The sequence below is a fragment of the Cognatundibacterium luofuense genome (genome assembly GCF_018139685.1).
In the GTDB taxonomy this organism is placed as follows: domain Bacteria; phylum Pseudomonadota; class Gammaproteobacteria; order Burkholderiales; family Burkholderiaceae_D; genus Undibacterium; species Undibacterium luofuense.
Genome location: NZ_JAGSPN010000011.1, coordinates 1 through 115,343 on the forward strand (window position 1 = coordinate 1; position 115,343 = coordinate 115,343).

Below are 115,343 nucleotides of genomic sequence, written 5' to 3' on the forward strand. Positions count from 1 at the left end.
GCGGCATTGCGAACGTCAACATCGGCCCGTCCGGTGCAGAAATCGGCGGCGCCTTTGGTGGTGAGAAAGAAACCGGCGGTGGTCGCGAATCCGGTTCTGACAGCTGGAAAGCGTATATGCGCCGCACGACCAACACCTTCAACTACAGCCATTCCCTGCCGCTGGCGCAGGGGATTAAGTTTGAAGTCTGAGTGATTTAAGCATCCGGCTGCCTGGGTGCAGCTTTATGAAGGCAGCAAGTAGTTAACTCCTCACTCCTCCCCGCTCCGCAAGGATCGGGGAGTTTTTTTATCTGCTAACTACCCACTCAACCAAGAATACCCCCGTACACTAAAGCTGCAGAGAGGTATCAATTAGTAAATTTGCGTACCAACTAACCAACTCCAACACACGCCTGTTTTTTTCGGCAATTTTCATTGCAGGCGCAAATAAACCCGATACCAGACAAAAACACTCAGGTTTGCTATACTTGAGAAAATCGCTCAACAAATCAGGAAATTAGACGATGCATTTGAAATGCATCCGGAGTCTCACTTATGCGCCTTACGACAAAAGGACGTTTTGCCGTCACCGCTATGATCGATCTGGCATTGCGCCAGGATCAGGGGCCAGTGACACTGGCTGCTATCAGTCAGCGTCAGTCCATTTCCCTTTCATATCTTGAACAGCTTTTCGGCAAGTTGCGGCGCCATGAAATTGTTGAATCAGTGCGCGGTCCTGGCGGCGGATATAATCTCGCCCGCAAAGCTCAGAACGTCACAGTTGCCGACATCATTATTGCTGTAGATGAGCCGCTGGATGCAACTCAGTGCGGCGGAAAAGGCAATTGTCACGGCAGCGACCATGCGAACGGACTCCACTGCATGACACATGATTTGTGGGCAACATTAAACGCCAAGATGGTTGACTACCTAGACTCTGTGTCGCTTCAGGATTTAGTCAACCAGCAAAAACAGAAACAGGCAGACAGTCAGGTTGTGATGATGCGCAACCCATCTGCCAATACGATAACACCTTAATTTGGAGTCGCGAATGAACGCAGCACTGGAACAATCGATGATTGATTCTCTGAAGACACCGCATTTTCCGATTTACATGGATTACTCCGCAACAACGCCTGTTGATCCGCGTGTTGCAGACAAAATGATCCCATATCTGCGTGCGCAGTTTGGCAACCCGGCTTCCCGCAGCCACATGTACGGATGGGATGCTGAAGCTGCCGTTGAAGAAGCGCGCGGTCATATTGCTGCACTTGTCAACGCCGATCCCCGTGAAATTGTCTGGACATCCGGAGCGACAGAAAGTAACAACCTTGCGCTCAAAGGTGCAGCACACTTTTACAAATCCAAAGGCAAACACATTATCACGGTCAAAACTGAGCATAAAGCAGTTCTAGATACCGTACGCGAACTCGAACGCCAGGGATTTGAAGCGACCTATCTGCAGCCGGGTACTGACGGTCTCATCACGCTTGATCAGATCCGCGAAGCGATCCGTCCAGACACAATTATCGTGTCAGTAATGTGGGTCAATAACGAGATTGGTGTTATCCAGCCTATCGCTGAAATTGGCGAACTGTGCCGTGAGAAAGGCATTATTTTTCATTCCGATGCAGCACAGGCAACTGGCAAAGTAGAAATTGATCTGGAAAAAGTCAAAGTAGACTTAGTATCTTTTTCGGCACACAAATCCTACGGCCCGAAAGGTATCGGCGCCCTGTATATCCGTCGGAAACCACGCGTGCGACTGGAAGCACAAATGCATGGTGGCGGACATGAGCGCGGCTTCCGATCCGGCACATTAGCAACGCATCAATGTGTTGGCATGGGAGAAGCATTCCGCATTGCTAAAGAAGAAATGCAGTCGGAACTGGCGCATATCCGCGCAATGCGCGATCGTCTGGCAAAAGGATTGCAGGAAATCGAAGAAACATACGTCAATGGCGATATGGATCACCGTATTCCGCACAATCTGAATGTCAGCTTCAATTATGTTGAAGGTGAATCCCTGATCATGGCGGTCAAAGACATTGCAGTCTCCTCCGGATCAGCCTGTACATCAGCCAGCCTTGAGCCTTCTTACGTGCTTAGAGCACTGGGCCGCAGTGATGAACTTGCTCACAGCTCAATCCGGTTTACTATTGGCCGCTTCACAACAGAAGAGGACATTGACTTTGCTGTGAACTTATTAAAGAGCAAAGTTGCGAAATTGCGCGAATTGTCGCCGCTCTGGGACATGTACAAAGAGGGCATCGATTTATCAACAATCCAGTGGGCAGCACACTAACCACTGTTTTGTAAAATCGTCCCTTCACAGAATTCAGGAGAAATATCATGGCATATTCAGAAAAAGTACTCGATCACTACGAAAACCCGCGTAACGTTGGCGCATTTGAAAAGGGCGACGACAGCGTTGGTACCGGCATGGTTGGCGCACCTGCTTGCGGTGACGTCATGAAGCTGCAAATTAAAGTAGGCGCGAATGGTGTTATTGAAGACGCAAAATTCAAAACCTACGGTTGTGGTTCCGCGATTGCTTCATCATCTCTGGTGACTGAGTGGGTGAAAGGTAAAACTCTCGACCAGGCCCTGGAAATTAAAAACACTGAAATTGCAGAAGAACTGGCACTTCCTCCAGTAAAAATTCATTGTTCGATTCTGGCAGAAGATGCCATCAAAGCTGCTGTTCTGGATTACAAAAACAAGCACAACGGCTGATCGTTCTTCGCTGAAATAAAGAGATTCAAAAATGGCAATTACACTGACTGAAAAAGCCGCAAAACATGTTTCACGCTACATTGAACGACGCGGCAAGGGACTTGGACTCCGGTTCGGCGTTCGAACAACTGGCTGTTCCGGCATGGCGTATAAACTGGAATACGTGGACGAAATAGGCTCAGAAGACCAGGTTTTTGAATCTCACGGCGTTAAGATTTTCGTAGATCCGAAAAGTCTGCCTTATATCGACGGAACTGAACTTGATTTCGCGCGTGAAGGATTAAACGAGGGATTCAAGTTTTACAACCCTAATGTCAAAGATGAATGCGGCTGTGGTGAAAGCTTCCGCATCTGATGCGTAGTCCTATGCAGAATCATTTTGAACTTTTTGGTTTGCCAGTCAGCTTTGAAATAGAAATGAGCGCGCTGGATACTGCCTACCGAAAGATCCAGAGTCAGGTGCACCCGGATAAATATGCTTCGGGAACAGATACTGAAAAACGTATTGCAATGCAGTGGACTACACGTGCCAACGAAGCATATCTGACTCTGAAAAAACCCTTGAAACGCGCTGTATATCTGTGCGAACTCAATGGCGTCGATATCGCTGCAGAATCCAACACCAGTATGCCGCCGGCATTTCTGATGCAACAAATGGAATGGCGCGAATCACTGGATGATCTTAAATCCGGGGTAAATCCATCCGGATTGCAACTACTGGAACAGGAAGTTCTGTCTTCGCTGAAACAGACAATTCGCGACATTCAAAATGCCTGTGACAGCAATGACTTCCATACCGTAGCTGGCTTGATACGCATGAGTATGTTTATGGAAAAATTCCTCAACGATATCGCATCGCTTGATGACTGAACACCAACTCTATTCAAGCCTCCTCAAATTTTAAAAGCCTTCAAACGGCGACTCAATATGGCTTTACTGCAGATATCTGAACCAGGTATGTCCACTGCCCCGCACCAGCACAGACTGGCAGTTGGCATTGATCTCGGTACAACTAATTCACTCGTTGCAACTGTCCGCAACAGCATTCCGGAAGTGATCAACGATGAGGAAGGCAGATCACTGCTGCCCTCTGTTGTGCGCTATCTGAACAACGGACATGCACATATTGGTTTCAAAGCGCAGTCAGAGCAAATCAATGATCCTAAAAACACTATCGTTTCCGTAAAGCGATTCATGGGGCGCGGGCTGAAAGATATTCCTTACACGGAAAATCTCCCTTACGATTTTCACGATGAACCGGGAATGGTTCAGCTTAAAACTGTCGCCGGCATCAAAAGTCCGGTTGAAGTTTCTGCTCAGATTCTGGCAACGTTACGGCAGCGTGCGGAGGACAGTCTCGGTGATGATCTGGTCGGTGCTGTTATTACCGTACCCGCCTATTTTGATGATGCCCAGCGTCAGGCAACCAAAGACGCCGCAAAACTGGCAGGGCTAAATGTCCTCCGTCTTTTGAACGAACCAACAGCAGCAGCAATTGCCTACGGACTCGACCATGGTTCCGAAGGGATTTATGCCGTATACGATTTAGGTGGCGGCACTTTCGACATCTCCATACTACGTATGTCCAAAGGTGTATTCGAAGTACTCGCAACCGGTGGTGATTCTGCACTTGGCGGAGATGATTTTGACCATCGTTTGTTCTGTTGGATATTACAAGAAGCAAAGCTGAGTCTGCTTTCTGACGAAGATACTAGTCTGTTAATGATGAAAGCGCGGGAGGCGAAAGAAATTTTGTCTGCGAAACCAAGCACGTTTATCGATGCAAAGCTGAAGAGCGGCGAGTCTGTCCATTTACAGATTACGGCAACTCAGTTTGCGGAAATGACGCAAAATCTGGTGCTTAAAACCATGACGCCATGCCGCAAAGCACTACGTGATGCCGGACTCGGTGCTGATGAGGTGGATGGTGTTGTTCTCGTTGGTGGCGCCACACGCATGCCACACGTCCGCAAAGCAGTTGGCGACTTTTTCCAGACAACTCCTTTATCCAATATTGACCCCGACAAAGTCGTTGCACTTGGTGCAGCAGTACAGGCAAATTTACTGGCCGGCAATCGTGCGTCCGGAGACGATTGGCTGTTGCTGGACGTCATTCCTTTATCACTGGGCGTTGAAACAATGGGGGGGCTCGCTGAAAAGGTCATTCCACGTAACTCAACAATTCCGTGTGCACGCGCTCAGGAGTTTACAACGTTCAAAGACGGGCAGACTGCCATGGCAATCCACGTGGTACAGGGTGAACGCGAACTGGTCAGCGACTGCCGGTCACTTGCCAGATTTGAACTGCGCGGGATTCCGCCTATGGCTGCAGGTGCGGCAAGAATCCGTATCACATATCAGGTTGATGCTGACGGCTTGTTATCAGTCTCAGCAAGAGAGTTGAGATCCGGCGTTGAAGCTTCCGTTTCAGTAAAACCGTCTTACGGACTCAAAGATGATGATATTGCACGTATGCTGCAAGAATCCCATCATACTGCCAGTGACGATATGAAACTGCGTGCATTACGCGAAGAAGTGGTTGAAGCAGAGCGAATTCTGATTGCGATTGATTCGGCAATGGCTGTGGATTCCCATCTTCTGTCAGAGTCCGAAAGGAGCGCGATACTACAGCTGATGACAGCCGTACGCGATTTGATGCAAAGTAACGACCATGAGGCACTTCATAAAGCCGTTGAGAATCTTGCAAAAGGTACTGAAGAATTTGCCGCACGCAGAATGGATCAGAGTGTGCGCAGCGCCTTAGCAGGAAAAAAACTGGATGAGCTCGGTTGAGCGATTGCACCTGATACTGAAAGTTAAATATGCCAAAAATCATCATTCTGCCACACGCCGTTTTATGCCCTGAAGGTGCCGTTATTGATGCACAGGAAGGGAAATCAGTCTGTGAAGCATTAGTTGAAAATGACGTGGAAATTGAACATGCATGTGAAATGTCTTGTGCATGCACAACCTGCCATGTGATTATCCGCGAAGGATATAACAGCCTGAATGAATCTACAGAAGATGAAGAGGATTTGCTCGATGCGGCATGGGGACTGGAGGCAACCTCCCGCCTGTCCTGCCAGGCAAAGCTGGGACAAAAAGACATTACGATTGAAATCCCTAAATACACTATCAACCATGCACGTGAAAATCACTGAGTAATCTGTATTACATGTAAATGCAAGGCCGCCAGGTATTTCACCGGCGGCCTTGTCGTTTATTTGCGCAGCTAAAACGACTTTTCCCGCATAATCTTAAAAAATACTGCCCTTCGGGCAATATCTTGATATCCTAAAAAGTATTGAAAAAAAACAGCCGTTTTGCGCTGAATCAGCACATCAACGGCCAGCTAACTGAAAAAAATGGCCGCAGCCATACCCTGTAAAGATTACCTATGAGGTTAGATCAACTTCTTCCGTGGATACGACGAAGTATTTCACTCCGCCTTGCGATTATCCTCGCAGTGGTAGTCGGCCTGACTGTACCGTCTGCGGTACTGGTTCCGTATTACCTGAACACGCTGGAATCTGCTGCGAGACAAAAAAATATCGAAGATCACAATCGTTTAGTTGATATTTTGTCAGTTATTCTAAGTGAACCACTTTGGCAAATCACACCTGAGATCGCGAATATTTCCAGCGAAGTGGTTTACTCCGACCCGCGTGTTGCCAGCATAGAAGTCATTACTCTACCGGACCACAAAGATTTCATTAAAAACAATATTCGCAAACAAACACAAAAAGGACCATTTACCAGTATGGTTCGGGAAATTCGCCATGGTGGACAAGTCATTGGCGAAGTCAAGCTGGAGCTTGCAGAAGATTTAATGCAGGAAAGCCTGCGCAGCGATTTCCGCCGGTTCGTCACAACGTCCGTATTATCTTTACTGTTGGCAGTCTTATTTATTCTTCTCGTATTGCAATGGCGACTGGTGCGCCCGGTCAAAATTCTCATGGAAAAATCAGATCGCCTGGCGAATGGCGAACTGGATGAACCGATCGCACTGAACCGTGAAGATGAGCTTGGACGTCTTGCTCATAGTCTGGAAATGACCCGACGTGCGCTGAAGCACTCATTCGGTGAACTCGAAATCAAAAACCAGCAGTTACTTGAATACTCCAGCACACTGGAATCGAAAGTAAAGCAACGTACGCATGAACTGGAAAACGCGAATACAAACCTGGAAGCTGCACTAAAAGATATCAATTCCGCGCAGGCCGAACTCGCCCGCGTTGAACGTATGGCTGCGCTTGGTTCTATGGTTGCAGGCGTTGCCCATGAACTGAATACGCCTCTGGGAAATTGTCTGCTGGTTGCCAGCACGCTGGAAGATGAGACACGACGCTTGTTGCAAATGGTTGAAGAGGGGCAGATACGCCGCTCTGACCTGACGCGATATGCAAGCACAGCACTGGATTCCACCAAACTGCTGTTGCGTGGTCTGCAACAATCCGCTCATCTGGTGGGTGACTTCAAACAAGTCGCGGTTGATCAGTCAAGTGCGCAGCGACGTAAATTCGGATTACTGGTCACACTGCAGGAGTTAAGTGCACTGCTGCACTCCAGTCTTAAGAAAACACCTTACACCCTTGAACTGGATATTCCCGCAGATATTGAACTTGACAGCTATCCTGGTCCGCTTGGACAGGTATTTACAAATCTTGTCAACAATGCAGTTATTCACGGACTGGAAGGGAAGCCATCCGGCAGTATGCGCTGCACTGCGGAACGTCAGGGTGACCATGTTCAGATTGTCTTCACTGATGATGGCAAAGGAATTCCGCAAGACATTATCAATAGAATTTTCGAACCGTTTTTCACTACGAAATTCGGACAAGGTGGTTCCGGCCTTGGCCTTAGCATCACGTTTAATATGGTGACTAATGTGCTGGGTGGAACAATTCACGTTACCAGCAATGCGGGTACAGGTACACGATTTGAATTGCGCCTACCACTTGTTGCTCCCGGAGATGCGAAAGATGACACCCTGTATTTCGGAAGCTGACTTAACTCTGTAGTTCCATTGCCTTCTAAGCCGGGAATGTAATATTCCCGGCTTTTTTACAGGTCTTGCGTATGGTCTTCGTACAATACAGCAACAGACTACGCCTGCCGTATCAGTTAAAATAGGCGACTTTTTCTCAAATTTTTATCATGCAGCAATACCTCGACTTTATGCGCCTTGTGCGGGACACCGGCACACGCAAAACCGACCGCACCGGAACCGGGACTTTATCCGTATTCGGCCATCAGATGCGTTTCGATCTGAGCAAAGGCTTTCCGCTGGTCACAACAAAAAAACTGCACCTGAAGTCCATCGTGCATGAGCTTCTCTGGTTCTTACAAGGCTCCACCAACATTCAGTATCTAAAAGAAAACGGTGTTTCGATCTGGGATGAATGGGCTGATGAAAACGGCAATCTGGGTCCGGTTTATGGCTCACAGTGGCGCAGCTGGCAGACTCCCGACGGACAACACATCGACCAGATCAGCCAGTTAATGGATCAGATCCGGAACAATCCTGACTCCCGTCGTCTGATCGTTTCCGCATGGAATGTTGCAGAAATTCCGCAAATGAAACTACCGCCGTGCCACGCGATGTTCCAGTTTTATGTCGCTGACGGGAAACTGTCCTGTCAGTTGTACCAGCGCAGCGCAGATATTTTCCTGGGTGTTCCATTCAATATTGCATCCTATGCATTGCTGACACATATGATTGCGCAGCAAACTGGTCTCATCCCGGGGGATTTCATCTGGACCGGTGGTGACTGCCATTTGTACAGCAATCATCTTGAGCAGGTTGAAACGCAGTTAAGCCGCGAGCCACTGCCACTGCCAAAACTGATCATCCACCGGCAGCCAGAGGATATCTTCTCATATCGTTACGACGATTTTGAATTTTCCGATTACGCATTTCACCCGGCAATCAAAGCCCCTGTCGCGGTTTAAATAATTCATCAACATGTCATCGTTCATCATTATTGTTGCGCGTGATAAGCACTCTGGTATCGGCATTCAAAACGCCCTGCCCTGGCACTTGCCTGAGGATTTATCACATTTTAAAAAGACGACGTCCGGTCATGCGATCCTGATGGGAAGAAAGACTTTCGAATCGATAGGCAGACCACTCCCGAATCGCAGAAATATCGTCATTACCCGCAATCCGGATTGGAAAGCGGATGGGATTGAAATTTGCCATTCACTGGAAGAAGCAAAAGCGCTTGTAAAAGAACAAACTGCCTATATTATCGGCGGAGCGGAAATTTATCGTCAGGCGTTTGATCTGGCGGACAAAATGATCATTACGGAAATTGATCAGACTTTTGAATGCGATGCTTTTTTCCCGTCATTCAGTAACGATGCATGGCAGGAAACAGAACGCGAAGCTCACGTGTCAGCGTCGGGAATTCCGTACGCATTCGTCACTTATACAAAGAAGAATAAGGAGTAAAAATTATGTCCGGACACGGTTTTCATGTTCACGGCCCGCATGACCACGAAGTTGAACATGCAGCGCATGGTAACGACAGCTTTGCCAGCAAAATTGCAGTAATGACAGCTATTCTCGCCACCGTTGGCGCATTGTTTGGCTATGAGGGCGGCGCGACACAGAATGATGCAGCGATGTACAAAAATGAGGCTGCAATTAAAAAGACAGAAGCTGCGAACAAATGGAGCTATTACCAGTCCAAATCCAGTAAGCAAAATCTTGCTGAGCTGGCGGCAATACTTCCGGGTGCCGATACTGAAAAGTACAAAGCCGAAGTAGCGCGCTACAAAACTGAAAAAGAAGAAATTAAACAACAGGCGGAAGCACTGGAAGCTGAAGTTGAAAAATGGGAGCATGCTTCCGAACAGGCTCTGCATCAACACCATCGCTGGGCACAGGCAATGACCGCAATTCAGATTGCGATTTCTTTGGCAGCGATTACACTGTTAACCAAGAAGAAGTGGCTGCAAGTGACTTCTTACGGTGTCGCCGGGGTTGGTTTGGTGCTGGCTGCTTTAGCCTGGATGCATATTTGATAAATATATATGAAAAAAATCCTCGCGATGATCGCCCTCGCCCTCACTTCGGCGGCCTGGGCGCAAACGTCTGAATTTGTAAATACAATTCCTGAAGCGTATTTACAAAAAGATACCAACGTCACGCTGGGCGCTGCAGCATTGTCCGTTCCGAAATACACAGGTTCGGATGAAAGACGCCTCGCGGCTTACCCGATGTTTGACGTGCAATGGAAAAGCGGTGCATTTTTCAGTGCAACCAACGGACTGGGCTATAACTTTTCCAAAAAACCAGCCTTGCAATATGGTTTGCGCTTATCGCTGGAAGGCGCCCGTGATGAGTCACGCTCCTCAAAGCTGAATGGCCTCGGTGATGTCAATACCGCTGTTGAACCAGGTGCATTTGCAAATTTATCGCTGAGCGAAAATTATGCACTGGTTTCCTCTGTTCGCTATGGCTCCGGTACGGATCACAATGGCTTGCAGTTCAGCGTCGGTGGCCGCTTCTCGACAGCACTGAGTGAAAATCACCGCATTTCAGCAACAGTACGTGCAAACTGGGCGAACTCTGCTTATCTGCAATCGTACTTTGGTGTAAATGCGCAACAATCAGCAGCCAGTGGTTACAACCAGTTCACGCCTTCTTCCGGCGTCACTGATATCAAACTATCCGCCAGCTGGCGCTGGGCACTGGACAGTAACTGGTCTATTGTCACTGGCGCATCTGCAAGCCGTTTGCAGGGTGATGCCTCCCGTAGTCCGTTTGTATTTCAGAAGAACCCGGTCACTGTTTTTTCTGTGACGACCTACCGCTTCTGATCCATCTGGTGTGACATAAAAAGAGCACCCGTCGCGGTGCTCTTTTTTATTGTGCTTACGGGTCCAACTGGCAGCAATTTCTGACGCTGTAATGACATTTTTACGCTCTGCAAAAAGAATGAATTTTCTTACCTGATTTTGCAGATATCTGCGAGAATTCGCACTTCGATTTTTTCGGCGCGCAAGCGGTTGATTCAACTTGCCCAGGCGTCTCCCTTGTAACAAGTTTTTTTGGAGACCTCCATGAAATTCCGCTTCCCCATCGTCATCATTGACGAAGACTTCCGCTCTGAAAATACTTCCGGTCTGGGCATCCGCGCGCTGGCAGATGCCATTGAATCCGAAGGTATGGAAGTACTCGGTGTTACCAGCTACGGTGACTTATCGCAGTTTGCGCAACAGCAATCCCGCGCATCCGCATTCATTTTGTCGATTGACGATGAAGAATTCGGTGACGGCACAGAAGAAGAAACGGAAACCGCACTGAAATCCCTGCGCGCCTTCGTTGAAGAAATCCGCTATAAAAATTCTGATATCCCGATTTACATGTACGGTGAAACCCGTACATCGCGCCATATTCCTAACGATATCCTGCGTGAACTGCATGGCTTCATTCACATGTTTGAAGACACACCGGAATTCGTGGCCCGCCATATTATCCGTGAAGCCCGTTCGTATCTGGACAGCCTGGCACCACCGTTTTTCCGTGCGCTGGTTCACTACGCAAACGATGGCTCTTACTCCTGGCACTGCCCTGGTCACTCCGGTGGCGTAGCGTTCCTGAAATCGCCGATCGGCCAGATGTTCCACCAGTTCTTTGGTGAAAACATGCTGCGCGCTGACGTCTGTAACGCGGTGGAAGAACTGGGTCAGTTGCTGGATCATACCGGTCCGGTTGCGGCTTCTGAGCGTAATGCTGCACGTATTTTTAATGCAGACCACTGCTACTTTGTGACTAACGGTACGTCCACTTCCAACAAAATGGTCTGGCACTCTACTGTTGCGCCGGGTGATATTGTTGTTGTCGACCGTAACTGCCACAAATCGATTCTGCACTCCATCATCATGTGCGGTGCGATTCCGGTTTTCCTGATGCCAACCCGTAACCATTTGGGCATTATCGGCCCGATTCCGCTGGAAGAGTTTTCGATGGAAAGCATCCGTCGCAAAATCGAAGCGAACCCGTTTGCACGCGAAGCCAAAAACAAAAAACCACGTATTCTGACTATCACGCAATCGACTTATGACGGCGTGCTGTACAACGTCGAAGCCATCAAAGAAAAACTGGATGGCGAAATCGACACCCTGCACTTTGACGAAGCATGGCTGCCACACGCAACTTTCCATGACTTCTACAAAGACATGCACGCAATCGGCAAAGACCGTCCGCGCGCAAAAGAGTCGATGATTTTCTCGACCCAGTCCACACACAAACTGCTGGCCGGTATTTCTCAGGCATCGCAGATTCTGGTGCGTGAATCAGAATCCCGCAAACTGGATAAAGGCAGCTTTAACGAAGCCTACCTGATGCACACATCCACATCGCCGCAATACTCGATTATTGCCTCCTGCGATATCGCAGCAGCGATGATGGAAGCACCGGGCGGTACAGCACTGGTGGAAGAATCGATTCTGGAAGCGCTAGATTTCCGCCGCGCGATGAAGAAAGTCGATCAGGAATGGGGCAAAGACTGGTGGTTCCAGGTCTGGGGTCCTGACCATTTTGCAGAAGACGGCATCGGCAGCCGTGAAGACTGGGTACTGCGCAGCGAAGATAACTGGCATGGCTTCGGCAATCTGGCTTCCGGCTTCAACATGCTGGATCCGATCAAAGCAACTATCGTGACGCCGGGCCTGTCGCTGGAAGGTAAATTCGGCGAAACCGGTATTCCTGCCGCGATCGTGACCAAATATCTGGCAGAACACGGTGTGATCGTTGAAAAATGCGGCCTGTACTCGTTCTTCATCATGTTCACCATCGGCATTACCAAAGGCCGCTGGAACACACTGGTGACTGCGCTGCAGCAATTCAAAGATGATTACGATAAAAACCTGCCAATGTGGCGTATTCTGCCGGAATTTGCTGCGGCAAATCCGCGCTACGAAAGCGTCGGTCTGCGCGATCTGTGTCAGGAAATCCATCAGGAATACAAAGCGCATGACGTTGCACGTCTGACCACAGAAATGTATCTGTCTGACATGATTCCGGCGATGAAACCATCGGACGCGTTTGCAATGATGGCGCACCGCGAAATCGAACGTGTATCGATTGATGAACTGGAAGGCCGTATCACAGCGATTCTGCTGACGCCTTACCCACCGGGCATTCCGCTGCTGATCCCGGGCGAACAGTTCAACAAAACCATCGTCGATTACTTGCGTTTTGTCCGCACATTTAACGAGAAATTCCCTGGCTTCGAAACTGACTGCCACGGTCTCGTCAAAGCAGAAATTGATGGCAAACGCGGTTACTTTGTCGATTGCGTCAAAGCATCCTAATCTGAGCCGCATACACTGAAAGGCATCTGTGTGAATTGACACAGATGCCTTTTTTTTAGCTGCATTCTGCTGGCAATTAAATTATGATGCGTGTGCACACATTTCAAAATTGATCATGAAATTGTGCAGTTTCCGGTGGTATCACCATCAAATCACATTGAACATGTTACAGGCCGGTTTTTCCGGCTGGTTTTGTGTGCCTGAAGCTGATATCGGAACCTGAAGCACTGTTTTCCCTCCAATGCTTTCACTAGTCGATGTGACGCAGATAAGCATCACACACGTCTGAAGCCGCTGGATTTTGCCGCTCTTTTTGCTGTCCTCTTTTCCAATTCACATTTAATCAGACATGAATGATGTTCAAGGCCTGATGTCTCTGAAGCACGCAGAAGTCTGCGTTGGTCAAACACTGAACTGGCCGGTTTATAACCATGCCGGTGAATTATTGCATCCGGCCGGATTAAAGATTGAAGATCAGCAGCAGTTAAATCACTTGCTGGACACCGGCTATTGCAGCTCTGACTACCTGTGGGACAGCATTCCCACACCGGCAACACCAGTCATGCCCGCTCAAACCAGTACCGCAACCACCGGAGAAACACAAAAAACCGGCGCTGAAATGAATTTACCGGTTGCCCTGCCCGGCAGGCGCGCTGAAGATCATCAGGCCAAGGATTCCGTCATTGAGCTCGACAGCGTACGCTGGACAGTTGGCGAAGTGTTTTATCTGCAAGCTGCGGATAATGCTGCCGCCCGCTACACAGTGCGCCTGATTGGCTTTGTCAAAAATAAATCAATTCTGGTAACGGCACCGCTGGTGGAAGGCAAAGCTGCCTTAATCCGTGAAGGACAAAACTTTATCGTGCGCGCCTTCCCCGGTAAAAAAGCCTATGCTTTTTCAACGGCGCTGCAAAAGAACATCTACTCGCCCTTCCCTTACCTGCATCTGAACTATCCGAAAGAAGTCCGCTCTACTACGATTCGTCAGGCGGCGCGGGCTTCAGTCAAAATCATTGCCGCGGTCAGCGTTGGCGTACCGGAGCAAAGTGCGGCTGCGACGCTGGGCGACCTGAGTATCGGTGGCGCGTCCGGTACGATCAAACGGCAACTGGGCCATAAAGGCGATGCGGCGATCATTAAATTCCGCGTCAATGCTGCCGGTGCGGATGAGTACCTGAGTCTGAAAGCGATACTGCGCTCGGTGGCACCGGCTGAAAACAGCAGCGACTTCCGCCACGGTTTTGAATTCATCGACCTGACTCAGCGTGACAAACTGGTGTTATCCGCATTCGTACATCAGACACTGGCAGAAACCGACTAAGCCAGCCTTCATCACCGCATCAACCGGATAAAAAAAAGCACTGTCTTCCGCGAGCGGAAACAGTGCTTTTCCTTTTTTCCGCTCAGTAAAAATCCGGAGAAACTATGCAAATATCGTCATCCGTAATTTTTTGAGGCCCAGACTTTCTGCCGACGACCGCCAGACTGGTATGCAGAACTCCGCATTTGAAGCATTTTGAGGCATTTGAAGGCACTTTCGGCTACTACTCAAACATCTGCGGACAAATCACAATCAGCACCGCTGCGGGCTTATCAGTCACTCTGATGCACACAAAGCAAACGACGCAAAAAACCGCCGGTGTGCACTGGCGGTTTTTTAGGGAGCAGCCGCATAACAGCGACTGCATACATGCGGGCTCAGGTTTTCGGCAGTGTCACGCCATGCTGACCCTGATATTTACCACCACGGTCTTTGTACGAGGTTTCGCAGACTTCATCACTTTCGAAGAACAGCACCTGTGCGCAACCTTCGCCAGCATAGATCTTGGCCGGCAGCGGTGTGGTATTAGAAAATTCCAGTGTGACGTAACCTTCCCATTCCGGTTCAAACGGCGTCACATTGACGATAATGCCACAACGCGCATACGTGGATTTACCGAGGCAAATTGTCAGCACATTGCGCGGAATGCGGAAGTATTCGACGGTGCGGGCCAGCGCAAACGAATTTGGCGGGATGATGCAAACATCGCCTTTGAAGTCGACGAAGGATTTTTCATCAAAATTTTTCGGATCAACAATGGTGCTGTTGATATTAGTAAAAATTTTGAATTCATCAGCACAGCGAATATCGTAGCCGTAAGAAGAAGTACCGAAGCTGACGATACGCTGACCATCGCGCTGACGCACTTGTCCCGGTTCAAACGGCTCGATCATGCCGTGCTGCTCCGCCATGCGGCGTATCCATTTGTCTGACTTGATGCTCATGCGCTTCTCCTGCTGTATAAGTTGACGGCGATTTTACGCGAAAACCCCTGCAAAAATAAGCCGAACACCCGGAATATCCTGCTTTCGCAACGGATTCTGCTCAAAGCTTGCTCTGCGTCTGCGCTTTACGGGCACCGGTGTTCCACTGCACCGATTCAACAACGCCGTTTTTCACGGCGGTCATTTCCGCCAGAATAGAAATCGCGATTTCCGGTGGCGTTTTGCTGCCGATATACATGCCGACCGGCCCGAACAAGCGTGCCAGTTGCTCCGCTGTCACGCCAAATTCGACCAGCCGTTCACGCCGCTTCTGATTATTTTTGCGCGAGCCTATCGCTCCCACATAAAATGCCGGTGACTGCAAGGCTTCCATCAGTGCCAGGTCATCGAGTTTGGGATCATGCGTCAGTGCCACAATTGCGGTACGCTGATCCGGTTGCAGCGCCAGCACTTCATCATCCGGCATGCCCGACAGCAATTGCACCTGCGGCAAATCCCACTGATGCCGGTATTCTTCGCGCGGATCACAGACGAAAACCTGATAGCCCATGCCGTTGGCAACCGTCGCCAGAAAGCGCGACATGGTTCCGGCACCGATAATCAGCAAGCGCCAGCCCGGCCCCCAGATCGTTGTCAGCTGCTGGTGATCCATGACCAGTTTTTCACCGGCCACAGCGTCACGCAGTGTTACCTGCCCGCTCTGCAAATCCACTGTCCGCGCCACCAGTTTTTGCTGATTCGTCAGCGCCAGCAAAGTATGAATTTCGGAAGCTGCATGCAATGGTTCCAGCAATAACTGCAAAGTACCGCCGCAAGGCAAACCGAAGCGATGCGCTTCATCGGCGCTGATGCCATAAGTCACCAGTTCCGGCCGCTGCCAGCGTATGCCATGTTCCAGCACCTGATGCACCAGATCATCTTCGATACAGCCACCGGAAACAGAACCAGTCACTGCACCGTCTGCCCGGATCGCCATTACCGAACCTTCCGGACGCGGACTGGAGCCCCAGGTGCTGACCACGGTGACCAGCATCACGGCTTGTCCGGCATCCAGCGCCGCCGCGCAAAAACGTAAAGCGTCGAGATCAGGATGTTCCATACGCCCGCCCTTATTGCTGATCTGTGGCCATCTGCCACAGCGCAGGATGTTTACGCAACGCTGCCGGTGTCTGCTGATTCAGGTACATCAGCCAGCGCGGGTCAATCTTTTCCAGCTGCCATTGCTGCTGCAAATGGATACCGGCTTTCAGCATCAGTTCAGCCGTCACTTGCGCATCCGCCTCCGCTCTGTGCGCCGCTCCCTGAAAGCGCACACCCAGACTGGCAGCGAGCTTGCCCAGCGAATACGAAGCGAGACCGGGAAACACGCGGCGCATCAGTTTCACGGTACAAATCACGCCATCGTATTCAGGCCAGATGCCGGTACGGTCTGCTTCGGATTTCAGAAATCCTTCATCAAACGCGGCGTTATGTGCCACCAGCGTGTCGCTGCCGATAAAGCGCAGCAAATCAGGTACGACTTGCGCAGCAGGAGGCGCACTATCCACCATCTTTTGTGTAATGCCGGTCAGCTCGGTAATAAAGTACGGAATCCTGACACCGCAATTCACCAGTGAGCAATAACGGTCGGTGATCGTATCGCCTTCGATTCGGATGGCAGCAACCTCGGTAATACGGGCACCCTGATGCGGTGCCTGACCGGAAGTCTCGAAATCAAGTACCACCAGTGGAGTTTTAAAAAGTGACATGAAAATCGTGTGCGGAAAATCGCAGGAACTTAGTTTGCTAAATATAATCCATTTATAACAGGTTTCGCGCAGCTCCACGTCACAACGCGCAAACAACACATCAAACCCGCGGTGCAGGCAGCATCTGCTGCTGCCGGAAACACAGCTGCCCTTTCAGCTAATACACATGCTCAGACAATTTCTGCACTTACCACGCAATGATTTATTGCGTGACCGGATTTACCGCCGCTTATGGACCTCGATACTGATCAGTTCATTCGGTGCACAAATCACCTTGCTGGCACTGCCATTAACAGCGGCGGTGCTGTTGCACGCCACGCCAAGCCAGATGGGTATTCTGACCATGATGGAAACCCTGCCCTTCGTGCTGCTGTCTTTGCCATCCGGCGTCTGGCTGGACCGTGTGAAAAAACTGCCAATTTACATCTGGGGTGAAGTCGCGATTTCGCTGGCAGTATTCAGTGTGCCGGTCGCATGGTATTTCAATATGGTGAACATGCCCTTGTTATATGTGGTCGGCTTCGTGATCGGGGCAGTCAATACGACAGCGGGTTCCGCAGCACAGATCGTTCTGACCCAGATTGTCCCGCGCGAACGCCTGGTGGAAGCCCACGCCAAAAACGCGCTGGCGACGTCCGGTGCAGAAATCGGCGGACCGGCTGCAGCGGGTATGCTGGTGAAACTGCTCAGTGCACCACTGGCATTATGTGCCGATGCGCTGTTGCTATTGTCCTCGGCAGCCATCCTGCGCGGCATCCGGGTGGATGAAATACGCAAACCCGCACAAGACGCCCATTTCTGGCGTGACCTGAAAGAAGGTGTGCAATTCGTTTTCCGCGAGCCTTTGCTGCTGTCACTGGCTGCTGCTGTTGGCTTATGGGAGCTTTGCTATAACGCCGCGCTGGTGGTACAGATTCTGTTTGCAACGCGGGTACTGGGATTTTCCGAACAGGCAGTCGGCTTCAGTTACATGGGGATAGGTCTGGGCAGTATTTTCGCCAGCTTTGTCGGCCACCGTGTCAGTCAGCGTATCGGCCCCGGCCCGTGCATGATTCTCGGGATGATCATTTGCGGCATCGGCTGGAGTGCACTGGCGGTCGCACCTGTTGGCCCGCTCGGTGATTTTGCATTCATTCTGATGCTGATCTGCTATTCGATTGGCGGCGTATTTATTTTTATCAATTTCCTCGCGCTACGCCAGTCTGTCACACCGGAACCGATGCTGGGCCGCATGACCAGCACAATGCGCTGGCTGATCGTTCTGCCAGCGGGCCCGGGGGCATTGCTGGGCGGATGGATGGGTGAACACATCAGCCTGCGCAGCGCACTGGCGTTTGCCGGCATCACCGTACTGGCAGGCGCTTTCTTTGCCTGGCGTCACAAGCGTATTCGTGAGTTGCGTAAATTACCCGAAATACGTCAGCAGCACACAGACTGAACACAACGCTGATTGCGGAATGAAACTTATTGGCGTGATAATGCTCAACTGACAGTCCGGTCTGCTGTGGCAGGTCTGCCGGTCGGGGGAGGTTCAGCGACAGACTGAACTATCGAGTAAAAACAATAAAGGTAAAACATGTCAAAAGAAACGCCAGTGTCCGCGTTCAAGCCGTATATACCGGCCAACGCGCAACTGCCGGAAATGACCGCCCGCGCCCTGATTATGGGTGTGGTGCTGGGGATGATTTTCGGTGCTTCGTCGCTGTATCTGGTGCTGAAAGTCGGTCTGACCGTCAGCGCTTCGATTCCGGTCGCAGTGATTGCGATCACGCTGTTCCGCCTCAGTAATAAATTCGGTGCAAAAGATTCCACCATTCTGGAAAACAGTATTACCCAGACTGCCGGTTCTGCCGGTGAATCGCTGGCCTTCGGCCTTGGTGTGACGATGCCGGCCATTCTGATTCTGGGTTTCGATCTGGAAATTTCCCGCGTGATGCTGGTTGGCTGTCTTGGTGGTTTGCTCGGTATTCTGCTGATGATCCCGATGCGCCGCACCATGATCGTGGAAAAACACGGCGAACTGAAATATCCGGAAGGCACTGCCTGTGCGGAAGTACTGAAAGCCGCTGCCACCGAAACATCGCGTGAAGCAGCCGGTGAAGCCAGCAACCCGAATGCGGCAGAAGACGCTAACCGCCGTGCGAAAATTATTTTCGGCGGCTTCGGTATCGGTCTGCTGTATAAAATCGCTAACGTTGCTCTGCGCGGCTGGAAAGATACGCCGGAAGTGACTTTTGGCGCGCCGCTGAAAGCCGGTTCGCTGGGTGCGGAAGTATCGCCGGAATTGCTGGGCGTTGGTTATATCATCGGCCCGCGTATTGCTGCCGTTATGGCGGCCGGTGGCGTGATGTCTTACCTGCTGCTGATTCCGATGATCAAATTCTTTGGCGATGCGCTGACCGTACCGCTGACACCGGGCACCAAGCTGATCAGCGAGATGTCGCCGCACGATATCCGCAGCGCCTACGTGCTGTATATCGGTGCCGGTGCGGTCGCTGCCGGCGGTCTGGTCAGTCTCGGCCGTGCAATGCCAACCATCTGGCGCAGCCTGAGTGCTGGTCTGTCCGGTATGCGCGGCGGTAAAGCGCAAATCGAATCCGTATTGCGTACCGATCAGGATATTCCGCTGAAATGGGTAGTGATCGGTGCACTGGCAATTATCGCCGTGATTACCTTCGCCACACCACTGCACATGAATTTCCTCGGTGCGCTGCTGATTCTGGTGTTCGGCTTCCTGTTTGCGACAGTATCTTCGCGCCTGACCGGTGAAATCGGTTCATCTTCGAACCCGATTTCCGGTATGACAGTCGCCACCCTGCTGTTCACCTGTCTGATCTTCCTGATCATGGGCTGGACCGGTGGTCAGTATTACGTGACTGCGTTGTCGGTCGGTGCGATTGTCTGTATCGCTTCCAGCAATGCCGGTACGACATCGCAGGACCTGAAAACCGGTTATCTGGTCGGCTCCACACCGCGCTTGCAACAGTATGCCATTCTGGCTGGTGCATTTTCGTCCGCGCTGATTCTGGGCCCGATTCTGCTGAAACTGAACGATGCCGGCACGATTTATGTTCCGGCAGCACAGGTGGCACCGGCACTGAAAACCGACGCAACCCGTCTGACAGAAACTGCCGTGCTGCAAGGACCGCAGGCTGAACAGGATAAAAATACTTACAAAGTCTGGCATAAAGCGGACAGCAACGGCGCACCTGCCGGTAAGTATCTGGTTAACAATGAAGGTCAGGCAGTGTATCTGGTGGATCCGGGTATCAACGGTGCATACAACAAACGCCCTGACGGTACTGAAGTGAAGAAATTCGATGCGCCAAAAGCCGTACTGATGTCTTACATCATCAAAGGTATTCTGGATCAGCAACTGCCGTGGACGCTGGTACTGTTCGGCGTGATGATTGCACTGGTACTGGAAATGTCCGGCATTCCTTCGCTGGCGTTTGCCGTGGGCGTGTATCTGCCATTGTCATCCTCTGCTCCGTTGTTTATCGGCGGCATGATCCGCTGGCTGGTGGATCGCCGCAATAACAAGCTGGATCAGTACAAAAACCTGAATGAAGAAGAAATGCAGGCTGCAGGTGACCGCAGCAATGGCGTTCTGCTGTCTTCCGGCTACATCGCCGGTGGTGCGCTGGCCGGTATCATCATCGCGTTCACTGCGGGTGTCCTGGTGGATCTGGATAAATCGCTCAATGACTGGGCGACTGCCAATAATCCATTCTTCAACGGCCCGAATGCGAATCTGCTGACCATGATTCCTTACGTGCTGATCGCAGCGGTACTGTACTTCGTTGCACGTGAGAAAAACAAAGCGAACTGAACGGGCTGCACGGACTGAACACACTGAGCACACTCGGTGCAACCCGTTCAATCCGTGCAATCAATCAGTAAGCAGACAGCAGCCTGACCAGCAGCTGCAGGAGTAAAAAAGGCCGGGCGTCTGAATGCGCTCCGGCCTTTTTCTTTACCTGCAGATGCCCAGCGATTACAATGCGCCCTCTAAGCTGCCGTTCTGCCGGACCGCAGCATCTCTCATCCACAACTGCCCTGCCCATCCTATGCAATCCAACGTTAAAGACCGGAATCAGAAAATCATTGCCCTCGACGATATCGTCCGCGTTGTGCATTTCAGTGAAGATTTCATTGATGCCTTTCCGGAAGACGAACAAATCCTGATTTCTTCGATGGTGGGTCAGTTCTTCCGCGTTGTTGCGATTGATGAAGACGGCGCACCCTGCATCATGCGCGAATGGCATGACGAGAAAGGTCATCCGCAATCACACGTGATTGCACTGGATGGTGACGAAGTCGAGAAAATCTGAGCCTGCAAACGCGCGCATTGTGCAGAAGTCCGCATCGGGCAAAAATACAGGGTGTCCCGAAGCCCGGACTTTCTGCCGACGTCAGGGAAAATGGCGTTTTTTTCTGTGCAGGACTCCGCATTTGACCTGTTTTTGAGCTCTCAGAACCTGTTCACCCGTTTTTTACGGTTTTTGCGCGTTCTGTGCTCTCTGGCTGCAATCTCTGTGCTGACAGACTTCGCCGATCCGGTTCAAATCCGGATAAAAAAACGGCCGGAGCCTGCAATAAACGCAGCACTCAGGCCGTATCGCCCCGCTATGACAGCGAAACTCAGTTGATATAGCTGAACAGCGATAAATTCGCCGTTTTCACAAACGATTGCTGAGCAGCCTGTAACACAAACTGTTGCTGCGTCAGATCACTGATCGCTTTCACATAATCCACATCCTGAATTTCAGACAGCGATTGTTTGAAGGCAATACCTTTTGCATCGCCCTGCGCATTCAGTGAATCAATCTCTTGCAAGCTGACACCCAACTGACCTCGCGCCACCAGCGTATTGTTCAGCGACATATCGACGTTATTGTTGGCCTGCGTTAATGCTGCAGTCAGATCCTTTTTCGCAGTCACTGAAGTTGCTGGAGAGTTCAGAATATTGATTGCGTCCGTCAGTGTTTCAAAAATGTTCTGATTACCGGGCTGGACCGAAAACTTATCGCCCGGTGCCGGCGGGTTCGGCGTATTCGTGACGGTCAGGCTGATGCCATCAAAAACGACCGGTGTACCGCTAGTGTATGGAGTCAGTGGCAGTACGGTGCCACCTGTCGTCTTATTCATCACCGAAACTTGTGTACCGGTATTATCAAAGGTCAGCTCATAGTTCTGACCAGTCAGCGCCGCAGCGTTTGAAATACTGGCGGTTGCCACTCCCTGACCGACATTTGATGAATTCGGAACGACATTGAACGTATTCGATGAAGTCCGGATATTGCCGAAAATCTGGTCGCCGGACATTGTCAGTGGTAACTGACGCGCACTGTCCACCTGAAGGTAACGTTGCCCCTGATCACCGTTGTAGTTCGCACCATTGATAGTTTTACTGAATGGCGCTGTCGTCGTCGAAAATCCCGCAAACAAGTAGCCACCGGTTCCGTCCGTAGAATTGGCAAGCCCCAGTAAGTGATCAAGATTCCCCTGCAACTCATTCGCAATCGAGGCACGGTCTGAATCAGATAAAACTCCGTTGCCCGCTTTCACAATCAACGACTTGATGCTGTGCATCGTATCGGTGACATTTCCCAACACACCGTCTGCAATACTCAGCGTGTTAGTGATGCTCTTGCGATTCGTTGCAAACTGCTCATTCATCGAATCCGCCTGCTGTATCACCAGTGCACGCGCGGAACCGATCGGATCATCTTCCGGAGAAAGAACACGGCGGCCGGATGAAATCTGCTGCTGAGTTTTATTGATACCCACCTGTAAATCACTGATTTTATTGGTGGACGACGAGAAAATCGTATTTGTACTGATACGCATGATTAAACCTATCTGCCGATATTCAGCAATGCATCAAACAAGGTGCTGGCAATCTGCATCAGTTTGCCGGCGGCCTGATAAGCCTGCTGGTAGCGCAGCAAATTCGCCGCTTCTTCATCCAGATTCACCCCGGATTCGCTTTGCTGAGCAGTCACTGCCTGCTGCAGCATTTTGTTTTCAGAATCTTTGGTCACAGCCAGTTCACTGGTTTTGTTACCAATCTGACTCACAAACTGCGCGTATGAACCCTGAATCGTGGTGCTGTTCCCGTTCATGAAATTGGCAGTCTGAATTTTTGCCAGTTCCAGTGCATTCCGGTTGTCGCCACCGCCACTGGCATTCGGACCGATATTAAACACATCACCGTTCGCAGGTGCGCCCGTCAGTGTGACACTGCTGCCGTTAAAACTGTATGTAGCACCCGGCGTGTATGGCACGGGCGTACCGGCAGTGTAGATTGTGCTGCTGTTGCCATTTTTAACTGTTACGTTAGCACCGGCCGGGAAGCCAGACAATGTATTCGTCGCCGATGCAAATGTCAGCTTAGAAGCTGTCGCCGGTATCGCACTTCCCAGTGTGAATGTATCGCCATTTGCCGGAGCACCCGTTCCGTTACTGATCGAAAAACTCATCCCGGCGACGCTGATGGTGGCACCGCTGGTATAGGGTACGGTCGCTGGCGGGTTATAGTTTGTCTGAGTACCACCACTCGTAACTGTCACTACCTGCCCTGCCGGAAATCCCGTCAGATTACCGCCGGAGTATGTCAGCGTTACCGGAGAAGCGACAGCCGATCCTTTAAATGCATCGTCTGTTTTTACAGTACCGATGGTCGCAGTTGCAGATGTGGTATTCGTCGCTACCGGAGAGTCCTGCACACCGTTTGAAATTTTTCCGGTACCGGTGTTGGTACTGGGAATGGACGTCGTCATTGGTGCTGCAGCAGCAACTTTGTTCGGGTCAATAATTTGCACCGCAATGCCGGCTGCGGCGTAGGCAGTCGGTTTAATCTGAAACTCATCGCCGGCGGCAGGCTGAGGCTGTGGTGGCTGGGGAAATTCAAACCGCACACCGTCCACGGTCACTGGTTGCGAAGTCGCATTCGTGATCACGCCATCTGACATGCGGGTAACACGGTATTGTCCGGCAGCGGTTACCTGCAAACGATAATCGCTGGTCGTTAACTGGGATGCATCCGTCACGCTGGCTGTCAGCAAAGCCTGACTGGTATTCGACGAAGATGGCTTAACCACTGGCGGGTCAATTTTAAAGAATTGCGTGCCGGCCTGACCGTTCAGATCCTGCCCCAGTGTATGCTGATCATTAAACGCTGTTGCCACACCAATCGCAATACGGCCAATCGAACTTTGCGCCGGATCCAGGGTATTCGCACGGAAATCAAACAATCCGCCCAGCTTGCCACCCGGCAAACCATTTTCCGGAATCTGCGTCAGTTTTCCGTTTGAAGTGTAAGCAATCTCGGTACGGGTAGGATCAGTCGGCGACACACTGACCTGTAACTGATTCACCGCCCCGCCCAGTACGATAGGCTGCCCGTTACCGATAAACACATTGTATTTATTGTCTTGCGGAATGACAGTCACTTTAGTCAGTTTGGACAGCTCGGTCACAATCTGATCGCGCTGATCCAGCAAGTCATTCGGCGGAGAGCCGGTCGTGCTTTGCGATTTTGCAATCGTATCGTTCAGCGCCGCCAGTTCCGTGGCATAAGCATTGATGCTGGTAACTGCTGTATTGATTTCGCCATTGATGTCGTTACGGATCATATCCATACGACCCTGCAAGTCATTCAGACGGCTCGACAAAGCCTGCCCGGTTGACAGAACTGATTGCCGCGCAGCAGCACCGGCAGTACCGTTCGGACTGGACGACAGATTCTGTACAGCCTTGAAGAAATCCTGCAGCGCAGGTGTGACACCTGCTGACGAATCTGCGACCAGATTATTGATTTGTTTAATCTGCGTGTAATACGCGTCAATCTGATTCGTGCTGGTTTGTGCAGCGTTAACTTGCTGACCAATAAACTGATTGTACTGACGCTGAATCAGGCTGATCGACACCCCTTGCCCGACAAACGCACCGCCGAGATTCTGTGGCGGATTCGCAGTTTGTACCAGCACCTGTCTGCTGTAACCCGGCGTTGCCGAGTTAGCAATATTATGACCGGTGGTAGTAATGCCCATCTGCGCAGCCTGCAAGGCGGTCTGGCCGATGTTCAGAATATTGGTACCCATAGATTAACCTGTGTAGAGAGTCGCCGGTTTCAACCGGTTCGCATCAGGGTTTTCGGCGCAAAAGCATCAAACTTTAGCTGTTACCCTCAGGAAATCCGAAAAGACCTGTCGCACCGGCCTGGTTTACGCAGACAGCGTCTGCTTAATGATTTTTGTTAATTTTGCAGCATAGTTCGGATCTGTTGCATATCCTGCACGTTGCAAGCCTTGCGCGAACTGCACAGCGTCTTTCGCATTTGCAATGACGGATTCATAACGCGGATTACGTGTCAGCAGGCGGGCATAATCTTTGAATGCGTCAGCATAACTGTCGTAGGCTTTGAATTTTTCTACGCGGCGCTGCGCCACGCCATTGATGTATTCCGTTGTTACAGCATCAACGGTTTTACCTTTCCAGTCTTTGGTTGCTTTGACACCGAAGATATTATGGCTGTTTGTACCATCGACCGTTTTGATTTCTTTTTTACCCCAGCCAGTTTCTAAAGCAGCCTGACCGAGCATAAATTTCGCAGGAATACCGGTTTCACGACTGGCCTCTTCTGCATGCGCACCAAGACGATTCTGGAATTCACGTACGTGGGCCGGGCCGGATGTGACTACCTGCGCCGTGCTGTCACTGCCTGAGGTTTCCATACGACGGTTCGCCAGATAGGCATCAATACCGCGCGCCAGCGTATTGCCCACCGGCTGTGTTGTCTGCGTTCCGTTCTCAGGCTGCACAGCCTGCTGCAGGGATTGATGCGTCAGCTGTCGCACCAGTGCATCAGCCAGCCCCATCCCCTTATTCGCCATATGCTGAGACAATTGCTGATCCAGCATGGCAGTAAAAGTTTTGGTTTGCTCGGTATCGAACATGCCATCCTGCCCGGAAGCCTGACGCATGGATTTCAGCATGTTATTCAGCAGCAATGCTTCGAACTGTTTGGCAGCAGCACGAACGGACTCTTGCGAATTATCTTTCGCCTGAGAGCGCAGACCATCCAGGCTGCGCGTATCGAACGCAGCGGTACTGGTCGTGTATTCGTTGCCCCTGATCATGTTTTTCTCACTCAGATAATTTCAAGATCCGCACGCAAAGCGCCTGCTGCCTTCATCGCCTGTAAAATCGCCAGCAAATCCTGTGGTGTTGCACCAATTGCATTGAGTGCTTTCACCACATCAGCCAGCGAAGTGCCTGCTTTCAGCATCAGTAACTGTCCCGGATCTTTGGTAATGCTGATATTAGAATTCGCCGTCGCCGTCGTCTGTCCCGCTGCCAGCGGATTCGGCTGACTGACACCGTTATCGGTACTGATCACCACCGATAAATTACCGTGCGCAACTGCACAGGTTTCCAGCGTCACTGCCTGATTCATCACGATAGAACCGGTACGTGCATTCAGAATGACTTTTGCTGCCTGCTGCGCAGGCGTCACGTCTAGACTTTCCAGTTGCCCGAGAAACGCAATACGCTGATCCGGTGAAGCTGGCGCGCGAACCTGAATCGAGCGCCCGTCCAGTGCCGCTGCCGTACCCTGACCAAAACGGCGGTTGATCGCATCGACCACTTTGCTGGCTGTCGAAAAATCTGCCTGATTTAAATCCAGCTGTACCAGATCACCTTGAGTCAGGGGTGACTGCACCGCGCGTTCTACTGTCGCGCCGCCGGAAATCCGGCCAACGCTTAAATGATTAACCTGCGCTTTTGCACCATTCGCCGCTGCGCCGACACCACCAACCAGCACATTACCCTGCGCCATACCGTAAATCTGACCATCTGCGCCTTTCAGCGGCGTCATCAATAATGTGCCCCCGCGCAGGCTTTTAGCATTCCCCATCGACGACACTGTCACATCCATCGCCTGCCCCGGTTGCGCAAACGGTGGCAGACTTGCCGTTACCATGACGGCTGCCACGTTCTTTAACTGAAGACTGGTACCGGTCGGCAAACTGATACCCATCTGCTGCAACATACTGACGATGCTCTGCACGGTAAACGGCGTCTGTGTCGTCTGATCACCGGTACCATCCAGACCGACTACCAGTCCGTATCCAAGTAACTGATTCTGGCGAACACCCTGAATGCCCGCCAGATCTTTCAGGCGTTCTGCCTGAACGGTGGCCGGCATCAGTGCGACACTGACACAAGCGGCAAGCAGGCATTTTGCGAGCGTTTTCATAGCAATCCTCACTTACTTACATTGGCAACAGACTTTGGAAAAAGCGACTCAGCATAGAGCTGAACTCCGCCTTATCGAGCCTGGAAGTTGACCTGTATTCAAAACGTGCATCTGCAACTTGCGTTGAATTCACCATATTGCCGGCAGCAATGGAAGTCGGGTTCACGATACCGGAAAAGCGCACAAACTCTGCACCTTTATCAAAAGCCAGTTGTTTTTCACCGCTGACCAGCAAGTTCCCGTTCGGCAGCACATCGATCACGGTCGCTGTAATCGTTCCGGTAAAGGTATTGCTGGCAGTTTCCGCACCTTTTTCATCGACTTTTGAACCGGCGCTGGTGCTCAGCGAGCCGCGTGACGTCACAGCCGTACCAAGGCCAAACAGACTCGGCGTTGCCATCGACGTACTGGCTGTTTTACTACCGGAATTTGCGCTGGATTTTGCAGCGGAAGTTTTTTCGCTGATGTTGATGGTCAGCACATCACCGATCATGCGTGCACGGTTATCTTCATACATCGGACGATAGGAGGCACTCTGAAAAATTGCACCATTCACTTCCCGCATTGGCTTCGCCGACTGCGGAGTCATGGACATTGGCTGATGCACAATCGGCGCTGGTGTCGTTGCGCAAGCCGATAACAACAGCATTGTCAGCAAGCTGATCACGATGTGATTTTTCATTTCAAACCCCGCGAATATTAAAGCTGCGATAATTTCTGCAACATCTGATCCGATGTGGAAATGGCCTTACTGTTTATTTCATATGCACGCTGTGTCTGAATCATATTCACCAGCTCTTCCGCAACATTCACATTCGATGTTTCTACAAAATTCTGAATCAGCAGACCAGCGCCATTAGTACCCGGTGTATTCGCATTCGGGTTGCCTGAGGCAGCAGTTTCTACAAACAGGTTCTCACCCAGCGACTGTAGTCCGGCAGGATTAATAAACGTTGCCAGCTGCAATGAGCCAACCTGCACCGGCGCTGCAGATCCCGGCTGCATCACAGACACCGTACCATCGCGTCCAACCGTAATGCTTTGGGCATTGCCCGGAATCGTAATTGCAGGCTGAATCACATAACCGCTTGAGGTCACCAACTGACCCTGGCTGTCAGACTGAAAGGAACCGTCACGGGTATAGGCTGTTGTGCCATCTGGCAGCAGTACCTGAAAGAACCCTTGTCCCTGAATAGCGACATCCTTACTGTTACCGGTTTGCTGCAAATTACCCTGTGTAAAAATTTTTTCAGTTGCCACCGGACGTACACCGGTACCGAGCTGCAAACCGGAAGGCAATTGTGTTTGCTGTGAACTCTGACCACCGGGCTGACGCACAGTCTGATACAGAAGATCTTCGAATACTGCACGGGAGCGCTTAAAGCCAGTGGTACTGACGTTTGCCAGGTTATTTGAAATCACATCCATCTGCGTTTGCTGCGCATCCAGACCGGTTTTTGCAATCCACAATGAACGTATCATGATTTTCTCCCGCCGTTTCCGGCTTGCTTTACTGACTAACTGTTACCGCTATTCTGCACCAGCATGCATTAACTCAAACTGAGGATCTGAGCGGCTTTTGTCTCGTTATTCTCAGCGTTCTGAATTAACTTCATTTGCATTTCAAATGAACGTGCCAGATTGATCATGGTTACCATGGACTCGACGACATTCACATTACTGTTTTCGAGCGTACCGCCAGCCACCGACACAGTAGGATCAGCATCCGCAGGCACGCCGCCTTTCGTCCGGAATAACCCATCATCACCACGGGTCAGGGAGTTTTCTTCCGGATTCACCAGCTTCAGACGCCCGATGACTTGCACGTTATTCACCTGATTGCCGTTAGGCACAGCAGAAATAGTTCCGTCTTTTGCGATCGTGACCGACGTATCCGGTGGCAAAGTGATCGTTCCACCCTCACCCAATACGTTCAGTCCGCGCTGGGTCTGCAAAACACCGGTTTCGCTGACCTTAAAATTTCCTGCACGGGTATATGCTTCGCTGCCATCGCCCAGCTCAATTGCAAACCAACCCTTGCCTTGTATTGCCACATCCAGCTCACGTCCAGTCATCTGGACACTACCGGTTGAAAAATCTGTCCCCACAGTCGCATCGACAACAAATGCGCGCGTAGGTAATTCAGCACCGATGACAGGGACTGCACGGAAGGAATCCAACTGCGCCCTGAACCCTGTTGTCGTGGCGTTAGCAAGATTATTAGTATTTGTCGCTTGTTGTTCCAGAACGTGTTTCGCTCCGGTCATAGCGGTGTAGATCATCCTGTCCATACTTTACCCCGTCATTCGGTCTTTATGATCAGCGCAGATTCACGATGGTCTGTAAAACCTGATCCTGCGTCTTAATAGTTTGGGCATTCGCCTGATAAACCCGTTGCGCCGTAATCATGTTGACCAGTTCACCGGTCAGATCCGTATTAGAATCTTCCGTCGCCGACGCTGTCAGCACGCCAAGCGCACCGTTACCTGGCGGGCCAACCAGCGCCTGGCCGGAACCGGAGGTTTCAGCCCACTGGTTATCACCCAGAGATTGCAGACCGTTCGGATTAGTAAAGCCAGCCAGCACCACTTGCCCCAGTACTTTGGTCTGACCATTGGTGTAATTACCAACAATGGTTCCGTCTTTTGAAGTAATAAATTTAGAAAGTTTACCGGATGTGTAGCCATCCTGCTTCATCGTACTGACGCTGAAATCAGAACCAAACTGCGTGGAACTTGTGTAATCAAAAGCAATGTTTGCTGTTGTATTGATCGGTGTTACCGCCCCGGAATTCACCGGCACAATCATTTGCAGCGCGCGCGGTGATGTCGTACTGTAGGCTGGAACTGCACCAAGCAATTTACCCATGTTATCGAATGCCAGCTTGCCGATTGGCGTCGGCGTTGTACCGGTAGGCACCAGTGCACCGGTTGCGTCAAACGGGTTTCCGTCAACTGTCGAGAACACGTTCCATTCAATCGAACCTGCTGTTGCCGGTGGCGTTGTTGCCGGATCAACGCGCACATAATATGTTTGTAAAACGTGCGAGTTACCAAGCGAGTCAAATACCGTTACCGAAGTCGACTTGTTATAAGAAGTAGGATCGGTAGGCGAGAATGCAATCGGCGTAATGACTGGCGGAATGGCAACTGGCTTCTGCGTGCCCGGCACCAGCTCACGGGAATCCAGATTCATGATTGCATTGATCTTGGTCGTCTGATTCGGCGCGATATCCGCAGTATTGATACTCAACGCTGCCGGTGAACCGGTTGACAGTACACCGCTTGCATTTGCCAGATAACCTGTCAGCTGAGCACCTTGTGCATTCACGATGAAACCGTTCTTATCGAGCTGAAATTGTCCGTTACGTGTGTAAGTCACAGAACCGTTGGTCGATACGCGGAAAAAGCCGCTACCGTTAATCGCAATATCCAGCGGGTTATTAGTCGAGCTGATATTACCCTGCGTAAATTGCTGAGCAATTGTCGACACCTTGACACCAATACCAACGGCATTCGCAGAAGCACCGTTCAGCGAGTTTGCATAGACATCCGCAAACTGCACCTGCGCCTGCTTAAAGCCAACCGTATTCGCGTTCGAAATATTATTACCAATAACATCAAGCGATTTGGATGCAGCATTCAAACCACTTAAACCTTGTTGAAATCCCATGTTAGTTCTCCTTTAGCTTTCGCAATTTGTCGCACACTGCATCAGAAAATCTGACGTACATCACCCATTCCGATTTCGCCCACACCGGAAACACTCAGCTTGATACCGCCTGTTCCGGAAGTAACACTGTTCACCATGCCGAAACACAACGAAGTGATATCAATTTTTTTACCGGCTGCAGTACCGGCAACTTCGTAGGTATAGTTATCATCCGGCAGAGTTGCACCGGTATCTGACTTACCATCCCAGGTCAGGTTTTTCACACCCGATTGCTGCGCCCCCAAATCCAGATTACGCACCACTTTGCCGGTGGAATCTTTGATTGTGACTTTCAGCGAATCCACATTGGATGGCAGATCCAGTGAGTACACTGCCTTACCGCTGCTGAGCGGAAGAGAATTACCCGGCGTAATAACGCCGTGACCAATCATGCTTGCAGCCTGCAAAGTCTGACTAGCTGTCATATTGGCGCTCATGGTATTCATGGACGTATTCAGTTTTTCGATACCGGTAACGGTCGATAACTGCGCCATCTGACTGGTCACCGCCGCGTTATCCATAGGATTCAGCGGATCCTGATTTTTCATCTGCGCAACCAGCAAAGACATAAACCGGTCCTGCACATCCTGAATCGAACTGCTACCGGTTTTTTTGGTGCCGTTCATCGCATTCAGCAAACTTTGATCAACGGTGTTATCTGACTGTATCGTGGTCATGATCTGAACTCCTTACACATTAAGACTGACCAATCGTCAGCGTTTTCATCAGCATGGCTTTCGCTGCATTCATTGTTTCAACATTGGTCTGATATGAACGTGAAGCAGAAATCATATTGACCATTTCCTCCACTACATTCACATTCGGCATGGCGACATAACCTTTTTCGTCGGCAAGCGGATGCTTCGGGTCGTATTGCAGTTTGGGTGGTGTTGCGTCCTGCACGACTTCTTTTACCCTGACCGCGGTTGATGCAGTTCCTGCTACAGGCACAGCAGAAAAAACCACCTGCTTGGCTTTGTATGGCTGCCCGTTCGAACTGGTTACGCTGTCCGCATTTGCCAGATTGCTGGACACCACATTCAGACGCTGCGACTGCGCGCTCATCGCCGAACCGGCAACATTAAAAACATTAAAAAGTGACATGATTATTGCCCCTGAATAGCGGCCAGCATGCCCTTGATCTGCATATTGATCATGGTCAGACTCGCCTCGTAGCGCAGTGCGTTTTCAGTGAACTGGTTGCGCTCCACATCCAGGTCCACCGTATTGCCATCAATATTTCCCTGCAGTTCTTTGCGGTACAGAACACCATCGTTATCACCGCTCTGCTTTGCATCCAGATGCTTTGCCGCTGTCTTATTTAATTCCGTTGCAGGCTTTCCGGTTTGGGTACCAAGTGCCGTTTGCAAGGTGCTGGCAAAATCGATATCCCGTGCTTTGTAATTCGGCGTGTCCGCATTCGCGATATTGGAGGCAAGCAACTGCTGGCGCTGGCCGCGAATCGACAAAGCGGTCTCGTGGAATTTCAAATAATCATCAAGTCGGTTCACGGTAATCTCCGGCGGGTTCACTGTTCAGACAATGGTTTCCTATGTCTGACATAGTAGTGCCGCACAGGGATCAGCAATTGACCGAGCAGAAGGGGAAAAACCCCTTTATTCCCTCCTTCATTCTTCTCACCGAAAACTACAATGTGTTCATCAGCGGGATCATCACAGTTCAGCATTTCAGCCCGCAGCTTTTGAAACGGAATATGCAATGCGATCTTTTTGCCTTTTGCTACTGACTTTGCTGACCTGTGCTCCGGCAAGCGCGCAGAATGCAGTAACGCAAACTGCACCTGCCCGTCAGGATCCTGCGCTGGCAAAACACGTCGCCAGCGAGTTTCTAAAAGAAGTCACTTCTTCATTACCGGGCGAAGTCAGAATTCAGATCGCCGATCTCGATACACGCCAGAATCTCGCTGCCTGCGATGAACTACGTGCGTTTATGCCGCCCGGTGCAAAAACCATCGGAAAAACCAATGTCGGCTTGCGCTGCAGTGCACCGAAAAACTGGCAGATTTATCTTGGCGCACAGATTCAGGTTTTCACGGAATATCTGGTTGCCGCGCATCCGCTGACGGCAGGACAAACGGTGACACTGGCGGATATCAGCAAAGTGCGGGGCGACATTTCAGTATTGCCATCCGGATATATGCTCAGCGAAGAACAGGCAAGCGGCAAAACGATGGGGACATCCATTCAGGCCGGGACACCGCTACGTGCAGATCAGTTGCGCAATGCCATCGTGATTCAGCAAGGTCAGGCGGTCCGCATACAAGCAGGTGGCAACGGTTTCCGTATTACCACCGATGGCCAGGCACTGAATAATGCTGCTGACGGACAGACTGCCCGTGCAAAGTTAAATAATGGACAAACTGTTTCCGGCATCGCCAGGGCGGGCGGAATCATAGAAATTGCCTATTAAAAGAAAGGATCTGATATCAAACTTTTTAAGGATTTTTCCCTGATTCATTAAAGTTTAAAAATTGCCAGCCGATAACCTGAACGTAGATGTGAAAAAGTCCCACTATTGAGGGTATCGCTGTGAAAATTAATGACTCTATAAATAAGACTGGCGGCTTACCGATAAGTCCCCAGCAAGGTCGTACAGAGAAAGCGCCGGAAAAAGTCAGTTCGACTCCGACGCCTCCCTCTACGAATGTACAAATCTCTTCTTTGTCTTCGCAACTGCAAGCGATGCAGAGTACTCAGGCCAGCAGCGCTGTGTTTGAGGCCAAGAAAGTGGAAGAAATCAAATTAGCGATTTCTGAAGGCCGCTTTCAGGTGAACTCTGAGAAAGTCGCTGACGGTTTGCTGGAGACAGTGAAGGACTTACTGAGCTCCAGAAAACGCGGATAGCATCATGACGACAAGTGCCGGACAACAGACTCTTAAACAATCGCTGCAGCAGGAGCTGTCAGCCATGCATGAGTTACATCAGAAACTGCATGATGAACAAAACGCACTTGTCGACGATGATTCGGCCTCACTGACGCAATTACTTGACCAGAAAAACGAAGTTCTGCGCTTATTAACCGAGCTGGAAAAAAACCGTTTCCAGCTGATTAATGAAGCGGGTTACCGCAAAGATGCATCCGGCATGCGTGAATTTCTCGACCAGAATGCCGGCACTGCTGAACATGCGCTGTGGCAGGATCTGCTGAGCGCCACGGAACTGGCAAAAGAAAAAAACCGCGTGAACGGCACCCTGATTGCCCGTAAGCTGGCACAAAATCAGGCGGCACTGAATGTATTCCAGCAAGGTTCTGATACCGGCTCTTTATACGGCCCGTCGGGTCAGACCAGCATACGCTCCTCACCCGTCAAAGGTGTGATTGTGCGCTGAGCATGCGCGACACTCACTGAATACCGGACACCGGCTTTCCGAACAGGCAGCCGGTGTTTTATTTTGATGCGTACACTGTGCACATCATTCAGAGTAGCCTCCCTTTTTCACACTCACTTCGCTCAATCTTCACTCAGGCAAATACTGTCGGGCAACTGCTAAACCGAACAAGCACTGAATTCATGCCGCAGAACTGCGAAAAACAGGCAAAAAGCGGATTTCAGCATAGGCATCTGACGCTCGTCGGCAGAAAGTCCGGGCCTCGGAAAATGAACAATGACGATATTTGCACAATTAATGAGAGTGCAAACAGCCTGAATCCTGAATTTCGTGATTTGTAAAAGAAGAATTAACTGCCTTTGCCCGGCTGAAAAAAGCCAGAACAGAAGGTTTAAAGCGCGACGATAAAGATGACATCAGCCCCGACTGCGTCGTGACGATTTCGTTGTCTTAGTGAGATCCGCCGGCGATGTCAGGTGGCGGTGGCGCCAGCGTCGCGAGGACATTCACGGTCACACGACGATTTTTCGCACGTCCGTCCGGTGTGGCATTATCGCCGACCGGCATTTTGGCGCCCTGACCAATTGCCGTGATGCGCCGCTCATCAACCCCGTTCTCCATGAGCAACCGGGCGACCGTACTCGCACGCATTGCCGACAATTCCCAGTTAGACGGGAAAGCCGGATTGTGAATTGGCAGATTATCCGTGTGCCCTTCAATCTGCACCTGATGATTATCCACCCGTAAAACAGCTGAAATAGCGCGCAAAACCTGCACTGACTGCGGCGCCAGCGTTGCATCACCGACGGCAAACAAGACACCTGCATTCATATCAATCGTGACGCCTTTTGCGGTCTGCATCACCGTGACCTTGCCATCCTGCACCAGCGGGTCCAGCGCTGCCAGCATATCTCTGGTCACATTGGCCAGTTGCTCACGGTCACGCCGGTAAGCTTCTGCGGGTTTGCGTATCAGTGGCAATGGCTGTAACTGCACCACTGGCTGAGAATCTGAGCCGGAACGCGGAGGCGCATTCACCGTATTGCCGAATGCACCAGTCAGAGAATTGGATAAGACACGATATTTACCTTCATTGACCGATGAAATCGCATACATCACGACAAAGAAAGCAAACAGCAAGGTAATAAAGTCGGCGTAAGACACCAGCCAGCGCTCATGATTTTCATGCTCTTCCTGAAAGCGCTTGCGTGCCATGATCAGCCCCGGTTAGAAGCAACCCGCTCTTCCACCACGTGCGGGCCATCACCGACGGCGATGCTGTAAAAAATATCCACCAGCATTTCGCGACGCGTGACTTCGCGCACGATGATATCTTTCAGCTTATTCCCTACTGGCAGAAAAAACAGGTTAGCCAGACCAACACCGTAGACTGTCGCCACAAATGCTGTGGCGATACCTGCGCCCAGTTTGGATGGTTCTGCGAGGTTGTCCATCACATGAATGAGACCCAGCACTGCACCGAGAATACCCACCGTCGGTGAGTAACCACCTGCCGCATCCCAGATACGCGCGGCCTGCCGCTGCTCCAGTTCGTACAGTGAAATATCTGCGTCAAGAATTTCGCGCAGCCGCCCCGGCTCCACGCCATCGATGATCAGGCGCAGCCCTTTGCTGATAAACGGGTCTTTGGCTTCGGTCAGCGTACGCTCAAGACTCAGAAAACCTTCGCGACGGGCGATCAGACTCCAGTTCAGTGCTTCCTGAATATTTTTACGGGTATTGTCCGGCGGTTCCGATACCACCCAGCGCAACATATTGATGCCGCGACGGAAAGTATGGAGTTTGTTTTGCAGCAGTACAGCACCGATTGTGCCGACAAAAACAATCAGGAATGCCGCTGGCTGTACCAGCGACGATAGCTTTCCGCCTTCAATTGTATGTCCGGCGATGATACCGGTCAGCACCAGCAGAATGCCGGTTATGCTAGCCCAGTCCACGCTCTCTCCCTGAGGAAGGCACGCATACGCGCAACTGCCTGGCTGTGTAATTGTGACACCCTGGATTCAGAAACGCCCATCACCGCACCGATCTCCTTCAGATTTAACTGCTGCTCGTAATACAAACCCATTAACAGCTTTTCGCGCTCGGGTAAGGCATCAATCGCCCCGATGACCGCATCGCGAAAATCTTCGTGCAGCAAATCCTGCAAAGGATCCCCGGTATCATCAATACAGAAATGATCGAGGAAATGTTCTTTGGTATCCGGATCGTGGAAATCTTCGTAATACACTAACTGGTGACCACCGCTGTCGTTCAGAACATCCTGATACTCGCTGAGCGTGAGTTTCAGCGATTTGGCGACCTCGGTTTCGGTAGGCGGGCGTCCGAGTTTTTGCTGCAACTCGCTCAGTGCCGTTTCGATTTTGCGCATATTCTGGCGCACACCGCGCGGCAGCCAGTCGGTATTACGCAATTCATCCAGCATCGCGCCACGGATACGCTGCACCGCATAGGTTTCGAACTGCGCGCCGTGTGTATCTTCATAACGGTTCACCGCATCGAGCAAGCCTATCATGCCAGCCTGCACAAGATCATCCACCTCCACACTGGGGGGCAGACGCGCCTTGAGCTGGTAGGCAAGCCGCTTCACCAGAGGCACATGCTCTCTGAGAAGGTAGCTTTTATCGGATTTTCCACTGGCGGTGTACATATTCGTATTTACATTCCGAGACTCACACCAAGATCGGCTTGACCGGACATTCCACGGACAGCTTCCATACCGGCCTGCTGCGCCAGCGCGGCGCCCAGTGCCATATACGACTGAGCTGCACGGGAATTCGGGAATGCATCGGTCACTGATTGTCCCTGGTGTGCGGCTCTGACTACATATTCATCTTCCGGCACAAAACCGGCATACTGCAACGGTACTGCAAGATAACGGCTGGCGGCCTGAGCCATATTCGAATAGATCAAACGTGCGTCTCTTTCTGATGCAGCACTGACCAGAATATGGAAAGTACGGCGTCCCAGACGCTGGCTAAGGCGTTTAATCAGCGCATAAGCCGCTTTGATTTCTTCCGGCGTGGCGGACACTTGTATCATCAGCTCGCTGTCATCCAGCGCAGACAGCGGAAACTGATCCTGCTCATCCGGCGCTACATCCACCAGCATCAGGTCGGCATGATTAGCAGCCATATCCAGCACACGGTTCAGTTGCCGCACGGATTCCTGCGGCAGCCATTCCAGCGACTCAGACTGGCGACACAATTGAGTCACATCCAGCCCCTTGGTTACCGTCTTTACTGCTTCTTGCATTGTACGCTGTTGTCTTGCCACATCCAATAAGCAACGGTCAAATCTTGCATTCATCCATACGCCGACGCTGTCGCGCGTGCAGCGGGCATCCACCACCATCACTTGCTGCCCCTGAGTGGCCAGCGCCATGCTCAGATTAATCAGCATGCGGCTTTTACGATGATCATCCAGGACTGAGATAAAACTGAGTACACGTGGTCTTGGCACCGCCAGCATGCGGCGCAGGCCTTCGGCCTGATCGGTCTTAACCAAGGGATACCTCTCTTTCCATCGCACGCGGCTGCACTGCAACAGTTGCACCCGCCATGATCAGCGGCAATTCTTCATCCAGATAACGGAAGGCTGCAGTTTCGCGTTTCAGTTTAAAGGCGCGGTCAATCAGATATTGTTTATTTGCAACATGCAGATCTTCCGGTACACGCTGACCGCTGGCGACGTAGTACAGCGCCAGACGCTGACGGATAGCGATATCCAGCGCGCCACCGATGGTTGCGGCCTCATCCAGTTTGGTCAGAATACAGCCAGCCAGACCACCGCCCTGATAAGCGCGCACCACTTCACTCAGCGTTTCGCCGGTGCAGGTTGCGTTCAGGCACAGTAAGCGTTTGACGTCAGTACCGGCGGCAGACAGCATCGCCACCTGATCGGTCACCATCTTGTCGCGCTGACTGACACCCACAGTATCAATCAGCACGGTGTGTTTGCCTTTCAGCTCTTCCAGTGCAATACGCAGGTCGGTTTCATCTTTAACCGCATGCACCATCACACCCAGAATTTTTCCGTAGATGCGTAATTGCTCGAAACCGCCGATACGGTAACCGTCGGTCGTGATCAGCGCCAGCTTGGACGGGCCGTGGCGCATGACACAACGTGCAGCCAGTTTTGCTGTCGTGGTGGTTTTACCGACGCCGGTCGGGCCGACAATCGCGTACACACCGCCTTTTTCCAGAATTTCATTTTCATTGCTGATCGTGGTCAGATTGCGTGCCAGAATGGATTTCACCCATTCAATGCCTTGCTGCACATTCTGACCTTCCGGCATTTTGTTAACCAGAAAACGGGCCAGCGTGGCACTGATACCGGTTGCCAGCATTTCGCGCAGCACTTCCGCTTTCTGCGGTTGCTTTTGCTGCGTAGTACTCCAGGAAATTTCAGCCAGCTGCGATTCCAGCATCGAACGCATGGAACGGATTTCGCTCATCATGCTTTGCATGTCCGGCATACCAGCCATCATTTGCGGTGCGGCCTGTACTGCCGGTGCAACGGGCACTGCCTGCGTCTGAACTTGCGGCATCGCACGCATGACCGGCGCTGCAGCCACCGGTGCGGGTGCAGGTTCTGCGGCAGGCGTTGCGAATACCGGTTGCGCACGGAACAAGCCCGGACGAAATGCCGGTGCCGGCGCTTCTCCCTCTTCCTCATCCAGACGATACGCAGCAGCCTGACGGCTGGCTGCCGCTGGCGGTGTGAAACGCGCTGCGTCCGGCGCCGTACGGCGCGCTGCTTCTGCCGGCGCATATTCAGGAATCGCTTCGTCTGCCATAGCGAGAATTTCCACGCGGCCGTTGACGGTTTTATTCGACAGAATCACGGCATCGGCACCCAGTGCCTCACGCAACAGACGCAAAGCTTCCCGTGAAGTATTGGCGGTGAATTTTCTTACGTTCATGATTGTCCTCCGACGAGGCTAGTAACTCGTATTGTTTTTGTATCCGGAACTTCAGCATGCGACAGCACTTTGAGCTGAGGAATCGAGCGGCGCAGGAAACGTGACAGCAGCGGACGCAGCGGTGCAGGTACCAGCAGTACCGGCGTCACGCCCATTTGTTCCTGTTGTGCTGTTGCCATTTGTGCCTGCGATGTCAGTGTGTCAGCCAGACCCGGTTCCAGCGCGGCAGCATCGCCACCGCTGTGGATTGCCTGCATCAGCAGACGTTCGAGACGGCCATCCAGTGTCATCACTGTCAGTTCATTCGTACCAGGGAACAGTTGCTGCACGATTGCGCGGCCCAGACCGATACGCACAAAGGCGGTCAGTTCGTTCGCATCCTGTGTACGCATTGCATATTCCGACAGTGTTTCGATGATGGTGCGCATGTCGCGGATATGTACGCCTTCCTGCAACAGGTTTTGCAGCACTTTCTGCAGCACATTCAGCGGCACCAGTTTCGGTACCAGATCTTCCACCATCTTCGGCATTTCTTTGGCCAGATGATCCAGCAGCAGTTGCACTTCCTGACGACCAAGCAGATCAGATGCATGCGTCGTAATAATATGATTCAGATGCGTTGCAATCACGGTACCGGCGTCCACCACGGTGTAACCCATGACTTGTGCCTGCTCACGCAGACCGGCATCAATCCAGATCGCTGGTAAGCCGAAGGCAGGATCTTTGGTTTCCACGCCTGGCAGCGGGCCACTGACCATGCCCGGATTAATCGCCAGATACTGACCATTCATTGCTTCACCAGTACCGACTTCCACACCTTTCAGCGCAATTTTGTAGGCAGATGGTTTCAGTTCCAGATTGTCACGAATATGCACCGGTGGCGACAGGAAGCCGACTTCCTGCGCAAATTTCTTACGTATACCCTTAATACGGCGCAGCAATTCGCCACCCTGATTTTTATCCACCAGCGGAATCAGGCGATAGCCGACTTCCAGACCCAGCGTATCCACCGGCAGAATATCCTGCCATGTTGCTTCTTCGATTTCCGGGGCTGCCGTCGCGGAAGCCGGTGCTTCTGCTGCCGCTGCAGCCGCCGCATCCTGCGCTGGTTTCAGCGCACGTTTCTGAATCATGTAACCGATACCACCAAACATACCGCCCAGCATCATGAAGGCCAGATGCGGCATACCCGGAATAATGCCGAGGCCACCGATAATACCGCCAGTGATATACATGACTTCCGGACGGGCGAATAACTGTGCCACCAGCTGAGCACTGATATCCTGATCGCTGGCAACGCGGGAAACCACGACACCGGCAGCAATCGAAATAATCAGCGAAGGAATCTGCGCAACCAGACCGTCACCGATGGCCAGCAGCGTATAGTTTTTGATCGCCGTACCGAAGTCCAGATCATGCTGCACCATACCGACGATCAGACCGCCGACGATATTAATCACGGTTACCAGAATGCCGGCAACCGCGTCACCGCGTACGTATTTACTCGCACCGTCCATCGCGCCGTAGAATTCTGCTTCCTGCGATACTTCGGTACGGCGGCGGCGTGCTTCATTCTGATCAATCAGACCGGCATTCAGATCCGCATCAATCGCCATTTGCTTACCAGGCATCGCATCCAGTGCGAAACGGGCGCCGACTTCTGCGATACGGCCTGCACCTTTGGTAACAACGGTAAAGTTAATAATCGTTAAGATGATAAATACGACGATACCAACGGTGTAGTTACCGCCGATCAGGAAGTGACCGAAAGCTTCAATCACTTTACCGGCTGCATCCGGGCCGGTATGCCCCTCTGTCAGCACGATACGGGTAGAGGCCACGTTCAGCGACAAACGCAGCATGGTGGTGACCAACAAAACGGTCGGAAACACCATGAAGTCCAGCGGACGCACGGTGTACAAGCTGGTCAGCAGCACAATCACCGCCATCGCGATGTTAAAGCTGAAGAACACGTCGAGAATGAATGCCGGCAGCGGCAGAATCATCATGGCCAGCATCAGCACGATCAGCATTGGCGCTGCCAGTGCTTTGGTGTTCATGCTGCTCAGCCACAGCGGTAATCTGAGGCTATTCATTGCGATCTCCGTTGTTGTTCAAAGGGTCCATCTCTTTCGGTACAGGTAATTCACGTGGTTGTTCAGGACGGTCACCACCCTGATTGCGATACGTCCGCAGCTGGTACACATACGCCAGCACTTCGGCCACTGCGGCATACAGGGCTTCAGGAATTTCATCGCCCAGCTCGGTATGCTTGTACAGCGCACGCGCCAGCGGTGGCGCTTCCAGCATCGGCACGTTGTTTTCCTGTGCCAGTTCGCGGATCTTTGCCGCGACTTCATCCACCCCTTTTGCCACCACCTGCGGTGCACGCATACCGCCTTCTGCGTACTTCAGTGCCACCGCATAGTGCGTCGGGTTCGTCACGATCACGTCGGCATTCGGTACTTCAGACATCATGCGGCGACGGGCCATTTCACGTTGTTGCTGACGGATCTTCGCTTTGATCTGCGGATTACCGTTCATCTCTTTCGCTTCCTGCACGACTTCCTGATGTGTCATCTTCAGTTTGTTTGCGTAAGACCACATCTGGTAAGGCGCATCGATCATCGCAATCACCACCAGCGAAGCCACAATCGTCATAAAGCAAACGCCGAACATATGTCCGGAATGGGCCAGTGCCTGTTGCAGCGGTTCATTCGCCAGACTGAAAATCGCTTCCTTCTGCGCCATCACGACTACCCAGGCCACACTGCCAACCAGCACAGTTTTCAGGATGGATTTCACTAACTCCACACCGGCGCGCGAAGAAATCATGTTGCCCAGACCGGAAGCAGGATTTAAGCGGCCAAAATTCGGTGTCAGCGCTTTGGAAGAAAATACCCAGCCACCAATCAGTACCGGTGAAGCCAGCGCCACGATCAGCAATAATCCCGCTACCGGCGCAAATGCAATCAGTACGTCCAGCAAATCTGCGGCAATTTTTTCTGCCAGCACATTAAAGTCGTAAATCGTTTCGCGGTTCAGTGTCAGTCCGTGGGTCAGCATCTGATTCAACTGCTTCACCAGAGAACCACCCATCGCCCACAAAGCACCACCGGCTGCCAGCAACACGGTACAGGTCGACAACTCACGTGACCGGGGAACATCGCCCTCTTTACGCGCCTCTTCCAGACGCTTGGGCGAGGCCTCTTCCGTTCGTTCGAGATCGCTGTCTTCGGCCATTGCCGACTCCTGTTATGCCAATGCGGGACCAAAATCCCATTTACCATCACTCAGGTGTCATTATTGGATGCCGGACGGCAATCAGAAGCGCGGAATAAAGGGGGAAAAACCCCTTTTATCCGGTTTGAGCCTCAAGTTTGCGAAAACGCAGCCGTTACCTGCGGCCGGTGATGGGTAAAAACGGTTTTTGCAGTGGCGCTCAGTACCCCGCTGACAACAAGCGAATTGTGCAGAACACCGCATACGGCGAAAAAGCCACACCTCGCTAAGCCAGTGTTTTCACGGTCGTCCGGCATAGCGGGCACTTTTTCTGTACCGTACGCCGCATTTCAAGCATTTCAGGGCTTATTTGAGAGAGCTGATAGAGGCTGCGACACAATTGGCATCGACGCTGGCGTTGGATTTGCCACTGAAAATTTGCACTGCATGCTGATCGCAGACGACATCAGGAAATTTCAGAAAATTTGTGGTGAATCCGCCTCAGGTGCTGCGCAACACAGCTCTGCAAAAAACAGGGGGGCGTAAAAAAACCGGCAGGTTTGCACATGCCGGCTCAAATCTGGAGAGTAAAACAACAATCAGAGTGCTTCGACGCGACCTGCAAGACTTGCTGTCGGAACAACTCGCTGCAGGAAAATTTCTTTGCCGCCACCGATCAGTGCACCAGTAATGCCGCCAATCACACCGCCAGCCATTACACCAAGCAAGCCGCCAGCCAGCGCACTGGTACCAACTGCACCCCATTCAACACCACCGCCTACCGCCTCCACTTCACTCAGATTCAGCTCTTGCATATTCGCTCCTCAGGTTAAGACAATGTCACGCTGCAAGCACCGGCTTCGGTACTCAGCAGCCTGCTCAGTATTTCGATTGCATAACTTTCAGGCAAGACGGATCAGGGGGATAACGTGGCAGGCGTAACAACTTTTACATCTCCGTGCAGCAGGCAGAATTTGCGCATCGTTTTCTGCACAGATCTGTTGCGCGCATGCAGCAGACAACACTCACAAGCGACGCGCCAGCAACACCACATCTTCCGTCTGCTGGCTGGCACTGGCCGGACTGGCGATCAGCGCTTGCTCCAGAATCTGAAAACCAGCGGCGCGCACCATCGCTGCAATCTGACCGGCACTGCGGTAAAAGCTGTGTACACGGTCCCCACCGGCGCTGACCTGCACCCCGCTGAGCGCGGCATCGCCCGCGACACTGCTCAGCAACAAAGGCGCGCTGGAATGCAATAACCGGAATAATTCCGCCAGACTGCGTGCCGCATCATCCTCATTCAGATAACTGAGCCCGAAACAAAATGCCGCCGCACCGAACTGCAGATCTTCCGGCAGGCACTGCAAATCGCGGCAATCCGCCTGCACACAGCGCGCCTGCGGCAAACGCTGCAGTACCTGCTCCAGCATGGCGGCGGAGCGATCCACGCACCAGTAATCGAGTTCCGGCCGCCGTGCTGCCAGATACGCTGCCACCTGCCCCGGCCCGCAAGCCAGATCCAGCACGGCGCAGGATTGCGCTGGCAAGGCGGCCAGTAAAGCGTCGTAATACTGGTCATAATCCGGCAAGTCCGCATATTTTTCCGCGTAACGCCGGGCATGCAAGCCAAAGGTTTGCACCGATTCCAGATTGTAATCTTGCATGATCGCTCCTGATGATTGTGCAGACATCCGCATTGACCTCAAAATTGCCCTGCCCGCTCAGCCAGTGTTTCTGCCGACAAACGCAAAAAACCGGCTTTTTTCTGTGCTAAACACCGCATTTCAGGCATTTCAGCCCATTTCCGGCATGGCACCCAGCGCTGCCGGCTGCCGGGGTCAGTCAGTGTAACAGCCAGCCACCTGAGCTTTGCTTGCCGGTCTTATTTTTTTTGAAATACAATCGCCGCCAGATGGCGCAAGGCGGTCTGTTTCAGCATACGCCACAACGCAAGCGGTACAGCCAGCGGAAGGCACAGCCATCACAATCCCGGCAACGTAAATCAACACTGACAGGAGACAAACTATGGCCCGCAGCATCATCGACTTATCCATTCCGATAGAAAACGATATCCCATCCGATCCGCCCGGCTATCAACCCAAAGTCACTTACTACCGCCATCAGGATACCTTCGGCCAGATCGCCCCTTTCTTTCCCGGCCTGCAAGCCAGCGACTTACCGGACGGCGAAACCTGGGCCGTGGAAAAAGTCGAACTGATCACCCACAACGGCACGCATCTCGATGCGCCCTACCATTTTCACTCCACCATGAACCGTGGCGAACGCGCGATCACGATTGATGAAGTGCCGCTGGAATGGTGCTTTCAGCGCGGTGTGAAACTAGATTTCCGGCGTTTTGAAGATGGTTACGTGGTCAGCGCCGATGATGTGGCGCGCGAACTGGATCGCAACCAGGTCAGCCTGCAACCGCTGGATATCGTGGTCGTCAACACCCGCGCCGGCAGTCGCTATGGTCAGCCGGATTACCTGAGCGCCGGTTGCGGCATGGGCTACGATGCCACCATGTTTTTGCTGGAACGCGGCGTGCGCCTGACCGGCACCGATGGCTGGAGCTGGGATGCACCGTTCATTCACACTGCGAAAAAGTACGCCGAAGAAGGCAATCCGGCCATTATCTGGGAAGGCCATAAAGCCGGACGCGACATCGGCTACTGCCATCTGGAAAAACTCCACAACCTCGAAGCCCTGCCCGCCACCGGCTTCACCATCGCCTGCTTCCCGGTCAAAATCCGCGGCGCATCCGCAGGCTGGACGCGTGCGGTAGCCATTTTTGATGATGAAAAGCGCTGAAACAGCGCCAGAATCAGTGTAAATGCGGAGTCCGGCACAGCAAACCGGCTGTCGTCGGCAGAAAGTCCGGACTTCCGTAAATAAGAAATGACGAGAGCTGCACAACTTGCTGTGCATTCAAGAGGTGCTGTCGTCAGCGCGCGTCTGGATGACGGGCATGCCACACAAAAGCAGAATCAAATCTGCCTGAATAAAAAACTGCAGGAAGACAAAAACAAAAAACCCGCCATCTTGCGAAAGCGGGTTTGATGATTTGACAGATATGGTGCGAGGCCGGAATCAAATTATCAGTAAAAACACATATAAAACAACGGTTTAGTTTTTTTCGAAAATCAAAATACCGTAAAAAATACCGTAAAAACTTTTGGATACCCCCCTTGCTTTCGCAAAAAGCTACCTTAACAACAACCAAATGGGGAATATTTACCTGTTTTCTTTTGCAAGAATACCCGTTGCTACAGCACGACAATGCAGCCTGCCTATCGTTATACCCAGAACTTACGATACAACCCCCTTAAGTAAAATCTGACAGTAGCGGAAGCTCGGGACTCGAATTACCCGTGCATATACCCTGCTCTGAAAGAACCTATAGGGGGCTACCCCCTTCCATCATGCTACAAAGCAACATTTCCTAACCAAAACCACGGAGCCCCCCACCCCGTCCACAATCCACAAGTGGTATTGTCAAATACCACAAAAGGCAGATGCATTGATAAGCGGCTGCACCTGCATCATCGTTGTTTGCAAGCTCGGGTGTGTTCTCAAAAAGGTGTAACGGTGTAACAGAGGGGGTTAATCACCCGGAAAGCCTTATCTGGCGCGGGTTTCCGTGTTACACCTTCAAGGTGTAACACTCACCGGTAAAGGTGTAACGGTGTAACAAAAACCCCTCAATTCAGGCCGTTTTGAGGGGTTTTTACTGGAATAACTGTATGCATGAACAGTTATAATGACTGGATAGTGTATTTGTGGCGCAAAGGATATTCCCCCGCGCCACCACCACAGGCCGCGCCGCCAACGCTGACGCACAGACAAAGTGGTATTATCAAACCCTTACCTGATACTCAGACAGAGCCAATAACTTATCGCTTCTGATTTTGTAATACCGGCCTAAGCCACCGGCGAAGCGTTCCACAATACTGGTTTTGCCTTTATTGTCTTTCTCAAATACACCCAGCTCTGCCAGCTTTGCTGATAGCTGGCGCTGGTCGTATCCCTTGCATACCTCGTCCTTAAACACCTTCGGTATCATAAAATACTCGATTGCTGCCCCGTCTGCTTCGTCCGGGTGCATTTTGTCGCCGTATTCTTTCTGCCAGTCGGTGTTACTTTTTATCGGGTTGCCTGCTTTGCTGACAATGCGTTTATATCCGGCCACGTTCATGGTTTTGGGTGCGTGATCGTCTAAGGCTCTGTGTGCCCACACAAAGCGGGAATCACCGTTCGCCTGTATGAAGTCAGGCAGCAGCGCCAGCATCCTGTCATGCTCAATATCGCCCGCAGTACCGCGACTACTGAGCCAGTCATGAAAGCAGGTCTCTGCGGCGGCTGTGGCTTCACCATCCGCCCAGCCAGTGATACCCGCACCGGTTGCCAGCTCACCACCGGCGGCCACCAGCGAAAAGAACTCAGACACGCGCTTTACTTGGCCGTGTGCATTGGCCGGACACAGGCGGGCAGACGTGGTGCCGACCGCATCCCGCAGCAGTTCTGGCAGCATCTGTACGTTATCTACCAGCCATTCGATAAATGCCAGACCAGCGGTGCCGTAATACTGCTGCGCCATACCGACCAAATGCCGCGACAAGGCCGCACCGTCTGACTGGTCGTGCAGAGTTTCAAAGACACCTAAGCCTTTTCCGGCATCTGCCCGGATATGCGCCATCCGCACATCTTGGCCGCCTTTGGTCGCTTTTCCGGCTTCGGCCATCTTTGCCTCTAACGACAATTCACCATCACTGATAAAAATCAGCCGCCATGTGGCTATTTTCTTGGCCGTGGCGTGCTGGGTTGCCCGGCCTTTGCCCTTTTCATTACTGAGCATGTACGCGATATTACCCACCATCTTGGGGTCTGCCTGCCCGAGTTCATCCAATACCAGCAATGCATCAGAATGGCGCTGTGCGGTCGCTTCTAATGAGTTATCGGTGACGTGCCAGCTCTGCGCATAATCAGCACCACCAAATACCGAGGCAGCCACCTTCATGGCGGTACTTTTGCCGGTAGAGCTGCTACCCATTAAATGCAGGCCGAAACTTTGCACCTTCGCATGATGCAACAGCACAGAGGCAAAGGCCGCAGAAGTAAAGAACAACAAACGCGAATTACCACGGCAGTACGCGCCGACATGCTCCCGCCACGCCACCAGGTCGCCACGTTGTTTGAAATGGGTACTGACTGTGCCATTTGTCTGAAACAGCACCTCCTCAGCACCGTTGCCTATGCTGCGGTCTGGCAGGACATATACATCCTCATGCCATCCTGTGCGCTCTACGCATCGCACCCGGCTGTCTGCCTCCGCTGTCTGAATATACGTCGTTAACAAATTCCGTGGCTTCTGGCCGGGTTCAATCATCAGACCAAGTGACAATAAATCTGCCCGGTATTGCGTTCCGTCGCCGGATAACATGCGGGAAGGCATCGCCCAGCGTTTGATATGTCCGTCCGGGTCTGGCAATTCCAGCAAATATCCCCATTCGCTGCTTGATGCATCCCGGGTGCGTGCAACCACCCGCAGCGGCGAACAGATTTTAAGGGCTGGCAAGGCTTCGCCTTCATGAAAGGCGTGATAGAAAACACCTTCATCACTGGCCGTAAAAAATGGTTTGGCAGAACCTGCGCCAGCGTCTGTAGGCTTTGCCTTTCGGGTAGTGACACCGGCATTACGGGCGCTTTTGGGCTTGGCGGTTGCCTCAGTATTACCCACGCTGCTTAAATCGCTTGGCGGGCTGGTTTTATGGGTTGCTTGCGGTTTTGCGGCTGGCTTGTCTTTGCTGGCGCTGACAATTTCCTGTATCTGCCGGGTAACTGCATCCATTCCGGCAGAGCGCATCTGGTCATTGAAATCATTACCATCTGCGGCCAAGCCTTCCGGCTTACACCACCACGCCTGAATACTCGCGGCTGCTTCCTTTGCCGCCGCCACGCCGGGGTTTTTGCCTGTCTTTGCTTGGGTCTGCTGGTCATCATCTGCACACACCAATATCTGCTTATCCGGGAACCGTTGCCGCATCCGGGCACAAATATGTTTCAGGTTACTGGCGCTGAATGCCACGGTAACAGCGTAGCCAGTGCATTTGTGCAGTGCTGCTGCGGTGGCATAACCCTCTGCAATCAGCAACCAGTCAGATGCAGCCGGGTTGCCTATCTGGTGGCAGCAACCCGACATTCTGGCATCTGCGATAAATCGTTTATCACCATTGCTGAAAATACGTTGCACATTGCAGAGCTGGTCTTTGTCATCCACCAGCGGCACCAGCAAGGTATCGCCGGTGTTATGCGGCATGTAGCGGACACCATATGCACCCACCTGTTTATGTTGCAGGTATGCACAATAGCCGGTCTCGTTTGCTGACTGCCACATCTTGCGGGCTTTGGTGGCAGCGTCTGTCTGCTTACGGGCAATCTCTTCCTGTTCTGCGGCCAGCCGGTCTGCGCGTTCCTTTGCCTGCTGTGCGGCCTGTTCCGGGCTGATATGAGCTGCCGTCTGTGCTTTGATGTCAAAGCCCCGGGCTTTCGCCTCATACAGCACTGTACCGATACCAATCTTGCCGCCCACTTTAAAGCTGCGCCAGCTCGATTTAACAGCGGCAGCATCATAGTTTTCTGCGGTCTGGCTCCATGTATCAAACAGGTCAAACCCGGCATCAGCAAATTCCTGCTTAATACCCATACCCATTTTTAACCACAGCTCCCGGTCATCTGCCGGGATATAGGTCAGCGCCACCCGGACGGCATCCAGACTGGGGCGCTCAATCACTTTGTTTTTCATTGTTTTCCTTTGCGCTTAGAGAGCTTCGCACTCAGGCGAAAACACGCACACTGGTACAAAACGTACAGACGTATGCACCCCCAGCGCATTGGCGAACCAATGCGGCTTATCAATTGTTTTGGGGTCATGTCTGTCTCTTAGTGGACGGGGCAGCCCGGCTTTGGCCTGTGTGGAGACGAGCTAATTAGCTTTAACTTACCGCTGCGTGGCGCAATGCATAACGGCTGCACTGAAATATCAACCAGCAAATCTAAAATAAATTTCAGCGCTTCAGCGTTAAGCTTACGCATTTGCAAAATTGCGTTCTTTTCGTCACGACTGAGCGATTCAATCAAACTGTCATAATCATTGATTGCCGCCAGTATCGGAGTGGCTTTTACGGGGGTCTTCTTAGTCATGACTAACTCCCTCTTCAGCCACAACCAAGCTATGTAAAAGCTTTTGATTGATCTCTAAAATCTCTTTGACTTTCTTGCAGGCATAACCCGCAAAAAAACCAATTGAGTCAGCCAACTGGCTTGTTTGTTCGTCTGCAAGGTCTATATCTTCGACCTTATCCATAATCACATCAACAAACTGACCAACCTCAGTGGCGGCTTTCTCAATCTCGAAGCCAAGCGCGTGAACAAAACCAATTCGGCGTTCTGGATTTTCAATTACATCAAAGATATGCGCCCGTTCTGTGTCACTGGTCAGTGCACGAAACGAGAGAACTAACGCCAGCTCTTTAGCGGACAACGTTACAGTTTTTTGATTGCGGCTTTGCGCAGATGTGCTTGTATCAGTCATAGCAGACTCCTTTTACGATGATGGAGCCGCCTCCCGCTGTCAAACGGGGTGGGCAGCAAATAGCAGGGTTGACAGACCGGCGTAAAAGGAAACCGGCAGGCCGAAGCCTCCCTGCTACTGCCGCCCGTAGAAAGGGTGCAAGAAGCCACGCATGAAAAAGCCGCATTGCGCGGCCTATGCGCCTTTTACCTGTCGAGCTGTCAAACTCGTTCCCTTTTTTCTCAGGGACTCGCACAGAATAATCCCTGTGCTTGGCATTGGCAATATTTTTTCTCATACAACGCGCTCACCGCCCAACTGACGCAAGAGAATCGATGTATTGTGCGATTGTTTCAGAAGGCCATGCAATCGCCCGAACACCAATTTTTATCGGTGCTGGGAAAGTACCGTTTTTAATTCGACGATAAATCTCGGTGCGCGATAACGCGGTCAATTCCTGCACTGAATTAAAGCGTAAAAGCTGTGAGGGTTTAGTGACATTATGCATAATGTCCTCGCTTAAACTGCCGACGCTTTAATGCCAGAAGACAGGCTACCCACCATCTTTTTCAACGTACTACCGATATCAGAATTAACATCGCTAATAGCATTCAGCTCCGCTTCAATATTTGTTGCACCAAACTCAGCAACTGGGCGGACTTCGCGGAAGTAATAACCACCAGCACGATTTTCACCCGGCAATGCATTCATCATGCACTCGCTACCAATTGCAGGAATCATAATTTCAGCTGAATACACGACTGACGCGCTTGCAACCGCATCTCGCTGCGCCATTGCTTTTGCACATGCCATAATGCGGCGATAACTATTCCGCAATTTTTCTGCCGCTGCAAAATACACATCTTCCGCGTCGGAAATCTGCAAGGCCAGCCACTCGATTTCAAGTTGCTTTACCTTTTCTCGCTCATCTAACGCTTCCTGCTCAATAGCATCCAGTCTGCGACGGAATCCCGCCTGCTTCATCTCGGACTCCTTTTGCGCCCGTTTCGCCGATTGATAAGCGTTTTCTTCCGCGATAAGTGCCTGTTTGCATTGCTCCAATTCATCAGCAGTTGCTTCATTCAATGCGTGCCGGACAGTGCAATCCTCAAGCGCAACTGTCGCAGCCGATAACGCTACATCACTAATTTCAATCTTAGACTCTGCAATCAAGCGATTGAGTGTTTGGATATCAGCCAGCTTTTTTTTGTGATTCAAAACAGCATCTTTCAAATTAACTTCCAATTTTGATTTAGTCATTATTTTCTCCAAATACGTTAAAGGACGTTTTTGCACGTCATGGTATTTCATGCCGTGTCATGGCGCATCATGGTTCAAAATTGCATTCCCAAATAGGGCAAAATGGGAATATTTTTAGATGGCAGCATTTCTCGGTGTTCCTCGATATTCAAGGGAACAACTGGGAACAATATAAAATTAAGCAATTCTCAAAAATAGGCCAAAATGAGACTACTTTCGATGCCATCACCACTTGGTATTCCATGAGGTAGCCGGGGGCAGTATAGGCATTACGCTATTTTCAAAAATAGGGCAAAACCGGAAAATCTGAATTGCGGTAGATATGAATCGCGCTCGCCGCGACGGCGCTGGCGGGTAAACCCTTTGCGCGAAATTCCAAAAACTGGGGTTACGACACCCCAAAACGTCGAAATTCGCAACTAACAGGAAATTCCTTGAAGTTGAAATACAGTGAAAAGTTGAATGCTGTTACACCATTGCTACACCTTTGTTACACCTTTTTATGTATCGGTGTAACAAGCAAAAATCAATTAAAACAAGGCTTTGCACTGACTGTTACACCGTTACACCGTATTTTTTAAAAATAAGGCCGGGCATATTGTCGATACACATAAAAAAACCGCCCGGAGGCGGTTTATCTGTGCGGCTGTCGCTGGTCAGGACGCAGAACGAAACGGGATGATTTCAGCCCCTTGCTTGAGCTGGTCTAAGCGGTCAGCCCATGCCTGCATCATTTTGCGCCGGTCTTCAATGTACTTCGCTTTCTGGTACACGCCTTTAACGCCTTGCGCCAAGTGTGACAATTGCCGGTCTATGGTGTTTTCATCCCAGCCCATTTCCGCCAGCATGGTAGCGGCGGTATGTCTGAAACCATGCGGCTGGATAACGTCGCCGCCATAGCCGAGGGTTTTAAGTGCCTGGTTAATTGTTGCCTCGGACATAGGACGGTGCCCGGAACGTACACCGAACACATATTCCCCCGCGCCGGTCAGTGGTTCTAGCTGGCGCAGAATGGCAATGACTTGCTCTGCCAGCGGGACAATATGGTCTATATCCGTTTTGCTGGAATGGTAACGCCATTCCTTTGACTCAAAATGTATGTCTGCCCAGCGTGCCTGCCGCAATTCACCGGGTCTGACAAACACCATAGGCAGCACCTTTAACGCGGCCAGCGTCACTGGTGCGCCCCGGTATCCGTCAATATCCCGCATCAATTGCCCCAACAGCTTGGGGTCATCAATATGCGCGTAATTCTTTTGGGTATGTGGCTGCAATGCACCCCGCAAATCTGCGGCAATATCGCGTTCAGCTTGCCCGGTTGCAATCGCATAGCGCCAGAGCTGTCCCATTTGTTCACGTACACGATTGGCGGTCTCTGTTACCGGTGCGCCCTTATTGTTTTTGCGTTCCGCAATACGCCGGAGGCATTCCAGCAAAGCGGGTGCTTTAATCTCAGCGATTGGCACCTTGCCCAGATAGGGTATCAAGTCATTTTTCAGGTAAGCAGCAGCCCGGCTGCGGTGGCTTTCTGACTTAGTGGAAATTTTGGCCTCGAACCACTCCCACGCCACGGCCTCAAACGTACCAGCCACCGGCAAACCGGCTGCACTGTTTTCTGCTGCGGCCTTTGCCTTGCTGATTTCCTGTTTTTCCTCCTTACGCTTTTCGGCTGGGTCAATACCAGAGGCAATCATTTCCCGCGCTTCCTCTCGCTTTGCCCGGGCAGCAGCAAGGCCAAATTCCGGGTAACGACCAAAGGACAGTGTTTTGCGCTTTTCATTGATGGCGTAATCCAGCCGCCAGAGCTTAGAACCATCTTTGCTCACCCAGAGGTACAGGCCGCCCCCGTCTGTCAGTTTGTAAGGGGCATCTTTTGGTGCGGCATTTCTGATTTTTGCATCAGTTAGCGGTGTACTTTTGCGTGGCATTGTCAGGCTCCGGTATCGGTCTGTTTACGGTATATGGAAAATCACGCTAACAAGGCGGAAAGCCAGTACTGGCGCGGCTCTTCGGAGGGGCAAACAAACAACGGGAGGGTGTTAGCGGTATTTTTTACGGTATACGTAACGGTATTTTTTCAGGTTTTTACGGTATACCGTAAAAAATACCGTAAAAACTTTGGGATGCCTAGGTGCAGTATGGTACGTGCTGAAACAAAAAACCCGCGTATTCACTGAGGAAATCGCGGGTTTTGAGTCTTCTTGGTACTTCTTGAAATACAGATATGGTGCCCGAGGCCGGAATCGAACCGGCACGCCCCTTTTACGGAAAGCGGCGGATTTTAAGTCCGATGTGTCTACCAGTTTCACCACTCGGGCCCATCCCTGCAAGCAGGGAAATCTGATCTTTACAAAAAAAGCGCCCTAAAGCGCTTTCTTGATTCTGGAGGCGGGGGCCGGAATCGAACCGGCGTCCACGGCTTTGCAGGCCGCTGCATAACCACTTTGCTACCCCGCCATGACAGCACCGTTACCGGCACAATCAATCTGGAGCGGGATAAGAGGCTCGAACTCTCGACCTCAACCTTGGCAAGGTTGCGCTCTACCAACTGAGCTAATCCCGCATTTAACATGCTGTATTACTGAAGAAATCTGGAGCGGGATAAGAGGCTCGAACTCTCGACCTCAACCTTGGCAAGGTTGCGCTCTACCAACTGAGCTAATCCCGCTTTGATCTTTTCAGCACTACTAAAATTTTGGAGCGGGATAAGAGGCTCGAACTCTCGACCTCAACCTTGGCAAGGTTGCGCTCTACCAACTGAGCTAATCCCGCATCACTAATTTTTTCCGAAGCTTTTGGAGCGGGATAAGAGGCTCGAACTCTCGACCTCAACCTTGGCAAGGTTGCGCTCTACCAACTGAGCTAATCCCGCAGCAACGAAGACCAGAATTATAAATTACCGGAGAAATTTGTCAAGCACATCACTTCGATTGATCCATTTTTTCCGTGCTTTCCTTAATCAAAGGCCAGGCTTTTTTCAGGTAATAGAACATCGACCACACGGTCAGCACTGCGGCGATCAGCAACAACCATGAGCCCAGCAAAGCGCCGTCCAGACCGAATATCAGCTGATCGTAATACAGCAGCATAGGAATCGCCGCCATTTGTGCCGTGGTCTTAATTTTACCGAGCGAATTCACGGCAACTGACTTGGATGCACCGATCAGCGCCATCCATTCACGCAGCGCGGAAATCGTGATTTCACGGCCAATGATAATAAAGGCGATCACGGCATTAACGCGATCCAGTTGTACCAGCACCAGCAGCGCACCGGCCACCATCAGCTTATCTGCAACAGGATCAAGAAAAGCACCAAACGAGGATGTCTGATTCCAGCGCCGCGCCAGAAATCCGTCAAACCAGTCAGTGACGGCGGCAACAATGAAAACGATCGTTGCAGCAAGTCCTTTGTGATACGACGCCAGCCAGCTTTCCGGCAAGTAAAACACACCAACCACCAGTGGAATCAATGCGACCCGCAACCAGGTCAGCAATATCGGAACATTAAAAGGCATGAGGATTCAACCGAGATATTTTTCCGACATTATATGGGGCTAGCGCAATCGCTTGTAGATTTCTTCCGCAAGTTTTCGGGATATCCCCTCAACACCGGACAATTCTTCCACACTGGCTGCAGCAACACCTTTCAGTCCAGCGAAGCGCGCCAGCAAGCGCTGACGGCGCTTAGGGCCAACGCCTTCAATCTCTTCCAGCTGCGACGACTGCCGCGCCTTATCACGTTTGGCACGCATGCCGGTAATAGCGAAGCGGTGCGCCTCATCGCGGATTTGTGCAATCAGCATCAGCGCTGCTGATTCTTTCCCAAGCTCAAGCTCCGTTCTGCCATCTGCAAACACCAGCGTTTCCAGGCCGACTTTACGGCCCTCACCTTTGGCAACACCCACAATCAGGCTAATGTTCAGACCCAGCTCTTCAAACACTTCACGCGCCACTGTGATCTGACCTTTACCACCATCAACCAGTACCAGATCAGGCATCACCTGATCGCCCTGCTGCTCGCCGGCTGCCAGCTTTTCATAGCGGCGCGTCAGCACCTGACGCATCGCAGCGTAATCATCGCCTGGCGTAATATCGTGAATATTAAAACGACGGTACTCACTGTTTTGCATGGCGTGATGATGGAACACAACGCACGACGCCTGCGTTGCTTCGCCCTGTGTGTGGCTGATGTCAAAGCATTCAATACGCAGCGTTTCCAGATCATCGGAATCCAGCTGCAGCACTTGGGCCAGCGCCCGTGTTCTGGCTTGCTGAGAGCCCTGTTCAGACAGCAATCGTGCGAGTGCAAGCTGCGCGCCCTTCACTGCCATTTCCAGCCATAAACGACGCTGCTCCTGCGGCTGCATCACCAATTGAATCTTATGACCGCACTGTTGCATTAATGCCGTCATCAGCTCCGGCGCATCGAGTTCAATATTGGTAATCAGTACCGAAGGAATCGCCTGATCTGCGTAGTGCTGCGCCAGAAATGCGGCAAGGACTTCCGCTTCAATACTCTGATCTGTTGTCCCCTGCACATCATCGACATGCGTCGGAAAATAGGCGCGGTCACCCAGATGCCGCCCGCCACGAACCATCGCCAGATTAACGCAGGCACGTCCGCCTTCCACCAGAACAGCAATGATGTCGATGTCCGTTGTGCCTGTCGTTTCCATGCTCTGTTGCTGGAGAATTTTCGACAAGGCGGCCATTTGGTTACGTACCACTGCAGCTTGTTCAAATTCCAGTTTTTCTGCATGCTGCATCATGCGGGCTTCTAAGGCATGCAACACTTCATGCTGGCGTCCGCGCAAAAACCCGCTGGCATGCCGAACATCTTCCTGATACTGCTCCGGCGTAATCAGTCCGACACAAGGGCCGCTGCAACGCTGGATCTGATGCAACAGACAAGGACGGGTGCGGTTATGAAACACACTGTCTTCACAAGTGCGTAATAAGAAAACTTTTTGCAGAATCTGCATAGACTCACGTACAGCCCACGCCGACGGAAACGGCCCGAAATACTGATGCTTGCGATCTACACCACCGCGGTAATAACTGATACGCGGCGTCGCATCGCCGGAAATACGCAGATACGGATAGGACTTATCGTCGCGGAATAAAATGTTATAGCGCGGCTTCAGCGCTTTAATGAGATTGTTTTCAAGAATCAGCGCTTCCGCTTCGGTACGGGTAACCGTCGTTTCGAGACGCGCAATGCGTGCCACCATCATTGCGATACGCGGACTGGAAAGGGTCTTCTGAAAATAAGAGCTGACTCGCTTCTTCAGGTCTTTGGCTTTACCAACATAAAGCACTTGATCCTGTGCATCAAAATACCGGTAAACGCCGGGCAAATGCGGCAACTGACTCACCGCATCACTGACTTGCTGCCGGATATCCGGCCCTACACTGTCATTCATGTCCATGACTGACAGTCTCAATAATCACAAATGCCACTGCGTATTCACGCTCATCGCTGAGCGAAACATGCGCACGCCAGCCACGTTCAGCCATCGCGGATTTCAACGGTTCACCGTAATGCAATTCCGGCTTACCTGATGCACCCGAAACGGTCTGCACATTACGTAAGGTCACAGGGTCACTGACGCCAGTGCCAAAGGCTTTGCCAAATGCTTCTTTCACTGCAAACCGTGTTGCTAAAAACCGTATTGCGCGGGCAGCAGATTGCGCCCGCCTTACTTCAAAGACAGGCCACTCCAGATCGCCCAGCACCTTGCGGGCAAAAGCGTCGCCATGACGCTGCAAAGCCTGTTCAATACGTACAATACGGACGATGTCGTTACCGATACCCGCAATCACAGGCCTCTCCTCTGCAGAGATTCAGCCCTTATCTTAGCGACGCTTGCGCACATATCGCGAACAGCTTTGACAACACCTTCTTTCAGGCAAGCCTGTGCTAGCCCGGCAGAAAACAAAATCTGCTGTACCTGCATTGATGCTGCCAGCACCGGCAAATCCTCAGTACGCGCAACTTCAAACCAGACCGGCACATTTGCTGAGGCAAACCCCTGCAGGTGGTCATGCAATGCACGCGCGTCTGTCAGCATCCCCGCAGACAAAATCAACTGACGACCGACCTGCATTTCACCGGAAACCGGCAGCACAGTCGCGAGCACATCATCACCAGAAATCACTTCGCAATAAGGCGCATGAATGACGCAACCCGTATCATTCAACACCGTATCGATACCGGCTTCAGCGAGCATGCAGGTCAGTTGCGTCATAAAGGCAGCATCTGCTACAGCGCATTCAGGGACAAAAGCGGACAAACGTACTGCCAGTCGCGGCAAAAAAGTAAAATTCTGAATCATGATAAATTCTGTAAATCAATTAACAGCTGGCGCGTATTCAGCACGGCACCATGCAAGTGGTGTTGCAGCAGCGAACGTATTAAAAGTTTACTTTGAATCTGAATCTGTTGCTCGCGGAAGTCTCCTTCGTGCATCGCAAGCAGGCACGCGCCGGAAACCACTGGCAAATGCTCCTGATGCTGCGCCGGGCGCACGCCCGCATCAGGATCAAGCACATAAGCGAGCTCAGGAACCACACTCATACGGCTGCCACTGCAAAAGCGTAAATCGCCCAGCAAGCCAGCTTCTTTCAGCAGCACAAGCTCAAACTGACGCAATACCAGCGCCACAGGCTCACCGTGTGCCAGTTGATTTAAGGTAGAAACATATTGCTGGAATAAAGCCGGATGCGGATCATCGCGCACCAGCAATTTGAGCATCAGCTCATTCAGATAAAAGCCGCACACCAGTGCAGACTTTTCAAGGGGGAACATACCGCCTACCCAGTCAGCCTGCGTCAGATTTTTCAGATCCTGTTTACCGGTCCAACTCAATTGCAGCGGCTGAAAAGTTTGCAATACACTGCGCAGTTGTGAATACGGACGCTTGGCACCTTTTGCGATCAGCGCGATGCGTCCGCAATCCCGTGTCAGCACATCAATGACGAGACTGGTCTCTTTATAGGGGCGACTGTGAAGCACAAAACCCGGCTGCGTCAGCACTTTTCTCTGAACAGCCGATCGCGGAATAGCAGTTGCAGGCACGGACGGCGATTCTGCCAGCCATTCCGCAAGCTCGTCGTCATCCAGCGGAACACTGCCGGTCATGGTTTTTATTCGTAGCCGTAAGCGCGCAGGCCAGCTTCATTGTCCGCCCAGCCTGATTTCACTTTCACCCAGACTTCCAGATACACTTTGCCACCAAACAGTTTTTCCATATCGATACGGGACTGAGTGGAAATCTCTTTCAGGCGCGCACCTTTGTGACCAATCAGCATGGCTTTGTGACTGTCACGATCCACCAGAATCGCAACGAATACACGACGCAAATCACCTTCCTGCTCGAATTTCTCAATGATGACAGTGCTCGTATACGGCAGCTCATCACCGACAAAGCGGAATACTTTTTCCCGCACGATTTCGGCTGCCAAGAATTTCTCGCTGCGATCGGTAATATCATCTTCACCGAACATCGGCGGATTTTCCGGAAGGAAATCGCGCACGACACTCTCCAGACGATCCAGCTGGAAACGCTGCTTCGCTGAAACAGGGACAACTGCCTTGAATTCAAATGCATCGGCAACCTGACGTGCAAACGGCATCAGTACAGCCTTATCTTTCATGCGGTCTGCTTTGTTGATAACGAGAATGCATGGCACATTTTTTGGCAGCAGCTCAATGACCTGCCGGTCGGCATCACCAAATGTACCCGCTTCAACAATATAAAGAACCACATCCACCGCAGTCAGCGTCGTCGTTACGGTACGGTTCAGCGTGCGGTTCAGTGCGTTCGAATGGCGGGTCTGAAATCCGGGTGTATCAATGTAGACAAACTGCGTTTGTTCTTTGGTCTGAACACCGGTGATACGGTGACGGGTAGTTTGCGCCTTACGCGATGTAATGCTGACTTTTGCACCAATCAACTGATTCATCAGCGTGGATTTGCCAACATTCGGACGACCGACAATAGCAATATACCCGCATCGGAATCCGGGATTTTCTGTTATTTCCTGCATGGGTATACCTATTCAGATTGAGTTGTATGGTCTGCACCGGCCTGTGGCTCCGGTTGAACAGTTCCAATGCCCGCCAGTTTCATTTGCGGGCTGCGTGCACGGGATTTCCTGGCAGCGGGTGTTTTTGCCAGCGTCGCAATCGCTGTTTCCAGCGCCAGTTTCGCTGCTGCCTGCTCACCGGCGCGACGACTGCCACCTGTACCGAATACCTGAATATCCAGTTTAGGCACCAGACACTCAATTTCAAATTCCTGATTATGGGCAGCACCGTGTGTTGCTACGACATTGTATTGAGGCAAGGCGATTTTTTTACTTTGCAGAAATTCCTGCAGCAAAGTTTTAGCATCTTTACCCAGTGTAGACGGATCGACCGAAGTCAGCACTGGCTGATATAAAGCCACAATCACTACTTTTGCCGCATCAAAACCTGCATCAAGGTAGATCGCACCGAACAATGCCTCAAGCGTATCAGCCAGAATCGAAGGACGACGAAAACCACCAGACTTCAGCTCACCTTCACCAAGACGGAGAAACTGCGATAACTCGAGCCGCTGGGCAATTTCGAACAACGATTGTTGTTTGACCAGATTTGCCCGGACGCGCGATAAATCGCCTTCGTCGATATCAGCAAAACTTTCAAATAACAATGCTGCAACCACACAATTGAGCACCGAATCCCCAAGGAATTCAAGGCGCTCATTATGGGTACCGCTGTGACTGCGGTGTGTTAATGCCTGCTGCAATAAAGCGGGGTTACTGAACTGGTGCCCCAGTCTCTTTTGCAATACTTGTAAATTCATATTTTATTTCGCTTACTCCGGCTTTTTAGCAACAACACCGGAACGGGCTGTAGTTCCCTCATACTCGAGCAATAAACTGGCAGGTCCCACCAAAGGAATCTTTTTCTGATAGGAAAAGCTCACTTCCATGCCATCATCACCCTTCGTGAATTGCAGGTCTTTACCTGCAATCGATGTGATATAGCCAACTTCTGCCTGCTTATCAAATGCCACCTGCACTTCACGTGGCGTACTTGCACCATTTTTTGCGGCAACGATCGCTTTTTTAATCGAGCTGTACTCAATAGCTGTAGGAACAACTTTCATCGCTACCATGGCAAGCACAACCAGAACACCAAGCGACAAAACTAATCCAACCAGCGAAAGACCTTGCTGACGGGACTTCAGTTTCAATGCATTTTTGCTCATCATCATTGTCCTTTGCTTAAATTACTGGAAACTGCCAATACGACGGATATTACCGAGATTCATCCAGATAAAAAACGCTTTACCAACAATATTTTCATCCGGTACAAATCCCCAGTAGCGGCTATCTGCACTACGGTCACGATTATCACCCATCATAAAATACTGCCCCTGCGGCACAGTACAGGTGAAACCTTCGTTATCGTATACACAGTTTTCACGTCCCGGAAACTTCATCGGTTTTTCAACCCAAACCGGAGAATCATCATTATTCAGAATATGGTGCTGAACACCGAGCAAATTTTCTCTGAACTGTCTGGAATACTCCAGATTATTGTCACCCAGAAAATCCTGGAGTGGCTCATAAGAGGCGAGCTTCCCGTTGATGGTCAGTCGCTTATTTTTGTATTCAACTTTATCGCCTGGAACACCGACAACGCGCTTGATGTAGTCAACCTGAGGGTCCATCGGATATTTGAATACCATGACATCGCCGCGCTGCGGTTGCCCAATCTCAATAACTTTTTTATTGATCACCGGCAGGCGAATGCCGTATGTAAATTTATTCACCAGAATAAGGTCGCCAACAAACAAGGTTGGCAGCATTGAGCCTGACGGGATCTTAAATGGTTCAAACAAGAATGAACGCAATACGAAAACCAGCAAAATTACAGGAAAAAAGCTACCTGAGTATTCAATCCAGACTGGCTGACGCAGAAGACTTGACGCAATTTCTTCGCGTTTATTGGTATCCATTCGAACACCATCCGCCGCCAGCTTTGCTTCGCGCTGATCATATTCAGCAAGCGCTTTTTCCGCAGCTTCACGCCTCTTTTTTGAAAGAACGAATAAATCGAGCGTCCAGATAACGCCTGTCACTACCGTCAGTATCAGTAAAATCAGTGCAAAATTTGTCAGTAAAGACTGAAACATTATTTTTCTTCCACCTGTAAGATTGCAAGGAATGCTTCCTGCGGTACTTCAACGGAACCCACTTGTTTCATCCGTTTTTTACCAGCCTTTTGCTTCTCAAGCAATTTACGCTTACGGCTGATATCGCCGCCATAACATTTGGCCAGAACATTTTTACGCATCGCTTTGACGTTTTCACGAGCAATGATATTGGATCCGATTGCGGCCTGAATGGCGACATCAAACATCTGACGCGGAATCAGTTCACGCATTTTCGCTGCTACCGCACGTCCGCGATACTGACTGTTGGCGCGGTGAACGATAATCGCCAATGCATCAACTTTTTCGCTGTTGATCAGCATGTCGACTTTCACAACATCAGCATGGCGATATTCTTTGAATTCGTAATCCATGGATGCATATCCGCGCGAAATCGATTTCAAACGATCAAAGAAATCCAGCACGATTTCAGCCATTGGCAAATCATAAGTGAGCTTCACTTGCCGGCCGTGGTACGCCATATCCATCTGAACACCACGCTTCTGAGTACACAGGGTAATCACTGCCCCTACGTACTCTTGTGGCATATACAAATTGACTGAAACAATCGGTTCACGGATTTCTTCAACTTTAGATGGATCAGGCATCTTTGCCGGATTATCGACCTGAATAATCGATCCGTCAGCCATCACAACCTCATAAACCACTGTCGGAGCAGTTGTAATGAGATCCATGTCGAATTCGCGCTCAAGTCGTTCCTGCACAATTTCCATATGCAGTAAGCCCAAGAAGCCACAGCGGAAACCGAAGCCCAGCGCCTGAGAAACTTCCGGCTCAAACATCAGCGCCGCATCATTCAGCTTCAGTTTTTCCAGAGATTCACGCAGCGCGTCGTACTGGTTTGCCTCAACCGGGAATAAACCTGCAAACACCTGTGGCTGAATTTCTTTAAAACCAGGCAATGGTTCTTTTGCTTTATTTGCTACCGTCGTAATCGTATCACCGACTTTGGCTGCTTTCAGCTCCTTGATGCCAGCAATAATGAAACCCACCTGACCTGCCACCAGAGAGTCGCGGGACAACGACTTCGGCGTAAATACACCAACACTCTCAACCAGATGCTGAGCCTCAGTCGCCATCAGCAGAATTTTGTCTTTCGGACGCAGCGTGCCGTTAACAATACGTACCAGCATCACGACACCAACGTAATTATCAAACCACGAATCGATAATTAAGGCCTGCAGCGGTGCAGACGGATCACCCTCCGGGGCTGGCACTTTTGCAATCAGCGACTCAAGAACATCTGCCACGCCCAGACCGGTTTTTGCGGAGCAATGCACTGCATCCGTCGCATCAATACCGATAACATCCTCAATTTCTTTTGTCGCGTTATCCGGGTCAGCTGAAGGCAAGTCGATTTTATTCAGAACCGGTACGACTTCCACACCCAGATCAATTGCCGTGTAGCAGTTTGCAACTGTCTGCGCCTCAACACCCTGCGATGCATCGACGACCAACAGCGCTCCTTCACAAGCAGACAAAGAGCGGCTCACCTCATAACTGAAGTCAACGTGCCCTGGGGTATCAATCAGATTCAGATTGTAAACTTTACCGTCTTTGGCCTTGTAATTCAGCGCAGCTGTTTGCGCTTTAATCGTAATACCGCGCTCACGCTCGATATCCATCGAATCCAGCACCTGTGCTTCCATTTCACGGTCAGAAAGTCCGCCGCACAACTGAATAATACGATCAGCCAGGGTAGATTTACCGTGGTCGATATGAGCAATAATAGAAAAATTCCGGATGTTATTCATTGGGTAACAATTCAATTCGAAAGCACAGCAAAAACCGGCTAAAAAAAAGCGCTCCGGTCTGGGCTCAATCCCAGGCGGGCGCCTGCCAGTCTTTTTTGCAAAGCGTCATTTTACCGGATTTCGAGTCAGAAATCCGTGATTAGTCCGAGAATCCACTCAGTCGGCGGGCAAAAACGACAAGAATCCCGGTAGCAATATTTGTTTCTGCTGAGGCAACTGCCAGACCGGATCGTATTCAATGTGCGCAAGATACAAGCCATCCGGCATAAAGGTAGGTGCAGCCAAGCTTCGGTCCTTTGCCTCCAGCAACTCATGCATCCATTCCGGCTCACGCTTACCTGTACCGACAAACACCAGTGAGCCCACAATATTCCTGACCATATGATGAAGGAATGCACTCGCCTTCAGCGTAAAAATAAACATATCGCCATGCTGCCGGATATCAATACTGTACATATGCTTAACCGGCGATTTCGCCTGACATTCCGCAGCACGGAATGCTGAAAAGTCATGTTCGCCAAGCAAATATGCTGCGCCCGCCTGCATTTTTTCCAAATTCAGTTCACGAAACACCCAGCCTGCCCTGCCCCCCCATAAAGGGGACCGAATCTTATTATTATGCAGAACATAATGATAGGTGCGCGCTCTGGCACTGAAACGGGAATGAAACGCCTCCGGAGACACAGGATCACAGTCGAGCTCCTTAGCCCATTGAACTGCAACCGAGGAAGGCAGAAATGCATTTACGCCGTTCACCCATGAATAAGGGGTGCGTATCAGTTCGGTATCAAAGTGCACAACCTGCTCAAGTCCATGCACACCTGCATCTGTCCTGCCGGCGCAAGTCGTATGAACAGCCTGATTGGTAAATTGTTTTAATGCTCGCTCAAGCACATCCTGAACCGTATCGCCGGAAGGCTGCTTTTGCCAACCACGCCACGAATTCCCGTCGTACTGCACTCCCAAAACGATACGTTTCACATCTAATCCCACAAAAAGAAAACGGGCGCCGACCTGCGTCAGCGCCCGCGCATCATGGACGAAAATCAGGCAAGTTGCAACAACATCGCATTTGCGCGTTCGCGTTGCTCTGCATTACCACCGCGAACAACCTCTTCAAGCAACTCTCGTGCGCCTTCACGATCACCAATTTCCTGATAAGCCACTGCCAGATCCAGCTTCGTAGACATTTCAGCGTTCTCTGGCTCGGATTCCGGACCAGCATCAGCGGTCGGAATATCTGCAATCTCATTCGCAACTGGCGAAGGATCAAGATTCAGGTCGATACCAGATAAATCAAATTCGAATGCCGAAGCCTGCGCATCAACCGCAGGAACATCAGAAGTCAGATCGGACGGCACAGATTCTTCGATTGCAAAATCAAGTACCGGAACCTCATCGCCTGCATGCTCGTCTGCCAGCGAAACCTCTGCATCCAGTTTTGGCACACCATCGTCAAAAGACATTGCGCTCAGATCCGGAATACTTTCATTTGGAACCACATTCAGTTCCAATTCCGGCAACGTAAAATCGAGACTATTGTCGTCGGCTACAGATAACTCAGGCTCGCTTTGTACGACTGATTCAGGTTGAACAGCCGGCGTTTCAGGTTCACCGAAATCAAAGTCAATCACACCCAAATCCGGCTCATCGTTTTTCACAACTGGCTCAGCTGCAGGTGAATTCGCAGGTAATTCAGGCACAGCAGGTACGTCATCGCCAAAACCGAGATCAAAGTCCAGTGCGGAAGTATCAATCACGGCAGGACCAGATTCTGTCGCCATAACAGGAGCAGCTTCTTCAACTTGCGGACCAGGTTTAGTCGCGGTATCAATAATACTGATCGCCTCCAGCATATCCTTAGACATCGAATTTGAAAGCAAGGCCTCCGGATCTAAATCCTCCAGCGGATGCGTAGGCATACCGATGCCAGCATCAGAAACAGGCGCTTCTTTAGACTGACCGCCGGCATACAGCGGATTCGTTGGCTCCAGCGAGACACCCATCGATGCTGCCTGCGCCCACTCTTCGCCGGTACCGCTGGTCATTCCATACAGCTCACTGGCCACACGTTCAAACTGACGGGAGTCCTTACGCGCAAAGTAAATTTCCAGCAATTTCAAGCGCACGGCATGGCGATCAGGCTGTGTTCGCAACGCTTCCTTCAGAATTTCTTCCGCCTGCGTGTCACGACCGTAAGCAATGTAAACATCAGCCTCCGCAACAGGATCCACCTCATTGGCATCCAGTTGACTGGCAGACGGAGCAAAGTTGGAATTGAACACGCTGTTATTTGTATCCACACTCTGACCGCCAGTTGAACCGAACATCGAGTTCGCTTTCATACTGGAACCAGTAAGAATACTGTCTTCAAATTGCTGTTGCTTTTTGCGACGCTGATTAGCCCACAAACCAACGCCAGCCAGTATTGCGATTAATCCGGCGCCCGCAGGCATTGCCCAGTCAGACAAGCTTTCGAAGAAACTCGGCTCAGGCGGTGGTGGTGGTGGCGGAGCAACCGGGCGACGACGTGGCTTTTCAGCACTAGCCGACGCAGAAGCACTGGCAACGGCTGGAGCCGACGCCACTGCTGATGCCTGCACTGCTGCGGGGGCAGATGCTGTTGCTGCAGTAGAAGCGACTACCGGTACGGGCTGAGCAACAGGTTTCTCTGCTTCTTTTACTTCCTTGCCATCTTTTTTCACTGATTTCGCTGTCAGCTCGGCTTCTTTTGCAGCAAGATCTTTATTTTTAACGTCCAGCAGCTTTTGCAACTCACCGACATTTTTTTCCAGCTCTTTAACGCGGCTGTTTGCCTCGGCTACTGCTTTTTCTTTCGCAATTTTCTCTGCCTCAGCAGCAGCCTTATTACCTGCTTCTGCCTTGGAAAGTTTCAGCTTATCTGGGGATTCCGCACTCGGGGTCGGAGTTTCCTTTACTTTAGCGGTAATTTTTCCGCTTGCAGCCTGTTTCGCAGGTGCGGTACGTGCTGCTGGTGCACGCTCAACCTGTTCAGCCAGTTTGCCACGGTATGCACTGAAATCATTCGAATGTGCAATCACAACCGAGTGTGCCTCGGTCGCATTTGGTGCAGTTGCTTTTACCGATTCGGTATCAGGAATTTGCAGAATCTGGCCAGCACGCAAACGGTTCATATTGCTGCCAACAAATGCATCTTTATTCGCTTTATATAAAGCAACCAGCATTTGATCAAGCGAAACACCTTCTGAGCGATATGCTCCTGCGATTTTACTGAGAGTCTCACCAGGCTTTACAGCATGTTCAGCAGCTGTTTTTGCTGGCGGCTGAGATGGATTTGCAGCCGCCACTTGCTTTTTTGCTGCCTGCTGAGCAGGAACTGATTGCACAGGCTGAGGGGCTGTACGAATCTGTGATGCGCCATTTTTTGCTGCTACCTGTGCAGACTGTCCTGTGCGGAGATCAACCGGATCAAGCAGGAAAGTGTATTCACGCAGCAACTTTCCGTTCGACGAATTGAGTTCCAGCAGCATATCGACGAATGGTTCATTCATCGGCTGACTGGATGTCACTTTAATGATGTAGTTATTGCCGCGCTGCTCGATACCAAACTGCAACGACAATAATGCTGCATTGAATTCAATATTGGCACGTTTAAATGCCTCCGGCGATGCCAGTTTCGGCGTCAGAGAACCAAGTTCCTCTTTATTCGGGGAAGTCAGTTCAATTTCAGCTTTTAACGGTTGTCCGAGTGCTGACAATACCGTCAGTCGCCCCATGCCGGTTGCGCTCGCATCCGCCGCAAACAGCATAGCAGAAGCAACGGCGACGCTCAGTGCATTACGCCCCAGAGAAATAACGGATTTTCTTTTTTGTTTTTGCATATTGTCAGACAATTCGGGAGGAAACAAACAACAAAGTTTGCTAAAACTACACAAATTCAGATTTTTTCAAGGATGTAAATGCCATCTTTGCGCTGCAAGCTTACCGCTATTTATGCACATGGTAAATACATCAATTACAGAAGGCAGGCGGCCCGCACCAGAAACGTTGCAGCGCTTTAACACTCCTGTTTTTAAGTCAGCGCGTGTTTATACAAGAAAAAAAGAGGGCTGACGCCCTCTTTTTCACTTTCTTACACGAATTTCATAAAAATCAATCTATCAGTATGCGCAACATACGACGCAGAGGTTCTGCAGCACCCCACAGCAACTGATCGCCGATCGTAAATGCACCAACGTATTCTGGTCCCATCGCCAGCTTACGCACACGCCCCACAGGAATGGTAAGTGTGCCGGTGACTGCAACCGGTGTCAGATCACGAATGGTCGCTTCACGATTATTCGGCACAACTTTCGCCCACGGATTATCCGCCGCGATCATACCCTCGATTTCGTCAACAGGCACATCTTTCTTCAGCTTGAAAGTCAGTGCCTGGCTATGGCAGCGCATTGCGCCGACACGAACACAGAAACCATCCACCGGAATCGGCGCAGAGCCAAAGCCCTCGCCCAGACCCAGAATCTTGTTGGTTTCCGCCATGCCTTTCCACTCTTCGCGGGAAGTGCCGTTACCAAGATCTTTATCAATCCACGGGATCAGGGAACCACCGAGTGGCACACCGAAATTCGCGACTTCATCCGCACCGAAGCCCCGTTGCTTTGCGATGATCTTACGGTCAATTTCCAGAATCGCACTCTTAGGATCATCCAGCAGATCGCGCACTTCAGCATGCAATTTGCCATACTGCGTCAGCAATTCACGCATATGCTGCGCACCGCCGCCGGAAGCAGCCTGATACGTCTGTGTGCTCATCCACTCCACAAGACCGGCTTTATACAGCGCGCCGACACCCATCAGCATACAGCTGACGGTGCAGTTACCACCGATCCAGTTATTCTGACCTTTACTCAGCGCATTTTTGATGACTGGCAGATTGACCGGATCCAGAATAATCACTGCATCATCTTTCATGCGCAAGCTGGAAGCCGCGTCAATCCAGTGACCATTCCAGCCGGCTGCACGCAGTTGCGGGAATACTTCATTCGTATAATCACCGCCCTGGCAGGTAATAATGATGTCGCACTTCTTCAGCTCATCAATATTGTTCGCGTCCTTCAGCGTCTTTTCGTTCTTTGCCATTGCAGGTGCTGTGCCGCCTGCATTGGATGTAGAAAAGAATACGGGTTCAATATGGTCAAAGTCCCTCTCTTCCTGCATGCGCTGCATCAGAACGGAACCGACCATACCACGCCAACCTACCAAGCCTACCAGTTTCATCATTTTTCCCTAAAAAGCGCAGAAAACTGCGTCGTTCACTCACTCAGACAAGGCTGCCACGACTGCCTGTCCCATTTCAGCAGTACCAACTTTTGTCGTACCCGGCTCGTAAATATCCGGAGTACGCAAGCCAGCTGCCAATACTTTTTTCACTGCTGCCTCAATACGATCTGCCTGCTCCGCTTTATTCAGCGAATAGCGCAGCATCATTGCTGCCGACAAAATTGTTGCCAGCGGATTCGCGATCCCTTTGCCTGCGATATCCGGCGCAGAACCATGTGATGGTTCATACAAACCTTTGTTATTGGCATCCAGCGACGCACTTGGCAGCATACCAATAGAGCCGGTCAGCATTGCGGCGGCGTCCGACAAAATATCGCCGAACATATTGCCGGTAACGATCACGTCGAATTTCTTTGGCGCACGCACCAGTTGCATCGCAGCATTATCGACATACATATGCTCCAGTGCGACATCCGGATATTCGCGATGCACATCGATCACGATGTCTTTCCAGAACTGGAAAGTTTCCAGCACATTTGCCTTATCAACACTGGTCAGTCTGCCGCCACGTTTTTGCGCAGTCTGAAACGCCACGTGCGCGATACGGCGGATTTCCGTTTCTGCATAGCGCATGGTGTCAAAACCTTCGCGCTCACCCTGAAACGGACCATCCGGACAAGTACGCACACCGCGTGGCTGGCCAAAATAAATGTCACCGGTCAGTTCGCGAATAATCAGAATATCCAGACCGGACACCACTTCCGGCTTCAGTGTTGATGCACCCGCCAGTTCAGGATACAGGATTGCCGGACGCAGATTCGCAAACAATTTTAAATTTTTGCGCAATCCCAGAATTGCCTGCTCAGGGCGCAGTGCGCGTTCCAGCGTATCGTATTTCCAGTCGCCAACCGCGCCGAACAGAACAGCATCCGCTTCCTGCGCCAGCTTCAGCGTTGCTTCCGGCAACGGATGTCCGGCCGCCTCATAACCTGCACCACCGACCGGTGCGGTTTCCATTTCAAATTTTTCGTCCAGCGCATTCAGTACACTGACTGCTTGCGCAACAATCTCAGGACCAATGCCGTCACCCGGCAATACTGCAATTTTCATATTGTTTTCCTTCAGGACTGAATAGTATTCGACAGCCACGGGAAACGTGTCAGATGCTGCTCTTCATAACTGCGGATCTTTTGCTCATGGCGCAGTGTCAGGCCAATATCATCCAGACCATTCAGCAGGCAGTATTTCCGGAAAGGGTCAACGTTAAACGCATAAGACTGCGATCCGTTGACAGTGGAAACGGTCTGCGCTTCCAGATCAATCACCAGACGAAAACCCGGGAAGGCACGTACTTCGTTAAACAGCTGATCTACCTGCACTTCCGTCAGCACAATCGGCAAAACACCATTCTTAAAACAATTATTAAAAAAGATGTCAGCAAAACTTGGCGCAATAATCGCGCGGAAACCGTATTGTTCCAGCGCCCACGGCGCATGTTCACGCGACGAACCGCAACCGAAATTTTTACGGGTCAGTAAAACTGATGCACCCTGATAGCGCGGCTCATTCAGCACAAACTCCGGATTCAGCGGACGCTTGCTGTTATCCATTCCCGGTTCGCCATGATCCAGATAACGCCACTCATCAAACAGGTTAGGACCAAAACCGGTGCGCTGAATGGATTTCAGAAACTGCTTAGGAATAATGGCGTCAGTATCGACATTCGCCCGGTCCAGCGGTGCAACAAGACCATCAACAATAGTAAACTTTTGCATGCTTATTTCTTCCCGAGACCTTCTACCGCTTCACCGGCTTTTTTCACATCTTTCCCGATTCCCTGCACGGTATTGCAACCGGCAAGAACACAAACACACAGCAACATGAATGCAAATTTTTTCATGATTTTTCCTTCTGTCATTTCGTCAGGCGACGGACATCGACAAAATGCCCTGCCACACCTGCAGCAGCTGCCATTGCGGGCGATACCAGATGCGTACGACCGCCCTGCCCCTGACGGCCTTCAAAGTTTCTGTTCGACGTGGAAGCACAACGCTCACCCGGCTCAAGACGGTCGGCATTCATCGCCAGACACATAGAGCAACCCGGTTCACGCCATTCAAAACCAGCGTCCTTAAAGATTTTATCGAGCCCCTCACGTTCCGCCTGCTCTTTCACCAGGCCGGAACCCGGCACCACCATGGCCAGCTTCACATTGCTGGCGCGGAATTTGCCACGCACAACAGCGGCGGCTTCGCGTAAATCTTCGATACGGGAATTGGTGCAGGAACCGATAAACACTTTATCGATACGGATATCCGACATCGCTGTATTCGGTTTCAGATCCATATACACCAGCGCTTTTTCAATCGCATCACGCTTCACCGGATCTTTTTCGTGGTCAGGATCAGGAACACGTCCTTCGACCGGCAACACCATTTCCGGCGATGTACCCCAGGTAATTTGCGGCTGAATTTCTTCAGCGCGCAGTGTCACCACCATATCAAAGCGTGCGCCCTGATCGGAGTGCAGTGTCTTCCAGTAAGCAACAGCCTGATCCCATTGCGGGCCGACCGGAGAGAACGGACGGCCTTTGACATAATCGATCGTGGTCTGATCCACCGCCACCATACCGGCACGGGCACCGGCTTCAATCGCCATATTACAAATCGTCATACGGCCTTCCATGCTGAGGCCGCGAATCGCGGAGCCGGCAAATTCAATCGCATAGCCAGTGCCGCCTGCTGTACCGATCTGCCCGATGACAGCCAGTACAATGTCTTTCGCGGTCACACCGGCCTGCAATACGCCATCAATCTGTACCAGCATGGAACGGGATTTTTTTGCGATCAGGGTCTGGGTTGCCAGCACATGCTCGACTTCAGAGGTGCCGATGCCATGCGCCAGACAGCCAAACGCGCCGTGGGTGGAAGTGTGGGAGTCGCCGCACACAACAGTCATACCCGGCAGCGTTGCCCCCTGCTCAGGGCCGATCACGTGAACGATGCCCTGACGCTTATCATTCATACCAAAATACGTCAGACCAAACTGACGCGCATTGCCATCCAGCGTTTCCACCTGCAGGCGCGATACCGGATCATCGATACCATTCGCGCGGTTTGTGGTCGGCACATTGTGATCAGCGACTACCAGATTGGCGGCGTTACGCCACGGTGTGCGACCCGCGATTTTCAAGCCTTCAAACGCTTGCGGACTGGTCACTTCATGTAGCAGATGACGGTCGATATATAGAATCGTTGTTCCGTCATCCTCAGTATGCACTACATGAGATTCCCATAACTTGTCGTAAAGCGTTTTAAGCATCATTCCTTACCTGCCTGTTGAGAGTGGTAAACCGTCTGTGTCTGTCACAGAATTCGCATTTGATTATGCCACATTTGTGCAACGCAAAACCAAGAACAGACCACTTTGGTGCATATTCACACCAAACAAAAATAACTTTATCCGCATGAAATCGGTATTTTCAGCGGAAAATTTCGACTAATTCAAAAAAACACTGAAATTTATTCAGGAAGCATCTTAAAACATCCGCATTCACACGAGATTCGTCCACCCGTAAACCTCCGCCGTGACCATACCAGTGAAGGTGACTCTCCATGGGCACGGTGACAAATTTACGGCTGCTTCAATCTGAGCCCGCATCACAACGACAGCCCCGCTGCACTGTGCAAATATCGTCAAAACCCATTTCCGAAGGCCCGGACTTTCTGCCGACGACCGCCGAATCGCTATGCAGAACTGCGCATTCAGGCAGTTTTACGTGTTTTCAGAAGCTACTACCAAACACAAAAGAAAAAGCACTGCGCCGTTGACCGGTTGCAGTGCTTTTTTTCGGACCGCGGTATCTGATCCGTGAGACCAACGGATTGCGTGTGCTTATACTTTTTCGCCGCACTGCGCACGATGGCGCAAAGCGTGATCCATCAGCACCAGCGCCAGCATCGCTTCTGCAATTGGTGTTGCGCGGATACCAACGCAAGGATCATGGCGACCGAAGGTTTCCACCATCACAGGATCACCGTTGACATCCAGCGAGCGGCGCGGAATGCGGATCGACGACGTCGGCTTAATCGCCATCGACACAACAATATCCTGACCGGTGGAAATACCACCAAGCACACCGCCAGCATGATTACTCAGAAAACCGGCCTCGGTCAGTTCATCACCGTGCTGCGAACCTTTTTGACCGATACAGCCAAAACCGTCGCCAATCTCCACCCCCTTCACTGCGTTGACACCCATCATCGCATACGCGATTTCAGCGTCCAGCTTGTCATAAATCGGCTCGCCCAGACCGGCAGGAACATGTTGCGCAACCACATCCACGCGCGCGCCAATGGAATCGCCTTCTTTACGAATGCTGTCCATATAATCTTCCAGCTGCTGCAGCACAGCAGCATCTGCAGTTGGCGCGAAAAACGGATTCTGATTCACATGTTCCCAGGATTGAAACGGAATCACGACTTCACCAATCTGACGCATGCCACCGGTAAAGGTGGTGCCGAATTTCGCCAGCAACCATTTTTTGGCGATAGCACCTGCAGCCACGACCGGCGCAGTCAGCCGTGCAGACGAACGTCCGCCACCGCGCGGATCGCGGATGCCGTACTTTTTCCAGTAAGTGAAATCGGCATGGCCGGGACGGAAAGAATCCGTGATATTGCCGTAGTCTTTACTGCGCTGGTCCTGATTGCGGATCAGCAAAGAAATCGGTGTTCCTGTTGTCACACCCTGATATACGCCGGACAGGATTTCCACCGTATCCGGTTCCTGACGTTGCGTGACGTGACGTGAAGTGCCGGGGCGGCGGCGGTCGAGCTCAAGCTGTATATCTGCCTCGCTTAAAGGCAAGCCCGGCGGGCAGCCATCAACGATACAGCCAATTGCCGGGCCGTGAGATTCACCAAAAGTTGTTACCGTAAACAGAGTACCGAATGTATTGCCAGACATGATGAGTTTGCTGTCAGTGATAAAGGATTCCCTGATTCTAACAGCTTCCTGAAGCGCCTTTTCCTGACAATGGCAAGCGGATTTCGTTAATTTCACTTTTACGCAGAAACCACAATATCCGCCGTCGCTAATCTGCACAGCGCAAAAGCTGTTTTATTATTGCCAAATCCCAAGGAATGAGGCTTGGCTACAGCCTGAATTGATGTCATAGTTCTGTTCAATACAAATTTTGCAGTAATGCACAATCAATAAAAATGCCAAGCATGGAGCGGTGTTGCAGATGAATTCCCCGATTCAGTCCAATGAAGACGATCTGGTGTTTCTGGATGAACCGGACGCAAGTGAAGCATCGGCTGACTCTGCTGCACAGGGAAGCTGGCGCATTATGATCATTGATGATGATCCTGATGTGCATTCTGCAACCACTTTTGCGCTTGGCAGCCTTGAAATTCAGCACCGCCCGCTCAGTTTTCTGCACGCATATTCTGCAGCAGAAGCGCGTGAAATCCTGCAAAAAGAAAAAGACATTGCGATCATTCTGCTTGATGTGGTGATGGAGCACGAAGACGCTGGTCTGCAACTGGTGAATTACATCCGTAAAACACTGGGGTTAGCAGATGTGCGCATCATTCTGCGCACCGGTCAGCCGGGTTACGCACCGGAAATCGATGCGATCCGCGATTACGACATCAACGATTACAAAACCAAATCTGAGCTGACCCGTACCAAACTGTACACAGCGGTGACATCTGCCATCCGCTCCTATGAACAGATTTGCTCCATCAGTTCCAGCCGTCGCGGTCTGGAAATGATTATTAATGCCAGCACGGAGCTGATGGCAACCCACGGCCTGCACAATTTTGCCAGTGGCGTGCTGACGCAAATTACCAGCCTGCTTGGCCTCGGATGCGAAGGCTTTGTCTGCATTCGTCCTGCAAACCTGCAAAATAATCATCACACCGATGACCTGCAAATTATTGCCTGCACCGAACACTATCAGTCTTACCAGAATCAGTTACTGAAAACGCTGCAACTGCCATCCGCGCCGGAAGCTATTCATCATGCCTTGCATCAGCAGCAAAGCGTGTATGAAAAAAATGCGACGGTACTGTATTTCAATAACACTGAGAAAAAAGACTTCGCGCTGTATCTGGATTCCGGCGTACACCTGAATGAAATGGATCGCCGCCTGCTGGATGTATTCTGCGGCAATGTTTCAGTCGGTCTGGATAACGTTATCCTGAATTCCCGCTTACACAATTACGCGTTTTACGATTTGCTGACAGGCCTCGGCAATCGCCTGAAACTGCTGCAAACACTGGGAGAAACACTCAGCTCGGCATCCAAGCAGCATAGTGCGCTGTCACTGATCGATATCGACCATTTTGCCGAAACCAATGATGCGCTCGGCCATCAGTTCGGCGACTTACTGTTGTACGCGGTTGCACAACGCCTGTTCCGTCATTTCGGCGACAACTGCCAGCTGGCACGTGTGGGCAGCGATACATTTGCGCTGCTCGGTCATCAGGACAAGGTCAATCCTGACAAAATTCTGGAATTATTCACCACACCGTTTGAAGTCGATCATCAGGATGTGCAACTGACTGCAACCATCGGCCTGATCAAACTGGATGAATACGACGGTGATGCCTCAGAAGCATTAAAAGATACCAATATCGCACTGAAACGTGCAAAAACCAGTCGGCGCGGCGGTTATGAGTATTTCACACGCAGTATGGGCGTGGAAATCCGCGAACGTGTGATGCTGATGCATGCCTTGCGTGCAGCGTTCGAACATGAGCGCTTGTTTCTGGTCTACCAGCCACAGGTGGATATGCGCACCGGTAAAGCACTGGGAGCCGAAGCCTTACTGCGCTGGCGTACCGATGAAGGTAAATTCGTACCACCGGATCAGTTTATTCCGATTGCTGAATATTCCGGCCTGATTGTCGATATCGGTGAATGGGTGTTACGCAGCGCACTGCATGAACTGGTTGCTCTGCGCAACATGGGTTACACCACATTCCAGATGGCGATTAATGTGTCGCAGGCACAATTTTCCCATCCGCTGTTCATGCAGACATTGCACAAAGCGCTGCAAGACACCAGTGCGCCGCCACAATTTGTCGAACTGGAAATTACCGAATCGATGGCGATGAAAGACCCTGACCTGCTGATCAAAACCCTGCATCAGATCAAGCAACTGGGCGTCAGTGTATCGATTGATGATTTCGGTACCGGTTTCTCTTCACTCAGTCATCTGCAAAAACTGGATGTCGACAAACTGAAGATTGACCGTGCATTCGTCAACGATATTCAGCAAAACGGTTCCGAAGGCAGCATTGCAAAAATGATTGTGCAGCTTGGTCAGAATCTGGGCTTATCCGTTATTGCGGAAGGCGTGGAAAATGATATGCAGGCAAAAACGCTGATGGATTACGGTTGCCATATGGCGCAGGGTTATTTCTATGCGCGACCACTGACGCAACAGGATTTACACGACTGGCTGAAAGCCGGTCCCGCCCGGCCTGCAAGCTGATACCTGCGATCAGACACACGATGGCGACTGCAATTCAGTCGCCATTTTTCATTCTGTCCCCTCGTTTTTGCAGCGTATCGCAATCCGGTGGAGGCAACACGCTGATCCCGGTACATTGACACTTATCCAAACTGATTTCATTTCTCAAGGTATTTCGTCATGAATAACCCGACATTACAAACCATACACACTGTGCTGACGAAACTGAGCGGCTGGCTGAGCCGGACCTTCGACAAAACAGCGGCCTGGGTGACGCAGTTATCCTGGTGGAAATTTGCCATCTTTGCGATTCTGACGATGGCTGGCGGCGGCATTCTGAACGACACTCTGTTCAGTTCTGAAGAAGTCGTTGTCACCAAAAATAACAGCGGCAGCAAACAGCATAAAGTGCGATCCACAACGGATGGCGACACCACCGTGCAAATCGACGATACCGGTATCCGTATCCGCAAAAACAAACCCGGCTCGGGCGGCAAGGAAATTGAAATTGATGAGCATGGCATTCGCGAAAAAAACAGCACCGGCACACCGCCAGCGCCGCCAGCCGTGACAGGTTCAGCCAGCGAAGGTACGGTAACCGCACCACCTGCACCGCCGGCAGTGATTCAGTCCGGTGATGATATTCATATCAAACTGCCACCTGATATGGCACGTGAAATCGGGGAAGACATTAACAATGCTGTCGCCGATGCAGCGGATGAAGAGATCAGCAGTTACCGCAAAACTTCATCTAAATGGTTTGCTAATTTTGTCATGCTGTTTGTGCTGAGTCTGTTTGGCATGAAAGTGGTCATGGGTGGCAAAGTACGCGCAGAAGAAAAAGCCCGTGAAGCCGGCGTTGCCGCAGAACGCGAGTCGCTGTTGCGTCAGGTCAGCGAAGCCAAAGTGCAGATGATGCAAGCACAGGTTGAGCCGCATTTTCTGTTCAATACGCTCGCTTCCGTAGAGCATCTGATTGAAACCGATCCGCCCCGCGCAGCTGCCATGCAGCGTTGCCTGATCAGCTACCTGCGCGCCGTTTTGCCGCAAATCCGCGATCAGGTTGCATCAACCAATCTGGGACGTGAAGCGGACATGATCCGTGCTTATCTGGAATTGCTGAAAATGCGTATGGAAGAACGTCTGACGATTGATTATCAGATGCCGGAAGGCTTGCGCACCGCCGCATTCCCGCCAATGATGCTGCAGTCACTGGTTGAAAATGCGATCAAACACGGTCTGGAATGTAAAGCGGAAGGCGGCACGATCCGCTTCCGTGCCGAAGTCGCCCACAAAAACCTGCGTGTCAGTGTCAGCGACGACGGCCTTGGTTTCGGTGCATCGACCAGCAAGGGTACGGGTGTGGGATTGCAGAATATCCGTGAGCGACTGAAGCTTTTATACAAAGATCAGGGCCAGCTGATCATTACGCCGAATCAACCAAGTGGTGTTTGTGTCACAATTGAAATTCCTTATGAATTAGCGGATTAACATGAAAACACCTACCGCCATACTGGCTGATGATGAACGTTTAATGCGCGATCAGTTGCGCAGCCGGCTTGCACAAGTCTGGCCTGAATTACAGATTCTGGATGAAGCAAAAAATGGCGAAGAAGCCGTCAGTCTGACGCAACAGCATCAGCCGGATCTGGTTTTTCTGGATATCCGTATGCCGGTCAAAACCGGCATCGAAGCAGCCAAGGATATTGGTACGCAGTCGCACATTGTGTTTATCACGGCTTACGACCAGTACGCGGTTGAGGCGTTTGAGCACGGTGCGGTGGATTATGTGCTGAAGCCGGCGGATACCGAACGTCTGAGCAAAACCGTAGAACGCCTGAAAGCACGCCTGCAGACGAATGCTGCGCCACCGGATATGAGTCAGATGATCAGTCAGCTGGCAAAGCAAATGGGGATCGGCAAGCCGAACTATCTGCAATGGATACAGGCATCGATTGGTCAGGAACTGCGCCTGATTCCGGTCGAGGAAATTCTGTTTTTCCAGTCCGATGAAAAATACACGCGGGTACAAACGGCATCGTATGAAGCGCTGATCCGCAAACCGGTACGTGATCTGGCAGAAGAACTCGACCCTGCCCTGTTCTGGCAGATTCACCGTTCAACGCTGGTCAATGCCAAAGCCATCTCCGGCGTCATCCGTGATCTTCGCGGTCGCCATCTGGTGCAGGTCAAAGGCAGCAACGAAAAACTGGAAGTGAGTCGCAGTTTCGTACACCTGTTTAAGCAAATGTAAGTCCCCTGCCTTTATTTCCGGTGGCGACACTTCGTCACCGGAAATCCCTCCCGTAGCATCCCACTCCCGTCTGCTGGACACCATACCTGCCCGCTGGCAGGGAACACTCCGTCAGAGAATACAGGCCCCGATCACATCGGGACATATCTGTGACTACGCAGAAATCGTCATTTGCAAAAAAACCACCCTGCCGGAGCGCGAGCATTCTCGCGGACGACCAGCGCAGACACCGTTTTTCCTGTGCAGAACACCGCATTTCGCACCATTTTAGTGCAATTTTAACGCTTATTTTGCGAATGCCGGCAAGTCATCGGCAGACTGCCTTGCCAGCACAGATCACGGATAGCGTACGACTCGAGACAAAAGCAAAACGCCCGGCGTTTGCCAGGCGTTTTTGACTGAATCAGGCTGTTGCTTTCACATCAGCCTGTAAATACTTCAACAGGTATTACAGGATCTTCGTACCAATCCACCATGCAATCGCAGCAACAAATGCCGATGCAGGAATTGTCAGCACCCATGCCCAAACGATGTTACCTGCAACACCCCAGCGTACTGCTGACATTTTCTGGGACGAACCAACACCAACAATCGCACCGGTAATGGTGTGCGTCGTCGAAACAGGAACACCCATTGCTGTTGCAATAAACAAGGTAATCGCACCACCGGTTTCAGCACAGAAGCCACCGACCGGTTTCAGCTTCGTGATTTTCTGACCCATGGTCTTCACGATACGCCAGCCACCGAACAATGTACCCATACCAATCGCACCGTAGCAGGACAGAATCACCCACATTGGCGGAGCAGTATCCGTGGCGCTGGAATAACCGCCAGCAATCAACAGCATCCAGATGATACCCATGGTTTTTTGCGCATCATTACCACCGTGACCCAGACTGTACAGCGAAGCAGAAACCAGTTGCAGGCGACGGAACCAGCGGTCCACTTTCATAGGTGTTGATTTGACGAACAGCCACGACACAAGGAGCATCATCAGCGAACCCAGTATGAAGCCCAGCGTAGGAGACAATACAATGAAAGCGATCGTTTTCCACAAACCACCGGAAATCAGCGCACTGGTACCCGCTTTAGCGACTGCTGAACCGACCAGACCACCGATCAGCGCATGGGAAGAGGAAGAAGGAATACCGAAATACCATGTCACCAGATTCCAGAACACCGCACCGACGAGTGCACCGAAAATCACATAGTGATCAATCGCCCAAGGCTCAATAGTTCCTTTACCAATGGTGGATGCCACCTTCAGCTTGAAGAAGAAAATCGCAATTACGTTAAAGAAAGCTGCCATTGCCACTGCGGTCTGTGGCTTCAACACGCCGGTCGATACCACGGTCGCAATTGCATTTGCTGCGTCATGAAACCCGTTCATGAAGTCGAACACCAGTGCCAGCAACACCAGCGCAGCAATGACATAAATGCTGATTTGTAAAGTCTGCATGAAATTTACTCAATATTTCAAAAAAGTCCTGATCTGACTCAGGGCATGAACGGCCACCAGTACCGGCAAGCCGCTTTCTCACGCCGTATCAGGCATTTTCGACGACGATACCTTCGATGATATTCGCCACGTCTTCACAACGGTCAGTTACTGTTTCCAGCAGTTCGTAGATTGCTTTCAGCTTGATCAGTGTGCGAACGTCCGGTTCATCACGGAACAGTTTGGACATCGCAGCGCGCATTACGTGATCCGCATCCGATTCCAGACGGTCAATTTCTTCACAAACAGTCAGGATGTCGCGGGAATTATTCATGTTGTGCAACATGCCAACTGCCACTTTGACTTTTTCTGTACATGCCACGCACAGCTCAGCCAGACGTTTCGCTTCCGGCGTAACTTCGCGGATATCGTACAGAGAAATAGTCTGACCAGCGTCTTCCAGCAGATCCAGAATGTCATCCATACGGGTGATCAGCTTGTGGATATCATCACGATCCAGTGGTGTGATGAAAGTTTTGTGCAACAGCTCGATCGTGTTATAGGTCACCGCATCCGCCTGCTTTTCCACGCCTTCAATCGCGTGTACACGATTTTCGAGATCATCGAAATTCGTCATCAAAGCCAGCATCTCTTTCGAGCCTTTCACACACAACTCAGCGTGTTGATTGAACAGGTCAAAGAATTTGCCTTCGGTTGGCATCAAACGTCCAAACATTGTTTTCTCACTGAAAAATTAAAAAGGTTTTGCCTTTTGGGCCTTACAAATCAGAACTAACGTTCCACATCAGGATTCACTGTCACCGTAAATGGAGAGTGAACCCACATAATTATCGAATTTCGTATATTCACCGAGGAATGTCAGACGCACACTGCCAATCGGACCATTACGCTGCTTACCGATAATAATCTCAGCAGTGCCTTTGTCGGGCGAATCCGGGTTGTACACCTGATCGCGGTAAATAAACATAATCACGTCGGCATCCTGTTCAATAGCGCCAGATTCACGCAAATCGGACATCACAGGACGTTTGTTCGGACGTTGCTCCAGCGAGCGGTTCAGCTGCGACAGCGCAATGACCGGACAATGCAACTCTTTCGCCAGCCCTTTCAGGCTTCGCGAAATTTCAGAAATTTCCGTCGCACGGTTTTCACCGGAAACGTTGGCAGACATCAGCTGCAGGTAGTCGACGATAATCAGCCCAAGCTTGCCACACTGACGAGCCAGACGACGTGAGCGTGCGCGCAATTCAATCGGACTCAGCGCGGGCGTCTCATCAATATACAGCTGCGCTTCATTCATCTTCTGAATCGCATACGTCAGTTTAGGCCAGTCTTCGTCACTCAGCTTACCAATCCGCAGACGGCTCTGATCAAGACGACCAACCGAACCCAGCATACGCATCGCAAGCTGCGCACCGCCCATCTCCATCGAGAATACAGCGACAGGCAAACCGCTGTCGATTGCAACGTTTTCACCGATATTCAGCGAAAAAGCCGTTTTACCCATCGACGGACGTCCGGCCACAATCACCAGATCTCCCGGCTGCAAACCGGAAGTCATACGATCCAGATCGACAAAACCAGTAGGCACACCGGTGATGTCGCCCTGATTGTCGCGGTTATACAATTCGTCAATCCGCTCAACCACTTGTGTCAGCAGAGGCTGAATCGCCTGAAAACCTGCGGCACCGCGTGAACCTTCTTCGGCGATGGCAAAAATCTTGGATTCCGCCTCATCCAGAATCTTTTTGACTTCTTTACCCTGCGGTGCCAGCGCCGTCGAAGCAATTTCATCGGCAGCGGTAATCAGCTTACGCAAGACACCGCGATCACGGACAATCTCAGCATAGCGCCGGATATTGGCAGCGGAAGGTGTATTTTGCGCCAGCGCGTTCAGATAGGTCAGACCTCCAACCTCTTCCGCCTTGCCCAGTACCGTCAGTGCTTCATAAACCGTAATCACGTCAGCAGGCTTGGCACTGTTAATCAGCCTGACCATGCACTGAAAAATGATACGGTGGTCGTACCTGTAAAAATCTTCTTCGGTGATGTAATCGGCAATGCGATCCCATGCGGCATTATCAAGCAACAAACCTCCAAGCACGGATTGCTCCGCCTCAATCGAATGAGGAGGAACGCGGAGGGCATCAATTTGCGGATCAGAAGCAGCTTTCATGGCGCGCATTATACCTGCATATTCACAGCGGAACGAAGCAAAGCAAGCCGCCACTGTTCCTGTTCATATGCAACAACACTAAATAAATGATTTAAACAATTTCCCAACAAAAAACAAAAAAGCCGGGAGCAAGCTCCCGGCTTTTCGTTCAGCGTGTTGAATTACGCTTCAGCAACAACAGCAACTGTTACGTCTACAACAACGTCAGTATGCAGTGCAACTGCAACAGCGAACTCACCAGTTGTTTTCAGTGGGCCTTGTGGCAGGCGCACTTGTGATTTTTCTACGGTGAAACCTTGTTTCGCCAGCGCGTCAGCGATGTCGAAGTTGGTTACGGAACCGAACAGACGACCGTCAACGCCGGCTTTCTGCGCAACTTCAACTTTCAGGCCAGACAGTTTTTCACCGCTTGCTTGTGCAGCAGCCAGTTTTTCAGCAGCTGCTTTTTCCAGATCAGCGCGTTTTGCTTCGAATTCAGCAATCGCTGCTTCAGTCGCACGGCGAGCCTTGCGCTGAGGAATCAGGAAGTTACGTGCGTAACCATCTTTAACGCGAACTACGTCACCCAGGTTGCCCAGATTAACGACTTTTTCCAGCAGAATAACTTGCATATTTTTCTCCTAATTTCCTGTCGTTAATTACGCTGTGTGCAGATCAGTGTATGGCAACAGAGCGAGATAACGAGCACGTTTGATCGCTGTATCCACTTGACGCTGATACAGAGCTTTAGTGCCTGTCAGACGTGCTGGCATAATTTTGCCGTTTTCTTGGACGAAATCTTTCAGAGTGTCAACGTCTTTGTAGTCAACACGCTCAACCTGCGCTGCTGTGAAGCGGCAGAATTTTTTGCGTTTGAACAGTGGATTTTGTTGCTGACGCTTTTGCTTCAGTTTGCTTTTGTCAAATTTTTTACCGAATGCCATGTTAGGCTCCTAATCAAGTCTGAGAATCTCAAATTCTGAAATATGCAGAACGAGACTTTTACTGTTTCGATTCTTGCGACACAGAAAACCCTGAACCATCAACTCAGTTCCCGCCGGAATTTGCGCAAAACGCGCTGCTTGCGGCCCCGCTACCAGTGCAGTGATTTCCATCTCTGCGATTCGCTGATAACCGGCTTCGCTCTGTTCCGAACGGTGACTTAATATTGCCGTCGCCACCGAAATTCCCGCCGGGGTATGCCTGAGTGCTTCTTTTTCCAGCACAGAGGCACGAAGTTGTAACTGATTCAAATTTTCTGCATTACCGTAAGGAATTAAGCTGCAGAAGCTTCAGCGCGTTGTGCTTTCGCTGCGTCTTCTTTTTGAACTGCTTTCATCATTGGAGATGGTGCAGTTTCAGCTTTTTTCATTTTTACGGTCAGGTGACGCAGAACTGCATCGTTGAAGCGGAAGGAAGTTTCCAGCTCAGCCAGAGTTTCAGCGTCGCACTCGATGTTCATGCAAACATAGTGTGCTTTAGCCAGTTTCTGGATCATGTAAGCCAGTTGACGACGACCCCAGTCTTCAACGCGATGGATCTGACCACCACGTGTAGTAACAGTAGACTTGTAACGTTCGATCATTGCAGGCACTTGCTCGCTTTGATCCGGATGAACGATAAATACGATTTCGTAATGACGCATATATTCTCCTTGTGGACAATAAAAACAGCCTGCCTCAGCGTCAACTCGAGTGCAGGAAGAGGAAAGCGCAAGAGTTTAACCCAGTTTCAGGATCGTGACAAACATTTCCTGCATGTGAGCGTAATCTGCGCGCGCCAGCAATAAGCTGTCGTCGAGCCGCCATCGTCAGAAAAAAGAAATAACCGGCGATTCTAGGCGATTCCAAAGGAAAGACTTGCTTTCCGAAGCGCACTGTATAAAAATACAGACTGCTTATACATACAGCTGTTTTAATTCACACTGCGCTTATCAAATCATGCTTAAACTCACCGGCAGACAGGAACAAATCCTGAAACTGATCAAAGATGCTATTGATCAGACTGGCTTTCCACCGACCCGTGCCGAAATTGCCCGCCAGCTCGGCTATCGCTCCACTAACGCTGCTGAGGAGCACTTACAAGCACTGGCGCGCAAGGGTGTCATTGAAATTGCAGCAGGCACATCGCGCGGAATTCGCTTACTCGAATCAAGCTTATCCAGCCACATTACTGAAACGCCGTCGAAATTAGCAGATGCGGTAAGGCAGTTATCCATTCCACTGATTGGTCGCGTCGCAGCTGGCTCCCCTATTCTGGCTTCAGAACATATCGAGCAACATTATCAGGTTGATCCTGGTTTATTCTCTGCAACACCAGACTTTCTACTGAAAGTACGCGGCATGTCCATGCGTGACGCTGGCATATTAGATGGCGACTTGCTAGCTGTAAAACGCACAGATCAAGCTCGCAATGGTCAGATTGTGGTCGCAAGACTGGGCGAAGATGTGACCGTCAAGCGATATCGCAAAACAGATCGTCTGATTGAATTACTTCCAGAGAACCCTGACTACGATATTATCCAGATTAATTCTGAGGAATCAGAATTTCATCTGGAGGGACTAGCAGTTGGACTGATGCGCAACTGGGTCTGAAACACCCGATGCGTCATAAATAAAAAACGCACCTGACAGGTGCGTTTTTTATTTGGATGTGCCGGAACTTCATTTCCGGCACACAATTTTTCATACAAAAACATTAATAGTTAATGCTTAATCACTGAAGACTCATTTGTTGACTCAGGTTTTGCCTGAACAGCTTCCACCGGCGCATCTTCCTTTACCGGCTCCGGCTGGCGTTCGAGGGCCACTTCGAGCACTTTATCGATCCAGCGTACCGGAATAATTTCCAGCTTGTTTTTCACGCTCTCAGGAATATCAGCCAGATCTTTAGCATTGTCCTCCGGAATCAAAACCGTCTTGATTCCGCCACGCTGGGCTGCAAGCAGCTTCTCTTTCAACCCACCGATAGGAAGCACTTCGCCACGCAGAGTAATTTCACCGGTCATTGCAACATCAGCACGAACAGGAATCCCTGTAAATACAGATACCAATGCTGTCGTCATTGCGATACCTGCGGAAGGGCCATCTTTTGGCGTTGCGCCTTCCGGTACATGTATATGAATATCGGATTTTTCAAACACATCTGCCGATACACCAAGTCGTTTCGCCCGGCTACGAACAACTGTGCGGGCAGCCTCAATAGACTCCTTCATCACGTCGCCAAGTGTGCCAGTACGAATAACACCACCTTTACCCGGCACCTGTACCGCTTCGATAGTCAGCAAATCGCCACCGACCTCCGTCCATGCCAAGCCAACAACCTGCCCGATCTGATTCTCTTTCGCAGCAAGTCCGAAATCATAGCGACGTACACCAAGATATTTATCAAGGTTTTTCGACGTTACAGCCAGCTTCTTCTCACTCTTCTTAAGTAAAAGCATTTTCACGACCTTGCGGCAGATCTTCGAAAGCTCGCGCTCAAGAGAACGTACGCCCGCCTCACGTGTGTAGTAACGGATGATGTCACGAATAGCAGATTCAGCAACGCTGATCTCGCCATCCTTCAAACCGTTATTTTTAATTTGCTTCGGCAACAAATAGCGCTGCGCAATACTTGTCTTTTCGTCTTCCGTATAGCCGGATAAACGAATGACTTCCATCCGGTCCAGCAACGCCGGCGGGATGTTGTAAGAATTCGAAGTCGCAACAAACATCACGTCAGACAGGTCGAAATCCACTTCGACATAATGATCTGCGAATGTGTGATTTTGTTCCGGATCTAATACCTCAAGCAAAGCTGAAGATGGGTCACCTCTGAAGTCAGCGCCCATTTTATCGACTTCATCCAACAAAAACAGAGGGTTGCGCACGCCGACCTTAGACAAACTCTGCAAAATTTTCCCTGGCATAGAACCGATGTAAGTACGGCGATGACCGCGGATTTCCGCCTCATCACGAACACCACCAAGTGCCATTCGAACAAATTTACGATTCGTCGCACGAGCAATTGACTGCCCCAGAGAAGTTTTACCTACTCCAGGCGGACCTACCAGACACAAAATTGGTGCCTTAACCTTATCCACACGCTGCTGGACCGCGAGGTATTCAAGAATACGTTCTTTCACTTTCTCCAGACCGTAATGCTCATCCTCAAGCACTTTCTCAGCGTGAACCAGATCACTATTCACCTTAGATTTTTTCTTCCAAGGCAAATTTACCAGCGTATCAATATAGTTGCGCACGACTGTCGCTTCTGCGGACATTGGCGACATCATTTTGAGCTTTTTCAACTCAGCCTGAGCCTTGTCTTTCGCTTCCTTTGGCATTTTGGCTGCGATGATTTTTTTCTCAAGTTCTTCGAGATCAGCGCCTTCGTCTCCCTCGCCCAGCTCTTTCTGAATTGCTTTCACCTGCTCATTCAGATAATACTCACGCTGCGACTTTTCCATCTGACGCTTAACGCGTCCGCGAATGCGCTTCTCAACCTGGAGAATATCCAACTCACCTTCAAGCTGTCCGAGCAAATGCTCCAGCCGGCCTGAAACACTGAAAATTTCAAGTATTGCCTGCTTCTGCTCAAGCTTTAAAGGCAAGTGTGCAGCGATCGTATCTGCGAGCCTGCCCGCATCGTCAATTCCAGATAGGGAAGCCAGAATTTCCGGAGGAATTTTCTTATTCAGCTTCACGTACTGATCGAACTGCTGAACAATTGCACGACGCATCGCTTCAATTTCAGCATTATCATCGTCATCCGTGGCGAGTGGCTCCAGATCTGCGTAAAAATGCGACTCGGAATCATAAATCTTTTGCACTCTGGCACGCTGAGAACCTTCGACCAGCACTTTTACAGTGCCGTCTGGCAATTTCAGCATTTGCAGAATATTGGCCACACAACCAATACTGTAAATATCTTCTGCAGCCGGTTCATCTTTTGCTGCTGCTTTCTGAGCAGCCAGCATAATACTTTTACCCTGGTCCATTGCTGCTTCCAGGGCTTTAATAGATTTCGGACGCCCCACGAATAATGGGATGACCATATGAGGAAAGACCACCACATCGCGGAGAGGCAGAAGTGGAAGTTGCATTTGCTCATCATGTTTTGTCGTTGTCATGGCGCACCTTTCATAAATACTTGTGAACAATGTTGGCGCTTTAGGCTAAAACACAAGCCCACCAATCAAAAATAAATAAAAAAAGCCACCCGCAACTTTACCCGGGTGGCTTTTCTAATCGATAAAGCAGAAATACCGTCAATAACACGCCATAGCATGCACAATCAGCGGCGAACTCCCTGCTTCACTTAACCTCCGGAAACCTTCGGCTGCTCACGATATATGATCAGAGGTTTAGCTCCCTGAGTGATCGTGTTCTCATCAATTACGACCTTTTCAACATTCTGATGGCTTGGCAAGTCAAACATAATGTCCAGCAAAGCATGCTCAAGAATAGAACGCAAACCACGCGCTCCGGTTTTGCGGGCAATTGCTTTTTTTGCGATCGCAGTCAACGCCGATGGACGAATATCCAGCTCAGCACCTTCCATCTCAAGCAATTTTGAATACTGTTTAATCAATGCATTTTTCGGCTCAACCAGAATTTCGATTAGGGCAGCCTCATCAAGCTCGCTCAGAGTAGCGACAACTGGCAGACGACCAATCAGCTCAGGAATCAGACCAAACTTAATCAGATCCTGCGATTCAACATCATGCAACAGCTCTGTAGTGCTTTTGTCATTAGGGCTCTTTACGCTCGCAGCAAATCCAATACTACTTTTCTCTGAGCGGTCGGAAATAATTTTTGCGAGACCATCAAACGCCCCACCACAAATAAACAGGATATTTGTGGTATCGATTTGTATGAAATCCTGATTCGGATGCTTACGCCCACCCTGCGGCGGCACAGAGGCCATTGTTCCTTCTACCAGCTTCAAAAGGGCTTGCTGAACACCCTCGCCGGACACATCACGTGTAATCGATGGATTGTCAGATTTGCGGGAGATTTTATCGATTTCGTCGATGTAAACGATCCCTTTTTGCGCCTTTTCAACTTCGTAATTGCAATTTTGCAGCAATTTTTGAATAATGTTTTCTACATCCTCACCAACATAACCAGCTTCGGTAAGGGTAGTCGCATCTGCAATAACGAAAGGCACATTCAACATACGTGCAAGTGTCTGCGCCAGCAGTGTCTTACCAGACCCTGTCGGACCAACCAAAAGAATATTACTTTTTGCCAGCTCAACCTCATCTTTTTTTCCGAGGTGCTTCAGACGTTTGTAATGGTTATATACCGCGACGGCGAGTATTCGTTTAGCTGTGAACTGACCAATAACATACTGATCCAGCAGATCTGTAATTTCCTTCGGTGTAGGTAAATCATTTTTAGCGTTCGACACTGCATCAACATCCGCAACTTCATCACGGATAATGTCGTTACATAAATCGATACACTCATCGCAGATAAATACAGATGGCCCGGCGATCAGCTTTTTCACTTCGTGCTGACTTTTGCCGCAGAATGAGCAATACAGTAATTTCTCGCCACTGGAAGACTTTTTATCGGGCATGGTGTAAATATTTAATTAGCAAGATAAAGAAAAGCATTTATCGCATATTACCTGCAAAAATTCTTTTCGTCATGGATGGCCTGAAAAAATTGCAAAACACCAACTTCAACAAGCCAAAATAAAAAACGCCCGGCAAAACACCGGGCGTTCATTAAGGAGTTTATATCAGGCACGATGCTTCAGAACCTGATCAATCAAACCATACTGCGCAGCCTCCTCCGCAGACATGAAGTTATCACGATCCGTATCCCTGGTAATCTGATCAACAGTTTTACCTGTCTGTTCAGCAAGAATACCGTTCAAACGTTCACGCAGGTAAAGAATTTCCTTGGCCTGAATCTCGATATCTGATGCCTGACCCTGCGCACCACCGAGAGGCTGATGAATCATAATCCGGGAATTAGGTAAGGAGAAACGCTTACCTTTTGCACCTGCAGCCAACAAAAATGCTCCCATTGAAGCGGCCATACCCGTACAAAGGGTAGCCACATCAGGCTTAATGAATTGCATCGTGTCAAAAATCGCCATCCCCGCAGAAACGGAGCCACCCGGAGAATTAATATAAAGCGAAATATCCTTATCAGGATTTTCACTTTCCAGGAACAAGAGCTGCGCAACTACCAGATTTGCAGTCTGATCGTTAACCGGACCGACCAGGAAAATTACGCGCTCTTTGAGAAGTCGGGAGTAGATATCGTATGAACGCTCACCACGCCCGCTCTGCTCAATCACCATAGGCACCATGCCCAGCATATTTGTATCTAACGCCGAATTGTGGATGATGCCTGTCATATGTGATTTCCTTTGCTATTAAGCAGCAACGTTGTTGCCCATCAATTCATCAAAAGCCAGCTCTTTCACCGCAACTTTAGCCTTGGCCAAAACGTAGTTAACCACGTTATCTTCCAAAACAAGTGCTTCGACTTCAGCCAGACGATTACGATCGCTGTAGTAGTATTTAACGACTTGCTGCGGATCTTCGTAGCTTTGCGCGAAATCTTCAACCTGCGCTTTGATCTGCTCAGCAGTTGCTTGCAAGTTATTAGATTTTACCAGTTCTGCCAGGATCAAACCAAGACGCACGCGGCGTTCAGCCTGAGGAACAAACAGTTCTTTCGGGAACGGAACATCATTTACTTTCATACCACGCTGCGCCATATCCTGACGAGTCATCTCAGCCAGACGCTCAGTGTCCTGCTCAACCAGTGCTGTTGGCAGGTCGAAAGTAACTGCACCAACCAATGCGTTCATAACGCTGTCTTTGGTTTTTGCTTTTACACGACCACGTACTTCGCGTTCAAGATTTTCCTTGATATCAGCGCGCATTTTTTCGATATCGCCGTTTTCAACGCCAAGCATCTTTGCGAAGTCAGCATCAACTGCAGGCAAATGTGCCCATTCAACTTTTTTCACAGTGATTGTGAATTCAGCTGTTTTACCGGCAACATCCTTACCGTGATAGTCTTCAGGGAAGCTCAGCGGGAAAGACTTGGACTCGCCGGTTTTCAAGCCAATTGTCGCTGCTTCGAACTCAGGCAACATACGGCCTTCACCCAGAACGTAAACAAAATCTTCAGCTTTACCGCCCGCAAATTCAACGTCGTCGATCTTACCAACGAAGTCAACAGTTACACGATCGCCGCTTTGCGCGGAAGTATCGGCACCACCGTCGCCGTGATCACCCTGCTCACCTTTAACGTGGAAATGAACACGTTGCTTACGCAGGATATCAATCGTTTTATCAATTTCCGCATCAGTTACATTGCATGCAACCTGATCAACTTCCGCACCGGATAAGTCGCCAATCACAACTTCCGGATAAACTTCAAAAGTCGCATCGAACGCAACAAAACCATCTGCAACGCCTTCGCTGCCTTTTGCTTCAATACGAGGAAAACCTGCTACACGCAGATTATTCTCAGCTGCCGCCTGAGCAAACAACTGACCAACTTTATCGTTCAGAACTTCGGTTTCAACCTGATAACCGTATTGCGCCGCAACCATTTTCATCGGCACTTTACCTGGACGGAAGCCAGGCGCTCTTGCTGTGCGGGCGCGTACTTTCAAACGCTTTTCGACTTCTGATTTCAAATCAGCGATTGGGAAAGAAATTGTGAGGCGACGCTCCAATTTTTCTAAAGTTTCGACTGCAGTTGCCATGAAAATCGTCCAAATAAAAGAGTCTGTGGTGCGAGGAGGGGGACTCGAACCCCCACACCATTGCTGGCGTCAGGACCTAAACCTGGTGCGTCTACCAATTTCGCCATCCTCGCAGAATATTGAATTACCAAGCGAAGTAAAACTGACCGGCACAAAAGCAAAGGGCGACAACAGACCTACGCGTCGCCCAAAACGAATGCATACGGCATTACAACTTTAGCCCGCTATTCTAGCGGATTTTCTTTCGCTGTGTTTTGTTTTTTTGTTTTTTTCTGATTTTATTGTCAGCAAAAAGTGATGCGCCAGCCAAGCACTATTCGCATTACTCATCAGTGAAAAGATTTACGCACAATGATTCACCCAATAAAAAGGGCTTGCCGCAGCAAGCCCTTAGCACAAATCAGCGTTTATCGAATCCAGACTTCACTGACGACGAACTCTGAACCAGGCTGCGTAAAGTGCGGGCAGGAAGAGCAGCGTCAACGCAGTTGCGATAATCAACCCACCCATAATTGCCACTGCCATTGGCCCCCAGAATACTGACCTGGACAATGGAATCATCGCAAGTACAGCCGCAGCCGCTGTCAGGATAATCGGGCGAAGACGACGTACCGCAGCTTCCACAATTGCATCCCACGGAGCCGCTCCCTCACGGATATCCTGCTCAATCTGATCAATCAGAATCACAGAATTCCGGATGATCATTCCGAACAGCGCGATAACACCGAGCTGCGCGACAAATCCAAACGGGCGCTGCAATAGCAACAATGCCAGCGCCGCACCCGCAACTCCGAGCGGCCCGGTGAGGAACACCAGCAATGAACGTGAGAAGCTGTGCAATTGCAACATCAACAAAGTGAAGATAATGAAAATCACCAATGGCACATTTGCAGCAATAGATTCCTGTGCCTTACCGCTATCCGCAGCTGCACCGGCGAGTTCAACTTTATAACCGGCAGGCAATTTGTCGATAATTGACTTCAATACCGGTGCGATCTGAGACGATACGGTCGGCCCCTGAATCCCGTCCTTGACATCAGACTGCACCGTCACCGCCCACTCACGGCCTTCCCGCCAGACAACGCCAGGCTCCATCACAAGCTTAATCGTCGCAAGTTGTGATAAAGGTACTGTCTTACCCGACGCAGTTGCGATATTCAGATTTTTTAAAGCTTCCACCGTTGTGCGCTCATCAACCGGCTGACGCGCAACGATATCGATCAAGCGATTACCTTCGCGGAACTGACCGATCACAGAACCGGTTAAGACGGTGTTTGCTGTACGCATGACCTGCTGGGAGGTCACACCCATCGCACGCAATTTGTCCTGATCCAGTTCAATACGAACAACTTTTACTGATTCATTCCAGTTATCGTTCACGCCCACTGTATTCGGATTCGCACGCATCACCTCTTTCACCTGATCAGCAATCTCGCGCACTTTCTGAACTTCGAGCCCGGTTACGCGGAACTGCACCGGATATGGGACCGGTGGTCCGTTTGGTAACAATTTCACCCGTCCACGTACTTCAGGAAATTCTTCCTTAAATACTTGTGCAATCTTCAGGCGCAATGCATCCCGTGTTTTCAAATCTTTAGGCAAAATAACTAACTGCGTTACATTCGATTGCGGAAAAATCTGATCGAGCGGGAGATAAAAACGCGGGCTTCCTGTTCCGACGTAAGCCGTAATACTTTCCACACCCTCCTGTTTGCGAACAAAACTCTCAAACTTTTTCGCCTGTGCTTCGGTTGCTGCAAATGAAGAGCCTTCCGGCAACCACATCTCGACCATCAACTCAAGACGACTGGAATCGGGAAAGAATTGCTGTTCAATAAATTTAAATCCGAAAACCCCGAGTGCGAACACTGCCATAGTGACCGCCATTGTGGTTTTCCTCCATTCGACGCACCAGCTGACAACTGCACGGAAGCGCTGATAGAAAGGCGTATCAAACAGATCATGCGAATGATCACCAGTTGCATGCGGTTTCACTTTCAGCAACAGGTAGCCTATGTAAGGCGTGAAAACTACAGCCACCAGCCACGAAATGATCAGCGCCAGTGCATTCACTGAAAACATAGAAAAGGTATATTCGCCCGCAGCCGATTTAGCGAGACCAATCGGAAGGAAGCCGGCCGCAGTAATCAGGGTTCCTGTCAGCATTGGCATCGCTGTCGATGTATAGGCAAAAGTCGCTGCATCGAAGCGAGAGAAACCCTCTTCCATTTTGCGAACCATCATTTCAACCGCAATGATGGCATCATCCACCAGCAATCCCAGGGCAATAATCAACGCGCCCAGCGAGATCTTATGCAGGTCGATATCCAGAATTCGCATGAACAGGAAGGTAATCGCCAGTACCAGCGGGATCGTTAAACCAACAACAAGACCCGGCCAGACATCCAGTCGCAGCGGCTTGGTATGCAAGCCCAGCGACAGAAAACTGACCGCAAGTACAATCACGACAGCTTCAATCAGTGTATGAATAAATTCTCCCACCGAGGCTTTCACTGCGTCTGGCTGATTCGATACCTGCTCCAGCACAACTCCAACCGGAAGCTTTGATTTGATTTCGGTGACCGTGGCCTGGACATGTTTGCCAAGCTCAATGATGTTGCCGCCTTTTTCCATGGAAATGCCAAGGCCAATGACTTCTTTGCCATTGAAACGCATTTTATCCTGTGGCGGATTCGCATATTCGCGCTTAATGACAGCAAAATCTCCGAGACGGAAAGTCGTGCCGTTCGCCCTCAACTGCAAATTTTCCAGATCACGCACCGTCATCAGTGCGCCGGTTACACGAACTTGAAGGTTATCCGTCGACGTCACCATCACACCACTGGACTCCACACCGTTTTGCGAACCGATCTGAGACACAATGGCGTCAAACGGAATACCCAGCTGCGAAAATTTCTTGTGCGAAAACTCGATATTGATTTTCTCGTCCTGCACGCCGAACATTTCGACCTTCGCAACCGAGTTCACCCGCAAAAACTGCTGACGTACATAATCCGCGTAATCTTTCAGTTCAGCGTAGCTGAAACCATCGCCGGATAATGCAAAAATCGAACCATAGGTGTCGCCAAATTCATCGTTAAAAAATGGCCCGATGACACCCGGCGGCAAAGTCTGCTTAATATCACCAATCTTTTTACGCACCTGATACCAGGCCTGCGGTGTTTCCTTTGGCGGTGTAGACTCACGCAATTGCAGAATGATTAAAGTCTCACCTGGCTTGGAATAACTACGAATCTTATCGATGTACGGTGTTTCCTGAAGTTTTTTCTCCAGTTTATCCGTTACCTGCTCTGCCATTTGCAGCGACGTTGCACCCGGCCAGATTGCACGCACCACCATCGCACGGAAGGTAAAAGGAGGATCCTCATCCTGCCCGAGACGGCTGTAGCTAAGTATTCCGCCCAGCAACAGCACAACGATCAGATAGCGGATTAAGGGCGTGTGCTCCAGCGACCAGCGTGAGAGGTTAAACTCCTTGCTCATTTCTGGCCTCCGGTGGCCGCTGGCTTGGCAGACTCACTACCAAGAATACTGACCTGCTGTCCCGCTTTTAACAAATGCACACCGGCTGTTACCACTGTTTGCCCGGATTTAACTCCGCTGGCTAACAGTACGTTTTCACCCTGAGTTCCACTGATAACAACAGGGACCAGATTTACCTTGCCATCCTGCACAATCCAGACTGCGGTACTACCTTTTTCCTGGTACAGCGCTGTTACCGGCACAACAATCGCCGGACTGGCTTCAGTCGCCTGCAAGCTCACATTCGCTGTCATTCCGAGACGGATATCGGGATTATCTTTTGGCAACGCTAGTTTCGCGAGGAATGTCCGTGTCACCGGATCTGCGACCGGTGATAATTCACGTAATTTTGCAGTCACCACCTTATCTTTATCAGACCAGATTCTGACTTTCACATCCTGCAGCTTGCGAATAGCATTGACTTTGTTTTCCGGAACACCAACAACAACATCCATATCACCCGTTTGTGCAACGCGTACAACCGGCGTGCCAGCGGCGACCACCTGACCAACTTCTGCATCAATACCTGTCACCACGCCATCCGCGTCGGCGACCAGTTGCGCGTAGGAGGCCTGATTACTCTGAGACTTAAAGCCAGCCTGCGCCTGTTCATACGTCGACTGAGCAGACTTGAAGGTCGTTTCTTTTGCTTCCAGCACCGATGCCGCAACAAAATTTTTCGCGCGTAATTCCTGGTAGCGCTTCAGCTCAGCCTGCGCAAGATCACGATTACTCTCCGCTGCCGATAACGCTGCTTTTGCCTGCGCTTGTGCCAGCGCGAGATCCTGCGGATCAAGCTGCATCAGCACCTGCCCTTTTTTGACAACACTGCCAAGCTCCACCTGACGACTGAGTATCTTTCCGGGAACGCGGAAACCAAGTCTGGACTCAATACGCGGACGGACTTCACCTGCCAGTTCCAGGCCATCCGCTGTATTCACGTTGTTTGCAACAATTGCCCGCACCGGACGAATATCCGATTGCTCCTCTGTTTTCTTTGAACATGCGGACAAACCCGCAATCAGACTGAGCGCTGTCACTGACAGCATCATTTTCCGGCGCATACCCACTGAAGGCCCAGACATACTGTATTTCGTCGTCAACACTGGAATTCCCTTTTCTCGACAGAATTTTCATTAAAAGGCGCTGAAAACGCCCTCACCCCGGAAAAATAAATGACTCTTGGGTTAGTAATTATAATGAGAGCTCTTCTTATTTGCCAATGACTTTTGAGTCATTAAGCACATGCCTGTAGATCATTACGAAAATTTTCCGGTTGCATCGGTACTCTTACCACGTCAACTCCGCCCGGCTGTAGAAACGATTTATCAATTCGCCCGCAGCGCGGATGATATCGCTGATGAAGGAATGCTCAGCGATGCAGAAAGATTACATCAGCTCCAACAGTATGACGATGAACTGCTACGAATAATGCATGGAAAAACCACGCAAACAGAACTCTTCGGGAAACTGACCGCCGTCATTCAGCACCATCAACTCAGTGTGGAACCTTTCCGGCAACTGATCAGCGCGTTTCGCCAGGATGTAGAAAAGAAACGCTATGCCAGCTATGCTGAACTTCTGGATTACTGCCAGCGCTCAGCAGATCCCGTTGGGCATATTATGTTGGAGTTATATGACAAGGCCGATCCACAACGTCTGCAAGCCTCATCCTGCATCTGTACCGCATTGCAGCTCATTAATTTTTTACAAGACGTTGCCATCGACTGGAAAAAAGAACGCATTTACCTGCCACTGGAAGACCTGACGCACTTTTCTGTGCATGAACACGACATTGCCGGTGCAACCTTGTCACGTGAATGGCAGCATTTGATGCAATTTCAGATTGAACGCACAAGGGCGCTGATGCAACAAGGAGCATGGCTGGCAACAAGTCTACCCGGACGTATTGGCTGGGAATTGCGTCTTGTCGTTCAGGGTGGATTGCGCATTCTGGATAAAATCGAAGCGACCAATGGCGACATCTTTCACCAAAGACCGACATTAAATGCGAAAGATTGGGCAATAATGCTGATCCGCGCATTTGGAATGAAACGAAGATATCCTTTTCCTGACGATACTTTGCCGGAACGAAATAGAAAACCTGGCAAGGTCTGAAAAGACGACATCATCCAATTTAACAATCTGCACAAAAGAAGCATGCGATGAAACCTTGTATTCATATACTCACTCTCCTACTATCCAGCGTGATACTCAGTGGTTGCACCGCAATTGCCATTGTGGATACCGTCGCAACAACCACGGTAAAAGCCGGTGGTGCCGTTATCGGAACCGCAATTGATGTAACACGGGCAGGCGTACGAGCTGTCACTTCGTCTGATACTGCAGACAGCGATGCACCTGCAGATGAACCGACTAAAGCAGATCAGGAAAAACAGGATTAACCTCCTTTTCACTTGCCATGCCAACTCAACAAGATCTTGATCAGTACAGAGCGGTTCAGCACGCTGCAAAGCGGGTACTGTCATTGCTGGCTGAACAAATCGGTGCATCGGATACTGAACACTCGATTGCAGAAAAAGCGCACGCACTTCTTGCGAAAGAGGGTTATCCGGAAACCTGGTATTACGACTGCCCTGCCTTAGTTTTGCTGGGCAACCGGAGTTGTGTCTCTGTTTCGGGACGCCAGTATGTTCCTCAGCATGAGGCAGTCGGGCAATTGAATCTGATCACCATTGATCTGAGTCCTGCTAACGGCGAATACTGGGGAGATTGCGCAAGATCGTTTGCTATCGAAGCAGGACAAGTCACCGAATGCCCTAAGTTGCTGGAATTTCAGAATGGTCTGCTTTTCTTACAGGATATGCACCGGCAAATTCTGCGTCTGGCAAAACCTGAAACTACTTTCAGCCAGTTGTTTGAATGGGCAAACCTGAAAATTCGTCAGAGCGGATTCGTTAACCTCGATTACCGGAATAACGTTGGACACAGTCTGGCGAGTAATCGGGATGAGCGTCAGTTTATTGATGCCAATAATCACACCCTGATTGGGCAGTGCGGACTGTTCAGTTTTGAGCCATTTATTCGTGCAAAAGGCGGGAAATGGGGTTTCAAACACGAATCTGTTTTTTATTTTGACACTGACGGTTTGCTACAGGAGTTATGAGACGCTACGGTGACCTCAATAGGCTAAACAGATTAAAAACACTAAAAGATAAATACTAAAGATACAAAAAAGGCAGCGTAAGCTGCCTTTTTCTTTTCCACGCCATCCGGCCCGGATAAATTACTTACAATTGACAACGATATTCAGAGATGCCGACGGATTCGCCATACTCGCGACGCCTGTTGCACCGGTATCAACGCTGCAAGTCTGACCGGTTGCTTTCCCAGTACTATCAACCGGTTGCGCTTTGATCGATATCGTGTACGCGGTAGCATCCGGCCAGCTCCAGGCAAAACGATAAATACCGATCGCAGAGACGGCTTTTGTATCTTCTTTAAGCGCAGATTTATTCGTAACCTGCAGCAAGGTACCTGCTGTCAGACCATTGACAGTAAAGCCGACAGGAACTGCATCCGCACAGCTTACTGCAACATTGGTAGCCAATTCCGGTTTTGTATTATCAGCCACGCCTTTTGCATTCGCGACTGTACAGTACTGACCCGCAGGAGGCGCATATACAGAAATTTCGTACGGGTCACCATGTACGACATAACGTGTGAGGCTGAACGCGCCATTCGCAGTTACATTTTGCACGATTGGAGAATCTGCCAGTACGGTACGTTTGTCAAAATCAGGGGTTGTATTCTGCAAAGTTACAATGCCACCACTGCCCATGCCAGCGACCGTTCCTTTAACCTGCACGTTTGCTGCGCAGGCAACGCGAACGGACTTAACCTCGCCCTCGCCTTGCATTACACCAGTGCCGCCGTTAACGGTACAGAACACCAGACTTGGCTGGGCATAAACCTGAATTTTGTAAGCAGCATTGCTGGCGATCGGAAACGAAAAATCACCGTCTTTCGACAAAGACTGTGTGAATGCACGTTCGTTGACCAGCACTACTGTGTTGGTACCATCTGTGCCAAGGCCTGTTACAGAGCCACCAATCGATGTGTATACATAACCGCCACATGCTGCCAGCATTGCTGATGCGGCTGCCAAGCCGGCAAATTTCAATTTATTCAAGATGATTCCGTCCGAGAAAAGTTAACCTGAGCGCCCGACCTGGTTGCACAACTGACATTTTGGCAAGGCAATTTTCAATGGTTGCCAATGATACTGCAAATAGGTAACAAAAAGCGCAGCCTGCAGAAACCTGCTTGCAAATATACAGCACTCGTGTTTGTTGTTCTTGTATCAGTTTGTTAGGATAGCGGCTTTTGCAGCGCCTGATGCTGCCCACCGGTACTTTACAGTATGTCTCCAGACGAATATTGCCAGCAGAAAGCGGCACAAAGCGGCTCCAGCTTTTATTACAGTTTCCTGTTCCTGCCTCAGGAAAAACGCCGGGCAATTACTGCTCTGTATGCGTTTTGCCGAGAGGTGGATGATATCGTCGATGAAATTGCAGACGATATGGTGGCCCGTTCCAAGCTGGCGTGGTGGCGCAAGGAATTGCAAGCCATGCTGAATGGCGAGCCTACCCATCCTGTCACGAAGGCACTCGCGCCGCATATGGCGACTTTTGATCTGCAGGCGCAGCACCTGATGGCGATTATTGACGGTATGGAAATGGATCTGAACCAGTCGCGCTATCTGGATTTCAACGGCCTGAAAAACTACTGCTGGCATGTGGCCGGTGTGGTCGGCGTGTTGTCGGCCAGTATTTTCGGGATCAGCAATCCGCAAACCAAAGAATTTGCCGAGAAACTCGGACTGGCTTTACAGATGACCAACATCATCCGCGATGTCGGCGAAGATGCACGCAAAGGCCGCATTTATTTGCCGGTCAATGAATTACAGCAATTCCAGGTAAAAGCGGCTGACATTCTGAATGCGCGCCATACACCGGAATTCACACAACTGATGCAGTTTCAGTATGAACGCGCCTGTCAGTTGTATGAAGACGCCATGAATACGCTGCCCAAAGAAGACCGCCGTGCGCAGCGCACCGGACTGATGATGGCCGCGATTTACCGCTCTGTACTGGAAGAAGTGAAACTCGATGGTTTCCGCGTGTTGCAGCACAAAATCAAACTGACGCCGATCCGCAAATTGTGGCTGGCGTGGAAAACCTATATCCGTGGCTGATCATCAACAGCATATTGCCGTCATCGGCGCGGGCTGGGCTGGCTGCAGTGCAGCCGTTAGTCTGGTGCGGGATGGTCATCGTGTCAGTTTGTTCGAGGCGGCACCGCAGGCCGGTGGCCGCGCGCGCTCGGTAACGGTTCAGCAGCAAACACTAGATAACGGCCAGCATATTCTGTTAGGCGCCTACCACGACACCCTGCAACTGATCCGTTCACTGGGTGGCGATACTGCACAATTGTTTTTGCGATTACCGCTGCAAATGGTGTATCCGCCTGCCTGTGATGGCATGTCGCTGATCGCACCAAAGTTACCGGTACCATTGCACATGGCGATCGGCTTACTGAAAGCCAGCGGTCTGACGCTGGCCGATAAGCTGGCACTGGCACGTTTTTCGTCTGCTGCCAAATGGATGGGCTGGCGCTTGCATACCGATGTCAGTGTCAATGATTTACTGGTGCAGTTTGAGCAAACTGAACGCCTGGTCAGGCTGATGTGGCATCCGCTGTGTATTGCTGCGCTGAACACACCACCGGAACGTGCCTCGGCAAATACGTTTCTGGCCGTTTTGCGCGACAGCCTCGGTGCCGGCCGCGCCGCATCCGATATGCTGATCCCGCGCGCGCCACTCGGTGCCATCCTGCCGGAACTGGCAATCCGCTATTTGCAGCAACAGCAGATGACGGTGCAAACAGGAATGCCGGTGCGTGCGCTGCATCGTCATGGAGATCACTGGTCGCTCAGCAATGCAGAAACAACATTACCCGGAGAATTTGATCAGGTGGTGATTGCCACTGATATCCGCAATTGCCAGCGCTTGCTGGCCAGCGTCAGCGATGCGGATACAACGTCAACCCTGCCGGATTATCAGTTTGAAGCGATTACCACGGTCTATCTGCAATATCCGGCTACGGTCCGGCTGGATCGCGCGTTTTACGCACTACCGGATCATGCTGCCAGCCAGCATTACGGTCAGTTTGTGTTTGATCGCGGCTGGCTGGATACGCAACAGGCGGGATTGATGGCGGTCGTGATCAGCGCGCCGTCAACACTGCCGGAAACTGAAACACTCGCAGCGCTGGTTGCGCAGCAACTCGCCACACAAACCGGCATTCAGGCACTTGCGCAGCCGCTCTGGCATCAGGTCATCACCGAAAAACGCGCAACATGGGCTTGCACACCGGGAATCCGGCGTCCTTCGCAAGCCACCGGCATCTCAGGCTTATGGATTGCCGGCGATTACACCGACGCTGCCTATCCGGCCACGCTGGAATCTGCGGTGCGCAGCGGCAAGCAGCTTGCCAGCCTGATACGCGACAGTGCCAGGCAAGCGCGCTGAACCGGGTTTCAGCCTGAAAACGGCCTGAAAATGGCTCAAATGCGGTGTTTTGCACAGCGATCCGGCGGTCGTCGGCAGAAAGTCCGGGCCTCCGAAAATGCCGGATGACGATATTTGCACAATGCCGTCCGCTTTCCGGTACGAAAATGTCTGGATAAACACCGCCTGCCATCGGTGCCGGATGGCGACAGCACAATCAACAAGCATAAAAAACGGGCCAGCGCCACTGACCCGTTTCCTGAGTACAACTAAAACCTGACCGCGCCCGCCAGTTGCGCACAGTAACCGCAAACTCAGCTCATATCATCGATATCGCGGATTTTCGCCATCGCTTCTTCAATGCGATCAACGCCGACGATGGTCAGCCCTTCCACCGGCTGCTTCGGCACATTTGCCTTCGGAATCATTGCCACCGTAAAGCCGAGCTTAGCCGCTTCACGCAAACGTTCCTGACCACGCGGAGCGGGACGGATTTCACCAGCCAGCCCGACTTCACCAAACACTACCAGACGACGAGGCAGCGCTTTGTTACGCATGGACGAATGAATCGCCAGCAATACCGCCAGATCCGCTGCCGGTTCGGTAATTTTGACGCCGCCGACCGCGTTGATAAACACATCCTGATCAGCTGCCGCCACGCCCGCATGACGGTGCAGCACCGCCAGCAGCATCGCCAGCCGGTTTTGCTCCAGTCCCACAGACAAGCGTTTTGCATTCGGCGAAAACGCGGCATCCACCAGCGCCTGAATTTCTACCAGTAAGGGGCGCGTTCCTTCCTGCGTCACCATCACGCAAGAACCCGGCACTTGTGTTTCATGCTGCGATAAAAACAAGGCCGATGGATTCGATACGCCGCGCAGACCACGCTCTGTCATTGCGAACACACCGAGTTCATTGACCGCTCCAAAACGGTTTTTGATCGCCCGCACCAGGCGGAAACTGCTGTGTGTGTCACCTTCAAAATACAGCACCGTATCGACAATATGCTCCAGCACGCGCGGCCCTGCCAGCGCGCCTTCCTTGGTCACGTGGCCGACCAGAATCATGGTGATATTGTTGGTTTTCGCCATACGGGTCAGCTGTGCCGCGCATTCACGCACCTGCGCCACCGAACCCGGTGCCGAAGTCAGTGCTTCAGAATACAGGGTCTGAATCGAATCAATCACCACCACCTGCGGCTGATGCTCTGCCAGTGTTTGCAGAATTTTTTCGAGCTGAATTTCCGCCTGTAACTGCACACCGTTTGCATCCACCGCCAGCCGTTTGGCGCGCAGTGCAATTTGCGCACCGGATTCTTCGCCACTCACGTAAAGCACTTTGCGGATACGGGCCAGATGCGACAAGGCTTGCAACAGCAAGGTGGATTTACCGATGCCGGGATCACCGCCAATCAGCACCACACCGCCGGGAACCAGCCCGCCGCCCAGCACACGGTCAAACTCTTCCATGGAGGTCGAAAAGCGCGGTACATCTTCCGCATCGATATCCGTCAGGTTCATCACCGGTGCCGTTTGCGCCAGACTTTGCGGACGGGAAGCAGCAAAGCGGTTATTCGCGCTTTCCATGAGCGTTTCGACCATGGTGTTCCACTGCCCGCAAGCCGGACATTTACCCGCCCATTTCGCAGAAATACCGCCGCATTCGGTACAGGTGTACTGGGTCTTTGCTTTTGCCATACGATGCCGTCAGAAACTGGAAAATACTGATATTTTAACCAGTATTCGACGCAGAACTTGTTTTATTTCCGCTGTCTTTCCGGTTTTTCATGGTATAAAGCTCACCCAACACAGTTTGTAACAGGCTCATACCCAGCATGAAACGTGGTTTTTATATGATTATGGCGGCGCAGTTTTTTTCGTCGCTCGCAGACAATGCTCTGCTGATCGCGGCGATCAAACTGCTCGAATCCATGGAATCACCCGGCTGGATGACGCCGTTACTGAAACTGGTATTCGCCCTCTTCTACGTCTTACTTGCTGCATTCGTTGGCGCTTTTGCGGATGCATGGCCGAAGGGTAAGGTCATGTTTATGACCAACCTGATCAAGGTCGGCGGCTGCGCACTGATGTTCATGCATGTGCATCCGCTAATCTCTTATGCAGTGGTCGGGCTTGGCGCTGCAGCTTACTCCCCAGCCAAATACGGTATTCTGACGGAGCTTTTACCCGCCGAGAAACTGGTGGCTGCGAATGGATGGATCGAAGGATTAACCGTTTTATCTATTATTCTGGGAACGGTACTGGGGGGAAGACTGGTCAATCCGGAAGTCTCTGCCGCCCTGCTCGCATTCGATTTTCCTGTAATCGACTTCGGAATCAATACGTCACATGAAGCCGCCCTGACCGTGATTGCGGTACTGTACGGCGTTGCTGCATTGTTCAACCTGCGCATCCCACATACAGGAGCAGTCTATGAACATCAGCAAACCAATCCTGTTCGCCTGATTACAGATTTTGCAAACTGTTGCAGCGTGTTATGGAAAGATAAACTGGGGCAAATTTCACTGGCAATTACAACACTGTTCTGGGGTGCAGGTGCCACACTACAGTTCATCGTCCTGAAGTGGGCTCAGGAATCCCTCAATATGCCACTGGATAAAAGCGCAAACTTGCAAGGCGTGGTTGCCATAGGTATAGCACTGGGTGCAGTTGGCGCAGCAAAAATTATCCCTTTACGAAAATCCCTGAGTGTTATGCCAATGGGTGTGGCGATGGGTCTGGTTGTGACAATGATGATTTTCATCCATAACGTGACGCTGGCTTATCCGCTACTGATACTGGTAGGTGTGCTGGCCGGTTTCTTCGTGGTACCAATGAATGCCTTGCTGCAGCATCGCGGACACGTACTGATGAGTGCAGGTCATTCGATCGCGGTACAGAATTTCAATGAGAATTTGTCGGTGCTGACGATGCTGGGTCTTTATGCACTGATGATCAAACTGGATCTGAACGTTAAAACCGTGATTGTGATGTTCGGTTTATTCGTTGCCTGCTCCACTTATCTGGTGATGCGCCGTCATGCTGCTAATCAGCGCGAATTTGATTCCGTCGCGCTGATCGGTGAACACAAACACTGATCAAAAATCTTAGCCGGTCAGTTCAGATTGCCGCTGCAACGTCAGTTCAGCGGCAATTGCTTTTTCAGCCCAGCTGTCCGGTATCACCATCGCCCTGCCCGACTCCAGCCATTGCCCGTCCTGCTGTTTTAATGTTGCCAGCATGTACGGCGCTTCCTGCTTTTGCCATTCTGCCTGCAACAACGGCAGGCATTCTGCGGCGGCACGCACTTCAGATTCAGGGCAAATTGCCGGTGCCAGCCACGCCATCTTAGGTAACAGACATGTTGGTTCCTGCAAGGCTGCCAGTTCGTCCGTAGTCAGAATCAGGCCGCGTGCATGCTGAGGATGCAATCCCGGTGTATGCACATCTGCATTGTGCGAACGGTAAAACAGCCAGCCTTTGATCATCGCAGACGCGGAATGCACCGGCTGATCCAGCACGGATTGCGCCAGTGCCGTTTGCCCCAGCTGCATTTGCTGACGTAACATTTTCGGAATTTTCAGTCCCAGCGCATCGGCGAGATTCGGGCCCAGAAACTGCATCAGTCCGGCATCCGGCTGGTGCTGACGGCACAGATAAAATTTCGTCGCCAGCTCTACATGATGATAACCATCGTTTGTGGTCAGCAGAAAATCAAACTCACCGGCAGTGATGCCTCTTTCGTTGTGAATCTGCACGCCGCGGCGAAAAGCCAATCCTTCCGTCTGCAATGCAAATGCCAGTAACTGCTCTGCATACAAACCCAGACGACGCACCGGCATTTGTGCAAGAAAGGTTTCCAGTTCGGCTTGCACAGCAACCGGCTCACTTTGCAAGCGCTGCCACAAGCGCGGGAATTGCAATACCGGATTCAGCGCAGCACCGTGCCAGCAAGGCGCATGCTCATCCAGTAAAGGGGGAGATAACAGCAGCCAGCACAGTGCGCGCAATGGATACGATGCGTAGCTGTGCCAGCCGGACGGAGCGGAATCCACGTTTATTCAGGCGAAAAATGATCCAGTGCCAGACATAAATCCTGCCAGGCTTTGGCTTTGTCTGCCGGTTTGCGTAATAAATACGCCGGATGGTAAGTTGCCACCAGTGGAATACCGTTCAACTGGTGGACGCGTCCGCGCAATTGTCCGACCGGCGTTTCCGGACTCATTCCGAGCAAACTCACCGCCGCCGTTTTACCCAGCGCAATAATCATACGCGGCTGTATCAGTGCAATCTGACGATGCAGATACGGCAAACAGGCAGCGACTTCTTCCGCTGAAGGCGGACGGTCACGGCCATTGTCATCGGTAGGGCGGCATTTCACGATATTCGCAATATACGCACGCTGTCCGCGGGCGATGCCAAGTGCACGCAGCATATTGTCGAGCAACTGACCCGCAGCACCGACAAAGGGTTCGCCCTGAAGATTTTCGTTGTAACCGGGCCCTTCCCCGACAAATAACCATGGTGCAGCAGGATCACCGACACCGAACACCGTATTCGCCCTGCCCTGACACAAACCGCACTGCTGGCAGGAAGCAACTTCTGTTTGCAATGTCTGCCAGTCCATAGACTGAATACGCGATACCCGGGAACCGTCTGAAGGCGGAACATCCGCAACGGCAAATGGTTCATCAAATTCCGCAACCGGCAGGAACATCAATTCCTCAACATTGCTGCCATCCATGCTGACCAGCACTGATTCCTGAATCGGTGCCTCGTCTGTCACAGTCACAACAGGTGCTGCATCTACAGCAGTCATCTGGACAGGTGCGCCACCATCAACGTCAGCAAGTACAGCCTGCTCAACTTCGGGCGGCATGGATACGGCAGTTTCTGCAGTTTCCGCTGTTTCTGCTGTCACCGGATGTTTGCTGAGCCATAAAGGACCCAGCCCCATTTCATCGAAAACCCGTAACTGATGGACTGCAGACACCGGATTCATCAGAGTATCTTCCTCATTACAATTGCATCTTCACGCGTATGCGCATCAACCGGATAGTAATTTTTACGTTTGCCGATTTCGGCAAATCCGGCGGACTGGTAAACCGTAATCGCGCGCGCATTGGAGCGGCGTACTTCCAGCAACACTGATTCAAAACCCTGCTCACGACCGTATTGCTGCATGAAGTCGAGCAAAACCCTGGCCAGACCACGTCCCTGTGATGCCGGCTGCACTGTGATATTCAGCAAGTGCAATTCTTCCAGCACCGGCATTAAGAACATATAGGCTTGTATGTCGCCATCCGCATTACGAATGCCGAAAGCAGCATAAGCCGCTACAAAGGAATCGGTAAAATGTCCGCGCGTCCACGGATGGCTGTGCGCCTGCTCTTCCACCGGTAACAGGCAGTCAATATCTGCCATATGCAGCGCAGAAACTTGCTGTGACAGCATTACGGCCGCCCCTGCAATGCACGTTCTGCCGTTGTCAGTGCAATTTTATTACGCAGATACAGTGGCTCCGCCTCTGCAGCACTGACAGTTTGTCCGGCTAAAAAGCGCTGACTGCCGATACGGGCTACGTCAGCGGCATGCGGTCGGGCATGCACCAGAGGGCAAGCAGCCGCCGCTTCCGGCACTTCCAGCCCCGGCCCCAGCGCCAGTACCAGCGAAGGATACTGTTGCAGCCAGTCTGCCAGCAAAGCAGCATCAATCGCTGTCAGTACCGGTGCAATCAGCACGCTGACAGTCTGATTCTGTACGCGGCAGACCGCCGCATACATTTCTTTCATGCGTGCATCCAGCAAGCACAGAAAATCCGCATCGCCATGCTGTGCAGCAGCGGCCAGCGCCATTGCTTCCAGCGTGACTACCGGCACCACCGGCAAATCTGCGCCGTAAGCCATACCCTGCACCATTCCGCATGCTGTGCGCACACCGGTGAAAGCGCCGGGCCCGCAACCGAATGCGATTGCATCACAATCCTGCAGTGCAATACCCGCATCGCCAAGCAAACGCTGCATGGCTGGCAGACTGGCTTCAGAATGGGTTTCTGCCGAAGGAATATCAATGAAAGACAGTTTGCCGTCGCGCAATAAAGCGGCAGAGGCAAACTCATTGGAGGTTTCTATTGCTAAAATTGTCGTCATTTCGCTATTGTACTTGCTTCATCCGGCACTGCGCTGCAGTTTGCGCACGCAGCATGCATAATCCGCCTTGTGCGATTCGCTTACCGGAAGTTTGCTTCATTTTTGCATCTGACTATTATTTATGACCGTGTTATCTCTGCAACCTGACAGCATTCAGGAACATTTACCAAACAGCCGCTGGCTGGTTGCCTGCCTTTGTGCCGCATGGTGCGATACCTGCAATGCTTATCGCAGTGCATTTGAAGCACTTGCGGAGAAACATCCGGACAAATGCTTTTGCTGGATCGATATCGAGGATCAGGCCAGTCTGGTCGAAGACATCGATATCGAAAATTTCCCGACAATACTGGTGCAGATTGATGATCAGATCGAGTTTCTGGGCACGATGCTGCCGGATACTCAGCAATTGCATCGTATGCTGCAATCATTCAGTGCTCCGGAAGACGGGTCCCGGAAAAAATTTCAACGCACATCGCTAAATCAGCATGCGCCAGATGGCTGGAACTTACGCACGAGCCTGCTGGAGATGCAATAAAATAACCGCCGCTGCGTTTGCAATGCAGCGGCAATCAGGCAACGTGCATTAAGTAGGTCCGGAAAACAAAAAAGGATCAGATTTTCATCTGATCCTTTTTCTTAATACTGGTGCGGCCGGCAGGAATCGAACCCACGACCCCTTGGTTCGTAGCCAAGTACTCTATCCAGCTGAGCTACGGCCGCGAAGACAGTGATTATGCACGATACGGCCAAAAAAAGCCAGCCCCTCAGCCTGATTCTTTATCTGTCACATTTTTTCCGGATATGATTCCCGGCGGAGAAACGCAAATCGAAACAAATTAAAACAGAATCAGCTATCCGGGACTCAGGTAAACAGCGGCAACACTCGCGCAAACAAACCGATATTGCAGCAGCCAGGACAGGATCTTTGTTTATTTTTATTTCGGAAAATTTGCCGGAACTGGCAATGCAATGCGCAAGAACGCGCCGGAGCAACCTTTCCAAACGCACAAAACAAAAAAAGACCAGATTTTCATCTGGTCTTTTTTCTTAAAGCTGGTGCGGCCGGCAGGAATCGAACCCACGACCCCTTGGTTCGTAGCCAAGTACTCTATCCAGCTGAGCTACGGCCGCGCAAGAGAACGAAACTATAACAGAACCGGCGCCGCTTTTCCAGTCCTGAATATAAAAAACAGAAGAAACCGGTAATTTCACGAGCATATCCTGCACCAGGCTTCGGGTGCACAAAAACAAAAAAGGACCAGATTTTCATCTGATCCTTTTTCTTAATACTGGTGCGGCCGGCAGGAATCGAACCCACGACCCCTTGGTTCGTAGCCAAGTACTCTATCCAGCTGAGCTACGGCCGCGAAGACATGTATTATAGGTAAAACCCTCCTTCTTGTAAAGAGGGCCTGCCATTTTAAATCTCTACCTGAGAGCCGACCTCAATGACGCGGTTACTCGGGATGCGGTAAAAATCCGCAGCATCACGTGCATTGCGCGACATTGTCACAAACAACCATTCACGCCAGCCTGCCATACCACTGCCCGGACGCGACACGATCGTCTGACGCGCAATGAAATACGAGGTTTCCATTGGTTCAAAGCTCAGTCCGTGCTGCGCACACAACTCCAGCGCATTCGGAATATCCGGTTCATTTTTAAAACCGTAATTCACATCGACCTGATAGCAGTTGTGCCCAAGGTCTGTTACCTGAATCCGCTCGTTAAACGGCACCCACGGAATCTCCTTGTTACGCAGAGTCAGGAAAACAATACGTTCATGGACAATTTTGTTGTGCGACAAATTATGCAGCAAGGCATGCGGCACACCATCTGCCTCGCCACGCAAAAATACTGCCGTACCAGGTACCCGTACAGGCGGCGACACAAACAGTGACTCCAGAAAATCTTCCAGCGGAATCGCATGTTTTTTCAGATTCTCAAACACCAGCTCACGACCACGCTTCCAGGTAATCATGATGGTGAACATAATTACGCCGAGCAGAATCGGGAACCAGCCACCGTGGAAGAATTTCAGCGCATTCGCGGAGAACAGAGAAATATCGATAAACAGGAAAAAACTGGTAGAAGCAAGGCACAGCAGTAAATTGTATTTCCAGCCGTAACGAATGACGAAGAAAGTCAGCAGCGATGTGACCAGCATCGTACCTGTTACCGCGATACCGTAAGCGGCGGCCAGCTTGGAGGACGATGCAAAGCCAATCACCGCAGCAACCACTGCTGCCAGCTGCATCCAGTTAATTGCCGGAATATAAATCTGGCCAATTTCTTTTGCGGAAGTATGAATAATCTCCATGCGCGGCAGAATACCCAGCGAAATTGCCTGCTTGGTCATCGAGAACGTGCCGGAAATGGTAGCTTGCGACGCGATTACAGTTGCTGTGGCAGACAAAATCACCAGCGGATAAATACTCCAGGCACCGAGCTGAGAATAAAACGGATTTTCAGCTGCCGCCGGATTGGCCAGCAATAATGCGCCCTGCCCCAGATAATTCAGTGCCAGCGCAGGAAACACAATCATGAACCAGGCAAAGCGTATCGGCTTGGCGCCGAAGTGCCCCATGTCGGCATACAGCGCCTCAGCACCAGTCAGCGCCAGCACCACCGCGCCCAGCGCCAGAAATGCCGCAAAACGGTGGCGATTCAGAAATTCCAGCGCGCGGAAAGGATTCAGCGCTTCCAGAATAACCGGGTTTTTGATGATGTTATAAACACCCATCGCCGCCAGTGAGAAAAACCAGATCAGCATAATCGGGCCAAACCATTTGCCAATGCCTGCTGTTCCGTGCGACTGAACCGCATACAAGGCGACCAGCACAGTCAGCGTAATCGGCACAACAAATGGCTGAAATGCCGGCGTCGCCACCTCCAGCCCCTCGATTGCCGAAAGCACGGAAATCGCCGGTGTAATGACACCATCGCCGAAAAATAAAGCTGCGCCAAACAGCCCGAGCACCAGCAATGGAAAATGCCATGCCGATTTTTTACCGACCGATTCCAGTGCCAGCGCGGTCAGCGCCATGATACCGCCCTCGCCACGATTATGCGCCCGCAGGATCAGGGTCACATATTTGAGGGCAACGATAATGATCAAACCCCATAAAATCAGGGAAACCACACCAAAAATATTGTCCGGATTGACAGCCAGTCCGTGTTCCGCCGAAAAGATTTCCTTCATCGTGTACAGCGGACTGGTTCCGATATCACCGTAAACGATACCGATTGCAGCCAGCGTCAGCGCTTTGAGGCTGCTTTTTCCATGTTCTGTTCCCAATTGCATACCTTGAAGTTAATGGTGCATTGCACAATAGGCCAATTCGGCGCGAAATTCAATCTTGTCATATGAAATTCACATTGAATAGAAAGTTTACGCAACACTTCCTGCAGCCACCGGAAAATTTACAGCTTTTTTACGTAGTTTGTGTCTTCCCGCCGGAAAAAGAGAATCCGCCGGAGACAGAGACATACATCAGACGGTAGCTGAGGACGACTGCGTGCGCAAAACAACAAGACAGAGATGGACTAATGAGGGGGGGGAGGGACAACATGAAGGAAAATCTCATGCAAAAATCAACGCAGAAAAGAAAAAAGCCTCTGAACAAAGTTCAGAGGCTTCAATTCTGGCGGAGACGGTGAGATTCGAACTCACGATCCAGGTTACCCCAGATGCCTCCTTAGCAGGGAGGTGCCTTCGGCCACTCGGCCACGTCTCCACACATACGATCACATTACTGTGAGTCGCAGTTGAGACCGAGATAATATCTGCTCAACTGCATTTGGTCAACTGCCCGCACACAAAATTGTGTTGATACGGGCAACTTTTTACGCGCTTTCCAGACCGAAGGCTTTATGCAGCGCACGCACTGCCAGCTCCATGTATTTCTCGTCAATCAGGACGGAGATTTTGATTTCAGAAGTTGAAATCATCTGGATATTGATCCCCTCTTCCGACAAGGTGCGGAACATCTGGGAAGCGATGCCTACGTGGCTGCGCATACCGACGCCGACTACGGATACTTTGGACACTTTGCTGTCGCCAACAATATTTGTTGCGCCAATGTGTTCGCGCACACTTTCCTGCAATACCTGCATTGCTTTGTTGTAGTCTGCGCGCGGCACTGTGAACGTGAAGTCGGTTTTACCCTCAACAGACTGGTTCTGGATAATCATATCGACTTCGATATTGGCATCCGCTACCGGACCGAGGATCTGGTAAGCAATCCCCGGACGATCCGGTACGCACAGGACGGTGATCTTCGCCTCATCACGGTTAAACGCGATGCCAGTGACGGTTGCTTGTTCCATATTTGTATCTTCCTCAAACGAAATCAGGGTGCCGGAAGCAGCTTCTTCTTCCAGCGGCATTAACGGGTCGGTCAGCGATGAGAGTACGCGAGTTGGCATGCGGTAGTTACCGGCAAATTCCACAGAGCGGATTTGCAGAACTTTAGAGCCCAGCGATGCCATTTCCAGCATTTCTTCAAAGGTAATGGTTTTCAGGCGGCGCGCATCCGTCACCACACGCGGATCGGTGGTGTACACACCGTCAACGTCGGTGTAAATCAGACATTCCTGTGCCTGCAGCGCCGCAGCAACGGCAACTGCTGACGTATCTGAACCGCCGCGACCCAGCGTCGTAATATTACCCAGATCATCCACACCCTGAAAGCCGGTAATTACCACAATGCGGCCGGCATCCAGATCCGCCTTAACCTTCTTATCATCGATAGAGGAAATGCGTGCCTTGGTGTAAGCAGAGTCAGTTTTGATCGGAACTTGCCAGCCCGCATACGAGACCGCATCTTTGCCGATTGCCTGCAGCGCGATAGCCAGCAGACCGACAGAGACTTGTTCACCGGTTGCGGCAATCATATCAAGTTCACGCGGTGTCGGATCGGCGGACAATTCCTTCGCCAGACCCAGAAGACGGTTGGTTTCGCCGGACATGGCCGATGGCACCACAACGATCTGGTGACCGGCATCATGCCATTTGGCAACGCGTTTAGCGACATTCCTGATGCGCTCGACTGAGCCCATCGAGGTGCCACCATATTTGTGAACGATTAAAGCCATAGATGTACAAGACTGAAAAGGGGTGAAAAAAGCCGTAAATCAACCCCTAACTCTACATGCTGCCCTGCAAAATAACAAGGCAAAGCCCGAGTAAATTTTCTTAGGTTTTTTGATTTCAAAAAGGCAATTCAGCGAATTTTGTAAAGAATTCCGGCAAAAAAACCTGCGTTTACTGCTGTCTTTAAAATGACTCGCGATATGCGGTCTGCACAGGCGGCAAAAATGCGGATTTCGATGAAAATATACCCCCCAGGGTATATTTTAAGAGCCGCGTATTTACTGAGACAATTGGCATGTTTTGCCATATACCCCCATTGTTTTATACCAAAACCGGCATATCTCTGATCGTGTGGCGGGCGCGCATGCGGCTTCCTGCATAACGGGGCCTGATATGCGCCATATGCACGGACGGCATATGGATATAAGAAATCAGTCGCTGGAACGCGGCTTTACGGCACAACTGAAACCGGATAAATGATTTATATGCTTCCGGATACGAAAAACGCCGTGGTGCTATGCACAACGGCGCTTCGTTTTTACGGTATGTCAGTACATTGCGGGCAGCACAACGCTGACGATGGACGGTTTCTTACTGATCCTGATCCGGCTTGACGCTGGCCGGATCGAGCTTACCGTCCAGCAAATCGTACCAGCCTTCATGGCCCAGTTTGCGCATCATCGCCATATTACGGTCAAAGATGGCGGCGGCATCGGGAAATGCATCGACGGCGCGCTCTATGCTTTCTTCACGCAGCAAATGCAGCGTCGGATATGGCGAACGATTGGTGTAATTTTCAATATCACCCGGTTCGCTATCGGCAAACTGATAATCCGGATGGAAGTTGGCAATCTGCAGTATGCCATCCAGATCCAGCTCTTCCAGCAGCGCATCCGCGACATCCAGAAAATCATTGAAATCCAGAAAATCATTCAGCACATACGGGTGAATCAGCAACGTAGTTTCGGTTTTCTCCGGATTAGCTTCCGCCAGTACTTCCAGCTCCTGACGCAATACCTCAACCAGTTCTTCCGGCGTTTCTGCCTCACTGACGACATAGCGCACTTGCTGTTTGACATGCACCGCTTTGGCAAACGGGCAGAGATTGAGTCCGATCACCGCTTTTTCCAGCCAGTTGGTGGTTGCGGCAATGACCTGTTCGTTGGTGACACGACGTGGCGACATAAAACTTCCTTTCTCAGATGGGGCGAAGAATAGCATGCCGGATTGCCCTGCCCCGATAAAAAAACCGGTACAGCCTGCGCCATACCGGTTTTTTCCTGTTTCACTGCGTCAGCGCAAGCGCTGCTGGCAGCCTTTGATTAGCTGCACTGATCAGACTTCTTCGTACAGCGGCAGCGTCAGGAATTCGGCGAAATTGTCGGAGGTCGACATCTCTTCGAAAATCTGCGCGGCGCGGTCGTAAGTTGCGCCGTCACCGGCAACCGCTTTCACTTTGACCAGCTCTTCCGGAATCATGGCTTTGACCATTTCTTCCGTCACTTTACGGCCATCTTCCAGCACGCCTTTCGGAGTGCGTATCCATTGCCAGACTTGTGAACGGGAAATTTCCGCCGTCGCTGCATCTTCCATCAGATTGTGAATCGGTACGCAGCCATTGCCCGCCAGCCATGCACCCAGATAGTGAATACCGACGTTGATGTTGTAACGCAGACCGGCTTCGGTAATCGGCGTTTCCGGCTGGAAGTTCAGCAGATCGGCTGCAGTGGTTTGTACGTCCGGACGCTGTTTGCTGATTTGATTCGGTGCATCGCCGAGCACTTTTTTGAACTCGGTCATCGCCAGATCGACCAGTCCCGGATGGGCAACCCAGCCGCCGTCGTAGCCATCAGTCGCATCGCGGGCTTTGTCAGAGCGAACACCGCCCATGGCAACTTCATTTTTCTCAGGATCATTCTTGATCGGGATCAGCGCAGACATACCGCCGATAGCTGGTGCGTTACGTTTATGGCAGGTTTTCAGCAACAGCAGCGCATACGCACGCATGAACGGCGCAGTCATCGTGACTTTGCCGCGGTCGGCCAGACAGAAATCGCGGTCGTTTTTGAATTTTTTGATGCAGGAGAAGATGTAATCCCAGCGACCGGCATTCAGACCGGAACTGTGTTCACGCAGTTCGTACAGGATTTCATCCATTTCAAACGCCGCGACAATCGTTTCAATCAGTACCGTGGCTTTGATCGTGCCTTGTGCCAGACCCAGTTCGTTTTGCGCCATCACGAAAATGTCATTCCACAGACGGGCTTCCAGATGGGATTCCATTTTCGGCAGATAGAAATACGGGCCGGCGCCGCGTGCCAGTTGTTCTTTGGCATTGTGGAACAGGAACAGCGCGAAATCGAAAATACCGCCGGAAATACGTTTGCCATCCACCAGCACATGCTTTTCATCCAGATGCCAGCCGCGCGGACGTACCACCAGCGTCGCCACTTTATCGTTTAACACATAGCGTTTGCCGTTTTGCTCCAGACTGATCGTGCGGCGAACGGCATCGCGCATATTAATCTGGCCCTGAATCTGGTTATCCCAGTTCGGTGTATTCGAATCTTCAAAGTCCGTCATATAACTGTCGGCACCGGAATTCAACGCGTTGACGACCATTTTGCGCTCCACCGGACCAGTAATTTCCACGCGGCGGCATTCCAGTGCTTTTGGCAGCGGCGCAATCGTCCAGTCGCCTTCGCGGATATGGCGGGTGGATTCCAGGAAATCCGGACGCTCACCGGCATCCATGCGTTTAGCGCGCTCGACGCGGGCTTGCAGCAGCGACTGGCGACGCTCTTCAAATGCGCGGCTCAGTTTTGCGACAAAGCTCAGGGCTTCGGTGGTCAGAATCTGTTCATAGCCGGGTTTGATCGCGGCGGTAATCTGTACGCCTTCCGGCAAGCTGATTGTAGTCATGCGGTTCTCCATCCGTTTCAAAGTTCAAAGGTTTGACGATAAAAAATTCACTACATCCTGCAAGCTATTGCCCGTGCCCTGCGGCAATACACCCAGTTCTTCCGCCGGTGCCTGCTGGCGGTTCACCCAGAACGTGGTGTAACCGAACCAGCCTGCACCGCAGGCGTCCCAGCCATTGGCTGAAACAAACAAAATATCGCGCGCCGCCAGCCCCAGCACATCCGGCCCCATCTGATACACCTCCGGCGCGGTTTTATACTTTTGCACACTGTCGGCCGACAGCACATGATGGAAGTAGCTGCGCAAACCCGCTGCTTCCAGCGCTGACTGCAACATCGGCGTGGTGCCGTTCGATAAAATCGCCAGACTCAGCGGCATTGCCCGCAGCTGCTGT

The 115,343-nt window shown here is 51.0% G+C and carries 103 protein-coding genes, 11 tRNA genes and 2 pseudogenes (1 of these 116 running past the window's edge); 34 read left to right on the forward strand and 82 right to left on the reverse strand.

Annotated elements, in window-relative coordinates:
* The 15 genes and pseudogenes from KDM89_RS14090 to KDM89_RS14160 form a co-directional block, all read left to right on the forward strand.
* Window positions 1-191, forward strand: a pseudogene (locus KDM89_RS14090) (aldehyde dehydrogenase family protein); the annotation flags it as partial.
* Between the two features lie 345 nt (window positions 192-536).
* Complete coding sequence (gene iscR / locus KDM89_RS14095) at window positions 537-1,019, forward strand: Fe-S cluster assembly transcriptional regulator IscR (protein ID WP_212688569.1); 483 nt, start codon at window positions 537-539, stop codon at window positions 1,017-1,019.
* A 13-nt stretch (window positions 1,020-1,032) separates the two neighbouring features.
* Complete coding sequence (locus KDM89_RS14100; protein WP_212688570.1) at window positions 1,033-2,286, forward strand: IscS subfamily cysteine desulfurase; 1,254 nt, start codon at window positions 1,033-1,035, stop codon at window positions 2,284-2,286.
* 47 nt (window positions 2,287-2,333) lie between these two features.
* Window positions 2,334-2,717, forward strand: coding sequence for a Fe-S cluster assembly scaffold IscU (iscU, locus tag KDM89_RS14105; protein WP_212688571.1), 384 nt, complete (start codon window positions 2,334-2,336; stop codon window positions 2,715-2,717).
* Between the two features lie 31 nt (window positions 2,718-2,748).
* Window positions 2,749-3,072 carry an iron-sulfur cluster assembly protein IscA gene (gene iscA, locus KDM89_RS14110; RefSeq protein ID WP_212688572.1) on the forward strand — a complete coding sequence of 108 codons (324 nt, stop codon included), beginning with the start codon at window positions 2,749-2,751 and terminating at the stop codon, window positions 3,070-3,072.
* Between the two features lie 11 nt (window positions 3,073-3,083).
* The gene (gene hscB, locus KDM89_RS14115) at window positions 3,084-3,587 is read left to right on the forward strand and encodes a Fe-S protein assembly co-chaperone HscB (RefSeq protein ID WP_212688693.1); all 504 of its coding nucleotides are present in this window, start codon (window positions 3,084-3,086) and stop codon (window positions 3,585-3,587) included.
* A gap of 57 nt (window positions 3,588-3,644) precedes the next feature.
* The gene (gene hscA, locus KDM89_RS14120; RefSeq protein ID WP_212688573.1) at window positions 3,645-5,510 is read left to right on the forward strand and encodes a Fe-S protein assembly chaperone HscA; all 1,866 of its coding nucleotides are present in this window, start codon (window positions 3,645-3,647) and stop codon (window positions 5,508-5,510) included.
* 29 nt (window positions 5,511-5,539) lie between these two features.
* Window positions 5,540-5,878, forward strand: a complete 339-nt coding sequence (gene fdx / locus KDM89_RS14125; RefSeq protein WP_212688574.1) for an ISC system 2Fe-2S type ferredoxin — start codon at window positions 5,540-5,542, stop codon at window positions 5,876-5,878.
* Window positions 5,879-6,114: 236 nt separating this feature from the next.
* Window positions 6,115-7,725 carry a sensor histidine kinase gene (locus KDM89_RS14130; protein ID WP_212688575.1) on the forward strand — a complete coding sequence of 537 codons (1,611 nt, stop codon included), beginning with the start codon at window positions 6,115-6,117 and terminating at the stop codon, window positions 7,723-7,725.
* Between the two features lie 149 nt (window positions 7,726-7,874).
* Window positions 7,875-8,669, forward strand: coding sequence for a thymidylate synthase (locus tag KDM89_RS14135; RefSeq protein ID WP_212688576.1), 795 nt, complete (start codon window positions 7,875-7,877; stop codon window positions 8,667-8,669).
* A gap of 13 nt (window positions 8,670-8,682) precedes the next feature.
* A complete protein-coding gene (locus KDM89_RS14140) occupies window positions 8,683-9,171 on the forward strand; it encodes a dihydrofolate reductase (RefSeq protein ID WP_212688577.1) in 489 nt (162 codons plus the stop codon).
* Window positions 9,172-9,176: 5 nt separating this feature from the next.
* Window positions 9,177-9,746 (forward strand): DUF4337 domain-containing protein, encoded by a 570-nt coding sequence (locus tag KDM89_RS14145; protein ID WP_212688578.1) that lies wholly within the window; start codon window positions 9,177-9,179, stop codon window positions 9,744-9,746.
* A gap of 9 nt (window positions 9,747-9,755) precedes the next feature.
* Window positions 9,756-10,544: a MipA/OmpV family protein gene (locus KDM89_RS14150; RefSeq protein ID WP_212688579.1), complete on the forward strand. Its 789-nt coding sequence runs from the start codon at window positions 9,756-9,758 to the stop codon at window positions 10,542-10,544.
* 243 nt (window positions 10,545-10,787) lie between these two features.
* The gene (locus KDM89_RS14155) at window positions 10,788-13,043 is read left to right on the forward strand and encodes an arginine/lysine/ornithine decarboxylase (protein WP_212688580.1); all 2,256 of its coding nucleotides are present in this window, start codon (window positions 10,788-10,790) and stop codon (window positions 13,041-13,043) included.
* A gap of 349 nt (window positions 13,044-13,392) precedes the next feature.
* The gene (locus KDM89_RS14160; RefSeq protein ID WP_212688581.1) at window positions 13,393-14,364 is read left to right on the forward strand and encodes a flagellar brake protein; all 972 of its coding nucleotides are present in this window, start codon (window positions 13,393-13,395) and stop codon (window positions 14,362-14,364) included.
* A gap of 377 nt (window positions 14,365-14,741) precedes the next feature.
* Here KDM89_RS14160 and dcd read toward each other — a convergent pair whose 3' ends face one another.
* From dcd to KDM89_RS14175, 3 genes are all read right to left on the reverse strand, one after another.
* Entirely contained in the window at window positions 14,742-15,308 is a 567-nt protein-coding gene (gene dcd / locus KDM89_RS14165; protein ID WP_189358138.1) for a dCTP deaminase, read from the reverse strand.
* A gap of 100 nt (window positions 15,309-15,408) precedes the next feature.
* Entirely contained in the window at window positions 15,409-16,407 is a 999-nt protein-coding gene (locus tag KDM89_RS14170) for an XdhC family protein (RefSeq protein ID WP_212688582.1), read from the reverse strand.
* Between the two features lie 10 nt (window positions 16,408-16,417).
* Window positions 16,418-17,056, reverse strand: coding sequence for a 3'-5' exonuclease (locus KDM89_RS14175; RefSeq protein WP_212688583.1), 639 nt, complete (start codon window positions 17,054-17,056; stop codon window positions 16,418-16,420).
* A 166-nt stretch (window positions 17,057-17,222) separates the two neighbouring features.
* On the opposite strand from KDM89_RS14175, the gene KDM89_RS14180 reads away from it, so the two are divergent.
* The 3 genes from KDM89_RS14180 to KDM89_RS14190 all read left to right on the forward strand — a co-directional run bounded on the left by KDM89_RS14180 (window position 17,223) and on the right by KDM89_RS14190 (window position 21,390).
* Complete coding sequence (locus KDM89_RS14180) at window positions 17,223-18,494, forward strand: MFS transporter (protein WP_212688584.1); 1,272 nt, start codon at window positions 17,223-17,225, stop codon at window positions 18,492-18,494.
* Between the two features lie 138 nt (window positions 18,495-18,632).
* Window positions 18,633-20,888: an OPT family oligopeptide transporter gene (locus KDM89_RS14185; RefSeq protein WP_212688585.1), complete on the forward strand. Its 2,256-nt coding sequence runs from the start codon at window positions 18,633-18,635 to the stop codon at window positions 20,886-20,888.
* A gap of 238 nt (window positions 20,889-21,126) precedes the next feature.
* The gene (locus tag KDM89_RS14190) at window positions 21,127-21,390 is read left to right on the forward strand and encodes a hypothetical protein (RefSeq protein WP_212688586.1); all 264 of its coding nucleotides are present in this window, start codon (window positions 21,127-21,129) and stop codon (window positions 21,388-21,390) included.
* A gap of 310 nt (window positions 21,391-21,700) precedes the next feature.
* On the opposite strand, the gene flgL is transcribed toward KDM89_RS14190, so the two are convergent.
* The 11 genes from flgL to flgB form a co-directional block, all read right to left on the reverse strand.
* Window positions 21,701-22,909 (reverse strand): flagellar hook-associated protein FlgL, encoded by a 1,209-nt coding sequence (flgL, locus tag KDM89_RS14195; RefSeq protein WP_212688587.1) that lies wholly within the window; start codon window positions 22,907-22,909, stop codon window positions 21,701-21,703.
* 8 nt (window positions 22,910-22,917) lie between these two features.
* A complete protein-coding gene (gene flgK, locus KDM89_RS14200; RefSeq protein WP_212688588.1) occupies window positions 22,918-25,164 on the reverse strand; it encodes a flagellar hook-associated protein FlgK in 2,247 nt (748 codons plus the stop codon).
* A 123-nt stretch (window positions 25,165-25,287) separates the two neighbouring features.
* Window positions 25,288-26,202 carry a flagellar assembly peptidoglycan hydrolase FlgJ gene (flgJ, locus tag KDM89_RS14205; protein ID WP_212688589.1) on the reverse strand — a complete coding sequence of 305 codons (915 nt, stop codon included), beginning with the start codon at window positions 26,200-26,202 and terminating at the stop codon, window positions 25,288-25,290.
* 11 nt (window positions 26,203-26,213) lie between these two features.
* Window positions 26,214-27,323, reverse strand: coding sequence for a flagellar basal body P-ring protein FlgI (locus KDM89_RS14210; RefSeq protein WP_212688590.1), 1,110 nt, complete (start codon window positions 27,321-27,323; stop codon window positions 26,214-26,216).
* 16 nt (window positions 27,324-27,339) lie between these two features.
* Window positions 27,340-28,005, reverse strand: coding sequence for a flagellar basal body L-ring protein FlgH (locus KDM89_RS14215; protein ID WP_212688591.1), 666 nt, complete (start codon window positions 28,003-28,005; stop codon window positions 27,340-27,342).
* A 17-nt stretch (window positions 28,006-28,022) separates the two neighbouring features.
* On the reverse strand, window positions 28,023-28,805 hold the full coding sequence (gene flgG, locus KDM89_RS14220; protein WP_212688592.1) for a flagellar basal-body rod protein FlgG: 783 nt from the start codon (window positions 28,803-28,805) through the stop codon (window positions 28,023-28,025).
* A 68-nt stretch (window positions 28,806-28,873) separates the two neighbouring features.
* Window positions 28,874-29,614 carry a flagellar basal-body rod protein FlgF gene (gene flgF / locus KDM89_RS14225; protein ID WP_212688593.1) on the reverse strand — a complete coding sequence of 247 codons (741 nt, stop codon included), beginning with the start codon at window positions 29,612-29,614 and terminating at the stop codon, window positions 28,874-28,876.
* Window positions 29,615-29,642: 28 nt separating this feature from the next.
* Window positions 29,643-30,995, reverse strand: coding sequence for a flagellar hook protein FlgE (gene flgE, locus KDM89_RS14230; RefSeq protein WP_212688594.1), 1,353 nt, complete (start codon window positions 30,993-30,995; stop codon window positions 29,643-29,645).
* Window positions 30,996-31,036: 41 nt separating this feature from the next.
* Window positions 31,037-31,711 carry a flagellar hook assembly protein FlgD gene (locus KDM89_RS14235; RefSeq protein ID WP_212688595.1) on the reverse strand — a complete coding sequence of 225 codons (675 nt, stop codon included), beginning with the start codon at window positions 31,709-31,711 and terminating at the stop codon, window positions 31,037-31,039.
* 19 nt (window positions 31,712-31,730) lie between these two features.
* Window positions 31,731-32,138: a flagellar basal body rod protein FlgC gene (gene flgC / locus KDM89_RS14240; protein ID WP_212688596.1), complete on the reverse strand. Its 408-nt coding sequence runs from the start codon at window positions 32,136-32,138 to the stop codon at window positions 31,731-31,733.
* A 2-nt stretch (window positions 32,139-32,140) separates the two neighbouring features.
* Entirely contained in the window at window positions 32,141-32,545 is a 405-nt protein-coding gene (gene flgB, locus KDM89_RS14245) for a flagellar basal body rod protein FlgB (RefSeq protein ID WP_212688597.1), read from the reverse strand.
* Between the two features lie 208 nt (window positions 32,546-32,753).
* Here flgB and flgA point away from each other — a divergent pair, with 208 nt between their 5' ends.
* From flgA to KDM89_RS14260, 3 genes are all read left to right on the forward strand, one after another.
* Entirely contained in the window at window positions 32,754-33,464 is a 711-nt protein-coding gene (gene flgA / locus KDM89_RS14250) for a flagellar basal body P-ring formation chaperone FlgA (RefSeq protein ID WP_212688598.1), read from the forward strand.
* A 119-nt stretch (window positions 33,465-33,583) separates the two neighbouring features.
* On the forward strand, window positions 33,584-33,898 hold the full coding sequence (flgM, locus tag KDM89_RS14255) for a flagellar biosynthesis anti-sigma factor FlgM (RefSeq protein ID WP_212688599.1): 315 nt from the start codon (window positions 33,584-33,586) through the stop codon (window positions 33,896-33,898).
* Between the two features lie 4 nt (window positions 33,899-33,902).
* Window positions 33,903-34,385, forward strand: a complete 483-nt coding sequence (locus KDM89_RS14260; RefSeq protein WP_212688600.1) for a flagella synthesis protein FlgN — start codon at window positions 33,903-33,905, stop codon at window positions 34,383-34,385.
* Between the two features lie 450 nt (window positions 34,386-34,835).
* Here the strand turns inward: KDM89_RS14260 and motD are convergent, their stop codons facing one another.
* From motD to KDM89_RS14305, 9 genes are all read right to left on the reverse strand, one after another.
* Window positions 34,836-35,600 (reverse strand): flagellar motor protein MotD, encoded by a 765-nt coding sequence (gene motD / locus KDM89_RS14265; RefSeq protein ID WP_212688601.1) that lies wholly within the window; start codon window positions 35,598-35,600, stop codon window positions 34,836-34,838.
* A gap of 2 nt (window positions 35,601-35,602) precedes the next feature.
* Entirely contained in the window at window positions 35,603-36,343 is a 741-nt protein-coding gene (locus KDM89_RS14270) for a flagellar motor protein (RefSeq protein WP_212688602.1), read from the reverse strand.
* The gene (locus tag KDM89_RS14275; RefSeq protein ID WP_212688603.1) at window positions 36,325-37,056 is read right to left on the reverse strand and encodes an RNA polymerase sigma factor FliA; all 732 of its coding nucleotides are present in this window, start codon (window positions 37,054-37,056) and stop codon (window positions 36,325-36,327) included. Before KDM89_RS14275 ends, KDM89_RS14270 begins: the two co-directional genes overlap by 19 nt.
* An 8-nt stretch (window positions 37,057-37,064) precedes the next feature.
* Complete coding sequence (locus KDM89_RS14280; protein ID WP_212688604.1) at window positions 37,065-37,913, reverse strand: MinD/ParA family ATP-binding protein; 849 nt, start codon at window positions 37,911-37,913, stop codon at window positions 37,065-37,067.
* Window positions 37,906-39,330: a flagellar biosynthesis protein FlhF gene (gene flhF / locus KDM89_RS14285; RefSeq protein ID WP_212688605.1), complete on the reverse strand. Its 1,425-nt coding sequence runs from the start codon at window positions 39,328-39,330 to the stop codon at window positions 37,906-37,908. The genes KDM89_RS14280 and flhF overlap by 8 nt, the downstream gene beginning before the upstream one ends.
* Window positions 39,327-41,426 (reverse strand): flagellar biosynthesis protein FlhA, encoded by a 2,100-nt coding sequence (flhA, locus tag KDM89_RS14290; protein WP_212688606.1) that lies wholly within the window; start codon window positions 41,424-41,426, stop codon window positions 39,327-39,329. Before flhA ends, flhF begins: the two co-directional genes overlap by 4 nt.
* Entirely contained in the window at window positions 41,419-42,573 is a 1,155-nt protein-coding gene (flhB, locus tag KDM89_RS14295; protein WP_212688607.1) for a flagellar biosynthesis protein FlhB, read from the reverse strand. Before flhB ends, flhA begins: the two co-directional genes overlap by 8 nt.
* 578 nt (window positions 42,574-43,151) lie before the next feature.
* Window positions 43,152-43,367: a hypothetical protein gene (locus tag KDM89_RS14300; protein ID WP_212688608.1), complete on the reverse strand. Its 216-nt coding sequence runs from the start codon at window positions 43,365-43,367 to the stop codon at window positions 43,152-43,154.
* Window positions 43,368-43,577: 210 nt separating this feature from the next.
* Window positions 43,578-44,219 carry a class I SAM-dependent methyltransferase gene (locus KDM89_RS14305; protein WP_212688609.1) on the reverse strand — a complete coding sequence of 214 codons (642 nt, stop codon included), beginning with the start codon at window positions 44,217-44,219 and terminating at the stop codon, window positions 43,578-43,580.
* Window positions 44,220-44,580: 361 nt separating this feature from the next.
* On the opposite strand from KDM89_RS14305, the gene KDM89_RS14310 reads away from it, so the two are divergent.
* Complete coding sequence (locus KDM89_RS14310; protein ID WP_212688610.1) at window positions 44,581-45,366, forward strand: cyclase family protein; 786 nt, start codon at window positions 44,581-44,583, stop codon at window positions 45,364-45,366.
* A gap of 1,045 nt (window positions 45,367-46,411) precedes the next feature.
* Here KDM89_RS14310 and KDM89_RS14315 read toward each other — a convergent pair.
* From KDM89_RS14315 to aroC, 30 genes and pseudogenes are all read right to left on the reverse strand, one after another.
* On the reverse strand, window positions 46,412-49,357 hold the full coding sequence (locus tag KDM89_RS14315) for a DUF927 domain-containing protein (RefSeq protein ID WP_212688611.1): 2,946 nt from the start codon (window positions 49,355-49,357) through the stop codon (window positions 46,412-46,414).
* Between the two features lie 137 nt (window positions 49,358-49,494).
* Window positions 49,495-49,755 carry a hypothetical protein gene (locus tag KDM89_RS14320; RefSeq protein WP_212688612.1) on the reverse strand — a complete coding sequence of 87 codons (261 nt, stop codon included), beginning with the start codon at window positions 49,753-49,755 and terminating at the stop codon, window positions 49,495-49,497.
* Complete coding sequence (locus KDM89_RS14325; protein ID WP_212688613.1) at window positions 49,748-50,146, reverse strand: hypothetical protein; 399 nt, start codon at window positions 50,144-50,146, stop codon at window positions 49,748-49,750. Before KDM89_RS14325 ends, KDM89_RS14320 begins: the two co-directional genes overlap by 8 nt.
* Window positions 50,147-50,432: 286 nt before the next feature.
* Window positions 50,433-50,633 (reverse strand): helix-turn-helix transcriptional regulator, encoded by a 201-nt coding sequence (locus KDM89_RS14330; protein ID WP_212688614.1) that lies wholly within the window; start codon window positions 50,631-50,633, stop codon window positions 50,433-50,435.
* A gap of 11 nt (window positions 50,634-50,644) precedes the next feature.
* On the reverse strand, window positions 50,645-51,436 hold the full coding sequence (locus KDM89_RS14335; protein WP_212688615.1) for a hypothetical protein: 792 nt from the start codon (window positions 51,434-51,436) through the stop codon (window positions 50,645-50,647).
* 605 nt (window positions 51,437-52,041) lie between these two features.
* Entirely contained in the window at window positions 52,042-53,313 is a 1,272-nt protein-coding gene (locus KDM89_RS14340) for a tyrosine-type recombinase/integrase (protein WP_212688616.1), read from the reverse strand.
* Window positions 53,314-53,610: 297 nt separating this feature from the next.
* Window positions 53,611-53,703 (reverse strand) — tRNA-Leu (locus KDM89_RS14345).
* A gap of 65 nt (window positions 53,704-53,768) precedes the next feature.
* Window positions 53,769-53,842 (reverse strand) — tRNA-Cys (locus KDM89_RS14350).
* A 30-nt stretch (window positions 53,843-53,872) separates the two neighbouring features.
* Window positions 53,873-53,948: transfer RNA gene (locus KDM89_RS14355), tRNA-Gly, on the reverse strand.
* A gap of 29 nt (window positions 53,949-53,977) precedes the next feature.
* A tRNA-Gly gene (locus KDM89_RS14360) sits at window positions 53,978-54,053 on the reverse strand.
* Between the two features lie 28 nt (window positions 54,054-54,081).
* Window positions 54,082-54,157: transfer RNA gene (locus KDM89_RS14365), tRNA-Gly, on the reverse strand.
* Between the two features lie 24 nt (window positions 54,158-54,181).
* A tRNA-Gly gene (locus tag KDM89_RS14370) sits at window positions 54,182-54,257 on the reverse strand.
* 49 nt (window positions 54,258-54,306) lie between these two features.
* Entirely contained in the window at window positions 54,307-54,900 is a 594-nt protein-coding gene (gene pgsA, locus KDM89_RS14375) for a CDP-diacylglycerol--glycerol-3-phosphate 3-phosphatidyltransferase (RefSeq protein WP_189358170.1), read from the reverse strand.
* Between the two features lie 39 nt (window positions 54,901-54,939).
* The gene (gene uvrC, locus KDM89_RS14380) at window positions 54,940-56,808 is read right to left on the reverse strand and encodes an excinuclease ABC subunit UvrC (protein ID WP_212688617.1); all 1,869 of its coding nucleotides are present in this window, start codon (window positions 56,806-56,808) and stop codon (window positions 54,940-54,942) included.
* Window positions 56,801-57,208 carry a holo-ACP synthase gene (acpS, locus tag KDM89_RS14385; RefSeq protein WP_212688618.1) on the reverse strand — a complete coding sequence of 136 codons (408 nt, stop codon included), beginning with the start codon at window positions 57,206-57,208 and terminating at the stop codon, window positions 56,801-56,803. Before acpS ends, uvrC begins: the two co-directional genes overlap by 8 nt.
* Window positions 57,205-57,720 (reverse strand): hypothetical protein, encoded by a 516-nt coding sequence (locus KDM89_RS14390; RefSeq protein ID WP_212688619.1) that lies wholly within the window; start codon window positions 57,718-57,720, stop codon window positions 57,205-57,207. The genes acpS and KDM89_RS14390 overlap by 4 nt, the downstream gene beginning before the upstream one ends.
* The gene (gene recO / locus KDM89_RS14395; protein ID WP_212688620.1) at window positions 57,717-58,526 is read right to left on the reverse strand and encodes a DNA repair protein RecO; all 810 of its coding nucleotides are present in this window, start codon (window positions 58,524-58,526) and stop codon (window positions 57,717-57,719) included. The genes KDM89_RS14390 and recO overlap by 4 nt, the downstream gene beginning before the upstream one ends.
* Before the next feature lie 5 nt (window positions 58,527-58,531).
* The gene (gene era / locus KDM89_RS14400) at window positions 58,532-59,434 is read right to left on the reverse strand and encodes a GTPase Era (RefSeq protein WP_212688621.1); all 903 of its coding nucleotides are present in this window, start codon (window positions 59,432-59,434) and stop codon (window positions 58,532-58,534) included.
* A 47-nt stretch (window positions 59,435-59,481) separates the two neighbouring features.
* A pseudogene (gene rnc, locus KDM89_RS14405) lies at window positions 59,482-60,234 on the reverse strand (ribonuclease III); the annotation flags it as partial.
* A 12-nt stretch (window positions 60,235-60,246) separates the two neighbouring features.
* On the reverse strand, window positions 60,247-60,648 hold the full coding sequence (locus KDM89_RS14410; RefSeq protein ID WP_329604672.1) for a DUF4845 domain-containing protein: 402 nt from the start codon (window positions 60,646-60,648) through the stop codon (window positions 60,247-60,249).
* 15 nt (window positions 60,649-60,663) lie between these two features.
* On the reverse strand, window positions 60,664-61,575 hold the full coding sequence (gene lepB / locus KDM89_RS14415; protein ID WP_329604675.1) for a signal peptidase I: 912 nt from the start codon (window positions 61,573-61,575) through the stop codon (window positions 60,664-60,666).
* On the reverse strand, window positions 61,572-63,365 hold the full coding sequence (gene lepA / locus KDM89_RS14420; RefSeq protein ID WP_212688624.1) for a translation elongation factor 4: 1,794 nt from the start codon (window positions 63,363-63,365) through the stop codon (window positions 61,572-61,574). Before lepA ends, lepB begins: the two co-directional genes overlap by 4 nt.
* 156 nt (window positions 63,366-63,521) lie before the next feature.
* Window positions 63,522-64,346, reverse strand: a complete 825-nt coding sequence (gene truA / locus KDM89_RS14425; RefSeq protein WP_212688625.1) for a tRNA pseudouridine(38-40) synthase TruA — start codon at window positions 64,344-64,346, stop codon at window positions 63,522-63,524.
* Between the two features lie 65 nt (window positions 64,347-64,411).
* Window positions 64,412-67,228, reverse strand: coding sequence for a motility hub landmark protein FimV (locus KDM89_RS14430; RefSeq protein ID WP_212688626.1), 2,817 nt, complete (start codon window positions 67,226-67,228; stop codon window positions 64,412-64,414).
* Between the two features lie 271 nt (window positions 67,229-67,499).
* A complete protein-coding gene (gene asd / locus KDM89_RS14435; RefSeq protein WP_212688627.1) occupies window positions 67,500-68,627 on the reverse strand; it encodes an aspartate-semialdehyde dehydrogenase in 1,128 nt (375 codons plus the stop codon).
* Between the two features lie 36 nt (window positions 68,628-68,663).
* Window positions 68,664-69,737 carry a 3-isopropylmalate dehydrogenase gene (gene leuB / locus KDM89_RS14440; RefSeq protein WP_212688628.1) on the reverse strand — a complete coding sequence of 358 codons (1,074 nt, stop codon included), beginning with the start codon at window positions 69,735-69,737 and terminating at the stop codon, window positions 68,664-68,666.
* A gap of 11 nt (window positions 69,738-69,748) precedes the next feature.
* Complete coding sequence (leuD, locus tag KDM89_RS14445) at window positions 69,749-70,402, reverse strand: 3-isopropylmalate dehydratase small subunit (protein WP_212688629.1); 654 nt, start codon at window positions 70,400-70,402, stop codon at window positions 69,749-69,751.
* A 2-nt stretch (window positions 70,403-70,404) separates the two neighbouring features.
* Complete coding sequence (locus tag KDM89_RS14450) at window positions 70,405-70,527, reverse strand: entericidin A/B family lipoprotein (protein ID WP_189358188.1); 123 nt, start codon at window positions 70,525-70,527, stop codon at window positions 70,405-70,407.
* Between the two features lie 14 nt (window positions 70,528-70,541).
* Entirely contained in the window at window positions 70,542-71,948 is a 1,407-nt protein-coding gene (gene leuC / locus KDM89_RS14455; RefSeq protein WP_212688695.1) for a 3-isopropylmalate dehydratase large subunit, read from the reverse strand.
* Between the two features lie 573 nt (window positions 71,949-72,521).
* Entirely contained in the window at window positions 72,522-73,595 is a 1,074-nt protein-coding gene (gene aroC, locus KDM89_RS14460; protein ID WP_212688630.1) for a chorismate synthase, read from the reverse strand.
* A 280-nt stretch (window positions 73,596-73,875) separates the two neighbouring features.
* Here aroC and KDM89_RS14465 point away from each other — a divergent pair, with 280 nt between their 5' ends.
* From KDM89_RS14465 to KDM89_RS14475, 3 genes are all read left to right on the forward strand, one after another.
* Complete coding sequence (locus KDM89_RS14465; RefSeq protein ID WP_212688631.1) at window positions 73,876-76,134, forward strand: bifunctional diguanylate cyclase/phosphodiesterase; 2,259 nt, start codon at window positions 73,876-73,878, stop codon at window positions 76,132-76,134.
* Between the two features lie 159 nt (window positions 76,135-76,293).
* Window positions 76,294-77,604, forward strand: a complete 1,311-nt coding sequence (locus KDM89_RS14470; protein WP_212688632.1) for a sensor histidine kinase — start codon at window positions 76,294-76,296, stop codon at window positions 77,602-77,604.
* A gap of 1 nt (window position 77,605) precedes the next feature.
* A complete protein-coding gene (locus KDM89_RS14475; protein WP_212688633.1) occupies window positions 77,606-78,367 on the forward strand; it encodes a LytR/AlgR family response regulator transcription factor in 762 nt (253 codons plus the stop codon).
* A gap of 448 nt (window positions 78,368-78,815) precedes the next feature.
* Here KDM89_RS14475 and KDM89_RS14480 read toward each other — a convergent pair whose 3' ends face one another.
* The 7 genes from KDM89_RS14480 to rpsF form a co-directional block, all read right to left on the reverse strand.
* On the reverse strand, window positions 78,816-79,826 hold the full coding sequence (locus KDM89_RS14480) for an inorganic phosphate transporter (RefSeq protein WP_212688634.1): 1,011 nt from the start codon (window positions 79,824-79,826) through the stop codon (window positions 78,816-78,818).
* An 88-nt stretch (window positions 79,827-79,914) separates the two neighbouring features.
* The gene (locus tag KDM89_RS14485; protein ID WP_212688635.1) at window positions 79,915-80,541 is read right to left on the reverse strand and encodes a DUF47 domain-containing protein; all 627 of its coding nucleotides are present in this window, start codon (window positions 80,539-80,541) and stop codon (window positions 79,915-79,917) included.
* Window positions 80,542-80,610: 69 nt separating this feature from the next.
* Window positions 80,611-82,002 carry a replicative DNA helicase gene (locus KDM89_RS14490; RefSeq protein WP_212688636.1) on the reverse strand — a complete coding sequence of 464 codons (1,392 nt, stop codon included), beginning with the start codon at window positions 82,000-82,002 and terminating at the stop codon, window positions 80,611-80,613.
* Between the two features lie 161 nt (window positions 82,003-82,163).
* A complete protein-coding gene (gene rplI / locus KDM89_RS14495) occupies window positions 82,164-82,613 on the reverse strand; it encodes a 50S ribosomal protein L9 (RefSeq protein WP_212688637.1) in 450 nt (149 codons plus the stop codon).
* Between the two features lie 27 nt (window positions 82,614-82,640).
* On the reverse strand, window positions 82,641-82,925 hold the full coding sequence (rpsR, locus tag KDM89_RS14500; protein ID WP_189358205.1) for a 30S ribosomal protein S18: 285 nt from the start codon (window positions 82,923-82,925) through the stop codon (window positions 82,641-82,643).
* Between the two features lie 9 nt (window positions 82,926-82,934).
* On the reverse strand, window positions 82,935-83,234 hold the full coding sequence (priB, locus tag KDM89_RS14505) for a primosomal replication protein N (protein WP_212688638.1): 300 nt from the start codon (window positions 83,232-83,234) through the stop codon (window positions 82,935-82,937).
* 23 nt (window positions 83,235-83,257) lie between these two features.
* Complete coding sequence (gene rpsF / locus KDM89_RS14510) at window positions 83,258-83,626, reverse strand: 30S ribosomal protein S6 (RefSeq protein WP_189358207.1); 369 nt, start codon at window positions 83,624-83,626, stop codon at window positions 83,258-83,260.
* Between the two features lie 295 nt (window positions 83,627-83,921).
* Here rpsF and lexA point away from each other — a divergent pair, with 295 nt between their 5' ends.
* Window positions 83,922-84,575: a transcriptional repressor LexA gene (gene lexA / locus KDM89_RS14515; protein WP_212688696.1), complete on the forward strand. Its 654-nt coding sequence runs from the start codon at window positions 83,922-83,924 to the stop codon at window positions 84,573-84,575.
* Between the two features lie 110 nt (window positions 84,576-84,685).
* On the opposite strand, the gene lon is transcribed toward lexA, so the two are convergent.
* From lon to KDM89_RS14550, 7 genes are all read right to left on the reverse strand, one after another.
* A complete protein-coding gene (lon, locus tag KDM89_RS14520; RefSeq protein ID WP_212688639.1) occupies window positions 84,686-87,094 on the reverse strand; it encodes an endopeptidase La in 2,409 nt (802 codons plus the stop codon).
* A 188-nt stretch (window positions 87,095-87,282) separates the two neighbouring features.
* Window positions 87,283-88,548, reverse strand: coding sequence for an ATP-dependent Clp protease ATP-binding subunit ClpX (gene clpX, locus KDM89_RS14525; protein WP_212688640.1), 1,266 nt, complete (start codon window positions 88,546-88,548; stop codon window positions 87,283-87,285).
* A gap of 165 nt (window positions 88,549-88,713) precedes the next feature.
* Window positions 88,714-89,340 (reverse strand): ATP-dependent Clp endopeptidase proteolytic subunit ClpP, encoded by a 627-nt coding sequence (gene clpP / locus KDM89_RS14530; RefSeq protein ID WP_329604674.1) that lies wholly within the window; start codon window positions 89,338-89,340, stop codon window positions 88,714-88,716.
* Window positions 89,341-89,358: 18 nt separating this feature from the next.
* The gene (tig, locus tag KDM89_RS14535; protein ID WP_212688641.1) at window positions 89,359-90,708 is read right to left on the reverse strand and encodes a trigger factor; all 1,350 of its coding nucleotides are present in this window, start codon (window positions 90,706-90,708) and stop codon (window positions 89,359-89,361) included.
* A 26-nt stretch (window positions 90,709-90,734) separates the two neighbouring features.
* Window positions 90,735-90,821 (reverse strand) — tRNA-Leu (locus KDM89_RS14540).
* A 310-nt stretch (window positions 90,822-91,131) separates the two neighbouring features.
* On the reverse strand, window positions 91,132-94,212 hold the full coding sequence (locus tag KDM89_RS14545) for an efflux RND transporter permease subunit (RefSeq protein ID WP_212688642.1): 3,081 nt from the start codon (window positions 94,210-94,212) through the stop codon (window positions 91,132-91,134).
* Entirely contained in the window at window positions 94,209-95,336 is a 1,128-nt protein-coding gene (locus tag KDM89_RS14550) for an efflux RND transporter periplasmic adaptor subunit (protein WP_230427882.1), read from the reverse strand. Before KDM89_RS14550 ends, KDM89_RS14545 begins: the two co-directional genes overlap by 4 nt.
* 160 nt (window positions 95,337-95,496) lie before the next feature.
* On the opposite strand from KDM89_RS14550, the gene hpnC reads away from it, so the two are divergent.
* Genes hpnC through KDM89_RS14565 form a run of 3 tightly spaced genes read left to right on the forward strand, consistent with a single transcriptional unit; the run spans window position 95,497 to window position 97,378 of the window.
* Window positions 95,497-96,369: a squalene synthase HpnC gene (gene hpnC / locus KDM89_RS14555; protein ID WP_212688643.1), complete on the forward strand. Its 873-nt coding sequence runs from the start codon at window positions 95,497-95,499 to the stop codon at window positions 96,367-96,369.
* A 47-nt stretch (window positions 96,370-96,416) separates the two neighbouring features.
* A complete protein-coding gene (locus KDM89_RS14560; protein WP_212688644.1) occupies window positions 96,417-96,656 on the forward strand; it encodes a hypothetical protein in 240 nt (79 codons plus the stop codon).
* Window positions 96,657-96,673: 17 nt separating this feature from the next.
* A complete protein-coding gene (locus KDM89_RS14565) occupies window positions 96,674-97,378 on the forward strand; it encodes a M24 family metallopeptidase (protein WP_212688645.1) in 705 nt (234 codons plus the stop codon).
* Window positions 97,379-97,498: 120 nt separating this feature from the next.
* Here KDM89_RS14565 and KDM89_RS14570 read toward each other — a convergent pair whose 3' ends face one another.
* On the reverse strand, window positions 97,499-98,404 hold the full coding sequence (locus tag KDM89_RS14570; protein WP_212688646.1) for a hypothetical protein: 906 nt from the start codon (window positions 98,402-98,404) through the stop codon (window positions 97,499-97,501).
* A 231-nt stretch (window positions 98,405-98,635) separates the two neighbouring features.
* Between KDM89_RS14570 and hpnD the strand changes: the two genes are divergently transcribed.
* The 3 genes from hpnD (at window position 98,636) to KDM89_RS14585 (ending at window position 101,057) form a co-directional block, all read left to right on the forward strand.
* Entirely contained in the window at window positions 98,636-99,469 is an 834-nt protein-coding gene (gene hpnD, locus KDM89_RS14575) for a presqualene diphosphate synthase HpnD (RefSeq protein WP_212688647.1), read from the forward strand.
* Window positions 99,462-100,805: a hydroxysqualene dehydroxylase HpnE gene (gene hpnE / locus KDM89_RS14580; protein ID WP_212688648.1), complete on the forward strand. Its 1,344-nt coding sequence runs from the start codon at window positions 99,462-99,464 to the stop codon at window positions 100,803-100,805. The genes hpnD and hpnE overlap by 8 nt, the downstream gene beginning before the upstream one ends.
* A gap of 114 nt (window positions 100,806-100,919) precedes the next feature.
* A complete protein-coding gene (locus KDM89_RS14585; RefSeq protein WP_212688649.1) occupies window positions 100,920-101,057 on the forward strand; it encodes a hypothetical protein in 138 nt (45 codons plus the stop codon).
* Between the two features lie 41 nt (window positions 101,058-101,098).
* On the opposite strand, the gene radA is transcribed toward KDM89_RS14585, so the two are convergent.
* Complete coding sequence (gene radA, locus KDM89_RS14590) at window positions 101,099-102,481, reverse strand: DNA repair protein RadA (protein WP_212688650.1); 1,383 nt, start codon at window positions 102,479-102,481, stop codon at window positions 101,099-101,101.
* A gap of 137 nt (window positions 102,482-102,618) precedes the next feature.
* Between radA and lplT the strand changes: the two genes are divergently transcribed.
* Window positions 102,619-103,881 (forward strand): lysophospholipid transporter LplT, encoded by a 1,263-nt coding sequence (gene lplT, locus KDM89_RS14595; protein WP_212688651.1) that lies wholly within the window; start codon window positions 102,619-102,621, stop codon window positions 103,879-103,881.
* A 9-nt stretch (window positions 103,882-103,890) separates the two neighbouring features.
* On the opposite strand, the gene KDM89_RS14600 is transcribed toward lplT, so the two are convergent.
* Genes KDM89_RS14600 through tsaB form a run of 4 tightly spaced genes read right to left on the reverse strand, consistent with a single transcriptional unit; the run spans window position 103,891 to window position 106,932 of the window.
* Window positions 103,891-104,838, reverse strand: coding sequence for a DUF1853 family protein (locus tag KDM89_RS14600; RefSeq protein WP_212688652.1), 948 nt, complete (start codon window positions 104,836-104,838; stop codon window positions 103,891-103,893).
* A 2-nt stretch (window positions 104,839-104,840) separates the two neighbouring features.
* Window positions 104,841-105,785: a uracil-DNA glycosylase gene (locus tag KDM89_RS14605; RefSeq protein ID WP_212688653.1), complete on the reverse strand. Its 945-nt coding sequence runs from the start codon at window positions 105,783-105,785 to the stop codon at window positions 104,841-104,843.
* The gene (gene rimI, locus KDM89_RS14610) at window positions 105,785-106,237 is read right to left on the reverse strand and encodes a ribosomal protein S18-alanine N-acetyltransferase (RefSeq protein ID WP_212688654.1); all 453 of its coding nucleotides are present in this window, start codon (window positions 106,235-106,237) and stop codon (window positions 105,785-105,787) included. The genes KDM89_RS14605 and rimI overlap by 1 nt, the downstream gene beginning before the upstream one ends.
* A complete protein-coding gene (tsaB, locus tag KDM89_RS14615) occupies window positions 106,237-106,932 on the reverse strand; it encodes a tRNA (adenosine(37)-N6)-threonylcarbamoyltransferase complex dimerization subunit type 1 TsaB (RefSeq protein WP_212688655.1) in 696 nt (231 codons plus the stop codon). Before tsaB ends, rimI begins: the two co-directional genes overlap by 1 nt.
* A gap of 121 nt (window positions 106,933-107,053) precedes the next feature.
* Between tsaB and KDM89_RS14620 the strand changes: the two genes are divergently transcribed.
* Window positions 107,054-107,467: a thioredoxin family protein gene (locus tag KDM89_RS14620; RefSeq protein WP_212688656.1), complete on the forward strand. Its 414-nt coding sequence runs from the start codon at window positions 107,054-107,056 to the stop codon at window positions 107,465-107,467.
* Between the two features lie 108 nt (window positions 107,468-107,575).
* Here KDM89_RS14620 and KDM89_RS14625 read toward each other — a convergent pair.
* The 9 genes from KDM89_RS14625 to KDM89_RS14665 form a co-directional block, all read right to left on the reverse strand.
* Window positions 107,576-107,652 (reverse strand) — tRNA-Arg (locus KDM89_RS14625).
* 334 nt (window positions 107,653-107,986) lie between these two features.
* Window positions 107,987-108,063 (reverse strand) — tRNA-Arg (locus tag KDM89_RS14630).
* A gap of 159 nt (window positions 108,064-108,222) precedes the next feature.
* Window positions 108,223-108,299 (reverse strand) — tRNA-Arg (locus KDM89_RS14635).
* A 53-nt stretch (window positions 108,300-108,352) separates the two neighbouring features.
* Window positions 108,353-110,230, reverse strand: coding sequence for a potassium transporter Kup (locus KDM89_RS14640; RefSeq protein WP_212688657.1), 1,878 nt, complete (start codon window positions 110,228-110,230; stop codon window positions 108,353-108,355).
* A 347-nt stretch (window positions 110,231-110,577) separates the two neighbouring features.
* Window positions 110,578-110,669 (reverse strand) — tRNA-Ser (locus KDM89_RS14645).
* Window positions 110,670-110,778: 109 nt separating this feature from the next.
* Window positions 110,779-112,029: an aspartate kinase gene (locus KDM89_RS14650; RefSeq protein ID WP_212688658.1), complete on the reverse strand. Its 1,251-nt coding sequence runs from the start codon at window positions 112,027-112,029 to the stop codon at window positions 110,779-110,781.
* Between the two features lie 589 nt (window positions 112,030-112,618).
* Window positions 112,619-113,212 carry a DUF1415 domain-containing protein gene (locus KDM89_RS14655; protein WP_212688659.1) on the reverse strand — a complete coding sequence of 198 codons (594 nt, stop codon included), beginning with the start codon at window positions 113,210-113,212 and terminating at the stop codon, window positions 112,619-112,621.
* 150 nt (window positions 113,213-113,362) lie between these two features.
* Window positions 113,363-114,949, reverse strand: a complete 1,587-nt coding sequence (aceB, locus tag KDM89_RS14660; protein ID WP_212688660.1) for a malate synthase A — start codon at window positions 114,947-114,949, stop codon at window positions 113,363-113,365.
* A gap of 24 nt (window positions 114,950-114,973) precedes the next feature.
* Window positions 114,974-115,343 carry the 3' portion of a haloacid dehalogenase type II gene (locus KDM89_RS14665; RefSeq protein WP_212688661.1) on the reverse strand. Its footprint extends 308 nt past the window's final position, so only the last 370 of its 678 coding nucleotides appear in the window; the start codon falls outside the window, past its right edge; the stop codon is at window positions 114,974-114,976.

What these genes read in the sequence shown, in the direction of transcription:
- iscR (WP_212688569.1), top strand. Translation starts at nt 537, where the DNA reads ATGCGCCTTACGACAAAAGGACGTTTTGCCGTCACCGCTATGATCGAT.
- KDM89_RS14100 (WP_212688570.1), top strand. Translation starts at nt 1,033, where the DNA reads ATGAACGCAGCACTGGAACAATCGATGATTGATTCTCTGAAGACACCG.
- iscU (WP_212688571.1), top strand. Translation starts at nt 2,334, where the DNA reads ATGGCATATTCAGAAAAAGTACTCGATCACTACGAAAACCCGCGTAAC.
- iscA (WP_212688572.1), top strand. Translation starts at nt 2,749, where the DNA reads ATGGCAATTACACTGACTGAAAAAGCCGCAAAACATGTTTCACGCTAC.
- hscB (WP_212688693.1), top strand. Translation starts at nt 3,084, where the DNA reads ATGCAGAATCATTTTGAACTTTTTGGTTTGCCAGTCAGCTTTGAAATA.
- hscA (WP_212688573.1), top strand. Translation starts at nt 3,645, where the DNA reads ATGGCTTTACTGCAGATATCTGAACCAGGTATGTCCACTGCCCCGCAC.
- fdx (WP_212688574.1), top strand. Translation starts at nt 5,540, where the DNA reads ATGCCAAAAATCATCATTCTGCCACACGCCGTTTTATGCCCTGAAGGT.
- KDM89_RS14130 (WP_212688575.1), top strand. Translation starts at nt 6,115, where the DNA reads ATGAGGTTAGATCAACTTCTTCCGTGGATACGACGAAGTATTTCACTC.
- KDM89_RS14135 (WP_212688576.1), top strand. Translation starts at nt 7,875, where the DNA reads ATGCAGCAATACCTCGACTTTATGCGCCTTGTGCGGGACACCGGCACA.
- KDM89_RS14140 (WP_212688577.1), top strand. Translation starts at nt 8,683, where the DNA reads ATGTCATCGTTCATCATTATTGTTGCGCGTGATAAGCACTCTGGTATC.
- KDM89_RS14145 (WP_212688578.1), top strand. Translation starts at nt 9,177, where the DNA reads ATGTCCGGACACGGTTTTCATGTTCACGGCCCGCATGACCACGAAGTT.
- KDM89_RS14150 (WP_212688579.1), top strand. Translation starts at nt 9,756, where the DNA reads ATGAAAAAAATCCTCGCGATGATCGCCCTCGCCCTCACTTCGGCGGCC.
- KDM89_RS14155 (WP_212688580.1), top strand. Translation starts at nt 10,788, where the DNA reads ATGAAATTCCGCTTCCCCATCGTCATCATTGACGAAGACTTCCGCTCT.
- KDM89_RS14160 (WP_212688581.1), top strand. Translation starts at nt 13,393, where the DNA reads ATGAATGATGTTCAAGGCCTGATGTCTCTGAAGCACGCAGAAGTCTGC.
- dcd (WP_189358138.1), bottom strand. Translation starts at nt 15,308, where the DNA reads ATGAGCATCAAGTCAGACAAATGGATACGCCGCATGGCGGAGCAGCAC.
- KDM89_RS14170 (WP_212688582.1), bottom strand. Translation starts at nt 16,407, where the DNA reads ATGGAACATCCTGATCTCGACGCTTTACGTTTTTGCGCGGCGGCGCTG.
- KDM89_RS14175 (WP_212688583.1), bottom strand. Translation starts at nt 17,056, where the DNA reads ATGTCACTTTTTAAAACTCCACTGGTGGTACTTGATTTCGAGACTTCC.
- KDM89_RS14180 (WP_212688584.1), top strand. Translation starts at nt 17,223, where the DNA reads ATGCTCAGACAATTTCTGCACTTACCACGCAATGATTTATTGCGTGAC.
- KDM89_RS14185 (WP_212688585.1), top strand. Translation starts at nt 18,633, where the DNA reads ATGTCAAAAGAAACGCCAGTGTCCGCGTTCAAGCCGTATATACCGGCC.
- KDM89_RS14190 (WP_212688586.1), top strand. Translation starts at nt 21,127, where the DNA reads ATGCAATCCAACGTTAAAGACCGGAATCAGAAAATCATTGCCCTCGAC.
- flgL (WP_212688587.1), bottom strand. Translation starts at nt 22,909, where the DNA reads ATGCGTATCAGTACAAATACGATTTTCTCGTCGTCCACCAATAAAATC.
- flgK (WP_212688588.1), bottom strand. Translation starts at nt 25,164, where the DNA reads ATGGGTACCAATATTCTGAACATCGGCCAGACCGCCTTGCAGGCTGCG.
- flgJ (WP_212688589.1), bottom strand. Translation starts at nt 26,202, where the DNA reads ATGATCAGGGGCAACGAATACACGACCAGTACCGCTGCGTTCGATACG.
- KDM89_RS14210 (WP_212688590.1), bottom strand. Translation starts at nt 27,323, where the DNA reads ATGAAAACGCTCGCAAAATGCCTGCTTGCCGCTTGTGTCAGTGTCGCA.
- KDM89_RS14215 (WP_212688591.1), bottom strand. Translation starts at nt 28,005, where the DNA reads ATGAAAAATCACATCGTGATCAGCTTGCTGACAATGCTGTTGTTATCG.
- flgG (WP_212688592.1), bottom strand. Translation starts at nt 28,805, where the DNA reads ATGATACGTTCATTGTGGATTGCAAAAACCGGTCTGGATGCGCAGCAA.
- flgF (WP_212688593.1), bottom strand. Translation starts at nt 29,614, where the DNA reads ATGGACAGGATGATCTACACCGCTATGACCGGAGCGAAACACGTTCTG.
- flgE (WP_212688594.1), bottom strand. Translation starts at nt 30,995, where the DNA reads ATGGGATTTCAACAAGGTTTAAGTGGTTTGAATGCTGCATCCAAATCG.
- KDM89_RS14235 (WP_212688595.1), bottom strand. Translation starts at nt 31,711, where the DNA reads ATGACCACGATACAGTCAGATAACACCGTTGATCAAAGTTTGCTGAAT.
- flgC (WP_212688596.1), bottom strand. Translation starts at nt 32,138, where the DNA reads ATGTCACTTTTTAATGTTTTTAATGTTGCCGGTTCGGCGATGAGCGCG.
- flgA (WP_212688598.1), top strand. Translation starts at nt 32,754, where the DNA reads ATGCGATCTTTTTGCCTTTTGCTACTGACTTTGCTGACCTGTGCTCCG.
- KDM89_RS14260 (WP_212688600.1), top strand. Translation starts at nt 33,903, where the DNA reads ATGACGACAAGTGCCGGACAACAGACTCTTAAACAATCGCTGCAGCAG.
- motD (WP_212688601.1), bottom strand. Translation starts at nt 35,600, where the DNA reads ATGGCACGCAAGCGCTTTCAGGAAGAGCATGAAAATCATGAGCGCTGG.
- KDM89_RS14275 (WP_212688603.1), bottom strand. Translation starts at nt 37,056, where the DNA reads ATGTACACCGCCAGTGGAAAATCCGATAAAAGCTACCTTCTCAGAGAG.
- flhF (WP_212688605.1), bottom strand. Translation starts at nt 39,330, where the DNA reads ATGAACGTAAGAAAATTCACCGCCAATACTTCACGGGAAGCTTTGCGT.
- flhA (WP_212688606.1), bottom strand. Translation starts at nt 41,426, where the DNA reads ATGAATAGCCTCAGATTACCGCTGTGGCTGAGCAGCATGAACACCAAA.
- flhB (WP_212688607.1), bottom strand. Translation starts at nt 42,573, where the DNA reads ATGGCCGAAGACAGCGATCTCGAACGAACGGAAGAGGCCTCGCCCAAG.
- KDM89_RS14300 (WP_212688608.1), bottom strand. Translation starts at nt 43,367, where the DNA reads ATGCAAGAGCTGAATCTGAGTGAAGTGGAGGCGGTAGGCGGTGGTGTT.
- KDM89_RS14305 (WP_212688609.1), bottom strand. Translation starts at nt 44,219, where the DNA reads ATGCAAGATTACAATCTGGAATCGGTGCAAACCTTTGGCTTGCATGCC.
- KDM89_RS14310 (WP_212688610.1), top strand. Translation starts at nt 44,581, where the DNA reads ATGGCCCGCAGCATCATCGACTTATCCATTCCGATAGAAAACGATATC.
- KDM89_RS14315 (WP_212688611.1), bottom strand. Translation starts at nt 49,357, where the DNA reads ATGAAAAACAAAGTGATTGAGCGCCCCAGTCTGGATGCCGTCCGGGTG.
- KDM89_RS14320 (WP_212688612.1), bottom strand. Translation starts at nt 49,755, where the DNA reads ATGACTAAGAAGACCCCCGTAAAAGCCACTCCGATACTGGCGGCAATC.
- KDM89_RS14325 (WP_212688613.1), bottom strand. Translation starts at nt 50,146, where the DNA reads ATGACTGATACAAGCACATCTGCGCAAAGCCGCAATCAAAAAACTGTA.
- KDM89_RS14330 (WP_212688614.1), bottom strand. Translation starts at nt 50,633, where the DNA reads ATGCATAATGTCACTAAACCCTCACAGCTTTTACGCTTTAATTCAGTG.
- KDM89_RS14335 (WP_212688615.1), bottom strand. Translation starts at nt 51,436, where the DNA reads ATGAAATACCATGACGTGCAAAAACGTCCTTTAACGTATTTGGAGAAA.
- KDM89_RS14340 (WP_212688616.1), bottom strand. Translation starts at nt 53,313, where the DNA reads ATGCCACGCAAAAGTACACCGCTAACTGATGCAAAAATCAGAAATGCC.
- pgsA (WP_189358170.1), bottom strand. Translation starts at nt 54,900, where the DNA reads ATGCCTTTTAATGTTCCGATATTGCTGACCTGGTTGCGGGTCGCATTG.
- uvrC (WP_212688617.1), bottom strand. Translation starts at nt 56,808, where the DNA reads ATGAATGACAGTGTAGGGCCGGATATCCGGCAGCAAGTCAGTGATGCG.
- KDM89_RS14390 (WP_212688619.1), bottom strand. Translation starts at nt 57,720, where the DNA reads ATGATTCAGAATTTTACTTTTTTGCCGCGACTGGCAGTACGTTTGTCC.
- recO (WP_212688620.1), bottom strand. Translation starts at nt 58,526, where the DNA reads ATGACCGGCAGTGTTCCGCTGGATGACGACGAGCTTGCGGAATGGCTG.
- era (WP_212688621.1), bottom strand. Translation starts at nt 59,434, where the DNA reads ATGCAGGAAATAACAGAAAATCCCGGATTCCGATGCGGGTATATTGCT.
- KDM89_RS14410 (WP_329604672.1), bottom strand. Translation starts at nt 60,648, where the DNA reads ATGATGATGAGCAAAAATGCATTGAAACTGAAGTCCCGTCAGCAAGGT.
- lepA (WP_212688624.1), bottom strand. Translation starts at nt 63,365, where the DNA reads ATGAATAACATCCGGAATTTTTCTATTATTGCTCATATCGACCACGGT.
- KDM89_RS14430 (WP_212688626.1), bottom strand. Translation starts at nt 67,228, where the DNA reads ATGCAAAAACAAAAAAGAAAATCCGTTATTTCTCTGGGGCGTAATGCA.
- asd (WP_212688627.1), bottom strand. Translation starts at nt 68,627, where the DNA reads ATGATGAAACTGGTAGGCTTGGTAGGTTGGCGTGGTATGGTCGGTTCC.
- leuB (WP_212688628.1), bottom strand. Translation starts at nt 69,737, where the DNA reads ATGAAAATTGCAGTATTGCCGGGTGACGGCATTGGTCCTGAGATTGTT.
- leuD (WP_212688629.1), bottom strand. Translation starts at nt 70,402, where the DNA reads ATGCAAAAGTTTACTATTGTTGATGGTCTTGTTGCACCGCTGGACCGG.
- KDM89_RS14450 (WP_189358188.1), bottom strand. Translation starts at nt 70,527, where the DNA reads ATGAAAAAATTTGCATTCATGTTGCTGTGTGTTTGTGTTCTTGCCGGT.
- leuC (WP_212688695.1), bottom strand. Translation starts at nt 71,948, where the DNA reads ATGCTTAAAACGCTTTACGACAAGTTATGGGAATCTCATGTAGTGCAT.
- aroC (WP_212688630.1), bottom strand. Translation starts at nt 73,595, where the DNA reads ATGTCTGGCAATACATTCGGTACTCTGTTTACGGTAACAACTTTTGGT.
- KDM89_RS14465 (WP_212688631.1), top strand. Translation starts at nt 73,876, where the DNA reads ATGAATTCCCCGATTCAGTCCAATGAAGACGATCTGGTGTTTCTGGAT.
- KDM89_RS14470 (WP_212688632.1), top strand. Translation starts at nt 76,294, where the DNA reads ATGAATAACCCGACATTACAAACCATACACACTGTGCTGACGAAACTG.
- KDM89_RS14475 (WP_212688633.1), top strand. Translation starts at nt 77,606, where the DNA reads ATGAAAACACCTACCGCCATACTGGCTGATGATGAACGTTTAATGCGC.
- KDM89_RS14480 (WP_212688634.1), bottom strand. Translation starts at nt 79,826, where the DNA reads ATGCAGACTTTACAAATCAGCATTTATGTCATTGCTGCGCTGGTGTTG.
- KDM89_RS14485 (WP_212688635.1), bottom strand. Translation starts at nt 80,541, where the DNA reads ATGTTTGGACGTTTGATGCCAACCGAAGGCAAATTCTTTGACCTGTTC.
- KDM89_RS14490 (WP_212688636.1), bottom strand. Translation starts at nt 82,002, where the DNA reads ATGAAAGCTGCTTCTGATCCGCAAATTGATGCCCTCCGCGTTCCTCCT.
- rplI (WP_212688637.1), bottom strand. Translation starts at nt 82,613, where the DNA reads ATGCAAGTTATTCTGCTGGAAAAAGTCGTTAATCTGGGCAACCTGGGT.
- rpsR (WP_189358205.1), bottom strand. Translation starts at nt 82,925, where the DNA reads ATGGCATTCGGTAAAAAATTTGACAAAAGCAAACTGAAGCAAAAGCGT.
- rpsF (WP_189358207.1), bottom strand. Translation starts at nt 83,626, where the DNA reads ATGCGTCATTACGAAATCGTATTTATCGTTCATCCGGATCAAAGCGAG.
- lexA (WP_212688696.1), top strand. Translation starts at nt 83,922, where the DNA reads ATGCTTAAACTCACCGGCAGACAGGAACAAATCCTGAAACTGATCAAA.
- lon (WP_212688639.1), bottom strand. Translation starts at nt 87,094, where the DNA reads ATGACAACGACAAAACATGATGAGCAAATGCAACTTCCACTTCTGCCT.
- clpX (WP_212688640.1), bottom strand. Translation starts at nt 88,548, where the DNA reads ATGCCCGATAAAAAGTCTTCCAGTGGCGAGAAATTACTGTATTGCTCA.
- clpP (WP_329604674.1), bottom strand. Translation starts at nt 89,340, where the DNA reads ATGACAGGCATCATCCACAATTCGGCGTTAGATACAAATATGCTGGGC.
- tig (WP_212688641.1), bottom strand. Translation starts at nt 90,708, where the DNA reads ATGGCAACTGCAGTCGAAACTTTAGAAAAATTGGAGCGTCGCCTCACA.
- KDM89_RS14545 (WP_212688642.1), bottom strand. Translation starts at nt 94,212, where the DNA reads ATGAGCAAGGAGTTTAACCTCTCACGCTGGTCGCTGGAGCACACGCCC.
- KDM89_RS14550 (WP_230427882.1), bottom strand. Translation starts at nt 95,336, where the DNA reads ATGTCTGGGCCTTCAGTGGGTATGCGCCGGAAAATGATGCTGTCAGTG.
- hpnC (WP_212688643.1), top strand. Translation starts at nt 95,497, where the DNA reads ATGCCTGTAGATCATTACGAAAATTTTCCGGTTGCATCGGTACTCTTA.
- KDM89_RS14560 (WP_212688644.1), top strand. Translation starts at nt 96,417, where the DNA reads ATGAAACCTTGTATTCATATACTCACTCTCCTACTATCCAGCGTGATA.
- KDM89_RS14565 (WP_212688645.1), top strand. Translation starts at nt 96,674, where the DNA reads ATGCCAACTCAACAAGATCTTGATCAGTACAGAGCGGTTCAGCACGCT.
- hpnD (WP_212688647.1), top strand. Translation starts at nt 98,636, where the DNA reads ATGTCTCCAGACGAATATTGCCAGCAGAAAGCGGCACAAAGCGGCTCC.
- radA (WP_212688650.1), bottom strand. Translation starts at nt 102,481, where the DNA reads ATGGCAAAAGCAAAGACCCAGTACACCTGTACCGAATGCGGCGGTATT.
- lplT (WP_212688651.1), top strand. Translation starts at nt 102,619, where the DNA reads ATGAAACGTGGTTTTTATATGATTATGGCGGCGCAGTTTTTTTCGTCG.
- KDM89_RS14605 (WP_212688653.1), bottom strand. Translation starts at nt 105,785, where the DNA reads ATGAATCCGGTGTCTGCAGTCCATCAGTTACGGGTTTTCGATGAAATG.
- rimI (WP_212688654.1), bottom strand. Translation starts at nt 106,237, where the DNA reads ATGCTGTCACAGCAAGTTTCTGCGCTGCATATGGCAGATATTGACTGC.
- tsaB (WP_212688655.1), bottom strand. Translation starts at nt 106,932, where the DNA reads ATGACGACAATTTTAGCAATAGAAACCTCCAATGAGTTTGCCTCTGCC.
- KDM89_RS14620 (WP_212688656.1), top strand. Translation starts at nt 107,054, where the DNA reads ATGACCGTGTTATCTCTGCAACCTGACAGCATTCAGGAACATTTACCA.
- KDM89_RS14650 (WP_212688658.1), bottom strand. Translation starts at nt 112,029, where the DNA reads ATGGCTTTAATCGTTCACAAATATGGTGGCACCTCGATGGGCTCAGTC.
- KDM89_RS14655 (WP_212688659.1), bottom strand. Translation starts at nt 113,212, where the DNA reads ATGTCGCCACGTCGTGTCACCAACGAACAGGTCATTGCCGCAACCACC.
- aceB (WP_212688660.1), bottom strand. Translation starts at nt 114,949, where the DNA reads ATGACTACAATCAGCTTGCCGGAAGGCGTACAGATTACCGCCGCGATC.